This window comes from Carboxylicivirga litoralis, assembly GCF_025499605.1.
Lineage (GTDB): Bacteria > Bacteroidota > Bacteroidia > Bacteroidales > Marinilabiliaceae > Carboxylicivirga > Carboxylicivirga litoralis.
This window is the reverse complement of record NZ_JAFMVC010000004.1, coordinates 57,672-173,014: the sequence shown is the minus strand read 5'-3', so window position 1 is coordinate 173,014 and position 115,343 is coordinate 57,672. Positions and strand designations below refer to the sequence as shown.

The window sequence follows — 115,343 nt, the reverse complement described above, 5'->3', positions numbered from 1 at the left end:
GAGATGATAGAGATAATCAAAAAACGCCACCGGGTTAGCGGCTATAACATTCAATATCTGCCAGATAAAACGTCGGTGACTAAAAATAAAAACACCAAACAAAAGCCCGAAGAAATACAAGCCAGTCGAGAAAAACAATATTTTCAGGTGTTAACAGCATTATCAAAAGGCAACCTCAGTGTCGCCTTCATTTTTTGGCTGCGCTCCATCAAACGCATTGCCAACAATACCCTTTACATTAGTTCCATGAATGACTTTAACAGCTCCTTCATAAAAGGTCTCAGCCAGGAAAAACTGTTTTGCCTCTATGCCATTTTATTGCACGATGGCCTGGATATTGAAGGCTTTTGCAAAGTGATGCGTTACACCCCTGAACAGGGCCGAATGAAGTTATTTCAAATGGTGGACGATGGGCTGTTACTTGAAATAAAAGGCCGTTTTGTCATTAATTTATTGCTGTACCGCTCAACCATTGATTCATTAAAAGCACGTAATTTTCTTCATTAATCAAGTGTTATCCTCTATGAAAAAATTAGTTCCCTTTCTATTACCTATCCTGTTTACATTCAGTGTAACACTCCCTGCCAATACCAAGCCAGACAGTATATTTAACACACTTTTAAAAGATAGTGTTGTTACCAATATTACAACTGAACTGACCAATGACTCTGTTCAATCCAACAATTTAAAAGACAGAATCCACCAGTTAGGTGCACCTGCAGTGGATAAAATCATCACACCGGGTAAAATTGCCTGGTCAGCCATATTGATTTTATTTGGATTTATCATCCTTAAAATCATCGAGTTAATCCTGAACCGAATGGGCAAAAGAAGCTCGCAAGCCACTATTACGGTCAAACGCATCAATCCGATTATTAAAATATTGGGCTGGATATTTGTCACTTACATCATTATTCAAGGCATTATAAAACCGCCTTTGGCCACTGTTATCGCCTTTTTTACATCTGTTGGTGTTGCGGTTGGTTTTGCAGCCCAGGACTTATTGAAAAATATTTTTGGAGGCTTAATGATTTTGTTTGACAGGCCATTTCAGATTGGAGATAAGATAGAGGCGGGCAACTCCTATGGCGAAGTGATTAAAATTGGTTTGCGCTCAACGCGTATTGTGACAGCTGACGATTCTGTTGTGACCATACCCAATGGCGAAATGATGAATCAGTCTATTTCTAATTCGAATAGTGGTGCCACCAACTGCCAGGTGGTGGCCGAGCTATACCTGCCACTGGATATTGATACGCAGAAAGTGCGTCGCATTGCCACCGAAGCGGCATTGGTGTCAAAATACATCTATTTGAATAAACCCGTTACCGTCTTGTTTTTTAATGAGATGAAAGACCGCCGCAGCATCATTAAAATGCGCCTGAAAGCCTATGTGTCAGACATCAAAAATGAATTTATTTTTAAGAGTGACATGACTGAAATAACATTGAGAGAGTTAATTAAAGAAAAACTGATTTCGCCCGATTACTATCAGTAAAAAGGATGCCACCGGGCTCAAGGGCGCTTATTTGGCCCTGCCCCATAAAACATTTTGCGGTTCATTTTTCTTATTATTAATGATATCGTTTTAAACACTGCGCTTATGATGGATTTTTTTGACCAACACTTAATAACCGAGCAATTGCTTCATTTACAGAATTGGTTCATCTCTGAATTACCAATCATCATCTTGTTATTAATCATCGTTGTATTGGCTTTAAAAGTTTTGAAACTAACGATTAACCGTTTAAAAAAGACCCTGGTTAAACGAGCGGAAAAAAGCAAACATACCGATTCACAAGAAGCCGAGAAACGCATCAACACCCTGACAGGCATCCTGTACGGGATTGTTAAAATTATACTGATCACCATCGTAGTCATGCTGATACTACAAAAGATAGGCGTTAACATAGCCCCTATCCTGGCCAGCGCTGGTATCATTGGCCTGGCGGTTGGTTTTGGAGCGCAGGAACTGGTCCGCGACGTCATTTCGGGCTTCTTTATTTTGCTCGAAAACCAAATCAGAACAGGTGATGTAGGTGTTATCAACGGAACTGGTGGGCTGGTTGAGAAAATTGAATTACGGACCATTACCTTGCGTGATTTCTCAGGTGTGGTTCATGTTTTTCAAAATGGTAAAATTAACACCTTGGCCAACATGACTAAAGAATGGTCGGCCATGGTTTTTGATATTGGTGTGGCCTACAAAGAAGATGTGAACCAGGTGATGGATATTATGCGTGCCACGGGCCAGGAATTGCAGGACGATGAAGAGTTTAAAAATCACATTATTGAACCCATTGAAATTTTGGGTTTGGATCAGTTTGCCGACAGCGCTTTGGTGATTAAAGCACGTTTAAAAACCAAACCCATTATGCAATGGCATATCGGCCGCGAGTACCGAAAGCGCCTAAAAGTAGCCTTTGATAAAAACAATATTGAAATTCCGTTCCCACATACCACGGTTTACTGGGGCGAAAAAATCAATCCGTTGGAACTTAATGTTATCAAAAGCTAAAAATTACAAGATTAATACTATCAGCATAGTCGTCGACTCTTGACTATGAAGACTGGTATTTTTTGTACCAAAGCTGCACAAAAAATACCAGTTTATGAGACTATAACTTTTCGTTCAGTAATAAGGCCAGTAGCAAGGCCCGGTCGGTTACACTGCTACGATAAATATACTCGGCCCACTTATTGTCGTAACCGCCCATAGGTCCTAAACCATCCACCTTGGCACAGTTTTTTACAATGTTGCATATGTTGGATGAACTCCATCGGTGTTCCTTTGTCAGGCTGGTATCGGTTAGTTTCGATAGCTTTTTAATGATATCATAGACATGTTGGCTTTCCTCCGTTTCTGGCATTGGCAATCGCGAGATACCACCTTGCAGCTGACAACTAATGAGCTTTGACTGTTGCTTGGTTAATGTCACAAATTTATTCACCTTCTTATCAATCACATCGTACTCTTCCCTATTATTAAAACGGACACTTATTTTAGACGAACCACTAGCAAAACCTTTGAAAATATTCGTTTTAAAACTCGTGTTATACGGTGCTAAAACCACATCCGGATTGTTTTTTGAAATATCAACAATAGAAGCCAAAGTCTTATAAAACAAAGAAGATACCATTGGTACATTGTCCGAGGTATTTTTTACCAATTTGATGTCGTAAGTATAATTGGCTGACCCCGACCGACTGGTGATCACACTGCCTTCTTCATTACCACCATGAAGGGCTAGTATATGGCGTGCCGATTCGGCTTTGGTATTTAATATTTCTTTGGAATATTTACCACCAATAGTTGTATCAGGCACTACAATAATTCCAATCTTCAGCTTTTTAATTAAACGGCTAAAACGCAAAGCCTGAAGCGCTAAAATAGTGGAAACAATGCCTCCTTTATTTTCCCATATACCGGTACCATACAGCTTATGCTCAGTTGCATAAAATGATTCCTGATCCTCCAATTTATGTTGATCATCAACTGAAAGAATCAGCAACCAATCCAGCTTTTCATTAAATGAATTAGAAAAATAAGTAACATTACCAACTTCCAGGTTAGGCAATACCTCTTGCGTAAATCCCAGAGGCGCCAACTCGGTTTTAATCAGGTTTGTAGCCTGGTTAATACCACTTACATTTCGCACATGCGTGTTAATGTTAACCAACTTCTCTAATAAGGACTCCGCCTGGTCGTTACGGCTTCGGATAAATGTACGTAACCGGCTATGTAAAGGCAGCTTTTTTGAACCTGTTTGTCCTTCTATGGGCTGCAAAGCACCAAAATAACGGATGGCAGCCACATCAAGCATGCGATTAACCAACTTTTGATAATCATAACCAGCCACCTTGGCTGCATGTGGATACGAACCGGAAACGCCCAAGCTAGCCATCGAATTAATCTCCAACAAATAAATATTATCGTTCTCATCCAGGCGAATATCCACCCTGGCAAAATCACGCAGTCCCAGTGCTTTAAAGGCATCAATACTGAACTTCTGCATCTTATCGGCTAACTCAGGCGTAATATTGGCCGGGCACACTTTCTGTCGCGGCTTTTCTTTTTTATCACTTACTGTTTGAATGGCATCCGGGTCGCCTTCCAGGTCAATTTCCAAAACCGGAAACGCTTCTACAGGATTATTGCCCACAAGGCCCACACAAAATTCACGTCCCCTGATAAACTGCTCAACCAAGGCCTGTTGCTGAAACTCTGAAACAATAAAATTAACCGCTTCTTTGAGGTCTTCTTCGTTATAAACCACCTTTAAACCGAAAGACACACTTTCCATTTTAGGTTTCACTATAACCGGGTAATGCACCTTTGAAAAATCATCATCGGCACTGTTAAACACCCAAAAGTCAGGTGTTGGCAACTGGTGATTCTGCCACACAATCTTGGTCATCACCTTGTCTAAAGCCAAAGCATGGCCGGCAGGCGTAGAACCAACATATGGAATACCTAACATCTCAAGCATCGACGGTATGTGGGTATAACGACTTTCGCCCTGGATGCCGTATGCCATATTGAAGACCATGCCCATTTGTTCGCCATCAATCACCCGTGGCATAAAATGCTGCAATCGCTCAATGATATACATGTTTCCATCGAGTATATGCACATTGTGGCCGGCCTTCTCCAGGCTCTCGGCTACTCGTTTAACGTTAGCTTCCGAATAAAACTCTTTATTCTGCATGCCCAGCGTATTAATAACGCCGGTCAGGTCTTTGTTGTAAATAATTGCAATTTTCATCTGTCTAATTTTTCTACCAGTTGTCTGATGCCTGCCTGATGGCAGACAGGAAACTCGCCATTCCGAAACATCTTTTTACATCAAAAGCTATTCTCATGGCTTGTTTCATTTTAGTTGATCTGTAGAACCATTTTGTTGATTTGATTTAACATGAAGATCGAGTTGCGGGAAAGGTATGATAATATGATTTTCGGCTAAGCGTCGGTAAATAATCTTACGAATATCACTTTTAACTTTTTCTATTTCGAAAATATTCTCTGAGTAAAACAAAACCTGAAAATCTAAGGACGAAGAGCCAAAATCGAGTAAACGCGCTTCCACCAGATGTTTGTGATGAATGCCCGGATGCTCAAAGACACTCTTTTCCAGTGTATCGCATACTAACTGTATATCGCTTCCATAGCTAACTCCTATATTAATTTTGAAACGTGTATTTTTAGACTGGTGGCTCCAGTTAATCACCTTATTGGTTGTTATCAGAGAATTAGGGATGATAACAGCAATATCATCCCTGTTGAGTCCCTTCGATGTACGAAGCCCTATTTCCTGCACCTTCACCACATCGCCATCAATTTGAAGGATGTCGCCCAATTTTATGGAGCGCTCCGACAATAAAATTATGCCCGAGATAATATCGTTGAAGGTTTGTTGCAAACCCAAACCAACACCTACCAAAAGCGCTGCAGAACCAGCAATCAGAATGGTGACTTTAACGCCTAATGTTTCCAGAAAGAAAGCAATGGCGAATGTCCATATAATATATTTGATGATCTGCAGTAATGCATAGGCCGTCCCATCATCGAGTTTATTAAATAAGCGCTTCTGGATGAGTGCTTTTTTGAGTAACCACAATAAAATTTTAGTTGCAATGGCTACCACAATAATTATTATAACACTATAAACCTTAATGTGATAGGAGCCAAAACTAATTAAATCAAAATCAAGCGCATTTTTTATTTCTTCCATTTTTATACCGATGGTCGATTATTTATTCATTACAACATTTCTGTATGGATAAGGAATAACAATCCCTTCTTGTTTAAATCTAGACATGATAACCTGGATTAGGTCACACGAAATGACAAAAGCATCGTCATTATTTTGAGCCCAAACATAAGCTCTTAGTTTTACCGAAAACTCAAGAATAGCAATAGCTCGAACCAATACCTTGGGAGATCCTTTTTCTTTTTGTTCATCAGAGCGGTTGTCTAAAGTTAATGAATGCTTCTCGGCCTCTTCTCTGATAATACTCATGGCCTTTTCAATATCGGAATTAAAGTCGATGTTAAACTCGATGTGCTTTTTAATTTTGGCATCAGATATTGAACTATTGACAATGGTTTCATCGCTTATTATACCATTGGGTATTATTATCCGACGATTCTCATAATCACGTATCATAATATGCCGAAGGGTAATTTCTTCAACAATACCCCGGTACTGAACACCTATATAAATTACATCGCCAACGCGAAAAGGGCGAAACACTAATATAAAGATCCCTCCTATGATATTGGCAAACGCCTTTTGGGCCGCAAAACCAATAATGGCCGCAAAAATACCGGCACTAGCAAATAAAGCGGTTTTTATGTTGTTTAAACCAGGTATTTGCTGAATAACATATATGGCAACGGCCGTGAAAATGATAAAGCCTGCTGAGTTTTTTAGGAAAGAAAAGGATGTTGCATCAGCGGATACCTTTTTTGCAAATCGAGTCATGAAAAATTTAATAAGCTTTCTAACTATTAAATTGATGATAAAAGCGCTAATAACAGCAATAATAATTTTCATTAATGGGTAATTCATTTCCATTGGATTCTCAAATTAAGTTTGGCATAAGTTACAAATATTGATGATAAGATTGTATAGCTTGAGACGCCATAACTATGAATTGGTAACGCTAATTTCGATTATATTATTCTAAGGCGTTTCCTCCTCATCCTGCAAAGTGCCGCAAACATCAGACTAACAAACTGGTTTAGTGAGATGAACAGGTACTATTGAATACATTCTCCACAGGTAGAATAACCATTGAAACATTACGATACTATCATTAATAATTTTAATGATAGAAGTACCAATGCAACTGAGAATTATTCAATGTCTAAATTAAGCGTTCAGAAGGGAGTTTTAAAAGGGGGGACTAATCGAAAAATGTTCTCTACAGGTTGTGTAAAGTTTATGCCTAGACCCTGAATTTGTAGGTGGTTCTGAAAGTGATCCGTTTTAACAAGATAATCGATATCAAAAACAAAAAACCTGTAAGTTAGAAACTTACAGGCCTTTTATGTGATCTTGAAGGGACTCGAACCCCTAACCTCCTGGGCCGTAACCAGGTGCTCTATCCAATTAAGCTACAAGACCAATATTTTGTTGTTTTGTGAACCATTGTTCTCAAATGCGGTGCAAATATAGAGATAATGCGCTTAAAACACCAAATTATTTAATAAAAAATCACAATTAATTTCGCTTCTTTTCAGCAACAACAAGGATTACAGACCCTTGCAACAAAAGAAAAGCCACAAGATGATTGCAGCTTTTCCTTTAATATATCAATAAGTCTATTATTCTATCATATCGCTCATTGATTCATCGGTAAACGTTTTACTGACTGGCTCCACCTCAGCATCGTATTCATAAGTCAATACCGTGTTATAATGGTATTCTCCATCCTTGTTCAGACTTCTGACAAAAATGTCAATCGAGGTCTGCCCCGGCACTTGTAACTCAGAAATATCAAAGGAAGCAACTCCCCATTGTTTATAATTATAGGGATCACCATTTTTATTGTGTTTTAACTCTAATATTATCTCACCATTCTCTGTTTCCAAGTCTTCGGTATCCTTCACCAGGTTGATAAAATGAATCCCATAACCACCACCATATTCAAACTGTACGTTTAAATAGTCATTCGTAAACCATGTATCTACAACGGTAACCGGGTCATTACCAATAGAATCTTTAACTTCCACACTGGTGGTTTCGTCAAAATTGAAAATAGGTTTTGTCAATAATTCCGATATACCATTCACCTTCACGTAATAATCGTACAGCTCGCTGTCGTCAGCATCACCTAATATGGTATAATTAACCAATACACGCATGCCATCTTCTAAACTTGAAGGTGGTACATTAGTGGCCGAAGGCCATAGTGCATCTCCTCCATCGGTAACGACATAATAATAATCGCTTGTTTCAACTACTGTTCCCGTCGTCACCCAGTAATCGCCTAATGAATAACCATCATCGTCGTCACAACTGAATAATAAAACACTTGTCAGGGCTAGTAAAATTCCAAATCTTAACTTTTTCATGGGATTATAATTTAAGAATTAAACATTGTTTCACTTCATTCGTAATAAATATCGTGCCAGTATTAATGCATTTACATTGATTAACTATTTAGATAAAAAATTAAGAAAGGGGTTGCGTCAATAGCGGAACGCACCAAACAATTCAATTGTAATTGTGGGAAGAGAAAGTTATTTTTGGATGGATTTTATTTAAAGGGAGGAGAGAAAAATATGAAGCAAATTGCTTTAATTGTTTTGTGTGTCATTTTAGCCAATCAGATTACCAATGCACAAGTTAAAGACAGTGAACGCTTTGTTAAACCAATGAAGCTAAAACCTTCTGTCAGCGGCAGTTTTGGTGAATTGCGCTCCAACCACTTTCATTCTGGCTTAGATTTAACAACCAACCGAAAAACCGGGTATCGTGTATATGCTTCCGACAAAGGATATGTTTCACGAATAAAAGTATCACCCTATGGCTACGGTAAAGCTATTTACATCGACCACGATGGTGGTTACACCACTGTATATGCTCACCTGGAGCGTTACTCCAACCGCATCGATTCGCTGGTTCGCGCCAAGCAATATGAGAAAAAATCGTTTGCCATAGAATTATTTTTCAAAGCGGGCGAGGTACCTGTTGGGCGTGCCGAAGTTATTGGTTACAGTGGCAACTCGGGTAGTTCGGGTGGCCCTCACCTCCACTACGAAGTGCGCGACAAGGCCAGTCAGAAACCAATGAACCCTCTTCTGTTCAGAGACGACATAAAAGACGACGTGCGTCCACAGGTGCAAGGCATGAAATTGTATTGCCTTTCGGATGACGCTTCCATTGGTGGAAAAAGAAAAGACCAATTTGTTTCAACCGTTTTCTACGACCGCGCTTTTCACCCAAAGGGTTCAACCATTTTCACTGCACACGGTAAAATTGGTGTGGGTGTACAAGTATTAGACTATTTCACCGATAGCTGGCGTAAATGTGGCATTTCAACCATCGACCTGTTTGTGAACAACACCTTGGTATATGATTTCAAAATTGAAAAATTCAGCTTTGCCGAAACGCGCTACATCAATTCGCACATTGATTACGGAGAGAAAAAACGAACTGGTAAAGTCATTCAAAAAAGCTGGGTAGAACCCAATAACAGATTGAGTTTATATAGCAAACGCAATGCCTACACTGCGGAGCTAAAACCCGGTGATACGAAAATTTTTAAATATGTAATTGAAGATTTTAATGGCAACCGCTCTGTATTGGCATTTACTATTAAGGGCGAAAACCCACCCCCTCCCCTTAAGAAAAAAGACAGCCCTTTGTTACCTGTGAACTTTGACAAAGTCTTTACTTTAGACACATTAGGATTGGAATTATCCATACCAGCTAAAACATTCTATACCGACATTGAAATGCTTATCCATAAGGATGAAAAAGAAAGTATGATTGCCCCTGTATATGTTATTGGGGATAAAAACATTCCTCTGCACCGCTCCATGACAGTCACTATTCCTGTCCCCGATTCATTGCAAAAGTATGGTGATAAACTATTAATGGCAGGTGTGGCTACCAATGGTAAAACCTATTCCTTAGGAGGCCAGTATAAGGATGGACGAATGAGCACCAGCACGCGTAGCTTTGGACGTTTTTCTTTGGCACTTGACACCATTGCTCCCACCATTAAACTTCGTAAAGCTCCTGAAAACAATAACTATTCGGCGCGTCAATCGATTGAGCTATTGATCAATGATGAGTACAGCGGCATTAAAAATTATGAATGTCTGATAGACGACCAATGGGCTTTATTTGAATATGATGCTAAAAACTACCGCTTAACAGGGACTTTTAAGCACATGCCATTTTTGAAGAAAGGCAAACATGTGCTACATGTGAAAGTGACGGACAACAGGGGCAACCAAACAGTAAAGGAGTTTAATTTCAGCAACTAAATCTGGCTTAATTTTTGCTTATTAGCACCCTTGATTTAAGGCGGATATCAAGTGATATTATTCATACTTGATGACTTTAAACAAACTAACTATTGTATATTTGTTCGCATTGTTGTATTCAGATTGACCTATGTTGAGAAAAATTGCACTTATTATATTATTGCTTAATTGCGTAATAAGCCACGATATTAAAGCACAGATTAATACCGACAGAATGCTCACCATCGGTAAAAATGCTTTATATTTTGAGGATTATGTATTAGCCATTCAATACTTTAACAAAGTAATCAAAGTAAAACCATACTTATCAGATCCATACTTTTATCGCGGTTTGGCCAAGTATTACCTGGAAGACTATAACGGAGCCGAAATTGATTTAAATACCTGCCTGAGCAAGAATCCATTTTTAGTGGATGCCTACAATGTGCGAGGTATTATTATGAGTCGAAAAGACAATCATGAAAATGCCATTGAAGATTACTCCAAAGGCCTTGAAATTGACCCTGCCAACACCAACCTGTTAATTAACAGGGGAAATAGCCATTCGGTATTGGAAGAATACAACAAAGCAATTGAGGACTTTGATCAAATCATAAAGCATAACCCAACCATGCTGAGTGCCTATCTGAGTCGAGGCGCTGCTAAAACACATGCGGGTGATTCAATAGGCGCTTTGGCTGATTTCTCAACTGTTATTACGCGTAATCCCTATCTGTCGGATGGTTTTGCGTCTCGCGGTATATTGTATTATCAAATGAATCGATACGAAGAGGCGCTGGCCGACTACAACAAGGTGATAGAGTTAAAAGATGATTTTGCCGGTTATTATACAATGCGAGGTGCTATCCGCTATCAATTGGATGATTGGCAAGGCACCATGGATGATTTCAACAAGGTCATTCAGCTAGATCCTAAAAATAGTATGGCCTACAACAACCGTGGTATATTACGAGCTCAGGTTGGAGATAAAAACCGTGCTATAGAAGATTTTTCACGGGTATTGGCACTGGAACCTAATAATCTTCTAACGTTGTACAATCGTGCTTTGCTTTACCTCGACCTGGGACAAAACAAACAGGCTTTGAGTGATTTAAACATCATCGTCTCCAACTATCCCCAATTTGGGCCGGCTTATTACAACCGAAGTATAGCCAAGCAAAACCTGGGTGATATGAACGGAGCTGAGGTAGATTACATGACAGCTGCTAAGTTAAATGCTGATAAGCGCAGTCAAAATGAATTAGCTGCCCATTCTTCGGATAATAAAAATGATACAGAGGACGATAACGCTTCTGGTAAAAAGCAACGTAAAGCCACTCGTAAAAAGTCTGACAAAGACATCCGCAATTACGATAAACTGGCCGTATTGGATGATTTCGATGAGGATGAATCAACAGAAGAGCGTTTTGACAATATACGCGGTAAAGTTCAGAACCGAAATATCTTTATCGACCTGGAACCAGTCTTTGGTTTAACCTATTACTCAGGTGATACCATTTTAAGCCGTCCGGCCTATTATGAAAAAGAAGTGGTGAGCTTCAACAAGAAAGAGCTGTATAAAAAACCGTTAATGATTACCAATCGTGAGATTGAGGCGGAAGGCATTAAATACATCCGCCTGATTAACGACATCACCACCATTTCGGAAGAATTGCAGGATGCAGCCACCGACCGTGAGATATTGATTACCCGCGGTGCCTTGTACAGCATGGTGATGAATTACAGCAATGCCATGGCCGATTACAACGAGATACTAAAGTCGGATCCGGATAATGTGGTGGCCTTGTTTAACCGTGCTTATACGCGCCATAAAATGGTGGAAGTTATTAAAGCCCTGGAAGAAGAAACGCAGACGCCAAATAACGTGATGCTGCAGGGGCCGATTAAAGCAAAAAACCAGCAACATCAAACGAATATTGAGAAAGATGCCTCGCACATACTCGACTACGAGCTAATTATCAAAGACCTGAACCGGGTGATTGAGCTATCGCCGGAGTTTGAATTTGCGTATTACAACCGCGCCATTGTGCAATGCCTGAAAAAGAATTTCTTACAGGGAGTGGAAGATTTCACACAGGCCATTCGCCTCAATCCAGACTTTGCCGAGGCTTATTTTAATCGCGGTTTAACCCTGATTTATCTGGAAAAAGAAGCGGATGGAACAGCCGACTTAAGCAAGGCCGGAGAACTGGGTATTTACAAAGCCTATAATGTGATTAAGCGTTACGGCTCAGAAGAATTATCGGGTAAAGAAAGCATAGCAGAGGTAGAATAAATGAGTGTATTGCCGGAAAATTTTGATACAGATAATGCCGAATTTCAGGATGCCCTGAAACTGATTCAGCATACCAATTCATCGGTATTTTTAACCGGACGAGCCGGCACCGGTAAATCCACCTTTCTGCGCTACATATGCCAGCATACGCATAAGAAATTTGTGGTGGTTGCCCCAACGGGCATTGCCGCCATCAATGCGGGTGGTGTTACTATTCACTCCTTTTTTAAGGTGCCCTTCCGCCCTATCCTGCCCGACGACCCCGATTTATCGACGGAAAAAGGGCGCATCTTTGATTTTCTGAAATACCGGAAAGCGCACACACAAATCATCAAGGAACTGGACCTGCTCATCATTGACGAGGTATCGATGGTACGTGGCGATGTGCTCGATTTTATCGATCGTGTTTTGCGGGTATTCACCAAAAATATGAACCAGCCGTTTGGTGGCAAGCAGCTGCTGATGGTGGGCGATGTTTTTCAGCTCGAACCGGTTGTTAAGCGCGATGACTGGCAAATACTGAAACGCTTCTACCCCTCTCCTTATTTCTTCTCGGCACGGGTGTTTAAGCAGATACCTTTGGTACAGATAGAGCTGAAGAAGGTGTATCGTCAGAATGATTCAACCTTTGTGAATCTGCTCGACCGCATCCGCTTAAAACAGGCGGGCAACAACGACATGGCGGCTATTAACGCCCGCTTTAACCCGCAGTTTCAAAGCCCCATTGATGAGTTCTTTATCACCCTGGCAACACGCCGTAACACAGTGGACTACATTAACGACAGTAAGCTGGAGCAGCTCGAAGGCGATGAGCATGAGTTTACAGGTCGCATATCGGGTGACTTTCCTGAGTCGGGATTACCAACACTGAAAGACCTGGTGCTGAAAGAAAATGCCCAGGTGATGTTTGTGAAAAACGACATGGAGAAACGCTGGTACAACGGCAGCCTGGGACGTGTGGAAGACATTGATGAGAACGGTATTTATGTGCGTTTGCAAAACGAAGAAATTCATCTGGTTGAGAAAGAGGTGTGGCGTAACATCCGCTATAAATACGACGAAAAAAACAACCGCATCACCGAAGAAGAGCTGGGCTCGTTTACCCAATACCCGCTAAAACTGGCCTGGGCCATTACGGTGCACAAGAGCCAGGGCCTCACGTTTGATAAGGTGATGCTCGATTTCTCGGGCGGCGCTTTTGCCGGTGGCCAGCTGTATGTGGCCCTTTCGCGTTGCATATCGCTCGAAGGCATTGTACTTAAAACACAGATTTCGCCACGCGATGTTATTGTGAACAACGAAGTGGTTAAATTCTCGAAGGCGGCCAACAACAAGGTGCTGATTGAGAAAGAGCTGAACAAAGCCGAAGCGCAGGATTTATACCGCAATGCCATGCTGGCGTTTGATGCCAGTAACTTTAACGAGGCCGTTCAATCATTTGCTATTGCCAATGAAAAGCAGGAAGCCCTGTCGGTTGAATCGGTGCAGCGCCTGATTGCCATTAAGCTGTCAAAGATTAATCACCTCGAAAGAGAAGTAAAAGAACTGAATGCCGCCATTAAACGGCAGCAAAAAAGTGTGGAAGACTTTGCCCGCGAGTACTACCTGATGGCCAACGAGTGCATGGTGAAATTTAACGACAAACCATCTGCTTTGGCCAACCTCAACAAAGCCCTGAAGCTGAAACCACAGTTTTTTGATGCCCTGGTTCGACGGGCCGCCATCCATGTGGAAACAGGCGACTTAAAAAAGGCTGATAAAGATTATACGGCAGCTGATACAATCAAAAAGAAATCGTACAAAGTGAAATACAACCGGGGCCGCACACGACTGGAACTGAAAATGTACGAAAAAGCCTACAACGATTTACTGCAAGCCACCCGCATTAAAAAAGACAAAGCCGAAGCTTACTACTATCTGGGCGAAGCCTGCGAAAAACTAGGCGACATGGATAAAGCGCTGGAGTATAAAAGCATTGCCGGGCATTTGGGTTATGAAGAGTAGAAGAGTCCGAAGTCCGGAGAGAGAAAAGTGGGTGGTGTATTCCGGATTTTCGATGCTACCTTTCGCTTGGCAGTTTATCCATTAAACGATTCAACAATCCTTCAGTTTAGAACATTACAATCCTCCAATTCCCCGACAACAACAACCTACAAACCATCCGAAAGAGCTAAACAACCATCCCGTAAAGCTTCCTCACCTCACAGAAGAGCATCTTCACCACACGGAAGACAATCACTCCAGGTAGATTAATAATACTTAGTGGTACATTCGTAAAAAAGACTGGTACAATTATAGAATCTGGCGGGAATATGCAAAAACTAACGGTTCAGATACAAAACCTGATGGTCGGGGCGCAGAATTTAATGGGCGCGAAGCTGAATTTGATGGGTGCATTATAAAACCAGCCGGTCACCCTGCAAAATAATGGTAAGCGCTCAATACAAGCAGACGAATTCCTCCTAAAACCAATAACCCAAAACAGGAAATCGGAAACCCAAAACTCAAAACACGAAACCCAAAACTGGAAACCCTATCCTACTTCTCACTCAACGAAACATGGGGCATGGTAATATTATAGCGCACGGCCCACAAGCGAATTCCAATAATAGTCAACACGGTAACAGTCTCGCATATCACCTCAGGCACTCCAAAATAATTAAGAGCTAAAAAGACAATGGCCCCTGTAATACAAGCCGTAGCGTAAATCTCCTTGTGAAAAATCAACGGCACCTCGTTGGTTAAAGTGTCACGTATTATACCGCCCACGACCGCTGAAGATAATCCCATGATTACCGCAATAGGCGCCGAAATACCTAAAGCTAATGCCTTTTCCAGCCCAATCACAGTAAACACCCCAATCCCGATAGTGTCAAACAGAAATAGTGTATTCCGTAACTTCACAACCAGCTTTTTAAAAATGATGGTAATCAGCACACCAGCCAAAATAAGAAAGAAATAGTCATAGGTCTGAATCCATGACACGGGCAGATTACCTAACATAATATCTCGGACTGTTCCGCCTCCAATAGCGGTCACAAACCCAATAAAAATAGCCCCAAAAATATCAAGGCGTTTTTGGGCAGCCGTTAATGTACCACTAATGGCAAACACAATTGTACCAATGTAGTCAAATAACAATATCAGGTCTATCTCAAATGATGGCATCGCTTGGTTTACTCATAAAAAGGTTTCACATCAATAACATGCATGCCCGCTTCCTTGGCAGCTTCAATACCCAGCTGTCCATCTTCCAGCACAAGGCAGTTGGCTGGTTCAACACCCATGCTCTTAGCCGCTTTTAAAAAGGTTTCGGGGTGTGGCTTGTAATTATCCACATCATCAGAGGTAACAATTATATCAAACTCATCAATAATGCCCACAGTTGATAATAAGAACTGTGCCCTTTCACGACTGGCTCCTGTACCCACAGCCATGGGCAATTGCCCTTTATATTGCTTTATCACCTCATAAACCGGTTGAATCAATTCAACATTATGCAGGTTATTCTCCACCAATTGCTCTTTATTTTTTACAAGCTCAATAGGAGCAATGTCCAAGCCAAAGCGCTTAATTAAGTCTTTACTCAACTCAATTACCGGACGTCCAGTCAGCGTAATAAAAAATGCATAATCGAATTCGACACCGAACGGTTTAACAGCTTCTGACCAAGCTTTATAATGAACAGGTGTACTGTTAACCAGCGTTCCATCCATATCAAATATTAAACCTTCAATCACTTGTGGTACCTTTATTTTCAAATCGTTACAATTATCTTGATTAAACATCATTTTTAATTAAATCGCGAAAATAATCATTAAGAATGTAAAAAGGTATTTTAATACTATAACAATTCATAACTTAGTCAGAACATTAAATGTACTAATGTGTTTAACCACTAATTTAATTTAAACTTAACTGACAAACTATGAAAGAATTAGGATTAGAAGGGTTTGACTTACAACCCATTTACGACTGGATTATTGCCAACGGCGTTAAAGTACTGATAGCAATACTGATTGCCATTGTTGGTTTATGGATTATCAACAAAATTGTTAAAGGCTTCAAGCGTCTTTTAACCGCCCGTAAAATTGACGATACATTGGTGCCTTTCATCATAAGCCTTACTTCTGTTACCTTAAAAGTAATGCTATTTATTAGTGTTATTACCTATATGGGCATCGAAATGACTTCCTTTATTGCCATTCTTGGTGCTGCTGGTTTGGCGGTTGGTATGGCTCTATCAGGTACACTGCAAAACTTTGCCGGTGGCGTCATCCTACTAATCCTAAAACCCTTTAAAGTGGGCGACTATATTGAAGCACAAGGTCATGCTGGTATCGTAAAAGAAATTCAGATTTTTAATACCATCCTTAATTCGCTGGATAACAAAATTATTATCATCCCCAATGGTGGGCTTTCGACAGGTGCCATGATAAATTATACCAAAGAAGATACCCGCCGTGTTGACTTTGTTTTTGGTATTGGCTACGATGATGATATTGATAAAGCAAGAGATATCATTAAAGCGGTGGCCGAGAAAAACGAACTTATCTTTAAAGATCCTGCCATTTTCGTTGCCGTTAAGGAACATGGCGATAGTTCAATTAACCTTGTTACTCGCGTTTGGTCAAAAACAGCTGATTACTGGACGGTATATTTCTACATGATGGAATTTGTAAAGAAAGAATTTGACAAACAAGGCGTTACAATTCCATTCCCACAGCGAGACGTACATATGTACAACGAAAAATAATTATTAACGCAATACATGGCTCCGCTTTCCGGCGGAGCATTTCTTTTTTTGAAACCTTATTATGAAGAAAATTTTAAGTGTCTGTCTTATTTTAATGGCGATAGCGGCCAATGCACAAACAGCAGACAACGATACCATTAAACATTGGAAAATTGGCGGAACTCCGTCATTCACTTTTAACCAGGTATCTTTAACTAACTGGGCTGCCGGTGGTAAAAACTCTGTAGCTGGTACATTTTTACTAAATATGTATTTTAACTATAGTAAAGACCGAATCAACTGGGACAATACCCTGGATACGGGTTATGGTTTAACCAAGCAGGGAAGCGATAACATGGTGAAGACTGAGGATAAGCTGTATTTCACTTCGAAACTGGGTTACCAGGTCGATGGCAGTAAATGGTTTTTTACCGGATTGCTTGACTTTAAAACCCAGTATGATGTAGGTTATAACGATCCTCCGGAAAATACTGTAAAATTATCAGAGTTTATGTCGCCGGGTTACCTCAACCTGTCATTGGGTTTTGATTATAAACCCAACGATAATTTCTCTTTGTATCTATCTCCTTTAACCAACAAAAACACTATTGTACTAGATGATTCTTTATCAACAGCGGGTGCTTTTGGTGTGGATGAAGGCGATAAAATCCGTCAGGAATTTGGTGCCTCGGTTAAGCTGACAGCCAAGAAAGCCAATATCATTAAAAATGTAGATGTTAATACCCGTTTAGATTTATTCTCCAACCTTGGAAATAAACCTCAAAATGTAGATGTAGACTGGGAACTGGCTTTTAACATGAAAGTAAATGATTATCTAAGTGCCGTGGCTTCATTTAACCTCATTTACGATGATGACATTAAATATGTTGATGAAGATCAGGTCGAACACGGCCCACGCACGCAGTTTAAACAACTCTTCGGCTTTGGAATAAGTTATAAGTTCGGACAATAGAACTTTTTACTAATCGGATATTATGCCCTGATCTCATTTTGTTCAGGGCTTTTATTTGCGCAAAGGTTTTAGCAAATACTCCAGTCCATTTAATTTTATCTCATACAAGGTGTGCAACAGCATGCCTAGTTTCCCATCCGGGAAGCCTTTGCTATGATACCAAACCAGATAAGGCTCAGGCAAATCACAAAGAATTCGACCCTTATACTTACCATAGGGCATGCGCATTGTTGTGAGTAATTGTAGTAATTCAGGATTCATCACTTATTTTATTTGAAGCCGAAAATACAAATATATTTTAAGCCTCTGCTCACCTGTCCAAATAGTTTTCCATTAATCGAAAGCAGCAATGAAAATAGCATTACATCCAGTGAAAAATTTAGCGAACTATAATTCAATGCAAATGAATAATCAATCCCTTTAACCAACCCGGAAAGGTAACTTGCCAACCCAGAACACCTCTTACACTTCGTCACATTCAGATTGTTTTAACAAATTCCCTCATTATAATACATCCGTCACCCAATTAAAAACACACTTTAGCATACTTTTACTTCATTAAAAAACTAATGAGATGAACTTTAAAGTATTACAATTTTTAATTCTTACTGTGTTGTTAACCAGTTGCCAAAATAAAGAACCGGAACAACTCCCAAATATCGTTTATATCCTGGCTGATGACATGGGCTATGGCGACATTAAAGGCTTAAATCCCGACAGTAAAATACCAACCCCCCACCTCGACCGCCTGATAAATGAAGGAATGAGGTTTAGTGATGCCCATAGTAACTCAGCTTTGTGCACGCCTACGCGCTATGGCACATTAACAGGACGCTATTGCTTTCGCAGCCGGCTGAAAAGTGGTGTTCTGGTTGGGCATGAGCCTGGCTTGATAGAAGATAGCATATCAACTGTGGCGCACCTATTAAAACAAGCCAACTACCAAACGGCCTGCGTAGGCAAATGGCATCTTGGTCTTAACTGGTCAAAAAAAGACGTGACGCAACCGTTGTTTCATGGCGGTAATCTATGGGATATTCAGCACACAGATAATGTTGATTACATGGCTCCTGTCAGTGGAGGCCCTTGTGATGTAGGTTTCGATTATTCCTTTATTATTCCTGCCTCATTGGATATTGCACCTTACGTGTACCTCGAAAACGATATAGCAACAGCTCCAGTGACGCAAGAAACGCCATTCTTCAAAGACAACAAAGCACGCGGCATATGGTACCGTCGTGGTGATGTTGCCGACGATTTTGACCATACCACCGTATTACAAACCATCACTCGTAAAGCCATCAATTTTATTGAATCGGCAGATAAAGAACAACCATTCTTCCTTTATTTTCCCCTCACCTCACCACATACACCATGGTTTCCTTCTAAAGAGTTCCAGGGGAAGTCTGAGGCCGGTGTTTATGGCGATTTTGTGGCTATGACAGATGATGTGGTGGGACAAATAATGCATAGCTTGAAAGACCAAGGCCTAATGGATAATACCATTGTTATTTTCACATCCGATAACGGCTCTCAATGGATTCCATCAGATATTGAAACATTCAATCACCTGGCCAACGGCCCATTTAGAGGAATGAAATCAGATATATGGGAAGGCGGCCACCATATTCCTTTCATTATTAGATGGCCTGAACACATTGCTCCCAATTGTCAAAGTAATGAGTTAATCTGCTCAACTGATTTGCTGGCCACTTGTGCTGAATTAACTGGCCAATCTGTTCCCGCATCTGCACAAGACAGCTATTCTTTTTTATCCATTCTAACAGGAGATAAAACAAAGCTGGACAAAGACCGGATAATGATTCATCATTCGGCAAACGGCACTTTTGCAATCCGAAAGAGCAAATGGAAGCTAATTGATGCCAAGGGTTCTGGCGGCTGGTCATTGCCAGAAAACAAATGCGATAAAGATGCACTGCCGCAGCAACTCTATAATATGGAAGAAGATATTGAGGAACAAAACAACCTTTACACTCAATACCCGGAAATAGTGAAGGAGTTAAATGCTTTACTTTGGGAGTATAAGGAGGGAAATGAGGTAAGGTAAATTTCATACTCCATCACCACTATCACTGTAAAAGCAAAACCATAGGTAATAATGATATTAAAAGCGGCTGTTTCCATTGGAAACAGCCGCTTTTTTTGTATATCTAATCGCTATTAAGCGTCTGCTAAATCAGGCTTATAGAATCCTAAATCATCGATAGACGAGTTAAAGATAAAACCAGCTTTGGCATGGTTATCTGCTTTACCACGTGCGATGAAAATCTCTGCCGATGTTTTGAACTTGTCGTTACGTTGTGTATCGTGTAACAATAAGTAACCCATTACAATGTTACCAGCCATTTCCACCATACGGCGTGCCTGGTAGTCAACATACTCAAGGTCTTTAACACCAACAACAGCTTTAACAACACGCTCGTACTCATCCGTCATGCCAATTAATGTACGACGTAAGGCGTGTAACTCAGGTTTTAATTCCATCATTTCGAACTCACGAATGCGATCAAGGTATCCTCCTGTTGTTACACCGCGAATAGCCGCCACTACCTGTAACTGGGTTGTTCCTTCGTAGATAGAGGTAATACGAGCATCACGATAAATACGTTCAACTGGATAATCCTTCATAAATCCTGAACCACCGTGAATCTGTACTGCATCGTAAGCCAACTGGTTACTGTACTCCGAAGTCATACCCTTCAACAGTGGCGTGAAGAAATCAGCCAATTTCTGGTAACGCTTCATCTCTTTGCGCTCTTCCGGCTCTAACTTACGCTCTTCCGAAATGTGCATGTATGTTTTGTAGATATCAACGTAGCGCGATGTTTCGTATAATAAAGTACGACCAGCGTCTAACTTCGCCTTCATAGTGGCCAACATTTCGTATACTGCTGGGAACTGAATAATAGGCTTACCAAACTGCTCACGCTCCTTAGCATATTCTAATGCCTCGCGATAAGCAGCCTCGCAGACTCCAACCGACTGTGCACCAATACCTAAACGGGCACCGTTCATCAAGGCCATCACATACTTGATTAATCCCATTTTGCGGTTACCAACCAACTCGGCAGGTGCATCTTTGAACACCAACTCACATGTAGGCGAACCCTTGATACCCATTTTGTTCTCTAAACGACGAACGATAACTGATTTGTGGTTGCGGTCGTAAATAAACATTGATAAACCGCGACCATCGTTAGTACCTTCTTCAGAACGAGCCAATACTAAAGCAATGTGTCCGTCACCGTTGGTAATAAAACGCTTCACACCGTTTAATACCCATTTACCATCTTTCAGTTCAGCTTTTAACTGAACGGCCTGAAGGTCAGAACCGGCATCCGGCTCAGTTAAATCCATAGCCATTGTTTCGCCGTGCGACACACGCGTTAAGAAACGCTCTTTCTGGTCGTCATCTGCGAATTCGTTGATTGTTTCAGCACAATCCTGCAATCCCCATATGTTCACAAATCCAGCATCGGCACGCGATACAATATCAGCAGCCATAATGTAAGGTACGATTGGGAAGTTCAAACCATCGTATTGACGAGGCAATGTGATTCCCATCAAACCAGCTTTTACCAAAGCATCAAGGTTTTCCTGAGTTCCTTTGGCATAAACCACTTCGTTATTTACAATCTTCGGACCTTCCTGGTCTACACTTTCAGCATTAGGCGCAACAACATCACCACAAATCTCCCCTACAATCTCCAATACTTTATCATAGCTGTCCATGGCATCTTCAAAGTCCATGGGCGCATAATCGAATTTATCTTTATCAGCAAAATTGCGCTCTTTTAAAGCTACAATCTTCTTCATCAACGGATGTTCCAGGTGGAATTTCAAATCCGGGTTGTCTGTGAAAAAATTTGCCATTTTGTTTTTTATTTTGAGTTCCGAAACATCGGAATTCTGATCCAACAATAATTTAATTTTTAATGATTAATTGTTAATGGTTAAATATTAATGATTAATTGTCAATGATTAGAGATTAATTAATCATTATACATTCATCATTAATAATTTAATTATACATTAATCATTACTTCGTGTTCTGCTTATAGAACTTAATTAATTTAGGCACCACTTCGCCAATGTCTCCAGTGATAACATAATCAGCAATTTTATTGATGGGTGCATTCGGATCATTGTTAATGGCAATGATCATAGACGACTCTTCCATACCAGCGGTGTGCTGAATCTGACCAGAGATACCACATGCGATGTACAACTTAGGACGAACAGTCACACCTGTCTGACCAATCTGACGCTCATGCGCAGCATAACCGGCATCAACAGCAGCACGCGAAGCACCTACTTCACCACCCAGCACATGTGCCAACTCCTCTAACTGAGCGAAGTTCTCTTTTGAACCTACACCATAACCACCGGCAACGATGATAGACGAGTTTTTAATGTTCACCTTCGATTTTTCCATGTGGCGCTCAATTACCTTCACCACTAAATCTTCAGGTTTTAGAATCTTCTCTACCTCAATATTGTTAACTTTTCCTTTGTAGTTAGCATCGTAGATTTCTTTTTTCATCACACCCTCACGCACTGTTGCCATCTGTGGACGACAATCAGGGTTGATGATGGTTGCTACAATGTTACCACCAAAAGCAGGACGAATCTGGTACAATAAATTTTCGTATGTCTTACCAGCTTTCTTGTCTTCGTGTGGACCAATCTCCAATGATGTACAATCAGCTGTTAAACCACTCACTAAAGCTGATGATACACGCGGGCCAAGGTCACGACCAAAAGTCGAAGCACCTAACAAAGCAACCTGTGGCTTCTCCTTTTCAAATAAGTCAACAATAACACTTGTATGTGGCAATGTTGTATAAGGATCCAAACGCTCGTCGTCGCCAATGTGAACCACATCAGCACCGTATGGATACAATTCTTTTTCAACTCCTTTTAAGTTGTGGCCTAACACTAAAGCCTCCAACTTACAATTTAATTGATTGGCAAGAGAACGACCTTTCGTCATTAATTCTAACGACACATCGGCTACTTTTCCCTCATCTATTTCGCAAATAACAAATACGTTGTTCATTTTTTCGATTTTTTACCGGCAAACCGGTTGGTGAAACAAAAGCTATTAGCTAATAGCTATTAGCCATCAGCTTTATTAACCAATAGTGTGATTAGCAATTAATTCTTTCATTAACTCGTCAATCTCTTCGTCGGCTGGCGTTAGGCGCTTAGCCTCTTTAGCCTGAAACACAACGTTTTCGATTTTCTTAACCTTAGTTGGCGAACCCGATAAACCTAACCAATTGGTATCTGTCTCAATATCATTAACACTCCACTCTTCAATGTTAAGATAAGGACGATCGGCTGTTAGGTCGATATAGTCTTCTGTTTCTGCCTGACGCTCTGTAATAGTCTGAGCATGCTTGTATTTCATCAGTAACTTAGCGTTACGTGGACGACAATCAGGTGCACTGGCGTTAACCGTTATCACGCCAGGTAAAGGCATTTCAACCGTTTCAACACCGCGCTCTAAACGACGCTTTATAACAATTTTCTTTTTATCAGCTGAAAGCACTTCTTCAGCATAAGTTACCTGTGGCAACCCTAACTTCTCGGCCACCTGAGGTCCCACCTGTGCGGTATCACCATCGATAGCCTGACGACCAGCGATGATTAAATCACATTTTTCCATCTTCTTAATGGCACATGAGATAGCATAAGAAGTGGCTAGTGTATCAGAACCGGCAAAAGCACGATCTGTTAATAAATAACCATTATCAGCTCCTCTATATAAACCTTCGCGAATGATATCGGCTGCACGCCCCGGTCCCATCGTTAAAATAGTTACTTCTGTACCCGGGTACTTATCTTTCAATCTCAAAGCTTGCTCCAAGGCATTTAAATCCTCTGGATTGAAGATAGCCGGCAATGCCGCACGATTCACTGTCCCATCAGCTTTCATGGCATCTTTGCCTACATTTCGGGTATCAGGTACTTGCTTCGCAAGAACTACAATTTTTAATCCCATTGCTTCAATTTTTGGTAAAGAATTATTATCGGATGACAAATATATAAAATCGGTTCAATTAACAAAGTCATTTACACTGTACTGAATTACTGCCAATTACAAACATTTGTTCAACACACAAATAGTAAGTCCTTTAATTAATTAACGGCCACAAAAAACACTTATTTTTCACATTTACTGTGCATTATAAGCTCTATCACATCGAATTCGACCGAAAACCAAGCTACTAATCAAGTATGAACAAATATCACTCAGAATTGCTCTATTTAAAATGAGTTTAAGTAAGCAAGGTTAAGTAAATTTGACAATTGCTCAACTTAATGCCATTTTATCAAATAAGTCAATGTAAAATATGCGAAGTTATGAGAAAACTTATAACATTATTCATCGTAATTATTAGCAATAACATCATGGCTCAAGACACAAGCAAAATCATACTCAACCCTTTAACAGAGGAAGAAAAACGTGTGATTATAAATAAGGGCACCGAATACCCTTTTACGGGCGAGTATAATAAACATAAAGAAAAAGGCACATATGTATGTAAGCAATGCGATGCCCCGCTTTACAAGTCGGATGATAAGTTTGCTTCCAACTGTGGCTGGCCCAGTTTTGATGATGAAATTGAGGGTGCTGTTAAACGTGTCCCTGACATTGATGGTCGCAGGACAGAGATAGTTTGTGCCCGTTGCAATGGGCATCTTGGGCATGTGTTCATTGGTGAAGGTTTTACCAATAAAAACACTCGCCACTGTGTTAATTCTATTTCACTAAAATTTGTGCCTGAAAAAAAGTAAGCTTGATATTTAAATACAAAAGCCACGATACTAACAACGAATTTCCTCCTTGATAGCATCGTGGCTTGCTGTTTCTTTAATTTATTACACCTGCTCAGAACTCCATTAAATATCCGCTCATCATATTGATGTATTCAGTAAGCTTCTTATAATTAATTTTATCAGGCGTATCATTATGTGTATGATAATCTTTATGCAAACCAGTGTAGAAAACTGAAGTATCCGTGTCTGGTCTGAAACTCGCCTGGTCGGAGGGATAGCCCATTAACAAAAGCATTAGCTCCATATCGTAGCGACGTATCTTTAGCGACTTTGAATTCTCGCGGCAATATTTATCAAACCCCTTTGTAAACGCCTTACCAAAATCTCCTTGTGCTTTAGCAAAAACGATATTATCACAGCGTTTACGGTCTCGTTTATTGCGACCAATCATATCCATATTAATTACCAACTCTACATCCTGCTCAAGGGTTTTAGCAAAATATCGTGATCCATACAGTCCTTTTTCCTCAGCATCAAACAGGCAGAAGTAAATGGTTTGTTCCGGCTGAAAATTGGCTTTTTTCAAACTCTTTGCCACTTCAACAACCGCCGCTGTTCCTGAAGCATTATCATCAGCTCCCGGAAAATAATCTGTTGCAGCCACTCCCTTTGTTCGCCTCGAATAGAGAGAATCTACGTGGTCGTAGTGAGCGCAAAATACGATGGCTGGTTTATCGGCTTTCGTCCCCTCTATCTTAGCAATTACATTGCGATAGTTCTTTACTACAAATGAATCTGGTTTTTCAGAAAAATCGAATCTTTTGTCTTGGGCAGCACTGCTTTGTTTTAAATCGGCAAACCTTTTCTCATTAGCCACTAATATATTCAGGTGCTCAACCTCTTTCAGATAATCATCGCAAGCCTCCTTATTAAGGGCAAAATGCAGATAATTGGTCAAAACAAATACTTCATAGGCATCATCTGCTTTTTTAAGACTCTCCAGGCTGATACGAAAACCTTTTTGTCGTTTCTTATCAGGCATTAACAGCATGTATCCATTATCGCCCCCATTTAAATTATAATGCGTTTTTATCTTCTGAATACCTTTATCAAACGATTCGGTATAAAACACGATAAATGAAGTTGAGTCTGCTCCTATAGCATCACTTTGTTCTTCCGGTCTAATAAACCTTATCGAGGCCTTCTCGGTGTAATGACACATTTTATTCAGGTGTGTTACGCCAATAGTATCGTTTCCCAGCACTAAAGTTGATGCACTACCAATTTTTCGACTCCGTGTAAAATCCTGATAATAGGCACATGAATCTGAAAAAAAGGATAATCCAACAGAACTAAATTCATTAGCTATATATTCAGCAGCCAAACGCCCTTCTTCGGTTCCGGCTATGCGCCCATTTAACGCTTCGGACGACAGGTAATAAACATGGTCTTTTGTGGTTTGTTCTGTTACTTGCGAGTAGGCTAATGTTGAATTCAGAAGAAATGTTGAAATAATCGCAAATGCGATCTGAATGATTCTCATAAAATATCGAGTTAAATTAGGTTATGTACTAATATGCGAAAATAACAAGTTCGCAAAATATTAAACAATAAAAACCCTTATTTATTATTCAATAAAACAAAAAATCCCTCCCGACATTGCCGAGAGGGATCAATAATAACCTAAAACAAATTTATCTTCTTAAGCTCTCCTTCTTAATTCGCAACACACGTTTTGTGCATTGTAGTTGCTACACAGCTCGTGCATGGGGCAGTATTGTGGCAGGTAATCACACATTTCAATATCCACCATTTGATTCTCAACCGGAAAAACCTGGTGATTTAAAGCATGTCGTAAATGTCCATACTTAATTCTGGCCGTTACACAGTCTTCAAAAATAGGGTTTAAACCATAAGCATTGAATACATTCTCAAATTCCACAACAATCACTTCGGCTTCTGCATCAGTTAAATAATCTACATTTGGAAAGAAAAACTTCTCCATTCCAATCAAATCGGTCACTTTAATTCCCTCATGCTCTTCATCATTGTACAAATCATAGTCTTGCATCTCAGGAACTTTAAAAAATAACGATAGATTTTGAGTTGATTTTGACCTGATTTCTTGCAAGTCTTCTATCAATTGTTCAATGTATCTTTTCATCATTCCTATTTTTTCACCCTACGCTGTACAACGAAAAATTTCGTATACAGTTACAAAAGGTGCGGTTTAATATTTGATTAATTTCCAGATGCTTAAATCATTTATTATGCCAAAGTGTCGTTTTTACATTTAATTGCCATTTGTTAACATCCATTAAGTGAGTATTTTTACCTTTAAATTCTAATAAAATAACTTTGAATGATTGTTGATTTATTTGTGCCATGTTTCATCGATCAGTTATATCCTGATACTGCCTGGAATTCGATTAAATTATTGGAAAAAGCAGGATGTAAGGTCAACTATAACCCTAAACAAACTTGTTGTGGGCAACCTCTTTTTAATAGCGGAGATATATCTCATTCTAAAAAATTAGCACAGAAGTTTATCAACGACTTTCCTCACGACCGGCCAATCGTAACACCATCCGCATCATGTGCTGGCTACATCAGAAAACACTATAGCCAACTGGTTGATAGTAAAAAGGCGGAACGGCTTAAACAAAACACATTTGAATTAACCGATTTCCTGGTTAATCAAATTGGCATTACCGACTTTGGGGCTGCCTTTCCGCATAAAATAACTTACCACGATGCCTGCTCAGCGCTGCGTGAATATGGACTAAAAGAGGAACCGCGTCAGTTGTTAAGAAATGTTAGTGGTTTAGAGCTTGTTGAAATGCCTAAAAGAGATGACTGTTGTGGTTTTGGTGGAACTTTTATGCTAAAATACGCACCCATTTCAACAGCTATGACTGAGCAGAAAGTTGAAAATGCGTTATCCACAGGAGCCGAATTTATCGTATCTACCGAAGCATCGTGCCTAATGAATATTCAAAGCTATATCAACGAACAAAAGCTGCCTATAAAAACGATACACATTGCAGATATATTGGCAAACAATCTGTAAACATTTTACTTAACTCGTCCAATAATATTATTGGTCAACATATTGTAGACGTCATGTAACTCTGCATCGGCCTTAAGTGTTTCTAAATGTTTTTCAATTACCTGGTAGTCCTTTCGCGCTGCAGGCCCTGTTTGGGCTTTAACTGGTGAAGCCTTTTGAACTTTCGTGGCCGTTTCTAAAATCAATGGATGTAACAATTCAAATGACAAATTACTTTTCTTAAGCACGTCATCTGCCAAATGATACATGTAATTAACAAAGTTGCAGGCATAAACAGCTGCAATATGCAAGTCCCGCCTCTGTTCCGAACCGGCCTTCATCACTTTATTACTTAACTGCTTCCCAGTGTTTAAAAGGGTCGTCGTATTACTTTCTGAATTACTTTCAACTAATACAGGAATAGCAGAAAAATCGACCTCTGTTTCCTTTGTAAATGTTTGAAAAGGATAAAAAACCCCATGGTTTTTAAAACGGGATAATACAGTCATCGAAACACTGCCTGCCGTATGCACTACAATACCATTAACATCTGGCATATGACTAACTAGTTCTGATATTACATCATCTTTAACAGATATGAAATATAGATCGGCTCCGGTGTCTATTTGTTGAACAGCACACACAGGTTCTGCCTCTACCACATCAGCAAGTACTTTTGCATTATCAACATTTCTGCTATAAATCTGTCTTATTGAATGCTTCGCTGCATACAATGCCTTTGCCAAATGTGTAGCTACGTTTCCCGAACCAATTATCACTATATCCATAACGAATGCTTTTATGCGAAGATAAAATCTTAGTGGCAAAATAACCTGATGGGGCGTTATTAATTATTCAAACTTATTTTTCAGGTATGAGAAGTGAATTTTCTTATTTTTTCAACCTAACTGGAAATAGAATAATAAAAACAGAACCTTGAGGTTGGTTTTCCTCGACCCAAATTTTTCCGTTAATAACATCCATTATTCGCTTAGCAATGGCTAAACCCAGTCCGGCACCACTTTCAATAACCGATCGGTGCTTCACTTGTTGGAAAGGTTCAAAGATTCCTTCATTAAACTCCTTAGGCACTCCAATTCCTGTATCTGCTACTTCAATACGCACCTTCTTACCAACTAATTTAGCACTTATCGAGACCTCTCCTTCATGTGTATATTTGATAGCATTGGTCAATATATTATTAATAACCTGCTGCAGTAAAATAGGATCTGTTTTTACCCTTTCTAAGCCCTCACTATCGTAGATCGAATAATGCAAATCCAAGCCTGCTTTTTTTGCAATGGGCTGCATTAATTCGCAAGTTTCTTTAACCAACTGACCTACATTTACTTTTTGAACCCATGCTTTAGTGAGTCCCGAATCCATTTTCGATAAATCAATAATATTATCAAGAATTGTTAATAATTGCTGCCCTCCTTTTACCATTAAGTTAGCATAATGCCTGCGCTCAACCTCTGTAGCCTGATCGATTTCAATCAGTTGCGCAAAACCCATGATACTGTTCATGGGCGTTCTGATTTCATGACTGATATTTGCTAAAAACGATTTAGTCAGCCGGTCACTTTCTGATGCTTTCTCTACAGCCTGCAATAGTTTATCATTCGTTATGCGCAGCTGCTCTTTTTCTTTTTTAAGTGCTGCAGTTTTCTCATTAACAATACGTTTCAAACGTCTATTAAATGTCCACATGGTTAAGGCAATTAATAGCAAACCTGATGTGACATAAAGAGCCAACAACCAGAACTGCCTACTTTCCAGAAGTTTTACCTCACGATGAAAAAGCCATTTATTTTTTATTGCCAGCTCTTCATTTCGGCTAATTGCATCTAAACCTTTATTAAGAATACTCAACAGTTCTGGCCAATCTCTCCTGACGGCTATAGCCATTTCGACATAATACTCTGCTTCCCCCGCTATCCAAAGGTTAGAATACACTTCTTTGTCAATATAGTAGGATGCCAGTGACATACTCACCACCATTGCATCGGCTACTCCCAATGACACCTTACGAAGTCCGACAACTGAATTTGACACAAAATCAAAATGAATATCTGGATAATCATTTTCCAACATCTCCTGCCACACATAACCTTCAACCACACACACATTCATACCTTTTAGATCATCCAGAGTTAATTCGCCTGAAACGCCAGATTGGGTTACTATTACCGCTTTCATTGTTAAGTGTGGTTTAGTAAACAGCATATATTCTTCCCGTTCAACGGATGGCGTAGCCACACCAAAGACATCCACATTGCCCTTTTTAGCTTCTTCCACAATGGTATTCCAGTCTTTGTATTGCACAATAGAAAACTCAAGGCCTGTTTTATCTTGCAGCAACGCAATGTAATCAGCACCAATACCTGAATAGTTACCTTCTTCATCAAAAAACTCAAAGGGTGCAAATGCTGGATCTGGAGCTAAGCGAATTGCTCCATTATGTATTTCTACCCACTCACGTTCTTGATTGGTTAGTATTACGCGCTTACCCTGTAGCATTTCATTTTGTTCTTTATTGACATTAAACAAATCTCCAATGCGTCTTTTCTGGGCTGCGCTACTGAAACAAACGGCAAAAGTAAAAACGAAGAATAGTATATATTTAAATGATGCAGGTAGGTTCATTTAATTCCTTTCTGACTAAATCAATTAACTGCCAGCAACATAAAACAAATATGCAAATTGCTGTGCTCAAACTAAAGTTTTATTGCTATTCAGGTGTCAACATATAAAGCTAAGAAAAAACATTCATTTGAATGTTTTCAATCTCCTAATTTCCATCAATTAAAATTCAATCATTAAACCAATGGTTGGTAAAATAGTGCCCGAAGTGGTGGTCAACTCTTTTAATGCGTAGCGCTGCTGTTCTGTTGGAGCATCCGGGTTTATAATAATTGGTTGGTTATTGTCGTCCAATACCTGTATTAGCTCGGGGGCATCTTCTGACTTTTGATTATACAGGTTCTGAATATCAATGTAAAAACCCAGTGTCATTTCTTTCAGGTACCAGGTTTTATCAATTCGTAAATCCAACTGATGAAAACTGGCTAGTCGTTGGGTATTAAACTTTGAATAATCGAGGTATTGACGGTTTTGTGCATCCCAGGCCTGCACCAATGATGACTTATCGTAATCGTAAGGTGTATAAGGCAAACCGCCAACGTAGCGCCATTTAACACCAATATCCCAGTTTTTTCCCAAAGCTTTGTTACCTGTAAACGTAAACAAGTGCTTACTATCCCACGACGATGGCACATATTTATTTTGCCAATCGGTAAACTCACTTCGTACATAAGTATAGGCTGTAATCATGCTAAAACCATTATTAGTACGGGTTCGTATCATCAATTCTACACCATAGGCTTTTCCTTTTGATGAAGATGTTACTTCCTCATCACCAAAAATACCAAAATCCCCCCCCTTACTAGCCATTGATATTGAATCTTTAACGGAGAACGGATAAGCATCATACCTTTTATAAAATCCTTCTAAAGTTAAACGTGTAAGTTTATTAGGACGATATTCAATCCCGCCCACCCAATGGTCTGATTTAAGATAAGAAAGTCCATTACTTTTATTCAACAATTCGCCATCACTATTTCGATAGCCCATTGTTGTATAGGCCGGATGCTGATAGTAACGCCCAACATTCATATTCAAATACACATCGGGCAATAACATATACGAAGCTGCAATACGCGGGCTAAACTGCTCCCACAAACGATTCATCTCCGCAGAGTAGCTATTCGCATCCAATCGAATGCCAGCCGAAAACGTCAAACGATTATTAATAAAAGGATGAGAAACCGAACCAAAAACTGACCATTTTACAAAAGTCAATTCTGACGAATAGTCAATCACAGATGGCTGATCATCCTCAAAAACCTTGTAATAAGTATCGTTAAAATACTGAACATACTGCGTTCCAAATCCAACATTAATGGTGAAATCATTAGGTCGTGCAGTGTATTCAACCCTGAATTTATTTTCTATTTCATCTGAAGAATAATCGGTTAGAAGGTTTTCTGGCATCTCAATATTTTCCTGGTACTTGTATGCCTTGTTGTTTAAATGATTACGACTTATATAAAACGACAAATAACTTCGCTCCAGGTAATGCTTATAAACAGCTCCAACGGTATAATTCCATTGATTATTAACAGGTAGGTAATTTAAAATATAGTTGTTCTCTTCTGTTGGTTCGGCATTTCTATTTAATTTAAACTTATCAATAGCGCCTACACCCAAAAATATGATTTCATTTTTATCATCAATTCGCGTTCGTGTCTTAAATTGAAAATCGGTAAAAGTTGGCAAAAAAGGTAAGCCTAACGCATCGAATAGAAACTGTAAATAAGAACGTCGAACAGAAGCAATCATCCCTGTTTTTTCGCTTATCGGAGCTGTTGTAGTTAAAGATAACTCTGACGCACCAACTGAACCTTTAAAATGCGGTTTATCCTCGCGCACATCAATCTGCTTAAATTCAAAAACCGAACTAAGAGCATTACCCTTAGAAACCGGGAAAGCACTGGAATAAAAATCAACTTCCCGAATGAAATCAACATTTAAAATACCGACCGGACCGCCAGACGCTCCTTGAGTAGTAAAATGATTTAAATTCGGTATTTCAATGCCATCGATAAAAAAACGATTTTCTGATGGACCACCACCACGCACAAATAAATCGTTGCGAAAACTACTGGCACTACCAACACCGGGAAACGACTGCAGTACTTTAGAAATATCGCGATTAGCACCTGCACTTTTCTCAATTTGGTCAATCCCAATTCGCCGTAAAGACACCGGAGCTTCTGCTTTAACAACATATGGTGAAGCGGTTATCTGTACCTCATCCAGATTTTCAGATACAGCCTCAAGGGTTATTTCAATGTAGTTGGATCGTACATGCGATACATTCAATTCTTCGCTCACCTTTGATTGGTAACCTATAGATGATAATTGCAAACGCACAAAACCAGCTTTCACATCCTTCAGTTCAAAACGACCAAGAGTATCGGTGATGGTCCCAATTGTCGACTCATAAACAATGACATTAACAAATGGAATGGGGCGATTAGTATAAGCATCTTTAACCAAACCTTTTAAACTACCTGTTTGAGCATAAATATTCGTACTACTTAAAAGGATGAATAAAAGAAAGAATAATTGCCTCATTTGTTTAACGCTACAGGTTTTAGTTTTAAACACTATATTAGCAAAAAGGTTTATCACCATGGATTAAAATGCATTACGTATAAGAAATCAATTGTATATTGAAAAAACTTAGCACCTACATTATCCGGCTTAAAAGAGAAGATATCTTCAATCTATTTAAACAACATCTTTTATACAACAAAGTCAAAATCTACACTTTTTTGTTACCTTGCTATTACAATCAAAATCCATGAATCGAAAATCCCTTTTCAGACAGTTTTTAGTATGGCGTTTAAGGCATGTCAGCAACCGCCAGTTCATGATGATTTTGAGCATATTGGTGGGTGTTGGAGCGGGCTTAGCTGCTGTAATCATTAAAAACTCAGTACATTTTATCAGTGAGTTAGTTCATCATTATACACAGAGCAGTAAAGGGTACTTATACCTAATCACCCCATCTATTGGGATATTACTATCTGTGCTATTTATTAAATATATAATTAAACGCCCGGTGCGTCATGGTATTCCTAATGTGCTCTATGCTATTTCTAAGAATCAGGGGCAGATGAACCGACATAACATGTTTTCATCTATCATAACAAGTGCATTAACTGTTGGATTTGGTGGTAGCGTGGGGTTGGAGGGCCCCACTGTATCAACAGGAGCGGCAATAGGCAGTAACATCGGTCAGCTCTTTCGTTTAAATTACCGCCAGATCAAACTACTGTTAGGTTGTGCCTGTGCCGGAGCTATGGCGGCTATTTTTAAGGCGCCTATTGCTGCCATTGTGTTTGCACTGGAAGTGATTATGCTTGATTTAACTCTGGCGTCGTTAGTTCCTATTTTAATGGCGTCAATATCGGCTGTTGTTACTTCGTATTTATTTATGGGGCAAGAGGTTGTCTATCCATTTGAGGTAACCACCACCTATGAAATGATTGACTTAGCCTATTACGTGGTTTTAGGAATAATAGCTGGGTTTGTGGCCACCTATTTCACGCATGTATATATATTAATTGAACTGTGGTTTGAAAGATTTAAAAAGAACCGTATTCGCTTTCTGGTAGGCACACTAATACTGGGAACGCTGCTATTCTTTTTCCCATCGCTATATGGTGAAGGCTATGAATTCATTAACCAGGCGCTTGCTGGTAATGCCAGTCATATTTTTGACGGTTCTATTTTTGCTTCCTTAACAGATAATTTTGCCGCTATGGCTTCTATCCTTAGTATCATTATTTTACTAAAAGTAGTAGCAGCTTCATTAACCTTTGGCAGTGGTGGCGTTGGAGGCATCTTTGCACCAACCTTGTTTATGGGTGCCAATACAGGGTTATTATTCGCCTCAATTGTTAATAAATTAGGAATCCATCAATTACATGTGCCTAATTTTGCTTTGATTGGCATGGCTGGGCTGATTGCTGGTGTCTTACAGGCGCCTTTAACTGGCATCTTTTTAATTGCAGACTTATCAGGCGGTTATGAGATGTTTTTACCGCTTATGATAACTGCTACCGCTTCATTTGCTACGACTAAAACATTTGAAAAACATTCGGTTTATACCCATCAATTGGCTAAGCGTCGCGAATTGATTACACACGATAAAGACCACGCCATACTAACCATGATGGAGGTTAAGAACCTGATTGAAACTGATTTTGCCAAGATAAAACCAGATGCTACATTGGGTGACTTAGTGGCGGTTATCTCTGAGGCACACCGCAACTTATTTCCTGTTGTAGATGAAGAAGGGCAGCTACATGGCATGATCAAAATGGATGATATCCGAAAAATCATATTCAAACCAGAACTGTACAAAACCACCTTGGTAAAAGACCTTATGTATATGCCAGCCTATTATATTAGTCCTGACGACACAATGGAAGACCTGGTGGAAATGTTCAGAAAATCGAGCCGCTTCAACATTGCTGTTATCGATAAAGGTAAATACCTGGGCTTCATCTCACGAGCCAACGCATTTACCGCCTATCGAAATCAGTTAAAGATGTTTTCATAGGAGATAACTCCTAGGCTTCTTTTGCCAGACGTCGTTCCTCTTGCTCTTTTAAAAAGTCATTAAGGATGATCTCCACCTCCTCAAGACCATTGGTTTCCATCAGCTGAGCACGCAATTGCACGGCTCCCGGGAAACTATTGGTGTAAATTTTAAAGAATCGTTTTAAAATCGCCCAGGGCTTAATCCCGTTCCATGTTTTAGCGTACAACTCAGAGTGCATTCTTAAGGCTTCTACCCTTTCTTCCATTGAAGGTGAATAAGCAGTATTATAAAACCACGGATTATGAAAAATGCCGCGCCCAACCATGACACCATCCACACCGTACTCCAACACTTTATCCAGAGACTCTTCTATTGACATCACATCACCATTGCCCAGTAACTTCATACCTGGATTAATCTGATTTCTTAACTCAACCGACTTACCAATCTCATTCCAGTCAGCCTCTCCTTCCGACATCATTTTCTGTATACGCCCATGTACTATTAGAGCGTCTGCTTCTGATTGCAACAAGTTAGATATCCACGATTCCGTTACAACTGATTTAAACCCAACTCGTGTTTTAACGCTCAAAGGCAAGTCACTTGCTTCGTGCACAGCAGTTATTATTTCCCGAGCCAGCTCTGGTGTATTTATCAAGGCTGAACAAGCACCTTTTTTGATAATATTTTTCATTGGGCAGCCCATGTTGATATCAATGCCATCAAAAATCGTTTCGTTGGCAATATATTGAGCTGTCTTGTAAAACTTCTCCGGATCTGTTCCCCAAATTTGAGCCACCAGCTTCACATTGTCGCGCTTAACCAACTCCATCTCACTTTCATTAATATGAAAACGGTGCACCACCTTATCTTTCCCCACCGGATGACAAAAACCATCGGTTGATAAAAATTCGCTAAAAAGTAAATGCAGGTTCCCCGGACTAGACAAACGCATCACCACTTCACGAAATACGGTATCAGTCACATCCTCCATTGGTGCCAAAGCCCAGGTTGGCCCTTCACTCTCTTTCCAGTAATTGGCTTTATTAGTAATTATTCTATCTCCCATTTAAGCAATATCTTATTCAAACAAGCCTTCGTCTCTAATCACCATTAAAACAGCTGACTGAGAGACAATCACATATTTCTCTTTTTTGTATTCTATTTCGTAACCTCCACTCTGCAAATAAATTGCCAAATCTCCTTCCTTGGGTTGTAATGGCACATATTTAATGGCATCCTCCTTCTTTTTCCAAACTTCATCATCGTCAGGCGAAGTTGGTATAGGATAACCTGGCCCAACCTTTACAATGTATCCACTGTGTACTTTTTCTTTTTCCTGAACACTTGGAGGCAGGTATAATCCAGATTTCGTTTTACTTTGCGGCACTTTTGGCTTTAACAATATACGATCGCCTACCAAAATAAACTTCTCAAGTTCCTTATCATCTATACCTAACGTCATTGTAATAATATTTTGCCTGCAAAGATATGAAAATGCACTTAAGTAGTACTATTTACTCACGTCTACTATTCTTCGCTAAAGGTTAGTTTCACAGGGCTTAACTTTTTTTAACAGCACTAAAAGTCAATAAGATATTGAATAGCCAAATCCTTTTTCATACTTTTGCTGTTACCTTTTAACTGTTAGTAGAATTTCTCTACATCATACATCTCATAAAAAAGTGAGGACATAACTTAAATATATCAGGTAACATTAATCTAATTTTCAACCTTTAACCTAAAAGAGCAATGAAACCGAACATGAATGAACGTAAGCTTAGAAAAATTGATGATGAGCACTGGAAAGAGCTTACGTTTACAGATAAAAAATACGAAATAAGTAATTATGGTCGTATTAAAAGCTATTGCTACGATAAAGTAAATGGCCGTATTGTTAAGCTGGGCAATATAAAAGGCTTTTTTAATGTGAGCTTACGAGTAGAAGGACAGAAGAAATCATTCTTAGTGCATAAGCTTACCGCTGAATATTTCGTTGACAAAACAGCAGAGGATCAGGATGTTGTTATTCACCTGGACTGGAACAAACAGAACAATTACTACACTAACCTACAATGGGTGACAAAAGCCGAGAGTTATAAGCGCATGCATAAAGTATTGCAGGAAGCTCGCAAGAAAGCAGGAAAAGTAGTAACCAGTTCCAAGCTATCGAAAGATGACGTAGCCGTTATTAAAGGCATGCTTGAAAAAGGCGTCAAACAAAACCTGATAGCCAAAATGTTTTGCGTGAGTGAAATGCAGGTCAGCCGAATTGCCCGAAAAGAGAATTGGGCAGAGATTGAGCCTAAAATGTAAAAACATATCCAAGATGATATTTAAAAGAGGAGGCAATAACTTCCTCTTTTTTATTACTCTCGCTTTAACCCGGATTCATAAAGACTTATTCTATTAACATTCGTTAAAAATCGATTTAAGCGAAAGCCTACTCACTTAATTTGTATTACTTTTGCGCCATTATGAGCAAGCTTAATAGAATCATCGGGAAAATTCTTATTTGGAGGGTTAAAAACATTAGCCAGAAGCATTTTATATTAATATTAAGCCTACTGGTTGGTGTGTTTAGCGGACTAGCAGCTGTTACGCTTAAAAATGCCGTGCACTTTACTCACCATTTGCTGACCGAAAATTTTAATTTAGAAAACAGAAACTACCTCTATCTGGCCTACCCGATGATTGGTATTTTAATAACCATTCTCATTATTAAGTTTTTTGTAAAAGACAGTCTTGGTCATGGTGTTAGTAAAATATTATACGCCATTTCTAAACGAGGTGGTCATATCAAAAGTCATAACAATTATTCATCCATCATCACCAGTACTTTTACCATCGGATTTGGCGGTTCGGTTGGAGCCGAGGCCCCCATTGTATTAACCGGTGCATCCATTGGGTCAACATTAGGCCGTCTGTTCCGGATGAATTATAAAACCATCATCCTTCTGATGGGATGTGGTGCAGCAGGCGCCATTGCCGGCATCTTTAAAGCACCGATCGCCGGGCTTGTTTTTACGTTAGAAGTGCTGATGCTCGACCTGACCATGGCATCTATTGTTCCCTTATTAATCTCAGCGATTACAGCTTCAACCATAGCCTATTTCTTTTTGGGAAAAGGGGCCGAATTTGCCTTTACGCTTGAAGCACCTTTTCATCTTAATAACATTCCGTATTATGTATTGCTTGGTATTATTGCCGGTTTTATCTCATTATACTTTACCCGAGGTATTATGAATACCGAAAAGCAATTCGGTAAGATGAAAAGCCCTTACACTAAATGGATTGTTGGTGGTTTATCCTTGAGCTTGCTAATCTTTTTATTCCCTCCACTCTACGGTGAAGGTTACCAAACCATTATTGCATTACTCAATGGTAATAGCCAGTCTGTCATGGGTGAAAGTTTCTTTTACGGATGGCACGATAACGCATGGGCACTGATTGCGTTTTTAATTCTGCTCATCATCTTTAAAGTATTCGCCACAGCTGCAACAACGGCTAGTGGTGGTATTGGTGGTATTTTTGCACCAACACTATTTATGGGAGGTGTTACGGGTTACCTGTTTGCCAGATTGATAAATACATTAGGTTTTTCCGAAGTGCCATCCTCTCACTTTACCCTGGTTGGAATGGCTGGTATGATGGCAGGCGTGATGCATGCCCCTTTAACCGCTATTTTCCTGATAGCTGAAATTACCAATGGATATGGTCTTTTCATCCCACTGATGATTACCTCAACCATTGCTTACCTCACAATTATGTATTTTGAGCCTCACTCGCTTTATACCAAACGTCTGGCTCAAAAAGGCGAACTTATAACGCACCACAAAGATAAAGCGGTATTAACATTGATGCGGCTTGATAAGGTTTTGGAAACAGACTTTAAAACAGTATACCCTGAGATGACTTTAGGCGAATTGGTAAAAGTCATTTCTACCTCTAAGCGTAATATATTTCCTGTGGTGAACCACAGAGATGAATTACGAGGCATACTGCTGCTGGATGATATCCGTGAGATCATGTTTAACCACGAACTATATCATGAGACAACTGTTCAGGAACTGATGTCACTCCCTCCGGCCATGATTGAGTGCGATGAAAACATGGATAAGGTCATGCGCAAGTTTGAGGATACAAGCGCCTGGAACCTGCCAGTCGTTAAAGATGGCAAGTACCTTGGCTTTGTCTCTAAATCAAAGATTTTCTCTGTCTATCGAAGAGTATTGATTCATTATTCGGATGATTAAATAAAGAAAACTTTTAAAGTCACCTATCCCCAAGGCAAGCCCACGTGGTATTTCGGCGACTTTATTTCTGCTTTCGCAGAAAACCGAGTTTTCCTTATCAACCCCTCTGACCGATATAAATCGGCCATCTCCCCTGAATTCAGGGGAGAAAAAAGCTGACCCGAGGCAAGCCTCAGTGAATCATATTAATTGAATGTGTGATAAACTGTGGAATTGAGGAATTGGTTGAAAAGTTTAAATGTTGAAGAAAACCTCTCAACTCAAAACAGAAAACTGGAAACTGGAAACCCTACTTTGCCAGATAAATACCTAAACGAAACCCGCCAACAAAGTTGACGCCCCAGAAATTACCTTCGTAACGCTGACTATCAGACCAAAACCACTCATCCCAGTCCGAGCCATTATGAGCGTCTACAACAGCCCCCTGCACATCAACATATTCACGCTCGACCAAACGGATACCAACACCTACATAGGGATCAAATACCATTCGTGAGCCCATTCGTAAACTCACCCCAAATTTATAGTGTGCACCAAACTTAGCCTTCGTATATGTGGCAGCATCAAAATCAATTCTCACTTCTCCCTTATCCTGATAGTAATGATCGTCTTCTAAATCCTCTTCTAAGTAGATATAGTAAAATTCAACCGCGTTATATAAACGGGCTCTGTACTTATCATTAAAGAAAAACTTGAATTCCGGACGAATTTCAAATACACTGTAATCTCTGTCGTTCCATCCGCCATGATATCCACCCCTTTCGTAATTGGACAGGTTAAAACCAACATCAACACCAACACTGGTTCGTTGCGAAACACCAATTTCGGCACCTACACGAAAGCGCGAATAGGTATCAAGAGCTGATAACGGCGCCCAGTTGAGAATGACACTTCCCCGATAGTCGTGTTCAACTGTTTGTTCCTGGGCATTAGCAAAAATGAAAGTGAATAATAATGGCAAGGTTAGTAATAAATTTTTCATCGTATTTTAAGTTAGTGTAATCATATGACAATTACCTTAGTCAATGGACGCATCCCAATGTGCAACTTTGTTGATTTAGAAACCTTATGCCCTGAACACAGAACTGCAAACAAGAAACTAAGAACCAACTCCTTCGCCCCATTTCAAAACATGAATAATATCAACTCTGTATTATATCATTTTTGCATCTCAGGAAAAGTTATAAACTGCAATGTTTTTTTTATCGGATGGTTGATGTAAATTTGTGTTCCTCCGCTTAAAAACAAATAAATAGAAGATTAAGTACATACCCAATCTTCACGTTAAAGGCCACAACGGTGGCTCTCGTTCAACGAATACTATTAATAAATAATCATAATCAGTTTGTATTAAAGACACAATCGACCTAACTGGATGGTGTGTTTTGATACTCACATCTTAAAAACTATATCATAAGATGAAACGCGATACTGTAATTTTCGACCTAATTGAGAAGGAATACGCTCGCCAGAAAGAAGGTATTGAGCTAATCGCTTCAGAGAACTTTGTGAGTGAGCAGGTAATGGAAGCTCAGGGTTCATGTTTAACTAACAAGTATGCTGAGGGTTACCCAGGCAAGCGCTACTATGGCGGATGCCAGGTAGTTGACCAAACTGAGCAATTGGCCATTGACCGTGCTTGTGAGTTATTTGGTGCTGAGTATGCTAACGTACAGCCTCACTCAGGCGCTCAGGCTAACGCAGCCGTTTTCTTTGCTGTATTAAAGCCAGGTGATACCTTTATGGGCTTGGATTTAGCGCATGGCGGTCACTTAACACACGGGTCTCCGGTTAACTTCTCAGGTGTAACTTACAACCCGGTTTGTTATCACGTTAAAGAAGATACCGGATTGGTGGATTACGATGAGATGGAAGCAATTGCTCGTGAGCACAAGCCTAAAATGATTATTGCAGGTGCTTCGGCTTACTCGCGCGAATGGGATTATGCCCGCATGCGTCGCCTGGCTGACGAGATTGGTGCTTTATTGCTTTGCGATATGGCTCACCCAGCCGGTTTAATCGCCAAAGGTCGTTTGAACAACCCTGTTGAGCATTGCCATATTGTAACAACTACTACGCACAAAACATTACGCGGCCCTCGCGGTGGTATGATTTTGATGGGTAAAGACTACGAAAACCCATTTGGTTACAAAACACCAAAAGGAGAAACCAAGATGATGAGCGCCGTATTGGATTTCGCTGTATTCCCAGGACAGCAAGGTGGACCATTAGAGCACGTTATTGCAGCTAAAGCAGTTGCTTTTGGCGAGGCTTTATCGGATGACTTTGCTACTTACGTTGACCAGGTGCGTTCAAACGCTCAGGCCATGGCTGATGAATTCCTTAAACTGGGCTACAAAATCATCTCTGGTGGAACCGATAACCACTTAATGCTGATTGACCTTCGCACGAAGTTCCCTGACATCTCGGGTAAAAAAGTGGAAAACACCTTAGTAAAAGCGGATATCACCATTAACAAAAACATGGTGCCTTTCGATACACGTTCGCCATTTGCTACATCTGGTTTCCGTGTGGGTACATCGGCTATCACTTCGCGTGGTTTGAAAGAAGACGATATGCGTACCATCGTTGGTTTGATTGACGAAGTAATTTCTAACATCGACAATGAAGAAGCGATTGCTGAAACACGCAAAAAAGTAAATGCATTGATGGCTGATAAGCCTATGTTTGCATGGTAGAGTATAGCTACTAGCTATTGGCTGTTAGCTGATAGCAATTCACATATAGCAAAAACACAAAGCCGCTTTCGAATGAGAGCGGCTTTTGTTTTGTATGAAATCCATACATTTGCCATATGGACATTTCAATACTCAATGTAGCCCTCCTTATATTGGCCGGCCTCTTTGCCGGGTTTATCAATACCCTTGCTGGTAGTGGCTCTTTAATTACTTTGCCATTGCTCATGTTTTTAGGCCTGTCGCCTCACCAGGCCAATGCCACTAACCGCATTGCTATTTTCTTTCAGAATGTGGTGGCGGTGCGTAATTTCAAACAGCAGGGACTAATCCATTACAAGAGCAGTTTGTTTTTGGTTGTGCCAGCTTTGATAGGCTCTATCATTGGGGCTTCTATTGCTATTTCTATTAATGAAGACATTCTGAACCTGTTTATTGGCTCCTTATTGTTTGTGATGTTCTTCATCATCTTGCTTAAACCCGATAAATGGGTGAAAGCACAGGCTGGACAGGCCAACGAAAAACCGGCCGTTTGGCAAATCGTTATTTTCTTTTTTATTGGCGTGTATGGTGGGTTTATACAGGCTGGCGTGGGGTTCTTTTTATTAGCAGGCCTAGTGCTTGGTGTGGGATATGACCTGATTGAAGCCAACGCCATTAAGGTGTTTATTGTGCTGACCTATACCGCAGTGGCTTTAGTTATTTTTATCTGGTCGGGACAAGTAAATTTTATATACGGTATTATTCTGGCCATTGGTAATGCAAGCGGTGCTTTTATTGCCTCAAAATACGCTCAACAAATCGGCGTTAAGTATATCCGCTATATTTTATTAACAACGGTTTTTGTGGCGGCTGTTAAGGTGCTGCTTTTGTAATTGAGCTATTTTAGAAATTACAGTTCCCGCTATCGGCAGGACGGTTTCCGCAAGCGCGGAAGTATTCCAGCTAACAGCAGGACGGCTTCCGCAAGTGCGGAAGTGTTCTCGCTCTCGGCAGCATCATTTCCGCAAGCGCGGAAGTGTTCCCGCTGACGGCAGGACGTTTTCCGCGAGTGCGGAAGTATTGCTGCCGGGGGCAGGACATTTTTAGTCTAAAACAAAATGATATGTAATGGTTCCTTGTGCGTAGGCATTGGCCGTTTTGTCTGCATTAAACTTGGCGCGTTTAGCAGCGGCCTTAGCATTGGCTACCAATTCTCTATCCTGTGTATTTGAGCCCTTCATCTGAAACTCTGCAGAGGTAACATAACCATTGCGGTCAACTACAATCTTGATCACCACAATTCCCTCTTTATTAGAGTTATGCTGCGGCTTAGGCAAGCTCCCAACCAAAGAACGACCTTGCAGGTCAAAGCCACTACCCGAGTCGCCTTTACCATCGCCACTGCGATTCTTTGAATTTGGATCGCCGGTAATATGGCCTTGATTACCACTACCGCCAGTATCGCCTTCCGATGAGCTATCTCCTGTTCCTTTGCCACTGAAAGCTCCTGTTACGCGATTACGTGCCTCTGCCGCCTGACGGTCCTGTTCTTCTTGTTTCTTACGCGCTGCTTCTTCGCGGGCACGCTGCTCTGCTAACTCTTTTTGACGTTGCGCTTCCTTTTCTGCTTCAATCTGGCGCTGACGCTCCAGTTCTTTCTGGCGTTCTATTTCTTTTTCGCGTTCAATGCGCTCTTGCTCTTCACGCTGTTTGCGTTCCCGTTCTATACGGTCTTTTTCTTCCTGCTCTTTTTTCTTTTGCTCCGCTGTTTTTACTACAGGAGCCTCATCGTAGTCTTGCGTTTCTACTTTCTCTTCTGGTTCGGGCTCTGATGTTTTGGGCTCGGGGATGTTCTCCACTTTAGGTGGCGGCGGTGTATTTTGTTGTTCCACAGGTTTAGCTACCGATTCTTTCGGCTCTACTTCACCTTGTCCGAGCACGGTATCACCAAAATTAACCAAAATCCCCTCCTCCTCTTGTGGCATGGTTGTTAAACCAAAAAACATCAACAATAACAAGATGACCCCATGAAAAATGGCGGACCCTATAATGCCGTATCTTCTATCCCTGTCTTCCATCTTTTATTTTCCCTGAGTTGCCAATATCAACTTGTATTTATTTCGTATCGCGATATCGCGGATGCGCCCCACCACCGAAAATGGCACTGATTCATCCACGTGCAAAGCAATATAAGTATCCGGACTTACTTCGATAATGCTTTTTAAGCGACGTTCTATTTTCCAGAAAGGCACCTGTTCGCCTTCCACAAAATAGCGCAAATCAGCCGTTACCGAAATGGTTGTGTTGGGCTTAGCCGACACCTGGTGATCACTTTTGGGCAGCACCATATCCTTAATGGCCTGCGGTGTAACCAAAGTAGAGGTAATCATAAAGAAAATCAGCAATAGGAACACAATGTCGGTCATGGACGACATGCTGAATCCTGCTTCTATTTTACTTCGCTTTTTAAGTGCCATTACCGGATGTCTAATATTACTTTAATGCCATTCGTTTCCGCTATATCCAAAATACGCGCCACATTACCTGTTGAAGCATTTTTATCCGTTCGCAGCTTCACAATGGTTTTATCATTGCGGTTAAAAGCAGCCACCAGGCCCGATTCAATGGCCTCATCCCCCACTCGTTTACCTTCAACATAAAATCGCCCCGATGATGTTACACGCACATTCAAATATTTCTCAACCACCACCTTTTTCGTTGCCTTTTTAGGTGTCAATAACTTAATGGCATTGGGATGTACCATTGTTGACGTAATCATAAAGAAGATCAACAACAGGAACACAATGTCGGTCATCGACGACATGCTAAAGGCGGCGCTTATTTTCGTTCTTCGCTTTAAAGCCATGCTTAGTGCGCTGGTTCATTCAATAAATCCATAAACTCCATGGTGCGAGCTTCCATCTTGAACACCACTTTTTCAACTTTTGCTACCAAAATATTGTAGGCAAAATAGGCGACGATACCAACCACCAAACCCGTTACGGTGGTTACCATGGCCGTGTAAATACCCGATGACAACAACTGCACATCAATATTATTACCGGCATTCGCCATATCGAAAAATGCCTTTACCATACCAATTACAGTACCTAAGAAACCAATCATGGGTGCCCCTCCGGCCACTGTTGCCAGTGTTGGCAAACTTTTCTCCAAGCGCGAAATTTCGAGGTTACCCACATTCTCAATGGCCGTATTGACATCGCTCAATGGGCGACCAATGCGTGTTACTCCCTTTTCGATCATACGCGAAATAGGAAAATCGTGCGATTGACACAAGGCCAAAGCCGATTCGATTTTACCTTCGTGAATGTAGTCTTTAATTTTATTCATGAAACCGGCATCCTCTTTGGTTGCACGGCGGATAGCCAGGTAGCGCTCAATAAAAATATACACCGCTACAAAGGACAACAGCACCAATGGAATCATAATAATACCGCCATCTTTAGCCATTTTAAAAAGATTCATTTTCTCAGCCCCTTCAGCTACTCCTTCTGTAATCAGCTCTTCGGCATTAGCCTGAATGAATAAAAACAAATTCATATTATAATTTTTTAGTCAATCGAATTAAGCAATAATTGTGCAAGAAATTATTCTTGTCGTTAAAATCTGCACTAAAATAAATAAATCACTTTTTATTACAGAACGAAAAATATTATTCTTTAGTCTCTTCTGCGTTCTTCTTCTTTTTTTCAGCCTTGCTCTTACCTGATATTTTCATCCAATATTTCTGCATTAACTCTTCTAAAGAATCAAATTCCTGATTAAACGAAACACCAACCCCTTGTGTTGTGGGCGAGGTATTGGTTGAATAAACCAGGTCATTATTGGTACGTGTATAAGCTTTGGCTCTTATATTACCAGCATTATTCAGTTTTACCTCAACGTCGAAATCACCAATAAGGTTACTTGGTCGGGTTTGGTCTTTACCGTAACCCACATTGCCGTTTACCACCACCCGGTTGTTAAACATTTGTGTTGACAAAGCCACTTCCACTTCATCGTCACTTAGCTCGCTGGCCGGACGATAGGCTACGCCAATATCCACATCACGACTTATTTGTGACAACCAATGACTTAACTGATTGGATAACATTTCGGTGGTAGTTACCAATGCAGCATTGTTGCCTGACGAAAAACCACTTTGATTATTTGTGCTATTCGTTTCCTGCGAATAAAACTTGTTCAATACCAGCAAAGAGAGTACTTGGCGATTGGTCTCCTCCTCGGTGTTAATATATTGGTCTATAATTGTTTGATTATTATCCTGGTTAGATGGCGTTTTAATCTCAAATCGAATATTTGGTTTGGTCAGACGATCGGTTAATATCATATTACAATCCACCGGTATTCTTCGTCCATATTCACTTTGCACTTCTTCAGGGTTACCCATTAAATCAAGTAAGCTTGCTTTTAATTTATAGCTTGCATTCAAATCAATAACGGCATCATAGGGATTACCATCCCAATGAATAGATGAGCCCTCATTAATGACAAACTTCTTGTTCAACACATTCTGAAGCGTAAACATATAGTCGCCGTCTTCAATATTAAAATTACCAAAAAACACGATACCACCTTCTTTATCCATTTGAATCTGAAGGTTTCCATTTCCTCTACCCTTTAAAATATCGCCCACCTTTGAGTCAAAAATAACCTGACAACGAGCATCTGGTGTAATATCCAAATCCATACTTACCGTCATCCCGGTTAAATCTATTTCGTATTCATCAGCTACCTTTACTGATTTTTGTTCATCATCTTCTTCCTGCTGCGCATTAACAAAACGAATAAAACTACTTTCTTCAGCACTTTCCTCATCTGTCAGTGGAATAAAAAACTCAGTATTTTCCCTTGTGCGGCCACCAATATCAATCACCAAATCCTTAGTTGTTCCGGTCACCGACATATTTCCATCGGCATACACTTCTCCATAATAAAGAGGATTATCAGTGTATTTGGTGTCCATCACCAGCATATTATTGGTTATCAAACGTAAATCATAATGCATATTGCGAAATGCATGATGCCTGATAGTTCCATTAAATGAACCTTGCTTGCCATTGCGGTCAGATAATTGTATACCTTTAAATTCAATCAAATCAGGCTTAAACAATACCGAATCGGTCATTGAATAAGTGGTTTGCAATAAATCAACATCGAAAAAGGCTTTGTTGATATACAACCCACCAATCAATTCAGGAGCTGTTATAGGTCCTACCACCGACAGTTGACCACTGGCATTACCCGACAATTTTTGCATCACTCGGCTGAGGTACAGATTTAAAAAGCCAATCTCCAGCATATTAATATCGTAATGCAAATTAAGACTCTGTTGTGCCAAATCGATAACTCCACCTCCTTTAAGCGGCTGGATAGCTCCCTTCGTTACATTAGACTTAATTTGTATTTGCTCTTTCTTGGGCAGGTATTCGGCCACAACTTCAAAATCGCCTAGCTCATCGTTGTTAAAATTGAAGTCGTTAATACTTAAGTCGCCACTTATAACAGGCGATGTATAGAGCTTTTGCACATCAAGGGTGCCGTTTAAAAAGCCCGAAATTTCCACTTGCTTCAAATCCTGGTATCCCACCATATCTGAGAGGCTAATATTTTGAAAGTGCACACGCAAACCATCTTTTACATGCCGATGCACAAAACCATTGATACCAATCTCCTGGTTACCATGATGAACTCTGAAGTTTTTAACCGAAAAGCCATCAGGATGATAATGCAGGGTTGTTGACTGTACTTCCCAAAGACTATCATGCACCATCACATACGACGGTTGCAACTCAGTGCTGGCATAAACTCCATTATCGCGTGCACGCAACGATGTGCTTGTCATTATAGAACCACTATTGGTAAATTCATCCCAGTTATTCCAAAACACATTAAACTGCAAGGTGTCGTTAAATGCGGTTTGATGAAAACTCAAATTCTGAAAAGACCCCAGGTTATTGACATTTAAATCCTTCAGACGCGAAACAACCATTAATTTGTTATTACTATCGGTTGAAATATGCACTTCGGGATGAGTTGCCTTGATACCCTTATAATTCAGATATTGAATTTCGGCTTCAACATCCATTTCACCGGTGAGCGTACTATAATTGCCAAGTAAGAGTCCATTATTGGAAATCTCTATATCCGGACTAAACAAAGCAGCAATATCAGACATTTTCTTAAAGGTACACGAGAATGTAAAATCATTTTCTTTAACATCCTTCTCCTTCACATTGACTTTTGACTTTAACGAGGGTAGAAAATTAGTCAGGTTTTGCTTGAGCATATTGCCAAGGTTGGTAAAGTTATAGACCCCTACCAAGTCGCCTTCGGCAATATCAGATTGTAAAACAATACGTTTGCGTTCACCCTCTCGAACCGAAATCAGCAATAACGAATCAATTGAAACCTTGTGCTTATCATAGCGATAACTAACATCGTTAATATTGAGATAGCCTACAATATCGTTAATATCTCGTCCTGAAATCTCAGTCTCTATATCTCCTGTTAAGACTGCATTTTTATGTTTTTTCAACAAGTTTAGCTCATTCAGTCTCAACTCTGTCAGGTGAGCAATAAAACTAAAATTAGGTACCTCGCCCGATAGATCAATTTTACCATTAAAGCCCACCTGTCCGTTAGGATCATCAATTAAAAAATCGCCATCAAACTTATTATTGGCAAACAAACCGTTCAGTTTGATATTTTTATAAGCATAGTTGTTAACCGTAATGGTATCAACTACTCCACTTAAAAAAGCATTGTAGTTGTTGGCTGACTGCCGGCGTCCGTTGATAGCCACCGACATAGATACATCGCCCACATACTGCTCAGCGCCGGCCAGCTTACCAACATCAAATTGCTGGGTAGATAAATTACCAGAGAAGATTAGATTATTAGCGGCATCAATCTTCAAACCAATATCTGTATTAATCTTACCCAACGCGGTATTAAACTCGCCATAGGCCACCAAATCCGTCAGAAAACCGGTAAAGTTACCGGAATATGTAATCATATTGAGGTTTTTGATGGCCTCAGGTAACTTAAGTGCCTGCCCCTGAACCTGAGATAACACACTTTCTAAATCGGCCGGAGTGGTTTTGAGTCGATTGACATTAAAGTATATAAATGTTTCATCCAGATTAGGCAATCCATTAATATCAAAACTGGAGCTTATCTGGGAATGTGGTCCAAACTGCAAGCGCACGTTTCGCCCTTTTATATTATCAACCGTCCCATTAACCAGACCTGATAAGCGTATTTCTGGTAGCCGTACATTTTTTTTGAGCAGAAAAGACAAGTCATCATCATTCACTTTTGAACTCTGCACATCCAGGTAAAAATGAGCAATTTTGTTAATGCCTTCATTTTCCGGAATCATTTTCAGATTCAGCGAATCAATATTAAGGGTTGATTTTTGCGTTTCAAATAGTCCATTACTAAAGGTTAGGTACGACTTGTTAAAACTCAGTTTACCTTCAGCCTTTTCGACATTAAACCCGCTTGTACTATTAAATGACAATTCTGCCAACGACAAATGCCATAAGCTATCCAATCGAATATCGTTCACTTGCAGCGTTAGCTCCGAAGTCTGAAAATTACTTCCTGCCGAATCGTTATGATAGCGCAATTGTCCATCTTCGACACCGAAATTATTTAAGTTCACATTCCAGGCACCTTCTTCACTGGACCCTTTTTGCTTTGTTTTTAATGCGCTTAAAAGAAATGAATAATTGTATAACGAATCTTGCTTTGATACATTAATTAAAGGCTGTTCAACCTTTAACCTGTTTAAATACAACTTCTTTCTTCGGAAATAAACCGAGTCAATATGAGCCGACAACCGACTTATCGACAGCAATGTATCAGCTTGCTGATCAAACACTACCACATCATCCAGAACCAGGGTTTTAAAAGGTCGTAAATGAACCCGCTTAATAGAAATTTCAGTATTTAAGTCTTCACTTAACTCACGGGTAATATAATTGACCACAGAAGTTTGAACAGAAGGCAGCAACAATATAGAATACAGCATTAGTGGCACTATAATTAGTGCCGCCAAAACATACAATCCTATTTTGATATTTTTTTTTATATTTTTACCCCGTTTTTAACTCACCAAAATTAAGAAAAAGGTGGGAATTTTGATTTGAATATGAATAATTCTATCTGACAAAATTATGAGTGTGATTATTTTGGGTATTGAGTCATCTTGTGATGACACTTCTGCGGCGGTTTTTAAAGATGACGTAATTTTATCAAATATAGTTGCTAATCAAGACGTTCATAAGGCATATGGCGGTGTTGTACCTGAATTAGCATCGCGTGCTCACCAGCAAAATATTATCCCGGTTGTTGAAAAAGCCATAAAAGATGCGGGCATTGAACGCGACGAAGTTGATGCTGTAGCTTTCACTCGGGGGCCTGGTTTGATGGGTTCATTGCTGGTTGGGACTTCTTTTGCAAAAGGTTTTGCACTCGCAAACGACTTGCCATTGATAGAAGTTAACCACTTACATGCACATGTGCTGGCTCACTTCATTAAAGAAGATGAGCATGATACTGACCAGCCAGAATTTCCTTTTTTATGTCTATTGGTGTCAGGTGGAAACAGCCAGATTATCGTTGTACGCGATCATCTGGACATGGAAATCATTGGCCAAACCATTGATGATGCGGCAGGTGAAGCGTTTGATAAATGTGCTAAAATAATGGGACTTCCCTATCCGGGCGGTCCGTTAATTGATAAATTGGCTAAAGAAGGAAATGCTGAAGCATTTCAATTTAGCAAACCTAAAATTAAAGATTACGACTACAGCTTTAGTGGATTAAAAACATCTGTTTTGTATTTCTTAAGAGATGAGCTGAAGAATAATCCTGATTTTATTGAGGAGAACAAAGCCGACATATGCGCATCACTGCAAAAAACAATTATTGACATATTGATGGACAAGGTGGTCAAAGCAGCTAAAGAAACTGGCATCACTCAGGTTGCGCTGGCCGGTGGTGTTTCTGCAAATTCGGGCTTGCGAAATCGCCTGACTGAATTAGCTAAAGAGAAAAATTGGAGAACCTTTATCCCAAAATTCTCGTACACAACAGATAACGCTGCTATGATAGCCATTAACGGTTATCACAAATACCTGAAAAAGGAGTTTATTGGTCAGGATGCAGCGCCATTTGCAAGAACAGAATTCTAAAAATGGAATAAGTAAAGAAATCGAATATTTAAACAATGAATTCAGTCATTGGTCAAATTAATCATTTCTTTTAACCTAATTAAGTGCTTGAAATCTGTTTTTTTATATTTTTGCCAATGTTTTAAATGAATTCTGTGAGAAACAAACTCTATAAGAAGCAAACAGGCTTTGTTGAAAAAACTGTAGGAAATGAAACGGTTATTATACCAATTGTTGGAACTGTTGCTCAAATGGAAAAAGTTTTCTCATTGAATGAAATTGGTTCTTTTATATATAACAATTTGACTTCTGAAAAATCAGCGGGGGAAATTATTAGGCTGATCATAAATGAGTTTGAAATTGATGAACAAACAGCAGAAAAAGATTTGGAACAATTCCTAAACAAAGCTGTTGCTAATGGTATAATAGGAGAACTGTAAAATGATGAGTTTTTGGGAATGATTATTAAAAGAAAATATATTAAACCAGATATTGAGGAGCACTTTGTTGATGGCATGATCAGTTTATGGGCCGGAAGTGCAATTACACCGCCTGCACAAGCGAGCGAAGCTGCACCATCAGCAGCCTCCGCACCTTCTCCAGAATTTGAAAATCCTTCGGCTGCTGAGTATCCATTTGGTGGTGACAGTCCTGATTTTTCGAATATGTAAAAATGACAGAATCAAATAAAACAAGATATTACTCGATTGGGGGCATAAGATTTCAAGCAAACATCTTATCCCCCTTTTTTGATTTTGATGATAAAGGAGGCAGTCATCTATTTCAGAACTCTCCTTCTTCAAATACGCCACTATGGATTCTCAATATTAATTCTTGTAATGAAAATACACTAAATAGCTGGACAGAAGTATTTAAAGGCTCAGAAAAGTTTGAGAAAGACTTACCTTACAAGTGGAGTGTTATTAAACAGGACAATTTAGAAGGTATCTATGCCGAATTTGAGGATAAAACCTTTATAGATAAAGCTGTTTGCTATATCAACACCAAAGAGCAAACTGTTGATATTCAAGTAAAGCATAGCACCATTAAAAACCATTTGCTTGATCCTTTCTTTCATCCTTTAGGCATATTGCTTTTACAATATATAGTGCATTTCTATGGTGGTTTTGTTATTCATGCCTCTACTGTTGACTTCAAAGGCAGAGGCTATCTTTTCTCAGCTGTATCAGGAACAGGTAAATCAACCATGGCTGGCTTATGGCAAAAGTGCGGTGCCACCATTATCAATGACGATCGATTGATAATTATGCCCGGAAGCAATGGTTTTCAAGCCTTTAATACACCAATGCCGTTCTATCAGGACAAGAATAAAAATGTATTATTACATAAGCTCTTCTTAATCAAACAATCACCGGATAACTACCTAAAAAAACTACCAACGCTAAAAGGCGCTTTAGGCTTGATGGGGAATTGCATGCAGTTTCAGTATAATGAAGCACAGGTCCAAAACAGGTTAAATGCACTTCTTTCATTATCTGAGTCATGTGGCGTTTATGAGTGTGGCTTTAAACCCGACACTGAAATAGTAGAGTTGATATTAAATGAATTTGGCGAATAAAAACATACAAGAAGCGCTTATTCAATTGCTGCAAGAAGGCAAACAAGTGGAGGTGCCAGCGCATGGTATGAGCATGTATCCTTTGCTCAAACCGGGAGACATCTTATTTGTGTCACCACAAAAACCAGAGAAAGGTGACATTGGTGTTTTTATCAGTCAGAATGTTTTAATAGCCCACCGCGTTTACAAGCAAGAAAACGCAACCTATTACTTTAAAGGCGATGGGTTGGTATTTGCCGACCGTCCGGTAAACACAACAGAAGTAATTGGTACTGTTGTTAGCCGTAAACGACACAATAAAGACAAAAGCTGCCACAAAGGTTTATTTTGGATATTCAAAAAAACAATGCCACAACTAACCTTTATAACAGGTCGCTTATTTTACTACATGGGGAGAATACAACTAAAGCTATTTAAAGACGTATAGTTTCAATACATCACTACTGCGCTTCAGAAAAATAACGTTAGCACCACTAATATTACTAACAATTCATCGGCTCACTTTTATATTTGTGTTATTTTAGTGTTTTAATCAACACATCATTCCTGAATGAAACCTGGCAATAAGCTCACTCTTAATCACCTGCTAGAATCCATCCGAATTGTCTATAACAGTTCACCAAGATGGACATATATAAACGCCTTGGTCACAGTTATTCGGGGCTGCATGCCACTTCTCTTGCTTTATGTTGTCAAACAGCTAATTGATATTGTTGGACAACAAATCAACACCCCTACAGTGGATTCTCAACTATTATATACAACAATTGGTTTAACTGCTGCTTTTTTCCTACTCAATGCTATAAGTGGCTCCATCAGCAGCCTGGTTAGAGAGCGACAAAGTCACTTTGTAAATGATTACGTTCAAAACATTATCCACAAAAAAACCATTCATATTGATTACCGCTACTTTGAAGATTCCAATTACCAAAATGTATTTTACCGGGCTTTAAACGATTCCAATTTTCGCCCTGCCCGAATTTTTTACAGCTTATTGCAAGTGGCGCAAAACAGCCTGACCCTGACACTTATCCTGGTTGTTTTGAGCAATATCCATTGGAGCCTTGTTCCTATTTTAGTTATATCCAGTGCACCTATCTTTTACTTAAGAATTTTATATACAAGAAGACTTTATCAATATAGAAAGAAACATACAGAAGACGAACGACGTGTCCATTATTACAACCGCCTGCTCACTGCAAAAGATTTTGCCAAAGAACTGCGCGTTTTCAACCTGGGAACAACCTTTAAAACAGAATACGAACGCTTTAAACATGATCTAAGAGCCAAGCAATGGTCTTTATCAAAATCAAAAACCATCAACGAAGCCTCCGTTCAATTATTTTCAACCATTATTTTACTACTCATTATTGGCTTCGTCATCAAGCAAACCATCGAAGGAGATATCAGTAGCGGTACAATGGCCATGTATTTCCTGGCACTTCAAAGGGCTTATGCCATATTACAAGGTCTGCTTGGAAATTTGAGCTCATTATATGAAGACAACCTTTTCCTGAAAAACTTTTTTGAATTCAGAAACATTAAAATTAAAGAAGATACAGCCACAAAAGATTTTCCAAGCCCCATACACAAAGGCATTCAACTAAATGATGTAAGTTTCAGATACCCTAATTCCAACAAACAGGTATTAAACAACATCAGCCTATGCATCCCTAAAGGCAAAACAATAGCCTTGGTTGGCGAAAACGGCAGTGGTAAAACAACATTGGTTAAACTTCTTTGTGGTTTACACAAGCCTGACAAGGGACAAATTTTCATTGACAATCGTAACTGGAGTGATATAAGCAGTGAACAACTTGCTCAAAATATTTCTGTCATTTTCCAGGATTTTATGCTTTACAACGTCAGTGCGCGAGAAAACATTCTCTTTGGCAACATGCAACGAACCGGTGATGATGCAGCTATTGAACAAGCTGCTCATAGAGCAGGGCTGCATGATATATTCTCAAAACTTCCGAATGGGTATAAAACAACTTTAGGAACACTTTTCAGGGACAGTCAGATGTTGAGCCGAGGCGAATGGCAACGCACAGCATTAGCTCGCTCTTTTTATAACACAGACGCTCAAGTTATAATCCTTGATGAACCAACCAGCTCACTGGATGCTTTTACCGAAGCCAGCCTTATCAAGCATTTTAAAGATATTTCAGAAGACAAAACGGCCATCATTGTCAGTCATCGACTGTCAACTATTAAACTGGCCGATATGATTGTGGTAATGGAAAACGGTACAATTGCTGAAGTTGGAAAACCCAAGGATTTACTTGCCAACAAGGGTGTTTTCTTCCAGATGATAGAATCACTTAAATAACTTACTTAATAATAAAAGTCAGTCCTCCATAAACCCCAAATGAATAAGGCTGAAAGTTATAATCATCGTTTGAACTCACCGAGTTTAGGAAGTACTTCAATCGTGGCTCCACATTTAAATGAATTGATTTAAAGAGAGGCACATCGATTCCAATTCCTACCGAGCTACTTAAAACAAATGGTTTGATATGATCCGTCTCTCCTATCTTTTGCTCTGTACCACCCTCGAGCGAATAAGCTGTATTATCGACCAAAAAATTTGAACTAAAACCACCGGCTACCGACAAATATGGAAAGCTCTCAAACAAAGAATAACGCGCCATGATTGGCACCTCAATATAATCAAGCGTCTGTTTAATTTCGTTCACCGAATTCACTGCACTATACGATGCTTCAACCATATTATCAGTAAGTGGCGCGTCATAAAGCTTTTGACTCTTGCTTGCCACAATCGGCCCCATAGAATTAGCAAGGCGAGTAGTATTTGATGCCTGAGAATTAAACGAGACCTGTTTATATGGCTGGTAGTTATAGTTATTACTCACCTCCTGACCTACCTGTGCATACAAAACACCTGTTTCAAAACTCCAACGCGAACCAGTATTTACACGAACCTGCAAACCACCTCCAAGTGAGTTTATGCCACTTTCGTTTACATCCACACCCGATGCTGCCCGCATCGTATTGGTTCCTCCACTACTGGTTTTTGAATTATACGAAGGCGAAAGAACGCCTCCAATACTAATAGTTGTTTTCTTCTTACTGTTTTCTGATTCAGGAAGCGGATTGTAAATTGGATAATAAACCTTTTCCTGTTTTGAACGAAGCTCAGTACTCAACCTATTTTCAGAACTAAGATTCACTTCTGTAATTGAGGCCAGACATTGTTCTTTATATACGTTATCACCACCGTATGCATAGAGCATCTCATACTCATCAGACTTCTGAGTTAAAGGCACCACTTCTTTTGAGACAGGCACATCCAAATCATTTCCAATAGCTGGCTCTTCGGAAAGATGAGCATCCTCAACTTTTGACGCAAGCTCACCTGAAACTTCCGGTGTATTTTCAACCTTATCTTGCGTAGCTTCTGCCGTTTGATTGATTAAGGGTTCACTCACTCTATTGAGTAAACTTATTGATACCGCAATTAATGCAATTATACAAGCTGCCGCTATGCTTCGCCACATAATTATTATGGCCGACTGGCGCTTTTGCTTTTGCATCGTTTTATTAAGCGATTCCCAAACATAAGCATCCGGAGCAACTTCATGGTTACTTAGCTCATCTCTAAAAACAGTATCTATATTTCTTCCACCTTCTAACATACAGCCTGCTTTTTCTCTATAATTCTATCTTCAATATTTTTCTTAAGCCATTGCCGGGCCCGCGCTAAATTTGATTTGGAAGTTCCCAGTGAAATCCCTGTTGTTTCAGCAATTTCGGCATGTGAATAACCTTCAATTACATACATATTAAACACCAGTTTATACTTTGGTGGTAACTCCTTAATCATTGCCATCAACTCATCCTGAGTAAAGGCCACATCATATTCTTCATTGGCATCATCATCGGCTAGTAAAGGAAAATCGTCTACCAACAACTCGGGTTGCTTTTTTCGATACACCTCAATAACAGTATTAACCATAATACGCCTTACCCAACCTTCAAATGAACCTTTGAAACCAAACTTATCTATGCTATTGAAAACCTTTATGAATCCTTCCTGTAAACAATCCTCAGCTTCTGTTTTGTCTTTACTATACCGCAAGCAAACAGCAAACATCTTTGGCGCAAACAACTGATACAATTGCTTTTGCGCAGAAGCTTTACCTTTCTGACATCCTTTTATTATGTCGTTAAGATTATTCACAGCAATGAATATGCATTAATTATGAGGTATTACTTTTAAACGCTTATAATCAATGAAATATTGCCAGATTCCTGATTTTAATTCCATCTCATAGATTAAGTATTCGCTAGTGTAGATGGAATTTTGTAGAAGTGGTTGCGTCCGGTTCCGGTTTTATTAAAACTTTTTACGTGCTCTATCCATTTCCCTTCCGGCGTCTTTCATTTTCAGCGTTTCACGTTTATCGTGTTGTTTCTTTCCTTTGGCTAGTGCTATTTCGATTTTAACAAACCCCCGCTCGTTAAAAAACAATCGAATTGGAACAATGGTTAATCCTGATTCCTTGGTTTTACGTTCCAATTTCTGAAGTTCCTTTTTCTTTAATAAGAGTTTTCTTTCACGTTCTGGCTGATGATTATTAAACGTGCCATAGAAATACTCTGATACACGCATACCTTTCAACCACAATTCGCCTTTTACAAAATAGCAGTATGAATCAACCAAACTGGCTTTTCCGAGTCGTATGGATTTTATTTCGGTTCCGGCTAACTGAATACCAGCATTAAACCGCTCAATTAACTCATAATCAAACGTGGCTCTTTTATTTCTTATATTTATTCGAGACGAAGGTAAACTCATAAGGTCAGGTTACTGATATAAACAAATAAGCGATGAATTAACATTGGCGTCACCAAAATAACAACCGAGCAAACCGTTGTCATCCAAATACGCTGTTCTTTTGCAAAATCTTTAATAAGTGCGATTCCCATCCAAACCAGATAAACAACATAAAGATTGATAATACTGGCTATAATAATGGTTTCAGGTATCAATGCCGCTACTGTACCAGACAAGTACAGGATACTTGAAGAGTAAGCTACCAATTGAAAAACTGTTGTTTTATCAACATCAAACTTAAAAACACCTAATAATCCATTAAGCAAATAGTAGCTCAGATACAATCCAAAAAAGTAGGATGAAAATGTAAAAACAGCTTCTTTCAGGGCCGACTGAAAATCCAACTCCTGGTAACTCAGTAAATAACCAATAAAAACAGCACTGGTATACAGACCAATTAGCGGAAGATTGAACTGTGCCAACACTTCATTTATTGGCTTGCGTTCACCAATGATTAACGCCCACTCTTTTCGAGGACTAATAATCAGCTCTTTCAAACGCCCAATCAAATTCTTGTACAACACTCCTAAACTAATTGCTTCTTTACTCATTCGCTTTTCTTTAGTTCAAAAAAAATCAATTGAAGTCGAAACCCTCCTGATTTTTCATTGCAAAAATAACATTTTTATCCGACTGCCATGATTTTGCTTCTCAGCGAGTCGTACAATCAATTTTCATATCACAATCGTAAATCGTTAAACACCGTCTGTTTCAGCCTCTCAGCAGATTATCTCCTTCCCAAAGTAATACTCACTATTTTTTGTTACTTTTGCCCTTTAAATATCCAATCTGCATTGTCTCAGAAAAGGGTGATTAGATTAATTGTATGGAAGAATCGTTTGAGCACATTGTTTATTCTAAAAATGTTATTGAGTTTGTTACGGTAGCTAAGGAATATTGCACATTCCTGGAAACGGCTGATGAAATAAATCGCAAACAATTTGTTACGGTTGCAACTCGAATTATCCCGTTGCTATATCTAAAGGCGTCGGTTTTACCAAAGGTAGAGCCTGAGCTGGAAGAGACCATTGAAAAAACGGTTGATGAAATGACTTATGCTCAAATTCAGGAAGGCGTAACAGCCAAACTTGGCCGCTTCAACGATTACCTCGAGGTTTTTAATACCGACATGCAACGCAGCGACACGCCTGTTATCGCTTTTATTGGCGAAGACATGGCAGATATCTATCAGGATTTAAAAGATTTTATTTCTGCATACAGGTTGGGTGTTACTGAAATAATGAACGATGCACTTGCCGAAGTTGTTACTAATTTTGAACTCTACTGGGGCCAAAGAATGGTAAACACACTAAGGGCCTTACACGCAGTATTGCATGGTGAAGATGATTTAACAGAAGAAGAAGGCGAAGAAGAGTTTCAACAAAACCAGCAACAAGAAAACTGGTATATGCGCATGCAGCAAGACTGGCAAGATGATAACGATGAAGATACCCCATTACTCTAAATATTAAATCCCCAATAGTATAGATGGAGAAAACCATTAGCAAAGAAGAATTAAGCCAACTACCTCTGAAGCATTTTGAAGGAGCGGTTGATGTTGTTGAAGATGAAAATGCGATTAATAGCCTGGTTAATGAGATCAAACAGCACAAGGTTATTGGCTTTGACACCGAAACAAAGCCTTCGTTTCAAAAAGGTAAAATCAACCAGGTATCCTTATTACAACTAGCCACACGCGAAAAAGCATATTTATTTCGATTAAATAAAACAGGTTTTCATCCTGCATTAGTCAGCCTTTTAGCCAATCCTGAAATAATGAAAATCGGTGTCGGCATTAGAGATGACATCAGGGGCTTAAACCGATTAGCAGAATTTGATTCGGCAGGATTTGTTGAAATACAGGAGCATGTTAAGCGCGTAGGTATTGAAGACACAAGTCTTAAAAAGCTAGCAGGTTTAGTATTAAATTTTAGAGTCAGTAAACGCCAACGCCTTTCAAACTGGGAAGCACCACACTTAACAGAAGGGCAAGTGCTGTATGCTGCAACCGATGCCTGGGTGGCACTCGAATTATATTATAATTTATTAAAAGAGTTTCCAGCTGTAAAAGCTCAAACGATATAAGAAGCAATCATCGATGTCAGAAAGACCACAATTAGTTTTAAAACAAGGAAAAGAACAAAGTTTAAATCGTTTTCATCCGTGGGTATTTTCAGGAGCAGTTAAAGGCGTTAAAGGCCCTGAATTAATCGAAGGTGATATTGTAGAAGTACTTGATAGCCAAGAAAATTTTCTGGCTCTTGGCCATTACATCATTGGCTCCATTGCAGTTCGTGTCCTGAGTTTTGAACAGGAAGAAATTGATTATAACTTCTGGAAAAACAGAATACAGAAAGCCTACGAACTAAGACAAGCCAATGGTTTGATTGACGATGAGAACACCAATGCGTTTCGCCTGGTTCATGGAGAAGGTGACTATTTACCTGGTTTAATCATTGATTTTTATAATGGTACAGCAGTAGTGCAAATGCATACTGTTGGCATGTATCTTGAAAAAGACACGATTTCAAAAGCCCTGCAAGAGGTGCTAGGCGATCAGTTGAAATCAATATTTAACAAATCAGAAGGTACCATGCCTTACAAAGCGGATGTGGAACCTGTTAATGGTTATATTTTTGGTAAAAGTTCTGAAAAAGTAGCTCTCGAAAATGGCCTTAAGTTTAAAGTAGATTGGGAAAAAGGTCAAAAGACCGGCTTCTTTGTCGACCAGCGTGAGAACCGCTCATTGATTGAGCATTACAGTAAGAATCGCGAGGTTCTTAATATGTTTTGTTATACGGGAGGCTTCTCGTTTTATGCCATGCGAGGAGGTGCTAAACTGGTGCATTCTGTTGATAGCTCAGAAAGAGCGATTCAAATTACCAACGATAATGTAGAGCTCAACTTTCCGGGTGACGAACGCCACGCAGCCTTTGCTGTTGATGCTTTTAAATATCTGAATAAGATAAAAAACAAATACGACCTGATTATTTTGGACCCACCGGCTTTTGCCAAGCATGTTAATGTGGTAAAAAATGCTTTGCAAGGATACCGACGTCTGAATGCTAAAGCACTGGAACAAATTCGTTCGGGTGGAATACTATTCACCTTTTCCTGCTCACAGGTAATCACAAAGGAGCAATTCAGAACGATGGTCTTTTCGGCTGCTGCCAGGGCTGGTCGCAAAGTAAGAATATTACAACAGTTGACCCAACCAGCCGATCACCCGGTGGATATTTATCATCCTGAAGGAGAATATTTGAAAGGACTGGTCGTTTATGTAGAATAATGAAACTGTAAAAAGAGAATATTGGAATTTAAAGAATTTGGATTTTCAGATGAGTTGCTGAGTGGCCTTGATGCCATGCGTTTTGAAAAGGCAACTCCCGTTCAGGAAAAAACCATTCCTGTTATTAAGGATGGAAAAGATTTGATTGCTTGTGCACAAACGGGAACAGGTAAAACTGCTGCCTACCTCCTGCCAGTGCTCGATAAGTTGATCAGACATGGACATAATAAGATAAATGCCTTAATTCTGGTTCCAACACGTGAACTAGCCATCCAGATTGACCAGCAAATGGAAGGTTTTGGCTATTTTCTCGATATCTCCTCAACAGCTATTTACGGTGGTAATGATTCCAGCGAGTGGAACCGCCAAAAGAACGCGTTGACTACCGGTGCTGATATTGTTATAGCAACACCAGGCCGATTGATTCAACACCTGACCATGGGCTATGTCAACATGGATACGCTTCAGCACCTTATACTAGACGAGGCTGATCGCATGCTTGATATGGGGTTCTTCGATGACATTATGCAAGTGGTTAAATACCTGCCTAAAGAACGCCAAACCCTGATGTTTTCAGCCACCATGCCTCCTAAAATCAGAGAGCTGGCAAAAAATATTTTAGTGGATCAGGAAGAAGTTAATATCTCTATTAGTAAACCAGCGGAAGGAATTTTGCAAGCTGCTTACATGGTATACGACACACAAAAAATACCACTCCTTAATACGCTTCTCAAAGATAAAGATTTACCGAGCATTATCATCTTCTCGTCTACCAAACAAAAGGTTAAAGAAATCGCTCGTTCACTTCATAGCAATGGCTTTAATTCAAAGGCCATCAGCTCTGACTTAGAACAGTCTGAACGCGAAAATGTATTACGCGATTTTAAAAACCGTAATGTTCAAATACTGGTAGCAACCGATATCATTGCCCGTGGTATTGACATTGAGAAAATTGACCTGGTCATCAACTTCGATGTACCACGCGATGCCGAGGATTATGTACACCGTGTTGGCCGTACAGCCAGAGCGCAGACGCAAGGTGTTGCCATAACGCTAATCAACGACAAGGAAATACTGGAGTTTCATAAAATTGAACAACTGATTGAAACGGACATCTTTAAAATTCCGCTTAATCCTGAATTGGGTGAAGCCCCGGTATATAACCCGGAGGAGTTGTTGAAGAAAAGAAGAAAAGGTAGTGGTCAAAAACGAAAACCATCAGGCAACAAACGTAAACCGTTTAAAAAGAAACCAACTCAAAAACAACAGAAATCTGACAACTAAAAAGCTCTGAGCTTCTTTTGTTAAATCACACCTAACTAACAGCAGTCTAATTACAAGCTCTTATAATGTCATTACTATGCAGTTAAGCCAAATCATTGCATCTGAACTAAATATCTCTCTAAAAAGCGTTCAAAACACCATTAGCCTTCTTGATGAAGGTGCTACCATTCCGTTTATCAGCCGATACCGGAAAGAAATGACCGGAAGCCTGGATGAATTGCAGGTTGGAAGCATTAAAGAGCGTTACGAAAAACTTCAGGAAATTGAAAAACGCAAAGAAACCATTCTGAAATCGATGGATGAGCAGAATGTTCTGACGCTTGAATTAAAAAAGAAAATTGAGGAAACGTTTAGCTTAACAGAGCTGGAAGATATTTATCTGCCATACAAACCCAAACGAAAAACACGTGCCGTTAAAGCGCGCGAGAAGGGTTTGGAACCATTGGCAAAAATCATGATGAAGCAATACGAACGGGACATTGAAGGCCGGGCTGCTTCTTTTGTTAATGATGAAGTGGCAGATACTGACGAGGCACTGCAGGGGGCTAGAGATATTATTGCCGAATGGGTCAACGAACATAAGGTTGGACGCGAGATTGTGCGCTCTGTTTTTGACAAAGAAGCGGTCATTACCTCAAAAGTGGTCAAAGGCAAGGAAGAAGAAGGCATCAAATACAAGGATTATTTCGAGTGGAGCGAATCACTCAAGCGTTGTCCTTCGCACCGTTTTATGGCGATGAGACGAGGCGAAAAAGAAGGTTTCTTAAAGCTATCGGTTTCTCCAGACGCAGATAACTGCATTCATCGTTTAGAGCGCTTTTTTGTCAAAGGCAATACCAGTGCATCTGATCAGGTTTCTGAAGCGGTGGCTGATGCCTACAAACGTCTTTTGTCCTCATCAATCGAGACAGAGTTTACCAACCTATTTACCGAAAAATCAGATACCGAAGCCATTAAAGTATTTGCTGAAAACCTGCGCCAGTTGCTTCTCGCCTCTCCTCTCGGACAAAAACGTGTTTTAGCACTTGACCCGGGCTACAGAACGGGCTGCAAAGTAGTTTGCCTTGATGCACAAGGTAATTTAAAAGAAAACAGCACTATTTATCCACACGCTCCGCAAAACGACTATCAGAAATCGGCAAATACTATCACCTTACTGATAGAAAAGCATCAGATAGAAGCCATCGCCATTGGAAACGGAACGGCATCGCGAGAGACAGAAGCTTTCGCCAAAGGCCTTCGCTTTAAAAACAAAGTGGATATTTATGTGGTGAGTGAAGATGGTGCCTCCGTTTATTCGGCCGGCAAAGCTGCTCGCGAAGAGTTTCCTGATTATGATGTGACAGTGCGTGGTGCCGTCTCCATTGGCAGACGGCTAATGGATCCACTGGCCGAACTGGTGAAGATTGACCCCAAATCAATTGGCGTTGGACAATACCAGCACGATGTTGACCAAACACAACTAAAGAAATCGCTTGATACGGTTGTTGAATCATGCGTTAACTCCGTAGGTATTAATCTCAATACGGCCAGCAAGCATTTATTGACCTACGTTTCGGGATTAGGCCCTCAATTAGCACAAAACATTGTTGATTTCAGGGCAGAAAACGGTGCTTTTGAGTCGCGCGATAAACTTAAAAAAGTACCACGCCTTGGTGCCAAAGCTTTTGAACAGGCCGCTGGTTTCTTGCGCATCAACGATGCTAAAAACCCTTTAGATAATACTGCGGTTCACCCTGAAGCCTATAAAATTGTAAAGCAAATGGCTACAGACATAGGCTGTAGCATCAAGGATTTAATTGAAAACAAATTACTTCGTGATAAAATTAAGCTGCAAAGCTATGTGTCGGATAAGTTTGGATTGCCAACACTTAACGATATTATGAAAGAACTGGATAAGCCCGGGCGTGATCCGCGCAGTGAAATCAAAACCTTTGAATTTGCAGAAGGGATCTATTCCATTGATGATTTATACGAAGGCATGGTTTTACCTGGTTTAGTCACTAACATAACTAATTTTGGTGCTTTTGTTGATATTGGCGTCAAACAAGATGGTTTAGTTCATATTTCGCAATTGGCCAATAAGTACATTAGCGATCCTAACGAAGTAGTGAAGCTACAGCAACAAGTAAAAGTTAAAGTGATGGAAGTGGACAGAGTCAGAAAACGCATTCAGTTAAGTATGAAAGACTTATAGGATACCTCTTAAAGATATAAAGAAAGGAAATCGTTAATGATTTCCTTTCTTTATATCAAAAAATCATAGCTGGTGTCACCCATTTCATCCATTAAAGTGTCTATATCAATACAAAAGGTTTAAGTTAAGAGGTGCTCATCTGGCGATAAACGGTACCTCTTTCTTTTAAGCTTTTACCCTTAGAAAATAAATCTGAAAATGGAGTAAAATGGAAAGTGTGATGAATAACAGCAGTCAGGCATTAACTTCGTTTGACAAATGCTCAATGTTCCAAACTGGTGAAGTTGTTTACAATGCCAACAGTAAAGCCAAAACAGCCTACCTTGTAAAAAAAGGCATGGTAAAGCTATACAGTGTTGGTGCCAAAGGAAACAAGCAAATAGTGCGCATGGTACGTGAGGGAGAAATTGTTGGTTATTATTCTCAGTTTACCAATGAACCAGAAATTACAGGTTGTGAATGTATGGTTAATTCTGTGCTTTGCGAATTATCGGACAACAGCTTACAGAATGCTTTTAAAACAGATAGCAACCTGGCTTTTACAATGTTAAAAAAAGCCTGTTCTGAAATGAAAGAAGCCTGTACGTCAATTATTGATATGAGCCAGAAATCTGTTCGCGGGCGTGCGGCTAATATCCTGGTAAAGCAGATGGAGCTTTTTGATGTAGAAGAAGGCTATGATTTCCCGATGCGTATTTCTCGCACCGACATGGCCAACTGGATTGGCACTTCAAAAGAATCGGTTAGTCGTTCGCTCAATGATTTTATGCGTGAAAAGCTCATTGACATGAATAAAGAGTCCATTAAGATACTCAATCTAAAAGGCTTAAAGCGCGTTAGCATAATCAGTTAAACATTAGCCCAAAACACATAATGAACACCTATTATCTGGAATATAAACGATCGGATAAAGGCATACGCACCATTCATAAAGTTGGCTGCCATATCATGCCCAAAATTGACTCGTGCCTTTTGTTAGGCGAATTTTACTCTTCTGATAGCCTTTATAATTATACCTCAGAACATTTTCCACAATGGCGCATTGAAAAGTGTCAGTGTTGTAAATAATTGATACCACAACAAAATCCGCTTTATCGAGCGGATTTTTTTATATACCACCAATCAACAAAGCCTCTAATGTATCTGTTAGTAATTGTAAAAAGAACAGATGTGTTATACTGCCAAATACCTGATTGAGAAAGCCCTTAAAAGAGCCAGGCATTATGGCGTTAAAGAAGATATCATCCGCTATGAAGAAGAATTAAAGGGTTTTAAAGATTTTGAAAAGGTATCCGGATTTACTCATCCAGAGATAATAATATACACAAATGAAGAACCTTTTCATCCAATTCTATCTTATTGGGGATTAATTCCTCATTGGACCAATTCGATTGACCAGGCTAACACCATCTGGAATAAAACACTAAATGCCCGGGCCGAAATTATCTTTGAAAAACCCGCATTTAAGGATGCAGCCCAACACAAACATTGCCTGATACCAGTTGCTGGCTTCTACGAAAATCATCATCTTAAAAATACGACTGTCCCTTACTATATTTCATCTAATGATGACCAACCATTAATGCTGGCAGGCCTTTGGAGCGAATGGCGAAATCCTGAAACAAGAAAGCTGGTTAACACCTGTAGTATTCTAACAACACCTGCCAATCAACTAATGACAAAAATCCATAATAACCCAAGGCTAAACGAAGCTCGCATGCCACTTATTTTAGATAATACGATGCATGATGAATGGTTGAATTCATATTCCCAAGAAAGCACTAAAACCTTCGTAAAACCCTTCCCTCAGAATAAGATTAAAGCCACTAGATATGATACAAAAAAAGCCCCACAAAATGGAGCTTTACCTTTTATCTTTGATGATTATTAACTAATCAACAGCTTAATTTCGCGTGCTACCTGTTGGTTATGCTCAAAAGCCAGGTTTTTATGGTTCACCAAATCAACAATAGTACCAATGAAACACAAACCAGCTGTAAAGAAATACAGAATTCCCATTCCAATATGGTTAATGAAAAATCGGTGAATACCCGCAAATCCAAAGAAACCCAACAGAGCTGTTAATAAAATTGTCTGCGGATCTTTACGACGACCTCGATAAATGAGAATAAAGTTCTGTGCTTGTTCTTCATTCATATCTTTTAGAAGAGAATCCAGGAATATCGCCTCTTCTCCTTCGACTTCTGGTAATAAGGTGTAAATTTTGTTCATAGCTTCTATTTTATGTTGTAAAGTTTATGTCATTCTTTAATAACTTAAAACATCTGTAAAGCAAAATAACCACAGCCAGCAAAGCCAGTGGGTGAGATTGCCATGATTCAACAAATTGTCCGTGAAACAAAAAAGTAATACTACGACCCAAGCCGCAGCCAGGACAAAAATCAAATCCCAGATTTTTAAAAATACAAAGAGTGTAATGCGTCGCTTTATCAGGTGAAGAAAGCGCTAGCGAAACAAGGGCGATTAACCAGAAATAAGCTTCTAAATGGGAGTTTCTATACTTATAGGTGACTCGTTTCACACTTCACTTGATTGCAATAATTCAAATGTAGTGATTTTTATGAGTCGATAACAATATAACGACCAGTTTTTAATGATTCTAAGTGAAGAGGCTTGCATGTATTCTGATTTATAGATAAAAAAACCTCGAAATGAATAATTCCGAGGTCTTCGTATAATTTGTTTTGAGTTATTCTTTTACCCAATTATCATATTCAAAGTCGCAATTAACCCAATTCTTATCGATGGTTATATACGTCTCAGCTTGCTTCTCTTTAATCCACTTATCAAGTGTCTCTTGTCTCATATTGTTTTCAAGCATCGACTGCAATAACTGGTAATCCTCTTTAAGATTAGCTTTATGAGGTTCTGATTTTCGTTTCAATTTTATCAAACGATAGGTTTCTTTTCCTTTTCGCTCATCAATCATAAAGAACGTTGGCGAAATATCGCCCTCTTTCATGCTTTGAAGTTCTTTATTAATAGCAACCGGAATATCGCTCATCTCAAAATTAGAAGCTCCCGTCTGAGGGTTAACCATTTGACCTCCACTGATACGCGAATCTTTATCCGTTGAAAAACGTAATGCGGCCTCTTCAAATGACATGGTTCCGTCTGTAATTAAACCTCTGATGGTATCCAGGCTGGCTTTTGCTTCTTTTTTGGCTTCTTCGCTAACTTTGGGCTTAATCAAAATATGGCGACAGTTAATACGCTCACCCTTACGGTCGATTAGCTGAATAATGTGAAAACCAAATTCCGTCTCTACAATTTTCGAGACTTTCTTTTTATCCTGAAGATTAAATGCGACACTAGCAAACTCAGGTACCAAACCCGAACGTGGCATCCAGCCAAGCTCACCACCTCGTGTTGCCGACCCTTTATCCTCAGAATATAACACTGCTAAGGTAGCAAAGTCACGTCCTTCATTCACTTGTTTCTGGAAATCACGCAACTGTGACTTGACGCGATCAATCTCTTTTTGTTCTACTTTAGGATGCAATACAATTTGTTGTAATTCATATTGAGATGGCACCATTGGCAAACTATCTTTTGGCAGGTTACGGTAATATCCTCGAATATCGGCCGTTGTAACATTAATATCTTTCGTAATTTCCTGCTGCATGCGTTGCGTTAGCATTTGTGTTCGCACCATCTCCATCTGGTCGCGTTTAATTTGCAACAGCGATTTATTAAAGTACTCTTCCAGTTTTTCTTTGTCACCAATCTGCTGAATAAAATAGTTAATACGCTGATCAACCTGGTTCACCACTTCGTTTTCACCAACCTCAACACTATCTAACTCAGCTTGATTTAACAATAACTTACTAATCAAAGCCTGCTCAAACAGATGGCATTTCAAATCACCCTGGTAGTTTGCTCCTTCCACTAAAGCCTGCTCATATTGGTGCTCAATATCCGACTTAAGAATGGCATTATCACCAACCACAGCAATCACCTCATCAATCACATTGTTTTGAGCCTGTAGTGTATTTAAAAAGAAAAATATTGAAAGTAGTAATGTGCTTATCTTAATGAATTGCTTCATATTCAAAAGTTTCTAAATCTTTATCATCTAATCATTCAGATGCATTGCCTGTTTATTATCTCTCCAATAATAATGCATCATTTAAGGCAAATGCAAACCTACATAATTTTTTGCTCCTATTGTAAATAGTTGTTCAATTTTTAGCTTTTAAAACAATTCTGTCTAAATTATATTGGCGCTTCGCCCAAACCCGACTTACTTTTTTAGCTTGACCTAAAAAACTAAGGAAAAAAGTTCAAGGCTTCACCCGCTTCATTCAAAAAACTACATTTGATTGACTGAAATTGATTAAACTCGTCTTTTTCCGTTCCTCCAAAAGACTCAAACAAAAATCAATTTTTAACCGTCAAGTCAAACTTGTTTTATGACTCACCGGCTGAGGCCGCTCAATATCACCAACACAAACTATTTGAACTGAATCACTTAGGACGCTATTATTATAAAAAGCTAATAATTAAAAATGATTTGCTACTAATTGCTGGCGACTAACCTGAGTTCGATTAAAAGAAAGTAATATTCTTGTTTTTTAAGGCTTCTTCGTACAAATCACTTTCCAACTGCTTAATAAACTCTAAACGTTTTTTATTTAGCAAAATGGCTTTAATTTTTGACTCAACAAACTCAAGGGGTGCCACTTCATTACCTAGCTTATATTCCTTTATCGACAGAAAATATTGATTCAACGAATCAGTGGTGTGATGATAGGTATTGTTTTTAATGAATCGCTCAGTTCTGTTGATACTTTCGGGCAAGTGCTTATTTATTTCATCAAAAGTCAACCAATGATCAAGGAATACCTCATATTTTTTGGCATTCTGAAAGCAATAAGCCTCCAGTTTCACCAGGTCTTCCGAATCATCGGAGCGGTATAATTTTTTTAACATGTCAATATTTGGTGCCGACTGAGGCACAATAACAAATACACCTTTAATAATGGGTTCTGATAACCGGAAGTTATCTTCCATGTCGGTGTAATATTTTCTTATCTCCGAGCCTGTAATTAACGGGCTGTATTTTTGCTCCAGCATCTTTTGCTGATACTGATGAATCAGCAACGAGCGACGGTACTCTTCCATCAATGCTGCTACATCTTTTTCTTCCGGAGTCAGGTTCAATTCGGCCTTTCCCAATAAAAGCTCTGAGCGAATCCATCGGTTAATATAATCTTGTGCAAATATGACACTGTCATCTTTTGATAAGCTATTGGGAACAGCATTCGACAACATGCCTTTGGTGAGAATCGTTTCGTTAATTTTAACCAATGGCTCTTCTTCTACAGAAGCACCATTTTTATTACAACTAACAATACTTAGCAGAGCCAAAATAGCTAGCACTGACATTCCGGTAGAGAATCTTTTCATTCTTTTAAAATTGTACTGACTTATTTCGGCTAAAGTAAATTATTGTTCATTAAAAACAAAAGTGTTAAGCTTAGGATTGTATTTTTGCTTAAGGTCTTTTATCCAGTTTTTCTCCAATTCTTCCTGATAATCTGAGATAACGCGACCGCGCACCTCATTTAAAGGCTGAATACTTTTTTCTTGCTTTTTTCCTACGGTAAGCAAATATGGATAAGTATTCTCTGCTGTTACCTTCTTAACCTTCCAAACCTGTTCATCTAACAGAGCTTCATCCCCTTTAAAAAAACGCCCTTCTTTTTCCATGACATTAGCTGCTAAGTCAGATGTTAACGAGTCAACCGGTAGTTTAGCATCCTTCTTAATCAGCTTCTTCAGCTGTTTGTATGTCGCTTTATTTTTACAATACAACAAACGTCCGTTAAAATGCTCATCTAACACATAATCATCTTTATGCGCTTCATAATACCTGGTTAAACCAAGGCTATCATTTGAGGCTTTATTCCATATTTCTTTTTGGCTTATCTCAAAAATCAACAAGCCATCGTGGTATTCATTCATTAAATATCTGAACTCAGGATATTTACTTTCAAGGTTAGCTTTTTCATATTCAATCAACTGATTACCTTCATAATCAGTCCATATTTGCGTAAAATTGGCTTCCGTTAACCCAGCCGGCGGCAAATTGAAAGGAAAAGCGTTATTGGCAAAGTCTGTTGAATTTATTTGCTGACCATCGAAAGAAGCCACTTGCAAACCAGCCTGACTCACCTGTTCAATAAAGGTGGCTTTTTCACCTTTACTGACTTTAACCACCAATGTTTTCAACTGCTTATAAGCTGCTTCATTCAGTGTGTAGTGATAGTCTTCTTTCAAACGTTCTATAGTCGCTTTCCTACCTGCAAAAGCGCGTTCGTCACGTTTAATCTTTTGCATAATTTCATCACGACATTTCTCTAGAGGCTTAACCGGACGAATATCAATTCGTTTAATGATGTGCCAGCCAAACTGTGTTTTAACAGGCTTTGAAAAATCACCGTTCTTCTCCAATGCAAAAGCGGCATCGCTAAATTCAGGCACCATACGACCGGTTCCAAACCAGGGCAGCTTACCATTGTTAGCAACCGTTTGCTTATCATCAGAGAACTGCGCTACCATGGCATTAAACGACTCCCCATTTATTAGCTTTTGATAAATAGAATCAATGGCAATTTTCGATTGGTTTTGAATAAGTTCACTGGCTTGATAGGGAAAAGCTTTCATGATGTGTGCCACCAATATCTCCCCTTTATTTTTACGCTTATCATGAACTTTAATCAGGTGGTAACCAAAAGCTGTACGAATAATGTCAGACACCTCTCCTACCGGTGTATTATAGGCAGCTTTTTCAAACGGATAAACCATCATAAATGCTCCAAAATACCCCAAACGCCCTTTATTGGGAGCCGACGGTCCTTCTGAAAGCTTTACAGCTAAGTCTTCAAAACCAGCCCCATTATCAAGCTGAGCTTTTATAGCAGCTATTTTTTTATAAGCTTTCAAAGTATCTTCGGGTGATGGTGACTTATCCAGCTTTATTAATATATGAGACGCATCTACCTCATAGAGCATGTGTTCATAAGCCTCCTTAACTACTTCATCGCTTGCTTTTTTATCTGTCAAATACGGTTTAGCCAGCTCGTTTCGATAATAGTTCAACTCTTGTTGAAACGAAGGTAGTGTATCATAGCCCTGAGCGATGGCCTCTTCTACTTTTAGTTTATAATTAACAAACAAATCAACATATTCGGTTTTGCTAACCGGTTCTTGTGTTAAGGCATTGTTTTTATCGTAGATATAATTGAATTCCTCCAACGAAAAGGTTTTCTCTCCTATCGTTAAAACGGTATTTTCCTGAGCCATTGCGCCAAAACTCACAAGCGCGATAATTATTAAGCTTAATAAACGATTCATTATTATGATGCTCTTTAGTGTTTATATCGTAGTTTCAAACGGATGTAAAAATAGTTTATTATTAGCATTGTCAAATAGTTTCGCGTTAGTTGCTTGTTGGCATGAGGCATTGACTTGCAAAATAATCAGTTACATCTAGCTAAATCATCTGAAATTGCTTAGGAATACTATTTGCCAAATCACAAAAATCCCCGGCGTCGCAGGGGAAGCAAGCACCGGGGATTAAGGTGAAAATTAAAAGAAAAATAGTCTTTAAGGCAATTTATTAAGGTCTATAACCGGTTGTTTTCCCAACGCAGTTCGTTTATGATAGCTATCTATCGGTGTTGTTTCGTTAAAGAAACCGCAATTTTGCATGAAGAAGGTATCATTTTCTACACCTCCTGCATAATCCATTCGCGATTCTTTTCGAGCTGTGGCATCAGCTGTAAACTTTGCTTCAGTCATCTCAAACCATTGACCATTGGTATCGCGCACCCATTGATTGCTATAGTAAGCCTTTCGACTAATGGCACCTGTTTCGGTGTGAAAATTCTCAAGGAATGAATACTGGCTGGTTAACCAGGTCTGAATTTTTGGTCGTTTAAAGCTGGCGATAAGTTTCCAGTCACTCAACTCGGGTCCTTTAAACCAAGCCGTATATTGCGTGTAACCGTCGTCCAACGGCTTTCCTTTTAATAAAAACTGGTAGGTATTATCTGCTATCCAATTGTATCTCCAATAGCTTTGTCCACCTGAGCCTTCGTTACCAAATTCACCGGTAGAAACATCATCTCCTTTTCGCACCAATTTTATTTTGTCTTCATCCGGTATTGAACTTGGATCGTCTGTATGATAAGGGCTCCAAACCGAAAATAAGACTCGACGTTCGTTTTCGGAATTTACCTGCATACCAAAATACCCTTCACCAAAACCATTGGTCATAAAGTAAGAACCAATCACATCCTCACCCTCCGGAACTGTTATTTCATTATAGAAATACTCAATATCAGAAGCTGCCTCAGGTACTTTATAGCTGAGGTGAACAGAAGGACCTCGACGCCCCCAGTAAAAATCTTCATTCACAAAGTACATTTTGCCCGAAGTTGCTTCTCCACCTAAAGTCAACCCACTAATATCGGCAAAAGTGTTACCCTCTTTGGAAACACCTTCAATCTCTACAAAATGATAGCCTGGTTCTGACACCTCAAAAGTGCCAACAAAATGATTGGCTGACTGATTTCCAGTTACGCTTACCTTTTTTGAAACACCTGCAACGGTGCATTTCAATTCCGAAACACCACTTACAACCTTGGCCTTAAGACCAACATGCAGCTGACCACCCTGAGGCAGTTTAAAGTAGATTCGATACTTATCAGCGTTATTATTCCAACTCTTTATTCCATCTTCTGAAATAGTTTGTTCGCCCTTAAAAGGGTCATTCACCACCCAGGTATTACCCCCGGCCGGTACTCGAATCGCCATCTCAGGGATGATCTTCTTATCTTCTCGATTATCATCTTTACTGCAACTTGAACACCCAATAACAAGCATACAAATAGCCATAAAGAATATATATGATACTATTTTCATCAATTGCGTTGTTTTATGTATAACCAACTTAATGAAACAATGGCTCTATTTTCCATTTGATAGAGCCACTGTTTAGAAGGTATATTGTCGTATTTAAATTGAATTTAACCGACTGACAGTTGATTCTCAGAATCGGCTTTCTTAAGGTTACGAACACCTGTTGTACCGCCGCCTTTAAGCGTTAATTCAACGGGCTTGTTCGTCTTCCACTTGCCACGGGTAAAATCAGGAATAGCAATTGGCTTAGAGCCATTTAAAATAGACCATTCGCTCAACGGCGTGATACAACTCCAGGCAGCCGCATCGTACACATCCATATCCATTGGAAGACCATTACGAAGACAATCAATCAGGCGCCAGTCCATCATAAAGTCCATACCACCATGACCACCAACTTGTTTGGCCATCTCTCCAATACGATTGACAATCTCAGGTGTGTATTTCTCCCATAGCTCTTTCATCTTCGCCTCATCGGCCACATCATGTCCAAAAGCAATATGCTGCAATGGCCATTTTTGAGCAAAACACTTGGTACCACTCAACATATGGATACGTGAATAAGGACGAGGCGAACTGATATCATGCTGTATCATCATGGTTCGTCCTTTAACTGTACGAATCATTTGCATATCCATGTTACCACGCATTTCTTTACCTATGAACTGTTGCAAGTCAGGTCGATCAGGTGCCAACTCTTTAATTCGTGCTGCTAACGTAAAATCGTCCGACATCATGGCTGTCAGGTAATCCATGCGATCACCACGGTTGATATCCATCGCCTGACAGATTGGTCCTAAACCATGAGTTGGATACACATTGGCTTTGCGCGTGTTTTCGTGCAAACGCCATAACTTATCATAGGCACCGTCGCCTCGTGGCTTATCGTCTTGTGGCTTATTAAAATGCCAATAATCTAAATCGTGAATGTAGGCACCCTCACCATGAACTAAATCACCAAATGCACCCTGACGAGCCATATTTAAAGTCAGTAGTTCGAAGAAATCGTAACAGCAGTTCTCAAGAATAACACAGTGTTTTTTGGTTTGCTCCGATACTTCCACCATTTCCCAACATTCATCCATGGTTTTAGCAGTCGACACCTCAACAGCCGCATGACTACCGCCACGCATAGCAGCCAAAGCTACCGGCACGTGCCATTCCCATGGTGTAGCAATGTACACCAAATCAACCAGGCCACTATCGCATAAAGCTTTAAAAGCAGTATCACTACCTGTAAACTCCTTGGCCTTTGGCAATCCGGCTTTCGCCAACGAAGCCTGAGCTCCATCTATAGCGGCCTGACGTGTATCGCACAAAGCAGTTACTTCAACACCTTCGATAAAGCCCATACGATCAACAGCTCCAATACCTCTATCACCAATACCAACAAAACCTACACGAACAGTGTCTAATTTAGGCGCAGCATAGCCACACATATTAAATTCCATCTTAGGTACACGCTCAGCATTTTCGCGTATATATGCAACTGCTTCTTTCTCTTTCGAACGTGTATTACATCCTGCCAGTGGAGCGGCAGCAGCTACTCCTGCTCCCAGCGCCATATTTTTTAAAAATGATCGTCTGTTTGTTGACATCCTAATAATATTTTTATTTTCTATAATTCTTTATGTTCTTTAATGGCTTTTTCAGCGTCTTGGCAAAGTCCCAATATTTTCTTCACGACTTTTGGATGCTGCGACGCTACATCTTTTTGTTCACCTAAATCATCATTTAGGTTGTATAAATACAATTCATTTTCGCCCTCCGGCTTGTATTTATTTTTAAAAACCAACTTCCAGTTTTGATACCGAACGCTCATTAAACCACCCCTGGCCCGATAGCCATATATAGCTTTATGGGGCGAAACAGCTCCTTCTTCCTGACGCATGAGCTTTTGAATATCTTTCCCGTCAATCGGGCGATCTGATGGTATTTTAGCGCCAGCAATATTCGCAAAAGTGGTGAATAAGTCCATGGCTGCTACGGGTTCATCGCAAGTGGTACCTGCCGGAATATTGTTAGGCCAAGTCATAATGCACGACACCCGTATACCGCCATCGTAGCGTTCCTGGTATTTCCCTTCGCGCAGGATGTGTTTTCGTTCTGGATCGGTAAAACCAAATTTTCCATAACAGTTTTCTAATTCCATGTCGCGATATATCAGTGGCCCGTTGTCCGACGAAAACACAATGATAGTGTTATCTTCAATGTTCAATCGCTCAAGGGTATTCAGTATGATTCCTACGGAGCGATCGAGGTATTCCACTGCATCGCCATAAGCGGCGGCTTCACTCTGTCCTTCAAATCCCTTTGGCACAAACCAGGGCGTATGTGTTTCAATATTGGCATATTGAAGGTAGAAAGGTTTCTCTTCTTTAACTGAGCGATAGATAAACTTACAAGCTTCACGCGTAAACAAAGCTGGCAACTCGGCTAAATCGTTGTTATCACAACGTTTAATAATTTGAGCCTGCTCAATTAATGGAATGGCAGGGTCACTGATTCCGCTAGGCCGCCATCCGCTGTTTCCAATACGCTCAGGGCCATGGTCGTTGGGATAAGGTATTCCTAAAAACTCATCAAAACCATGTACACAAGGCAAGTACTGCGGTAAGTGTCCCAAGTGCCATTTGCCATACAATCCTGTTTTATAGCCCTGCTCCTTTAGCAACTCGGTAATGGTTACTTCCATCTCATCTTCCAGTCCTGTTGTTGAATGAGGAAAAAGAACATATAATCCTTCTCCTTCATTTACCCGTGGTGCATATCGACCCGTTAACAAAGCAGCACGCGATGGAGTGCAAGTACCGTGCGGCGCATAGAAACTGGTAAATTTCATGCCCTTTGCAGCTAAAGCATCCAAGTTGGGCGTTGAAATATCTTTTGAGCCAAAACAACTTAGGTCATCAAAACCTACATCATCGGCAAGAATATGAATAATATTTGGTTGTTTATCAGTCTGTGCAAAACAATAGGAAGTATTAATACATAACATCATTATTAACACCAACCCAACTTTAGTTATATTATTCATGTTTAAACGTTTATAATAAATAAAGACTGCAACTATTCGTTCAGAGAGCGGAGTCGAATAATTCATCACGGCTCCGCTCTATAAACGATTTTGAATTCTTATGGATTTTGAATTAAGTCAGGTTGTGCCTGAATTTCCTTCTCAGGAAGGTACTCCACAATGTCGTACGATGTTGGTGCAATGGTATAATAAGGATCATTACCTCGAAGGTGAGTTCCCGGGTATTGACGATCCATTGTTAAACCATTTCGGAACACATCAAACTTACGGTGTCCTTCATAGGCCAACTCTAATCGACGCTCTTTTAATACTAAGTCTAATATTGACATATCAGCAGTGACATCAGAGGCTGTGTATTCTGCTTCAGCTCCAATAGCACGACGACGTATCTCATTCACATTGGTTAAAGCGCTTCCTAGATCTCCTTTTTTAGCAAAAGCCTCTGCTTTATTCAAGTACATCTCAGCATATCGCACCACAACTGGCGACCAAAGGTGCCCTTTGTTTTCCTGACCTGAACATTTTGTAATAAAATACTTTGGATACGTTTGACGTGTTGCCAACATTTTATTAATTCTCAGCTTAACAGGAGCATCCAATTGAGTGGTTGCACCAGTAGAGGTATTCACCATATACGGCGTTACACTATAATTAGTAACACCTGTCTTTGGATCCACTTCTGCAGTAATAGGCGATATTTCTGTAATGGTTTCATCCGTTCCATCACCATTGGTATCAATAGTCCATGTCTGAGTTAATGTGGTCATATCAGCACTCACCTGATCCTGGTGGAACAAAAAGCTATTGTATTTCTTAATATCCTCTGAAGCACCATCAGCATAAGCATTTAAACCATACCAAACACCGTATAGTTCTTCACTGCTTTCATCCTGCACCATAGCTGTTACAAAAGCAGCACGTGCATCGTCCGGCCATTCTTCAACAATATCACGATAGGTCACTGAGGCATATAGCTCACCCCATCCGGCACCTGTTAATGAAGCATTACCTTGTGCATCAACAGCTGCATACATTCCCGGGAACGTATACCAATCGTCCCACTGCCCGGTATTATCAGCTCCATCAACATAGCGCAATGCAAAGATTGTTTCGCCGTTTTCATCCGGTGTGAATTTTGGATACTTTTTAAAGTTCTCTTTCGACAATAAATGATAGCGACCTGAATTAATTACTTTATCAGCATACTCAATAGCCAAATCATTTTCTTCCATGTATAAATACACCCTTGACAATAAAGCCTGTGCAGACTCTTTAGTTGCATAACTAGCTGTCTTCTCAATGGACATTAACTCTTCGGCCTTTTTTAAATCGCTTACAACCTGAGCATAGCAATCTTTCACGGAAGAACGAATAGGCTGGTCGTTAACATCAGTTGTTAGTTTTAAAGGCACACCCAAATTAGAAACCGGATCCTGGTTATAAGGACGTCCAAACACATTGGTTAAGTAGAAATACACCATACCTCTTAAGAAATAATTAGAACCAATCATATGGTCAATTTCCTCAGATACACCTTCTTCCGCTCTTTCAATAACTGTATTACAACCTACAATTGTTTTATACGATGATGTCCAAACAGCTTGCTTACGATAACCTGTTGTCTGACGCTTGTAGTTATAGATAAACATTAACGGGTCAGTAGTACTTCCACTCAAGGCCACGTTATCGCCAGGATATTCGGCGAAACGGTAAAAGTTATTCACCCACGAATAGCCATCGGCAATTCCTTTACCTTTTAATATGGCATAGTTTCCTAATGTTAATGCTTCCAATGCATTACCCGACGAATAAACATCGTCCTTTTCGATTGACTCAAATGGTGTTCTATCTAATTCACAGCTAAAAAGCCCCATAATAATGGCAGGAATCAGCAACCATGTATATATTTTCTTATTCATTTGTTTAATCTTTTTTGTTACCAACTTGATTAATGCTAATTCTACGTATTAGAATGTTACACTTACGCCAAACATAAAGCGTTGTGGAATGGCATAATCATCATAAGCATCGCCAGTTCCTTCTTCACCTACTTCAGGATCAATACCCGAGTAGTCGGTGAATGTCAATAAGTTTTCAGCTGAAACATAAACACTCATGTTCTTGATAAACTCAACATTTTTAATATTACCCAATCGATAATTAAGCGTTACGTTTCTTAAGCGCAGGTAGCTACCATCTTCGATGTAACGCGATGATGTTTTGTTCGATAAGCTGTTACCTCCGTTATAAGGTTGTGGGTGTGTTGCAATATCACCTGGTTTTTCCCAACGGCTCCATCCATCAGCCAAAGACATGGCATTAAAGGTTGAATAGGCTCCATCGTTATCGTACAATTCACGAGCATAGTGGTAAATATCAATTCCCGATACATAATCCAGGTTCATCAGTAATGACAAGTTTTTATAACTCATGGTTGAGTTAATACCGCCAAAGAAATCAGGTGTTGAAGTACCTACTTTTTGTAAAGCGGCCTTGTTATAGTCTGACGTCAGGCTCACATTACCATCCTCGTCAATGGTTTCCCACTGTGGCGTACCATCATCCGCGTTAACACCCATCCACTTACGCATATACCAGGTATCTACATCTTCGCCAACACTTCTGATTTTATTACCCGAAATAATGTCGTTACCTTCATACAACTCGGTAATCTCGTTGCGGTTAACACCAATATTAGCATCAATTCTCCACTCAAATCCATCAGAAGAAGAACGGATAATATCTGCTCCAAATACCATTTCAAAACCTGTATTCTTAACTGCTCCAACATTCTCCCAGTAACCTGAGAATCCAGATGTAGCAGGTAATGTTACATAATAAAGAAGGTCTTTAGTATCCTTAATGTAATACTCCAAGCTGATATCAAATCGGTTATACACTCTGGCATCCAACGCAAAGTTAGTACTTTGGGTCTTTTCCCAAGTTAAATCGTCGTTACCCAACTGGTCTGCTGAAATAACAGGAACCTTATTGTACTGATTGGTAATAGAGTATAATTCTTTGCTAGGATAGTAAGTTCCATTCAAGCTATTTGGATCAGATGGTGTATTTCCTAACACTCCATAACTAGCCCTAAATTTCAACACATTTACATTCTCAACATTGAAGAAATCCTCGTTGTGAATGTTCCAACCGGCACTAAATGAATAGAAGTTACCAAACTGCGTATCCTTACCAAACTTAGACGAACCATCGCGACGGAACGAGAATTGAGCCATGTAACGTGATCCATAGGTATAGTTGGCATTAAACAGGTATGATTTAAAAGCATAACCGGCTTTTGTACCTTCAATGTTCTTCATTTCAGAACCACCGTTTAAGATTTCAGTACCCGAAACAATACCCTTTTGTTGAGCATAAGTTGTAGAATACTCAAAGTCGTTAAATTCGTAAGCTACTAATCCTGTCAGGTAATGCTCACCAAAACCTTTTTGGTAACGTAACAACTGGTTGGTAAAACGATTCAAGCTTTTGTAATGATAATTGGCAACGTTACCAACATCATTGCGACCAATTGTTGATTGAGGATCAGTATAATCTGTTCTATTATGGTGTTGATAATCGAAACTGTTGGAAGAAACGAATGTTAATCCTTCAGCCAGCTTTATATCAAATCCCATGTATGGAGATAAACGTAATTCAGATGTTTCTGAATAATTCCATTGTAAATTGTAGATAGAGTTACTCTTATCACGGCCAATCCATCCTGAATCTGGGTCAGTAGGGTCAATAATATTACCCTCATCATCGCGCGGACGATCATATGGCATATTAAGGAACATCTCGCCAACACTTTGTTGCTCATCCATAATATCGCGATAAGTAAAACCTAGTTTTGGATGTAATGTCAACCAAGGTTTGATGTCGTAGTCAATATTCATGCGACCCGAATAGCGTGTGTAGTCGTAACCTTTCACAGCACCACTCTCGTCATAAATATTACCTGAGATATAAGTTCTTAACTTTTCGTTACCACCTGAAAATGAAATACCATAATCCTGCACAACCCCTAATTTAGTTCCTTCTTTAAACCAATCGGTATTACGTGCTTGTGCTTCCTCGGTAAACCAATCTAGGTCGGCATATCCATTGGCAAATGATTTAATGTAGTTAGTCATCTCGGTGTTGTTCATCATCTTAAAATTACCCAACGATAATTTAGTAACACCTGTTTTTACAGCCACATTTATCTGGTCGCTACCTTGTTTAGCCGATCGCGTTGTCACTAAAATAACACCGTTGGCAGCACGCGAACCATACAAAGCAGTAGCCGATGCATCTTTTAAGATAGATGTTGACTCAATATCTTCAGGGTTTAGCTGCGGAGCTTCGGCCTGAATAACACCATCAACCACCCACAAAGGATCAACACTACCACTTAAAGTTGATTTACCACGAATACGGATTTTTGGAGCAGAACCAGGGCGACCTGACCCTTGCGAAACAAATACACCAGCAGCTTTACCTTGAAGCAAATTACCAACGTTTGGTGAAGTGATGCCTTTCATATCTTCGGTATCAAGGTTAGTGACCGAACCTGTCAAGTTCGACTTTTTCTGGATTCCATAACCTACCACCACAACTTCATCAACCTCTTCGTAAGCCGACATTAAGGTGATATCGATATTGGTTTGGCCTGCAAAAGCAACTTCCTGACTTTCCATTCCAATAAATGAGAAAACAATTGTTTGGGCGTCATTAGGCACTTTTAGTTCGTAACGGCCCTCAATATCAGTAATGGTTCCTACAGTGTTATCAGCTTTTAAATAAACTGCAGCACCGGGAAGCGGATCGCCTGAAGCATCAACCACTTTACCTTTAATGACTTTTTCATCTTGCTGAATGTCAGTAGCTGATTTTGGTGCCGATGGTGTTATAATCACCAAGTCACCTTCTTTTACTGTGAAATAAATATCTGTTCCAGCAAACGCTTCTTTTAATATGGATTCCAACTCGGCGTTTCGTTTGCTGATGTTGATTTTCTTGTTAACATCCACCAAATCCGTTTTATATAAAAAACGGTAAGAACTTTGTTTTTCAATAACATTAAAAACCTCTTCTAACGATGCATTTTTCAGCACCACATTGAGTCTTTCTTGCTGTCGGGCAAAAACATTTGTGCCAGATAACAGCATGCTTGCAATCAGCAAAGCTGTGACTTTCCATCTGTTAACAGACGTTAAAGCGCTTTTTAATCTGTTTTTTTTCATAAATTTGTTATTAATATTAAGAACTAGAACGAGCATCTTTTTCTCCGGCCAGGGATTTGGGTGCTCATTTTTTTAATAGTTTTTCTTTGCTGTAATTTTAATCTTACGGCCTGATGACTCCACATTGAAAGGTGTAGCAATCGCAAAATTATTCATCACTGCCCACACGGTTTCTTCGTTAATTTCACCGGTATACTTTTCAAACTTCAAGCTTTCATCAATTTCTATTTCCACATCATACTGACGCTCAATCTTTTTAGCCAGCAAGTAAAAAGGCATGTCTTTAAAGGAAATAACACCTTGTTTCCACGATGAAGCTTTATCTGTTTTTACAGTTTCCTGCACTTTAAAAACTCCACTCGATTTATGGTAATATGCGGTTTCTCCAGGCTTCAGGTAAGTCCCATTTACCTTATTATTGTTGGCACCTGCAAAGCGAATTTTTCCTTCATCCAAAATAGTTGTCACCATTTCTTCGTCCGGATAACACGATAAATCGAAACTCGTACCCAACACCTCTATGTTAATGCTTTCGGTTTTGACAATGAATGGATGTTCAGAATCATGTTTTACATTAAAATAGGCCTCACCAGCCAAATCCAACTGTCGATTGGAAGCAGAAAAATTAGATGGAATTCTTAATTTGGTATCAGCATTAATTGTTATATGTGTTCCATCGGGCAAGGTTAATTCCGACTTTTCTCCTTTTGGCACGTATGTTTCTGTATAAAACACTTCAGTCTCCTGATTCAAAGTTGATTGATTCAACATCACGGCAACACTTCCCAATAACAAAGCAAACATAACCACTGCTGCAATTTTATAGGCATTCAATCGAAATGTCAACCGATGCGTATGCTGCTCGTCTTCTTTTCGCCTGTTAAGGCGATATAAAAAAAGATTCGAATCATTTTCAGCGCTTTTATCTTTCTGACTTAAAGAGGTCGATACTGCCCAAAGATTTTTTTGTTTGATAAACTCCCTTTTAAGCTCCTTATCTTCTTCCAAAGCGTTGTAAAAGCGTTGCTTATCGCTTTCACTCATTCGATTCGACAGGTATTGTATGATGTGTTCTTGCTTCACGTTTTTATTTTTCTTCGCTTATTCATAGGTATAACACGCAACTATTGGATACCCCCCATGGAAAAATTGATTTTTTTTAAAGTTTTTTAAGATAGCTACACATCGCCCTCATTTAATGATATTTATATCATTTATTTTTTTTTAGCAATAAACTTAATTAAACAGCTCTTCTACCCCAATTATTGAACACACACCCTAATCTGAGTAAATAACAACTATAATTTCCATACAACTTCCTTAACGACCTTCAAATTGAATATCAGTCATTCAAATATCCAAAATCGTTATGCCAATCACTTTTTTTAACATTACGAAAACAGCTATTCCAACAATTCTTTCTACTTTTGCGCCCTGAAAAATCGAGTTGCAACATGATTACAGTTTCTGATTTAGCCATTCAATTCGGCAAAAAACCTTTATTCTCAGACGTTAACCTAAAGTTTACGCCTGGCAATTGTTATGGACTAATTGGTGCCAACGGTGCTGGTAAATCTACTTTTCTTCGCATTTTATCGGGCGAGTTAGATTCGACACGAGGTAATGTTAAGATGGAGCCGGGCGAACGCCTCTCTGTTTTAAAGCAGGACCACTATGCTTATGATGAATTTACAGTTCTAAATACTGTGATGATGGGGCATAAAGAGTTGTGGGAACTGATGCAGGAAAAAAATGCCTTGTACATGAAGGAAGACTTCAGCGAAGAAGATGGTATGAAAGCCGCTAAGCTGGAAGACGAATTTGCTGCCATGGACGGATGGAACGCAGAAAGTGATGCAGCAGAGCTATTAAGTGGTCTTGGCATTAAAGAAAGCTTGCACCACCAGGAGATGAAAAATCTGACGGGTAAGGAAAAAGTTCGTGTTCTTTTGGCACAGGCACTTTTTGGCAACCCTGATAACTTGCTACTCGATGAGCCTACCAACGACCTGGATCTTGAAACGGTTCTTTGGTTAGAAAACTATTTGGCCAACTTTGAAAATACGGTGATTGTTGTTTCTCACGACCGTCACTTCCTTGATAATGTTTGTACCGATATTGTTGATATTGACTTCAATAAAATTCGCATGTTCTCTGGTAACTATTCGTTCTGGTACGAATCGAGCCAGTTAGCAGCCCGTCAGCAAGCGGCTCAAAACAAAAAAGCCGAAGAGAAGAAAAAAGAACTTCAGGAGTTTATTTCACGCTTTAGTGCCAACGTGGCAAAAAGTAAGCAAACCACCAGCCGCAAGAAGATGTTGGATAAACTGAATGTTACTGAGATTCAACCTTCGACCCGACGTTATCCTGGTATTATTTTTCAACCTTCGCGTCCTGCGGGCGACCAGATATTACGCGTTGAAGATTTAAGTTACTCCATTGATGGAGAAGTGATGTTTAAAGACGTGACTTTTAACATCGAAAGAGATGAAAAAGTCGTGTTTATTTCGCGTGATAACCGCGCTGTAACGGCTTTCTTCCAGATTATCAATGGTGAGAAAGAAGCAGAAACAGGTAACTTTGAATGGGGACAAACCATTACAAGTGCCTACCTGCCGATGGACAATACAGAGTATTTCCAGAAAGAGATTAAACTTTATGACTGGTTAGGTCAGTTTGCCAAAGACACCTCAGAAGATTACATGCGTAGCTTCCTTGGTAAAATGTTATTCTCTAACGATGACATTGAAAAGAAAGCAACCGTACTTTCCGGAGGTGAAAAAATGCGATGCATGATTGCCCGCATGATGATGGAAGAGCCCAATGTGTTGATATTGGATCACCCAACCAACCATTTGGATTTGGAATCCATCCAGGCCTTTAACAACAACATGAAATCATTCCCGGGGCAAATTTTAATGGCCTCGCATGACCATGAATTTATTCGCACAACTTGTGGACGTGTTATTGAATTAACACCAAACGGTATTGTTGATAAATTAATGGATTTTGAAGAGTACCTGTCTGACGATAGTATTAAAGCAGTTCGCGAAAGCAAATACAACTAAGCACACAACAAACCGATATAATTTACAATTAAGGGAAAGGGGTAAAAGTAGCTATTTACCCCTTTTGTTTTATCTGTTACTCACCCTAACACAAGCAACAACTTCCTCTTTTTCTCCAAATAACTATTGCGTTCTTACAGTATTAGTTATTACAGTAGAATCATTTGGAATTACAGTAACGTCACTGTTTATGGTCGTAAAGTAAACATATCGGCCATCATCGTAAAAGCGATAAACTTTGCAACCATCGTGCTCAAACAAATAGGAAATCTGGTAATCAGCATTATTTTCAGCTGGCGCATAACTGATTGGCTGTTGAACAGTGCACGCATGCACAAAACAAGCTATAATAATCAGGCAAATGGTGTATATAAGCTTTTTCATAATTAATAGATAAAGGGTTAATAGTCGAAAAAATAATTACTCACTCAATTTCAAATCAACTAATCTGAGAATAACAGATGAATTAAACCCGGTTAGATATAATCGAATAAACTTCATCTCATTTTTAGAAACACTTCCTCCAACATTGCTGCTAGGTTGATCTATTGGAATTCGAAAGTGATAGAACTTAACCTTACGACCATAAAAATCATCAACATCAGAATAAACTATGTCATCAATATAGTTTTTGTCTATTTCAAACTGCTGAGCATTAATATTTATTTCAAACTCATTGTAACGCTCCTCTGTTGACAATTGTCCGTCATCATTCAAATCTTCCTTATCAGGGAAATTACTTTTAGGTGTAGTATATAAAAATGAATTCCCATCTGGACCGCAATAATCTTTGTACCTATCTACAATTGATAATTCTTTTTGGTCATAATCGTTACCTAAAAAGTAATGGTAATTATCTGAAGATGGGTCACTCTTTAGCTTATCAAATGCATCATTACTAATTTTATTCTCAATCGCATTCGTAAAATCACTAAAAAAACTTGCTTCTTCCTCAGCGTTACCTAGTCCATCGAAACCTACATCCTGCTTCATTCTTTTATTACTATCGTCAAATTGAGATACATTGAAGTTTTGAACAATATAGCCCCAGGTTGATAAGACTTTACTAAGATTAGGCTCTACATATAAAGCTAATTCAGACGATGCCAAATTATCCTTTAAAATATCTTCTGAAACAAGCCCAAGGTTAATGCACATTTTGCCACTCATTGATGCGTTTTCATTACTAGTAAAAGGTTCCATCATCCAAAACTCAATAAACCGCTCATTTTCTTTTATTTTAATGGATTGCATCATACCACCCCAACGCTGTTCTGGTTGTTTTAAAGTACCATTAAAATTAACATTATGACTATCATAATTATATGGCCCTCGCTCACTTGGATAAAAAGCAATATTTAAACATGCTATTGTTGAAGGTTGACCATAAGCCACTTCTCTTTCTGGATATAACTCTTGTTCATAAATCTCTCTTGATAAATGGTGCATACGTTGCTCTTCATCTACTGCAATATGTGCAGGCATAGTTGCGTTTTCCTGATGAAAAACATGATGCTCAACATTATAAAATGAAATTTTTGAGCGATTAAAACCATATGTAAGATCATTTAAAAGATTTGATTCTTCAAAGCGCGCTGGCGTGCTTGATAAGCTCCAATAAACATCCGCAACTAATTGCGTTGTAACATCTATCGGATCATTGGGTTTTATTCCTTTATTTCCATTATCACAGGCAAATAGGAATATTACAAGCAGCAGTTCAATAATATATTTCATCTCTTATTACCTAGTCATTTTTAAGTTTGCTAAATATCTCCAAATCATAATAGGTATGTTCATCAACACGCTCGCCTGCGCGCTCTATTCCCTCAAATGCAAATCCTAAGCGTTTTGGTACTTTCCTACTGGCATCGTTACCTACTGCACATTTTATCTGCACACGATTAATAACTAGCTTTTTAAAGGCGTAACTACACAAATAACCTACGCACAGTGTTACAATTCCCTTCTTTTGAAACGGCTCAGATAACCAATAGCCTAATTCCGTTTTGGAGTTTATCCGGTCAGTGGCTTTAAATCCAACTAAACCAGCAAAATCACCATTATACCATATTGTAAATATCAGTTCTCTTTGACTAACAGAAAGGTTGGCAACAGAAGTTATAAAAGCTTCGGTATCACTTTGTGATTGCGTGTGTCTCACAAAGGGCAACCATTGTCCAAGATAATCACGCTGTGCATCAATCGTATTATAAACAACAGATGCATCTTTGAAATCAATCTCGCGAAGCTGAATTTTGGGCGTAATGTCTAATATCATAATGTTAAGTTAGGAAAAGGCAAGGTACATATTCTTTCACAAATTAAATCTACTCCTCCAAGGCATCATTACCATGAATCGTTTAGAATTAACTACACAACTTTAATATTAGCTGTTTTTTTCGTTTTTTTGCCACTCATAAAATTATAAACACGCAGAAATGAAAAAGATACTTGGCTACATATTTACGCCCATTTTTCACCTATACTTTGGCTTGGTACTGGTTATATTTCACCTTCCTCAAGTCATTGCCCACAAGTTATTCGGCGATAATGCCAGGCGAAAGGTAGTTGACACGCTTAATTACTTTTTAGTAAAAGGATTATACCTGATGGGTTGCCGAATTAAGTTTTCTGGCTTTGACAACCTGCCTGAAGACCGCCCCATTGTTATCGTTTCTAACCACCAAAGCCTATATGACATACCAGCCGTGGTTCACGGATTCAGAAAACACTATCCTAAATTTATATCAAAGATTGAATTAGGCAAAAACCTGCCAAGTATTTCATATAACCTGGTGCACGGTAAATCGGCCTTAATTGATCGTGCCAACGGCTCTCAATCCATCAAGGAAATTTTTAAACTTGGGCGTTTAATTCAAGCTAATAATTATGCAGCTTGCATTTTCCCCGAAGGCACCAGAAGTAAAAACGGCCGGGTAAAACAGTTTAAAACACCAGGCATCAACACCCTTTTGAGGGCAGCACCTGATGCGGTTATAGTTCCATTTGTTATCGACGGACATAGTCGAATGATGTATAAAGGAATGTTTCCTCTAAAATTTGGAGAAAAAATTTCGTATAAAGCTCTTGCGCCTATTGAGCCCAAAGGGAAAGATATAGAACAGTTGGTAGCTGATATTCAGCTTTTAATTAAAAAAGAATTAAACCAATAGTATCGAATAAACGAAGTTTTCGTTCTAAAATACTGAAAAACATTAAGAAACGACCTCTGAGTCGTTTTTTTTGTACCATTTATTGCCGTATCTTCGGTACTTTAATTAACCATAATTATCAATGGACATATTGAACAAACACACATTTCACATCCCCGTACTCGGATTGGGCTATACTCTTGATACGCCTATTAATGTGGCTCCTTATGGCATTTCATCAGTTATTTCACTGGTTGATGATAAGTTAATGGAACAAATGCGCGAGTTTTACTGCGAAAAATTTGACCTGCCATTCAAAGCCATTTCAGAGAAGGTGGAAGATTTCAGAGCTAAACGTATCACATCGTATCTGAATATGGTGGATGATATTGTTAGCAAAAAAGTGACAGATTTAAAAAAGGTGGCACACGATAAAAGTGAAGAGCTGGAAAAGTATTTCGACATGTTACCCGATTTGGCATCTATCAAAGAGAAGTTTAATCTAGCGGAGAAAAGCCGTCAGCTTAAAGAAGAGGTAGGCAATTGGATACAGGAACATTTACCAATTGGAGATATCGATGTCAACATCATGACTAAGTTGGACAAAGTTAACTCCAAAGATGGTGAGGAGTTGCCAATTGAATACAATGATGCACATGCTGCAGTAAGAGGCTTTGCTAACAGCCAATTGAATTCTTCGTTAGTTCTGTCGGCAGGTATGAGTCCCCGACTATACAGCTACCTGGAGAGGTTTAAAGATTTCTTCCCCGACATGAACGGCGATCTCAAAAAGAAAATCATACTTAAAGTAAGTGATTTCCGCTCTGCCCTAGTGCAAGGAAAAATGCTGGCTGCTAAAGGCCTTTGGGTTTCTGAATATCGCATTGAAAGCGGCGTTAACTGTGGAGGCCACGCCTTCCCAACTAACGGTGTTTTATTCGGTCCTATTTTAGATGAATTCCGAAAAAACCGCGATAAATTGCTTGAAACCTGTAAAGGTGTTTACGAATCGGCATTGGCTAAGAAAGAGATACAAGCACCAACTGAAGTACCAAACATTAAAGTGACGGCACAAGGTGGTGTGGGCACCAACGAAGAGCATAACTTTTTGATGGAACATTACCAGATGGATGGTGTCGGCTGGGGAACACCATTTATGCTAGTTCCTGAAGCTATTAGCATCGACACTAAAACATTGGATTTGCTTAAAAATGCTAAAGAGAAGGATTTATACTTCAGCGGACTTTCGCCATTAGGAGTACCTTTCAACAGTGTTAAATGGGCCAGCATGAGCGAGCAACGTTTGGCAAATGCTGAAAATGGCATCCACGGCATGCCATGTACCAAGCAGTTTTTGAAATACAACACTGAATTTACCGAAAAACCTATTTGCACAGCTTCGAAGCAATATAAGAATAAGAAACTTACTGAATTAAGTGAGCAAAACCTTTCTGCTGAAGCCTATCAGGAAGCCTACGACGATATTACTGAAAAAGAGTGCTTGTGTGTTGGTTTGGGTATTTCTTTGCTTGAATCAAAAGGCATTGAGGTTGGCCCAACCGATAAAGTAACGGTGTGCCCCGGCCCCAACCTGGCTTACTTTTCAAAAGAAGCAAGTTTGAAAGAGATGGTTGACCACATTTATGGCCGCACCAACTTGTTGGATAAACGTCATCGTCCGCATATGTTCACCAAAGAGTTGGGCATGTACCTCGACATCTTCAAAAAACGCGTTGAGAGTTTTCTATCAACACCCGACGATGCGAAGGAAAAGAAACAATTAACCGCTTTCCAAAAGAATATTACCGAGGGGGTTAATTACTACTTCGATTTATTTAAAGAAAAAAAGAAAGAGGTCATAACGGAGATTGAGCAGTTAATCAGTCAATATCCAATGCTGAAAAAGGAATTATAAACTTCATACAGGCCTTAAGGTTTCAAAACCTTAAGGTCTTTTTTTGAAATAATAGTATTATTTCAATTCTATTTCCAATATACGCTTGGTTCTGTTTGTTACCTTAAAACGGTCGTCGATGCGGCTGTTAAGCACCCAAACGATAGCTTCGCCACTCACCATCAACCAGGCATCTTCTTTATCTTTCAGGCTATATTTTTCATCGATAAAAAAATCGCTGACTTTTTTAAATCCTTTCATCCCCAAGGGCATAAAAGCATCACCGGTTTTCCATTTGCGCACCAGCAAAGGCAAATCTACCATATCGGCATCCAAATGTATCAGCTGTGAATGACGCGAAAATTGAAAGTCGTTCGGTTTAGTATAAATCCTGACATCGATGGCTAATTCCGACTTGTTTTCACCCTCTTCAATCCAAAAATACTGAACACCAACTTCTTCAACAGGAAGAACCAGCAGATTATGGCGGTCTTTAATCAAGCGATGAGTCTCGCTGAAGAACTGCTTACCCGACAAGCCATGCAAGTGACTAATCACTTCCCGAACCACCGACGGATTAAAACCATAAGGGCGCAACACTTCAAACAACAAGGAAGCAAAATGAGGATAATTTTCCAGCTTTGAAATGGGGATAATCAATTTATTATCTTCATCCACCACATCGGTTGAGACAAAACGCTCCACTTCACTTTCCAACATCAGCTCGGCATCTTTCAGGTGAGCCAGGTTGGATTGCATGGTTTCAAAAAAGGCCGGGTTAATCGACTCTAGAATCGGCACTATTTCATGACGAATTTTATTGCGGATAAACTTTGTATCGTCATTCGACGCATCATGACAGTAATTGATTTGATGCTGATCGCAGTAAGCTTCAATCTCGGATCTGGTATAATCGAGTAAGGGCCTGACGATATTCCCAAAGCGAAAATTAATACCACTCAAACCTCGCAAACCACTTCCGCGTACCAGGTTTAAAAAGAATGTTTCAATGGAGTCATTGCCATGGTGGCCTGTAACCACTGCTTGAAAGCTGTACTGGTCAATCAATGATTGAAACCAATCGTAGCGCAACTCACGGGCGGCCATTTCAATTGAAATCTTCTGCTCTTGTGCAAATGCGGTTGTATCAAGTGAGGTTTGATAAAGCTGAATGTTATTGAGTGCACAATAATCCGAAACCAGTTGCTCATCCGCATCAGACTCAGCGCCACGCAACTGAAAGTTACAATGTGCGGCAGCCAGCTCAAAACCATTCTGATGCAATAAATGCAATAATGCCATCGAATCAGCTCCTCCGCTCACTGCCACCAACAAGGTATCAGAAGATGAAATCTGACATTTATCTTCTAACACTTTCAACACAGAACGCGAATTTAGCTTCTCCATATGTCAGCTTATTCTTTAATATTAAACACTTTCATAATAGCCGAGGCTTTCAGCAGGCACTCGTCATATTCTTTCTGCGGGTCGGACTGATTGGTAATAGCACCACCTACCATAAACGAAGCACACTGCTTTTTGCGATTATACAAGATACTTCTAATCACCACATTAAAGTCAAAATCATCTTCGGGAGTAACATAACCAACAGCACCACTGTAAACGCCTCGCTTACTGCTTTCGTATTCTTCAATCAATTGCATGGCACTAATTTTCGGCGCCCCCGTCATCGACCCCATTGGGAAGGATGCTTTAATCGCATCTATCCAGGTTTTATCATCTGCTAACTCCGCTGATATAGATGAAATCATCTGGTGCACCTGCTTGAACGAATAAATACCACACAACTCATCCACCTGAACACTTCCGCGTTTAGCCACTCTTGATAAATCATTCCGCACCAAATCGGTTATCATGATGTTTTCAGCCTGTTCCTTCTCCGACTTCCTGAGGTATTGCTTATTCGAATTATCGATAAACCAATTAGAATCGCGGGGCGATGTTCCTTTAATTGGTTGCGAAATCAGGCGATTACCCTCTTTCTTCATATAACGCTCCGGCGAAGCACCCATCAGAAATTTATCGTGGTATTTTATAAACGAGGCAAACGGCGTTGGCGATACTTCTTTTAAGCGCTGAAAAACACATTGGGGCGTTAAGTCAATATCCTGAATAAAGAACTCCATACAGTAGTTTAACTCATAGATATCGCCTCGCTGAATATGCCATAATACCTTATCTATCGCTTCGAGGTATTCTTTATGTGACACCTGGTGATTCAGCTTAATGTTCTCCAAAGTATCTTCGGTAAAACAAACACCGTTTAAATCATTAATCAACTCACGGGCCGACTCCTCGGTATCGTAATCATCCAGGTAACCCAACTGCCAGCTATGTCCATCGCTAAGAAACAAATAGCGGGGACGAAAAAAATACAACTCCGGCATTTCAATCCTGTCGGGATTTTCAGACGACAGTTGTTCCAGCTGATTTTTAACATCATACGATAGAAACCCCAGCATCCAGTCTTTATGCTGATCGTGAAACAGCTTTAACTGATGAACATCGTTGGTACATTCTCCCACACTCTGAAGGCCGGCGATAAAATCATAATTTCGTTGGCTTTGAATACATGCTTGTGCTTCAAAACCGTTGGCATCCAATATAACAGCTGTCCCTTCATTTCGTGAAGCCTGACATATTTGCTGTTTAAAGAGATTTTCATCACCCGGATGTATTTCGAGGTATTTGCGCATTCTGCAAAAATAAGAAAAAAACAGCTGCCACAGGTTTAGCCACATTATATGCCACCTAACAAGCCGAATTTTACACCATGAACTTATATAAACAAAAAAAGCACCTCCAAAACGGAAGTGCCTTTCAACTCAGTATAATTGCATCAATTAATTACTTCCAAGATATTCAGCAATTCCGGCTTGAGTTGCTACCAGACCTTTTTCGCCTTTGTGCCAGCCTGCCGGACAAACCTCACCATTTTCTTCGAAAAACTGCAACGCATCAACAATACGAATGGCTTCATCAACGCTACGACCAAGCGGCATATCATTTACCACCTGATGACGTACCACACCTTCTTTGTCGATTAAGAACAATCCCCGATAAGCCATTGGTGTTCCGTTAAATACAATCTGACCTTCGTCATTGTAATCGTACTCTCCAGCCAACACATCATAGTTTTCAGAAATGGTTTTGCTGTTATCAGCTACCAATGGGTATTTCACACCTTTGATACCACCATCTTTAGGCTCTGTTTGTAACCATTTCCAGTGAGAGAATTCTGAATCAACAGAAACACCAACCACCTCAACATTGCGCTCCTCAAACTCTTTCATTTTATCCTGAAAAGCAATAATCTCGGTTGGACAAACGAAAGTAAAATCAGCTGGATAAAAATATAAAATCACATACTTCTTTCCTTTGTATTGTTCCAATGAGAAATTCTCAACAATTTCTCCACCATTAACAACAGCGCTAGCGCTAAATGCAGGGGCTTGTTTTCCTACTAATACAGCCATAATTGTTTTATTTTAATCGTTAAACTTATTTCCTTTATAAGATAAACCACCAATCAAACAAAGATGCTGTGAGGATGTTCAAGGGTTCACTACTTTTTTACGACTAATTCGGAAATTTTAAGAATGACCTCAACTGCCTTTTGCATGCTTTGAACCGGTACAAACTCAAAACGCCCGTGAAAATTATGGCCTCCGGCAAAAATATTCGGACAAGGTAAACCCATATACGACAAGCGAGAACCATCTGTTCCACCACGAATTGGCTTCACAAGAGGCTTAACACCCACTTCTTCCATAGCTTGCTCGGCATAATCCACCACATACATAACCGGCTCCACTTTTTCGCGCATATTGTAATACTGATCTTTGACTTCAACGGTCGCCGTTCCTTCGCCATACTCTGCATTAATTTTATTAATCAGATGCTGCATTTCCTTTTTACGGTCTTCAAAGCGGTCGCGCTTGAAATCGCGTATGATATATACCATTTCGGTCTTTTCCACATCACCATTGAACGACATAAGGTGATAAAACCCTTCATACCCTTCGGTGTGCTCCGGCGTTTCGTGACGTGGCAACATGGTCATTATCTGGTTGGCAATACGAATTGAATTACGCATTTTGTGCTTGGCATATCCCGGGTGGACCATTCGACCATTAACAGTTATTTTGGCGCCAGCTGCATTAAAGTTTTCATACTCCAATTCTCCTATTTGCGAGCCATCGAGAGTATAAGCAAACTCAGCACCAAACTGCTCCACTTTAAAATGATCGGCACCAGCACCAATTTCCTCATCTGGTGTAAAGCCCAAACGAATTTTACCATGCTTAATCTCGGGGTGTTGGATCAAATATTCGGCCGCCGTTACGATTTCGGCGATGCCGGCTTTATCATCAGCACCCAACAAAGTAGTACCGTCGGTCACTACCAAATCCTGTCCTTTGTACTGTTCCACCTCAGGAAAATCGGCTACTTTCAAAATAATATCCCTGGCGTCATTCAGCTTAATATCGCCACCCTGGTAATTATTTATTACACGGGGCTTCACATGCTTACCCGAAAAATCGGGACTGGTATCCATGTGGGCAATAAAACCAATAACAGGCACTTCATTATCAATAGTTGACGGTACAGTTGCCATTACATAACCGTTTTCGTCCAAAGTTACGTCTTCAAGTCCAATGGCTTTTAATTCCTCAGCCAAGGATTCGGCAAAAGCCATCTGACCAGGTGTCGATGGAGTTAAACCGGTATCAGTATCTGATTGTGTATCAACAACCACATATTTTAAAAATCGTTCTAATACTTGTTCCATATTTAAAAAAGCTGATAGCTAATAGCTGCTAGCTGCTAGCTTAAAATTATTACTGATTATCTATTTATATCATAAAGCGAAACGTTCTTGCTTCATTCATTTGACTTCAAATCACTGCTTCACATCATCGGCATTATACACAAAGCCCAGGCGTTTGCCCGTTTGCATTTTCGAACTCAATATTTCTCCATTCATCTGCATCATCGAGATGATTTTTACATCATCGTAAGGTGGCACCAGCAAATCAAACTCTAATGAATACAGGATCGCTGTTTCAACTATTTTTTGCCAGTTTTCCTCATTAATAATAGATGTTCCAAAATGATTGATACCTGTTCCTTTCTGGCGTTTCCCTTCAACAAAATAATGCCCTTCCTTATTAATAAAAATACGGGCAATTAAATAGCCGGCATCATTCTCGCGATTATATCGAAATGAATCGTGCAAAAAGTTATAGATGTTAACAACACCACAGTACGAGTTGTTTTCGTTGGCTTTCACATAATCACTTTTCCAAACTTCATGATCACGGTCGAACTCGAAAGTATTGGTGTGCATGTGAAACACCAAGACATCACCAGCTACTTTTAATTGCGAAACAAACTCTCCTTTATCTTCGAACAAGAGGTGAATACGTTTATCTTGTTCTCCCAATTGATTGTTATATTCATCTTGCACTTTCCGAAGCACCCCTTTTAATAAATCAAAATTCTTTTTAGTCGATTCAAAAACATCCTGCTTTACAACGGCCTTAGATTGCAAAATACCTACAATTCCTTTTTTGATTTCCTCATTAACCATATAGAGTGCTTTTAATTAAACAAAGTTAGTTGGGCTAATTTAAGTTTTTTCGCACAAAAAAAGGGAAACCTTTATCATGGTCTCCCTTTATTGGCACATATATCATGTATTTTTTAATACGCTCGTGCAAACACAACACGCTTCTTCGATGGCTGTCCTGAATAAATACATACACCATCTTCGTCAGGCTGGTCCATAGGGATACAGCGAATAGTTGCTTTTGTTTCGTCTTTTATTTTCTGCTCCGTTTCTGGCGTTCCATCCCAGTGAGCCATTATAAAACCACCTTTATCCAATTGCGTTTTAAACTCTTCATAAGTATCAACCGACACCGTGCTTTCTGCTCTAAAATCTAATGCTTTCTGGTAAATATTGGTCTGAATTTCATCCAATAGCTTCACAATGTGTTCATCAACACCTTCCAAAGCAACCACTTCTTTGCTTAAGGTATCACGACGAGCCACTTCTACTGTGCCATTTTCCAAATCGCGTGGTCCCATTGCCAAACGAACTGGCACACCTTTTAGTTCGTATTCAGCAAATTTCCAACCCGGCTTCTTATTGTCGTTATCATCAAACTTCACATCAATGCCTTTGTCACGAAGTTTAGCGATTAATCCGCTGGCTGCTTCTTTAATCTTAGCTAATTCTTCTGGCTTACGGAAGATAGGCACAATAACTACCTGTATTGGTGCCAACTTTGGAGGTAAAACCAAGCCGTTATCATCGGAGTGTGCCATAATTAAGGCTCCCATTAAGCGTGTAGAAACACCCCATGAGGTAGCCCAAACAAAATCTTCTTTACCTTCTTTATTGGCAAACTTCACATCAAATGCTTTGGCAAAATTCTGTCCTAAAAAGTGTGAAGTACCAGCCTGAAGCGCCTTACCGTCCTGCATTAATGCTTCGATACATAATGTTTCTAAAGCACCAGCAAATCGTTCATTGGCCGATTTAAAACCTTTTAAAACGGGTACGCCCATGTACTTTTCTGCAAAATCAGCATACACATTAATCATTGTTTCAGTCTCTTCCAGAGCCTCTTCTTTGGTTGAGTGTGCCGTGTGACCTTCTTGCCACAAAAATTCAGCTGTACGCAGAAACAAGCGGGTACGCATTTCCCAACGCACTACATTGGCCCACTGGTTACATTTGATTGGCAAATCACGATAGGACTGAATCCAGTTTTTATAAGTATTCCAAATGATTGTTTCCGAAGTAGGACGAACAATAAGCTCTTCTTCCAACTTAGCTTCCGGATCAACAACAACACCATTTCCATCCGGATCGTTCATTAAGCGATAGTGCGTAACTACTGCACACTCTTTGGCAAAACCCTCAACGTGGTCAGCTTCTTTACTAAAAAACGACTTGGGAATAAAAATCGGGAAATAAGCATTCTCATGACCAGTATCCTTAAACATACGATCTAAAATACTTTGCATTTTTTCCCATATGGCATAACCATAAGGCTTTATAACCATACATCCACGTACCGCTGAATTTTCAGCTAAATCTGCTTTTAGTACAAGGTCGTTGTACCATTGTGAATAACTTTCACTCCTAGGCGTTAAAACTTTTGCCATTTTCTTATTCTTAATTTGTATCCGTTTCTTTACAAGAGGCACAAAAATAAGAAAATTTAAGCCAATTCATTAGGTCGAAACAAGCGATTTTTTAATATTGCACACTTCAATTACCTGCTTATTTGTCTTTTTGAAAAGCATTAACATTTTTTTGAAACTTTTTTACACTTTTTAATATTACGGCACGTTTTTTGCTTCTTTTCAAGCAGATATTAAACCATGTAAATCCGGAGGATTAGTGATGAAAACCTATACAATTTTCGGCTTATTTATAATCTTACTTTTAAGTGGATGTAGTTCTTCTCAATGGGTTGATAGTAGTTATTACGATGATGACTTGTATTACAAACCCAAGAGCGAACCTGTGGCAGTTGATGATTCGTATGCCCCAATTGCACAAAATAAAGAATTACGAAAAGAAGATCGCAAAGAATTAAACCAACTCAAAAATGAGTACAATCAATCGGATTTAGCCGTTGAAGACAATCGCAACTTCTCACAAATCCAATCTGATTACATGGGTTTATTAGCCAATGATTCCATTGCCCAAATGGATACTTTGGTTTATTACAACGAAGAAACCGGCTATTGGGTCGATGGTTTTGAAGGTTCAACGATGGATCAGGATTATGCTGAACGCCTAATTAAGTTTCATGGTCCATTCAATGGCATTCCCTATTGGTCGCCACTATACAACGACATGGTTTACTTCAACAATTGGGACTGGAATGTATATGTGGATGGCAATTATGCTTATGCCTTCCCCACCTGGAGCAACCCCTGGTACAACGACTATCGATACAACTACGGCTATAACAACCCTTGGTATGGCAACTTCTCGATGAGCTGGGGATGGGGTTATCCTTATTATGGTTATGGATATGGTTATTACGATCCTTGGTACTCTCCATGGTACAGCCCTTGGTGCGGACCATATTATGGTCATCATCACTGTTATCCATATTATGGTGGCGGCGGATATTATCCGGGCGGTGGTTATTATCCCGGAGGTGGTGGAACTGCAACCATCAGGGAGCATAAACCAAGAGGTGGTCAGGCTACCTCAGTAAGACCATCAGGTAGTTCTAATATTTCATCCAGCAGAATAGGTAATAGTAGAAGTACAAACAAAAGCAATGCTTATACAACTCAGTCTCCTACTCGAGAATCATACAACAGAGGAAATACACAAGTAACTTACAATAAGAATAATCAAAGAACCATTACCAATACAGCTACTGGTAATACATACACGAGAGTGGGAAGACAAAGTGGCACTACCAAAAGTAGCACTTCGAGTACTTCGCGAACTAGTGGCAACACGCGCAGAAGCTACACACCAAGTTATTCAAATTCTCGAAGCAATTCATCACGTTCAAGCTACAACCGAAACGGAAGTTATACACGCCCATCTTCGACAAGAAGCTCAGGATCGACCAGTAGAACAAGCACCTCAAGAAGTAGCTCGAACAGAAGCAACTCTGGCACATCGACAAAAAGCAGTAATTCTGGCTCCTCTTATTCATCAGGAAATAGTAGCAGAAGCTCTTATAGTCCAAGCCGCTCTTCCGGAAGCTCTAGCAGAGGCAGTTATTCTCCAAGTCGTTCTTCTAGCAGTTCGAGTAGTTACTCAGGAAGCCGTTCATCAGGAAGCTCTGGAAGCTCAAGAAGCTCCGGAAGTTCATCGAGAAGTTCAGGTGGCTCCAGCGGAGGCTCTAGCAGAAGTGGTGGAGGAAGAAGATAAATACCATTAACCCTATAATATTTTACTATCATGAAAAAGACACTATACACTTTATTCATTAGCTGTTTTTTTGCATTAACCTTAACAGCACAAAACCTTGACGATGCATTGAGGTTTAACAAAAGAGAAATGACAGGTACTTCTCGTTCATTGGGAATGGCTAATGCTTTTGGAGCACTTGGTGGCGATTTAAGCGCCATCAGCATCAATCCGGCAGGTATTGCTGTCTATCGCACATCAGAATTTGCTTTTACTCCGTCTTTGTCATTAAATCAATCAAAAGCCTCTTATGGCGGACTCACCGATAAAGACGACAAATATTCCTTTCCTTTTAACCAAATCGGAGGCGTTTCAACATACAAGCCCTTAAGGGAAAAAGACAAAGGCCTCATCAGTACTCATTTTGGCTTTACATATACCAGAACAGCCGATTTCAATGAAAATACAAGTATGTTTATGGGGCGCGGAGTTCAGGATTCATATGACAATACTGGTTATCCAACAGCACTTAATACACTTTTAAACAACATCGTATGGGAAGCCAACGGCAAAAACCCCGATGAGATGAGCGATAGAGCGTATTACACATACGAAGCCTATTTATTCGATCCTGTCGAAGATGGTTCTATTGAATACTTTAGCCAATATGAAGACATCGATGCTGACGGTTTCATTTTTGATCGTAATGTAAATGGTATTGACCAATACAATATTATCGAACGTGAAGGATACTCTGGCGAATATGGCTTTACATTTGGAGCCAACATCAGTCATTTCCTGATGCTCGGAACATCAATCAACGTCCAATCATTCAGATATGAGCAAACTGAAAGTTTTAGAGAAGTAAACAATAATAGCTTCGACCCTAAGGGACCAAAAGATGTTGATTACTTTGACGCCTATAGCAAGCTTTCTCAGAAAGGTATTGGAGTTAACGGTAAATTTGGTATAATATTAAACTTACACCCAATTAGACTGGGAGCTTCATTTCACACACCTACATTTATGGAAATTGACGAGGAATACAACAGAGGTATAAGTTCCTATTTTATCGACTATAGATCATTTAAAAAACCATTTGATGCCAGTGAATTTTCATATAACTATCGTACACCTTATCGTGCACAAGGAAGCCTTGCATTCGTACTTGGCAAGTTTGGATTGATATCTGTTGACTACGAGATGACAGACCATACGTCATCCAAATTTAATTCGAGCAGCTATGAAACCATGTTCAAAAAAATTAACAATGATATCAATGAGCAAATGAAGATTACGCATGATTTTAGAGCTGGTATAGAAATTAAGCCAGTTCCTTATTTTGCCCTTCGCGCCGGAGCTGCCTATTTTGACTCTCCAATTAAAAAGGAGTATACCGATGTTGAACTAACTAAATGGATGGCAACAGGAGGTATTGGTATCCGCAACAAAAACTTCTTCTTTGATGTAGCTTATGCTTATAAATTCAATGAAGACAACTACTACATTAACACAAGTGACAACTCATTATTATACGGTCTATCTTTTAGCGAACCAGTTAATTTAGAGTATCGTAACCACCAGGCCAGCTTTACCTTTGGTTGGAAGTTTTAACCTTCTCCAACCTATTCTTAACCATAACAAAAGCCGCTTCTCAAAATGAAAAGCGGCTTTTTAATTCTTTAGTCATCGGATGACTATTTTTATAACTAAAAAGTCATCTGATGAATACATATCTTTAAATAATCATACCGGCAGCAACTGTTTCATTGGTTGCTTCGTCAACCAAAATTAAGCTACCTGTAATTCGGTTGCGGCTATATGAATCAAAGAATAAGGGCTTGGTTGAACGAATTTTAATTCGAGCAATATCATTCATGCCCACTTCTTTATCTTCTTCATTCTTCTCCAGCGTGTTGATATTCATTTTATATTTGATCTCAGTCACCATACAACGTGCATCGGCCGAAGTGTGTTTCACCACATACTTACCACGTGGCATTAGCTTACGCTCGTTAAACCAACACACCATTGCCTCAATATCCTGGCTATTTTTAGGCTCAGAACCATTATTTCTCTTAACCAACATATCGCCTCGACTAATATCAATTTCATCTTCCAAAGTGATTGAAACCGACTGAGGGGCAAAACCTACTTCCATAGATTCTTCCATCATATCGATGGTTTTCACCTTAGACGTAAATCCACTTGGCAAGACGCCCACTTCATCACCAACCTTGATGGCTCCACTGGCAATACGACCTGCATATCCGCGATAGTCGGGCCACTCAGCCGACTGCGGACGAATGACATACTGAACCGGGAAACGAAAGTCATCATGGTTAATATCGCTACTGATATGAATATTCTCCAATAAGTACATCAAAGTAGGACCATCGTACCAATCCATTACCTCAGAGCGCTCTACCACGTTATCACCTTTTAAAGCACTAATTGGCACAAAGCGAATATCTTTTACAGATAATTTTGACGATACCGCATCAATATCTGCCTTAATCTTTTCAAAAGTTTCCTGGCTGTAATCAACCAAATCCATTTTGTTGATACAGAAAATTACGTGAGGAATCTGCAACAAAGAAGCAATGTAGGCATGACGTAAAGTCTGCTCCAATACGCCATGACGGGCATCCACCAAAATCAAAGCCACGTTTGCCGTACTGGCACCTGTTACCATGTTACGCGTGTACTGGATGTGCCCAGGTGTGTCAGCGATAATAAACTTACGTTTAGGAGTCGCAAAATAACGGTAGGCTACATCAATGGTAATTCCTTGTTCACGCTCCGAACGCAAACCATCGGTCAATAAAGCTAAGTTTACTTCTTCGTGACCTGAGCGCTCGCTAACACGCTCAATGGCTTCCATCTGATCTTCAAAGATGGCTTTACTATCGTATAATAAACGACCAATTAAGGTACTTTTACCATCATCAACACTACCTGCTGTGGTGAAGCGCAAAAGCTCCATATCTAAATATCCTGATTCTTTTCCGGACATATTATTGAGTTTTCAGATTTAACAAAGATTAAAAATAGCCTTCACGTTTACGATCTTCCATCGCCGATTCTGAACGCTTATCATCAGCCCGACCGCCACGCTCTGTTGTGCGTGTTGAAGCTACTTCGTGGATAATATCCTCCAAGGTATCAGCCGTAGAAAGTGTTAAACCGGTACAGGTGACATCACCAATCGTGCGACAACGCACATCCTTAGTTTCAACTACTTCGTTTTCTTTCAACTGCATAAAGGGCAATTTAGCTAACCAAACGCCATCGCGGTTAAACACTTCGCGCTTGTGCGTAAAATAAAGACTTGGCAGGTCAATCTGCTCCATATAGATGTATTGCCATACATCCATCTCAGTCCAGTTACTAATTGGGAACACACGGAAGTGCTCTCCCATATTTTTACGACCATTGAAGATATTCCAAAGCTCCGGACGCTGATTTTTAGGATCCCACTGTCCAAATTCATCGCGGTGCGAGAAAAAACGCTCTTTAGCACGTGCCTTTTCTTCATCACGACGACCACCACCCATGGCAGCATCGAACTTATGGCTTTCGATAGCGTCTAAAAGTGTGGTTGTTTGCAACTTATTACGACTTGCATTTACACCTTTTTCTTCAACAACACGTCCCTGATCAATTGAATCCTGCACCAAAGCAACAATGCACTTTGTTCCGGTTTCTTCCATTACACGGTCTCTGTACTCCAAGGCTTCAGGAAAGTTATGACCAGTATCGATATGCATTAACGGGAACGGCACCTTTGCAGGCCAGAAAGCTTTACGTGCCAGGTGAAACATTACAATTGAGTCTTTTCCTCCGGAGAATAACATCACAGGATTTTCAAACTGGGCGGCTACTTCACGAATGACGTAGATTGACTCCGCTTCCAATTCCTTAAGGTGATTTATTCGGTATTGATCCATAATAAGTTGATTTGTCCTAATATATTTTTTTTGGCCGACGAAAGGTCGGTGCCATTTTTTTTAACAAAAACGTCGCCAAATTTAATGATTAATAAAAGACTATGAAAATTTTGAGCGCAGTGCTTTGAGGGGAATTTGGTTATACAAAAAAGGGTGCTTAACGCACCCTCTGTTTAATATTAGTATTTATCGTTAATATCGTCCGTATCAAAACTTTTATTATACTGATTCATAGCCCTCAAGCTCATGCCCACATTTGAAAATCCTCCATCATGGAACAAGTTCTGCATGGTTACTTTTTTGGTTAAATCAGAGAACATAGTAATACAGTAATCAGCACAATCGGCCGCATCGGCATTTCCGAGTGGCGACATACGGTCAGAGAAGTCAATCAACCCATCAATACCTTTCACTCCGCTACCTGCCGTCGTGACGGTTGGCGACTGCGAAATAGTGTTAACGCGCACCTTGCGTTCTCGGCCATAGATGTATCCGAAACTACGCGCGATTGACTCTAATAACGCTTTCGCATCAGCCATATCATTGTAACCATAAAATACGCGTTGCGCAGCTACATAGCTTAATCCCAACATAGAGCCCCACTCATTAACAGCATCCATCTTGAAAGCAACTTGTAACATTTTATGAAATGAAATAGCCGAAATATCTAAAGTCTTGTTTAGATAATTGTAGTCTAAATCGTGATAAACCCTCTTTTTACGAACGTTTAATGACATTCCAATCGAGTGAAGTACGAAGTCCACTTTACCTCCAAGAACTTCCATCGATTTTTCAAAAACATTCTCAAGGTCGGCTACATTTGTAGCATCAGCAGGAATAATTTCCGCCTCACATTTTTTACCTAACTCAACTACTTCACCCATTCGGCAAGCAACCGGTGTGTTAGATAATGTAAAACGTGCCCCTTCTTCGTAAGCCCTTTCGGCTACTTTCCATGCGATAGACATGTCATTAAGGGCACCAAAAATAATCCCTCTTTTTCCTTTTAAAAGATCAAATCCCATATCAATTTATTTTTGAGCGCACAAATATACAGCATATGTTGCACAACACAAGTTTCAATTTTAATAATTCTTTACCTAAGCTATTACAACAAGTAATAACTCAAAAGGTTTTGTAAGTTATAAATACCTGATTAGTTATTCAATAGGGCGCGTGCATTCTCTATAGCAGCGTCGGATAAAGTTGAGCCACTTAACATCTTTGCAACTTCCACTACCCTATCTTCATGTGATAGTTTTCGAATATTTGATATTGTTTTATCAGCCTGGTCGGTTTTAAATACTTTAAAATGATGATCGCCTTTAACCGTAATTTGTGGCAAATGCGTAATACTAATCACTTGCATTGAGCTTCCCATGTGTGCCATTATACCACCCATTTGATCGGCCACTTCGCCAGACACACCTGTATCAATTTCATCAAAAATAATCGTTGGCAGACCTTTTGATGATGACAACAGCGACTTAATCGACAGCATAACTCTTGAAATTTCACCACCTGATGCCACCTTGTTGATTGGTGCAGGAACTCCCCCTTTATTTCCGGCAAATAAGAATTGGATTTCATCTTTACCGTTAACTGTAAATTCGTCAGATAAAGCATGTTCAATAACAAAATTAGCATGAGGAATACCTAAAACCTGCAATTGCTTTTCAATGCTTGATTTCACTAACGTAAAAACACCTTTTCGGGATTTAGTGATAGATGCACTTACTTTGTTTAAATCCTTTTTTAGCGTATCTAGTGCTTTTTGTTTCGATTTTAAATCATCATCGAAGAAATTCACCTTATCGATATTTTGTTGCAAGTCATCTTTTAATGCTATCAATTCTTCAATTGAGTCGACGCGATGCTTTTGCTGCAAACCATATATTAAGTCTAAGCGCTCCTGCACCTGCTGAATCGTTTCAGGATCAAAATCCAAATCTTCAGAACGCGTTTCTAAATCATCAGCTAAATCTTTCAAATCGATTTTGGCCGATTCTAAACGCTGCCTCAACTCGTCTCCATCGGGCAGATAAGAACTGATTTTTTCCAATTTAGAAACAGAATCAGCTAATAAATCAATAACAGGCGATGGCTCCTGACTCAGATTATTAACCACCTCAACCAGGTTAGTTTTAATTTCTTCGGCATGCGATAACTGCTCCAAAGACTGCTCCAGTTCTTTTTGCTCATCTACTTTAAGGTTTGCTGAATCCAGTTGCTCAAACTGAAATTGCATATAGTCCAAATCAGCTTTTTGCTTATCATTTTCAGCTATCATCGCATCAATCTCCTTAATAAGCGACTTATAGTTTTTGAACAACTGAGAATAGTCAGTTAACAACTTCGCATTATCCGCCAAGGTATCCACCACCATCATATGAAAGCCACTATCGTCAAGCAACAGGTTTTGATGCTGCGAGTGCACATCAATCAACTGAGCACTAATACCTTTCAGAAAACCCAAATTAACAGGTGTATCATTGACAAAAGCCCTTGATTTACCGGATGGCAATAACTCACGTCTTATAATAGTTACCTCTTCATAGTCAACATCGTTATCTTCAAATAAATCGACTAAACCATAATTACCAATAAAAAACTCTCCCTCTACCACACATTTTTGCTCCTTATTAAGCAAAGCATTTGTATCGCTTCGCTGACCTAAAATCAATGAGAGCGCACCTAACAGCACCGATTTACCCGCACCAGTTTCACCTGTGATAACAGTTAATCCACCATCGAAAACAACTTCAACTTTATCGATTAGTGCGTAATTAGAAATTGATAATGACTTCAGCATAAATTAGTCTATTAGTTATTAGTCAGTAGGCAATAGTTAAAAGCGAACAATACTATTAAACACCATGCAAAAGTAACGATTCAAATATTCACTGCCGAATCATCAGCTTAAATCAAGCGTTAATAAATGAGAAATGTGATTTAGTTGGAGGATAATATTTTTTCGTATTTTTTATTATTGGCAGGATCTACCTCCATGAGCAGCTCCACCACACGTCCTTTTTCCATCGAGAAAGATTCGGAGAAAATATTCACCAGCTCATCAGACTTAGCAGTAAAGAATACTTGGGTAAAAAATGAACTCGGACGCTGACGGTGAACTTTACGCGTCAGCTCCAGGGCTTTAGCTATTTCGGCACGTCCCTCTTCCACTTTCTCACTCATCCGATCTAATCCTTTTCGGTGATACTGGTACATGCACTGACGCAATGGACGGTGATATTCATTCAGTATATTTTCGGTTAACCAGTAGCGGTTTCTCTGACCTTCAAATGATTTCCAGCCCGCCTCACGAGCTCCCTGGGCACGATTAACGATCCGTTCGGCCTCCTGAAAATAGGGTGTCCCTGCATTGTTTTTAAACGAATCGTAATCCAAACCCAAAACAATATTGGCATAATACGCTAACACGGCCACCAAGTTTGAGTCAAAATTATTAGGGTTATACACCAACGGTTCAAACTCTACATATTTAAAATGAAAATCCTGATCCTGGTGATTAAACAACACCGTGTAATAATTGGAATTATAAACCGGACGTCGCGCCTGAATTTGGAAGGTTCCTTTGAATTCATCGATTGATATCACCTCAGCAATATTAATCATGATATTACAATCAATCCGCTCTTCCGGAGCAAATTTATCATTGGTCCACTTCTGACTGTTCATAAACTCCATAATCGCTGTTTGCAAAGTCTCAAACACTTTTTTATTCGAACTCTGCACCTGTGGCGATACCACTTGAACTGCACATTGAAATTCTTGCGCACTAAGCGTTGAAGCCACAATCAGGAATAGAACAAGTATATAATTTCTCATAATTAATAAAAGTTAACCAGACGCTTTACAAACATCCAACTAATTCATCAACAATATCGGAAGCCACATCTGCTTTAGACTTTAACGAAAATTCCTTAATCTTATTATGTTTATCGATAATGGTAATTTTATTGGTGTAAGAGTTAAAACCTGCACCTTTATCTTTTAAGCTATTTAAAACAATAAAATCAAGGTTTTTCTTTATTAACTTCTTCTGCGCATTTGACATTGCATCCTGAGTTTCTAAAGCAAAACCAACCAACACTTGCTTATCAGACTTCTTCTCTCCTAATGCTGCAGCAATATCAGTTGTAGCTTTCAATTCCACCGAGAGCTCATTATCGTTGCGTTTCATCTTCTCATCAGCTTTATGAACTGGTGTATAATCTGCAACTGCGGCACACATGATTGCTGCATCCATTTGCTCAAACCGACTTGAACTTGCCTCATACATTTCTTCTGCACTAACCACATTAATCCGTTCTATATTCGGATTCAACGTGCTAATTTGAGTCGGTCCACTAACCAAAGTCACTTTTGCTCCACGATCAGCCAATTCTTCGGCTAAAGCATACCCCATTTTACCTGATGAGTAATTACCGATAAAACGGACCGGATCAATTTTTTCATGCGTCGGACCGGCCGTCACCAAAACTTTTTTGCCAGATAAATCCTGCTTCTCTTTTTTAGCGAAAAAGTCTTTTAACTCCGCTACTATTTCTTCAGGCTCGGCCATTCGGCCTTTACCAACCAAACCACTAGCCAGTTCTCCTGCATTAGGTTCAATTAAATGATTGCCATACGAGCGAAGTGTGCTCATATTTCGCTGAGTCGATGGATGCTGATACATGTCCAAATCCATAGTTGGCGCCACAAACACCGGGCATCGAGCCGACAAATACGTTGTTATCAACAAATTATCAGCTACTCCATTGGCCATCTTACCCATTGTATTGGCTGTTGCCGGGGCAACAATCATCGCATCGGCCCACAAGCCACTATCCACATGGCTGTTCCAGGCTCCATTTTCAGGATCGAAAAACTCCACTAAAATAGGTCGCTTCGATAATGTTGCCATTGTCAGCGGCGTGATAAACTGCTTTGCCAATTTAGTCATGATGACTTGTACTTCAGCACCTTCTTTAACGAGTAAACGTGTTAACTGCGCACATTTATAAGCAGCAATCCCACCCGAAATTCCCAGAATAAACTTTTTTCCTTGTAGCATACACCAAAAATAAAAAAAGATAAAAGAGAATATACCATTCTCCTTTACCTTTTATATTTTTTAAAAATCAAATACCGATTTTTCGTCCATACAGGACTAAATGAGATTTACTCAGCCGCTTCTTCCCTATCTGGGTTACGGTGATAAACGTTACCCTCTACAAACTCCTGCGTAGCAATACAAACAGGCTTAGGTAAACGCTCATAGAAACGTGAAATCTCAATTTGCTCACGGTTCTCAAAAACCTCTTCTAAATTATCAGTGTACGATGCAAACTCCTGAAGCTTCTTGTTCAACTCCTCTTTCATCTCAGAGCTAATCTGGTTAGCACGTTTTCCCAAAACTACGATTGATTCGTAGATGTTACCGGTTGGCTGAGACAATTCGTTCTTATCCCAAGTTACGGTTGATACCGGTGCATTTGTTTTTTTGTAGTCGATTGACATATGATAATTTTTAATTTACTGCAACTTCTGTATTATATCCTTTTAGCATCTTATCCGTATCTGCAAAGATACGATCTGCTTTCTTTCTATACTTACCTTCTGGAAATTCATTGACAAATGAATAGTATTCATCCAATGTATCGCGTACACGATCTTCTTTCTTTTCTTCCACACTATTCACCGCCTGAATGTATTTCGATTCCAAAATCAAGAATGATAATTCTTCTCTATATTTTGTATCCGGAAAATCTTTCAAACTATTCTGCGCTGCAATAACCGCCGATTGGTAGTTATTACCCATATAGTCACCTAAATTGTAATACAGCTTTGCATTCAAATATGATTTAAATACTAACTTATCACGCAACTCATCCATTAAACGCGTCGACTCCTCTACGCGCGCACTGTTAGGATACATATTAATAAATAACTGAAATTCCTGAATAGCATCCTCAGTTGTTGTTTGATCCAAACGTGGCTTTGGTGAACGCATATAATAACAATAGGCACTCATATACTGACACTCCTCAGCATAATCACCAGCTGGGAAATTTTTTACATATTCGCGATAATAATGACCTGCAGTCAGATAATCATTTAAGCCGTACAAACAATTAGCATATGTATAATTGACTTCTTCAGCCTTATCTGTACCCCGGTAAATGTTTACCAACTGGCCCATCAAGGTTGCAGCACGTGTATAATCTTCCTTCTCATAATAGTTCATCGCTTCGGTATACCAAAGTTCATAATCCTGACTTTTCAGCAGCTTTTGGTATTTACTACAACTCGTTCCTACAAGTCCTAACACGGCAACTATAAACACTAAGTATTTCAACTTCATATATTTGAATATTATGAGATTCTCGTATTACAAATAAGAACAGATAATTAAAACTGTTTTTACAACGTGCAAAGATAATCTTTAGTATTAAACCTCACAACCCTCTGTTTGATATATTCAACGAGCACAACAGTTTGCATCAATCATCCATTACATTTCCTCAACAAACGAAAAACATGGCAACAAAAGCACTCTACCAACACACATCACCTACCTAACAACCTCTTAACCTGCACATAACACAAACACAAACCCATCTTTATTCTCCAACAGACTTTCATCCTATCTTTTTTAACAAGGTTTCTTTCAAAAAGATAAGATAAAACATTACATTTGCTGCGAAAATTTTAAAAGCTCAGTATAGTGGATATTTTCAATAAGATAAAAGAACACATGGGGCCTTTAGGCCAATATGGTAAAGAAGCTCATGGTTATTTCATGTTTCCTAAGCTAGAAGGGGAAATTAGTCCAAAAATGAAATTCCGTGGAAAAGAAGTACTTACATGGAGTTTAAACAACTACCTTGGTTTAGCTAACCACCCAGACGTACGTAAAGTAGATGCTGAGGCAGCTGCTGACTACGGTATGGCCTACCCTATGGGAGCTCGTATGATGTCGGGTCAAACAAGTAAGCACGAAGAATTAGAAGCTAAGCTTGCTGAATTCGTTCATAAAGAAGATGCATACCTGCTTAACTTCGGTTACCAGGGAATGGTATCAATTATCGATACCTTAGTAAGCCGTAACGATGTTATTGTGTACGATTCTGAATCGCATGCATGTATTATGGACGGTGTTTTCTTGCACAAAGCTAAAGGCGGTAAGAGCTTCGTTTTTGCACACAACGAAATGGATAAGTGCGAAAAGATGCTTCAATTCGCTACCAAGCGTGTAGAAGAAACAGGTGGTGGTATTCTTTTAATTACTGAAGGTGTATTCGGCATGGCCGGTGACCTTGGTAACCTTAAAGATATTGTTGCGCTTAAAAAGAAATATAACTTCCGCATTTTAGTTGACGATGCGCACGGATTCGGTACTATGGGTAAAACTGGTGCTGGTGTGGCAGAACATTTTGATGTAGAAGATGAAATTGACGTTCACTTCAGTACATTTGCTAAATCAATGGCAGGTATTGGTGGTTTTGTTGCCGGTACAGAAGAAGTGGTTAATTATTTACGTTACAACTTACGTTCTCAGATTTTTGCCAAATCATTGCCAATGCCAATGGTTTACGGTGCCTTGAAACGTTTGGAAATGTTACGTGACGAACCTGAGCACAAAGCAAATCTTTGGAAAGTGGTTGAAAGATTACAGTCAGGTCTTAAAGATGCTGGATTTAACTTAGGCAAAACTGAATCACCAGTTACGCCAGTATTCTTGGAAGGAAATGTAGCTGAAGCCACTCAGTTAACAATGGACTTACGCGAAAACTACAACATTTTCTGTTCAATTGTGGTTTATCCGGTAATTCCTAAAGACCAGATTATGCTTCGTATTATCCCTACAGCTGTTCACACAATGGAAGATGTGGATTATACCATTAAAGCATTCCGCGAAGTTCAGGAAAAATTGAAAGACGGAAAATATAAGAGCGATAAGATTGCCAGCGTCATCTAATTTCTCTTTAACAGGTATAAAAAAGGGTAATCTGAACAGATTACCCTTTTCTTATTTCTATAACTCAAAGTTAATATCTAAGCCGAATCAATAAACTTACAATTAACAGACCTAAGCTTATATACTTTAATTCTATCCAGCGGTCAAAAACCAGGCTTAAATCAACCAAACGATTCATCTCAACCACTTCATCAACCTGCTTCTTTAATCCAATAACCCAACCTTTTAGACGGTAATCGGTCTCATTGTCAATCGCCACATCTTTAAAGTCCTGAACCGTATTAAACAAACGCACCATGGTTTTATCAATACCATCTTCGACAGGTAAAAGTTTAATAGCAAATGGTAAACGATAAAATTTACCATCAGTATCTTCTGCTTCAAACAAAGCTCTTTCTTCTCCTATGCGCATCGACAGCTGATAATAATCGCGCTGCGTCACAACCGTTGAATAACAAAAAAGAAGAAAAGAGAGCATCACAACAATTGGTGCCCAACTCTTTTTAAGACTGCTTAGTTTGGAGGCAATAAAAGCCCCTCCACTCAAAAAAACAAAAACAAATAAAAAGAACCCCGGCGTTGCCAAAAGTATATTGATGAAAAGACTGCCTATACCATTAGGCCATATAAAAACAATCAAGGCCAAGGCTCCAAGTGCCATAAACGACGGTAAAATAAGGCCAATATTAGTGGCTTTTAAACGGACTGATTCGGACAACATTCCGAGCGCCATGCCAACTCCGGCTAACAGTACAACAAAATAAAGGTTTTGCGGCCAAACCAACTGCACAATGCCCAAAACACCAATAACCGGATTTAAGGCATAGCCAACCAAAACAATTCCCAACATAATGAGGACACCCCATAAGTATCCTCGTAGCTTCGATATTTCATCCATCATAATTAATGTGCTTCGTGATACCCGTTAATAATGCTTTTAAAATTAGAAAAGAAACTGGCACCCATTGTTGCAAAATACAAGTGAATAACCAAAAACAGGCTGGCTAAAAACCCAGCTGATGCGTGCAACAGTGCGGTTAATAAGGTTCCCCCGATTCCAAAGAAGTTATCGATAATGACCTCTGGAAACATCAGCGGCAAGCCGGTTATTATCAACAAGGGATAAAGTACAAAAAGAACGACTACATAGGTCACCTGTTGCAGCGGATTAAATTTTGCCTCTTCCTGCGTTGGAAAAGGTGCCTGCTCACCTCTGAATACTCCAAATGCATAATATCTCATTTGCATTATTAAACGCGCCGGCAATCCTTTCAATTCTATTTTATAGTGCTTTCGGTTTGAAGTAAAAACAAACAGCACCAGAAAACACAAATACAATAAAAACAATCCTAAACCTGCTATATTATGACTAGTTACTGCAACATTAAATGGTAACAGTGGCACATTCGGATTGGAGTACTGCATACTTAATCCTGAGACCAGCAGAACAAGAAACAACAAGGCATTTAATACGTGCCAGATTCGAACCCACACGGGGTATAAATATAATTTTTCACTCATCTTACTTTCTCTTTATCATGATTATACGCAGCATAAAATGAATAATTAAACCAACAACCAACAATCCAAATAAACCAATACTGACATAATTTAATGTTTGATTGCGGTTGGCTCCGATAATATACCCTTCGTTTAAAACAACGGCATTCAGAAAACCAGATTCGGCCCTACTTTCTTTAGCCCTGTGAGCATACAACGATTCCATTAATACCGAATTAGTACTATGACATTGAACACAATTTCGTAAGGCCTCTTCTTTAGGAAGAATATTGTGAGAAATCAATATGTCGGATTGCACCTTGGTATGACAATCGATACATCGGACTTTATTAAAGTGCCTGGCCTGATTAGGCAACCATGCATGTATTTCATTGATGCTTTTAGGTTCATCGTCGGACAACAAACCGTACTTGAACTTATTATCATGACAGCTTAAACACATGTTATTGCTCATGTTCACCACCTCCACAATTGGTTTGTCCTGACGCAGCGCGAGCTCATAGCCATGGGCATCGTGGCACATCCAGCAATTAAAACGCTCATCGGATGCTTTGTAGTGGACGCTTTCCATAAAAGCCGCCTCAATGCCTTCAAAATTAAATTTGGCGAATGTTTCGTCACCGCCATGGCAATCCATACATTGATATTTCTCTTCAAGCCGCAATTCACCACTGTGCGGAAATGTTTCATAATCCATCGAGTGACAATCGATACAGGCAAACATTTTATGCACAGACGTGTGTAACTTCACACTATCGATGTGATGAAATGGGTTCAATGGCTTTCGATCGGTTTGCCCAGTCCATTCATTAGGATATTCATAAAAAACCTGCCCATGGCATTTCAAACATTGGCTGTTATCTGCTATATCCTGCCCTTCCACGTAAGCCACAAGACCAAGCATTACAACGAAGCTTATCAGTTTATTTACCTGTGTTTTAACCATTGTAATATTCACTATTAGATAAAACAAAAAACTGCCAGCAAAAACTAGTAAGCTTTTGTGCGGGCAGTTTATATGATTGGCGATTCCTTTATTTTTTAAGCGTACGGATGTACGTTACAATTGCCCAACGATCTTCGTCATCAGGAATTTTCTTTTCAAAATTTGGCATTTCATCGCGCCCAATAAATGACTGATAGTAGATAACACCATCTTTACTAGCCTGAAATTCAGCACTAGTAAAATCACCTAAATCAGCATCAAGACTACGTGCCTTAGGACCATTACCCTGACCAATATTACCATGGCATGATTTACAATGACGCGAATAATTCATTTTACCAATTTTAATCATCTCAGCATCGTCAGCTGCCTGTGGGTTTTTCATACTCTGGTATTTAGCCGGAATATCCCATGGCTTTTTCTCCTGTACAAAAGACATCAACACAAAGCTTAAAAGCACTAATGTACAGCTCACTATAACAGACATTTTCAACTTTCTCATATCATCAGTTTTTATCATTTTTAGAAATTCCACAATCGTGTGATGTTAAATCCAAATCGTATGCTCTTACTATCAAACTCACTCAGGTTATACATATATAATTCTTGCGGTAAAATACCTAAACCGTTAGTAAGGAATATCTGGAAAGCATGCGTACTGGTCGATACTTCGTACCCGATTGAGAAGTGTGGCTTGGGGTGATCGGTAAAGGAAGTATGCTGCGAAATACTTTCAATTTTGAGCGGAATCCCTAACTCAAGTGTTAACGATGATTGCGGGCTAAATTTAATTCGACCACCGAACCCCAGACCTATTTTATCGTTATCCAACAAGCTATCGACCGAATTATAGTGCGTAAAATTAGCACTTGCCTGAACCGATAACCAATCGTTAACTTTTCGACCTACAATCACCTCTGAAAAGTATGATAGTCTGTCTGAGAATTCATAATCGACACCAAACACAGCTTCTTCTCTGGCATCGATGGCTGCGTTGCCATAAAAAGTTAAGCTCACCGGCATGGTATTCTCACGCGTTTGTTCAAATACCGTGTATTTAGCCTGAAAATCCTGGTATTTCTTTTGACTACTGGTTCCGTAACCAACCACCAGGTTATCCAATATTGAATAGTTAAAACCAATTCTGATATTTGCTCCTGGTGCCATCACTCCAAAAACATCACTAATACCGTTATCGATAGTACCAAAACGGTGGCTAATCACCATCTCAAGGGTGTTTTTATACTGAGTAATACTGGTTTGATGATTAACCAAGGTGCCAGACTCCCACGGTGAACGCACCGGCTTATCAACTTTCTTTTCCGTTTGTTCTTCTTCCTGAGCCATTGCAAAGTGACCAGAAAACAAAAACAAAACAATAAGATATATAAGTTTTTTCATTGTAATCGTTTTTAGTTATCCTCTGCGCCTTGCTCAATCCAAGTCGTAATTATTAACTTTTGGTTACTCACATAAGTATAGTCGGTATGCAAGCCACCACTTCCAGGCACAGTTACTATCTTACTGTTATCGGCATTTTCAAAGTCCAGCAAACCATTACCAACAAGCGACTGATAGGCTTCACCCTGCTGCAAACTGAACAATCCACTTCCATTGTGACAATTGGTGCAACTTTGGCTTGTCCAAATGGGTTCAACCTGTTGAGTAAAACTAATTGGTTCCTCCGGGTCAACAGGTTCCCCTGTATCGGGTGTGATATATTTATAGTCGCAACTCGTCGCAGCAATAGCTACAAGCATTACAGAAGCGAAAAATATTTTTAATGCTTTCATATGACCTATTTAGAGTGTTAAACAAAAACCTGAATGGCTATACGCATGATAGCCATTCGAGTGGTTTTATTAATTAGTTCCTAAATATGTCCTGGCAGCAATAATCAAGCTTTGGGTATATTCGTTATTATGAATTCCATAACTATGATCATTTTTAACAAGAGCAAAGTTCCAATAGGCAGCCAGTTGCTGATGCGTCCAGGTTCCTCCGAGTAAATGACCATCTTCATCAATCATCGGAATGGCTAATAAATCAGCCTTCAATGCGTCTAACAACACTTCATTTGCTGCCATAATACCAGGTAAGTCAATGGTTGCGCCTCTCTCAGTATGACATTCATCACAAGCCGTAAAGACTGGCTCACCATCAGTTCCGGCCATATTCATTGAATGCCCTCCAACATAAGAACCATAATTTCCGGTTAAGGCATTGAATGACATATGACAACTCTTACAGCTATGGTGTCCTTTAGTTCCCGAAGGTACTGTTGGATCTGTTGTGCCTATATATCCACCTACACCTCCA

Annotated in this window: 97 protein-coding genes and 1 tRNA gene (2 of these 98 cut by a window edge); 35 read left to right on the top strand and 63 right to left on the bottom strand. The window is 39.5% G+C overall.

Translation table 11 applies throughout. From position 1 onward, the window contains the following. The 3 genes from J1N10_RS05925 to J1N10_RS05915 all read left to right on the top strand — a co-directional run. Positions 1–507 carry the final stretch of a hypothetical protein gene (locus J1N10_RS05925; protein ID WP_262325761.1) on the top strand. The gene continues 2,472 nt to the left of window position 1, outside the view, so only the last 507 of its 2,979 coding nucleotides appear in the window; its start codon lies beyond the left edge, outside the window; its stop codon occupies positions 505–507. 16 nt (positions 508–523) lie between these two features. Then, positions 524–1,498, top strand: coding sequence for a mechanosensitive ion channel family protein (locus J1N10_RS05920; RefSeq protein WP_262325760.1), 975 nt, complete (start codon positions 524–526; stop codon positions 1,496–1,498). A gap of 105 nt (positions 1,499–1,603) precedes the next feature. Then, positions 1,604–2,518, top strand: a complete 915-nt coding sequence (locus tag J1N10_RS05915; RefSeq protein ID WP_262325759.1) for a mechanosensitive ion channel family protein — start codon at positions 1,604–1,606, stop codon at positions 2,516–2,518. A gap of 100 nt (positions 2,519–2,618) precedes the next feature. Here J1N10_RS05915 and J1N10_RS05910 read toward each other — a convergent pair whose 3' ends face one another. From J1N10_RS05910 to J1N10_RS05890, 5 genes are all read right to left on the bottom strand, one after another. After that, the gene (locus tag J1N10_RS05910; protein ID WP_262325758.1) at positions 2,619–4,766 is read right to left on the bottom strand and encodes an ATP-grasp domain-containing protein; all 2,148 of its coding nucleotides are present in this window, start codon (positions 4,764–4,766) and stop codon (positions 2,619–2,621) included. Positions 4,767–4,871: 105 nt separating this feature from the next. Beyond that, the gene (locus J1N10_RS05905) at positions 4,872–5,732 is read right to left on the bottom strand and encodes a mechanosensitive ion channel family protein (RefSeq protein ID WP_262325757.1); all 861 of its coding nucleotides are present in this window, start codon (positions 5,730–5,732) and stop codon (positions 4,872–4,874) included. A gap of 18 nt (positions 5,733–5,750) precedes the next feature. After that, a complete protein-coding gene (locus J1N10_RS05900; protein ID WP_262325756.1) occupies positions 5,751–6,485 on the bottom strand; it encodes a mechanosensitive ion channel family protein in 735 nt (244 codons plus the stop codon). Positions 6,486–7,056: 571 nt separating this feature from the next. After that, positions 7,057–7,130 (bottom strand) — tRNA-Arg (locus J1N10_RS05895). Positions 7,131–7,330: 200 nt separating this feature from the next. After that, complete coding sequence (locus J1N10_RS05890) at positions 7,331–8,080, bottom strand: NigD1/NigD2 family lipoprotein (RefSeq protein ID WP_262325755.1); 750 nt, start codon at positions 8,078–8,080, stop codon at positions 7,331–7,333. Between the two features lie 210 nt (positions 8,081–8,290). Here J1N10_RS05890 and J1N10_RS05885 point away from each other — a divergent pair, with 210 nt between their 5' ends. From J1N10_RS05885 to J1N10_RS05875, 3 genes are all read left to right on the top strand, one after another. Continuing rightward, a complete protein-coding gene (locus J1N10_RS05885) occupies positions 8,291–10,003 on the top strand; it encodes a M23 family metallopeptidase (RefSeq protein ID WP_262325754.1) in 1,713 nt (570 codons plus the stop codon). A gap of 130 nt (positions 10,004–10,133) precedes the next feature. Then, positions 10,134–12,278: a tetratricopeptide repeat protein gene (locus tag J1N10_RS05880; RefSeq protein WP_262325753.1), complete on the top strand. Its 2,145-nt coding sequence runs from the start codon at positions 10,134–10,136 to the stop codon at positions 12,276–12,278. Continuing rightward, the gene (locus J1N10_RS05875; protein WP_262325752.1) at positions 12,279–14,282 is read left to right on the top strand and encodes an AAA family ATPase; all 2,004 of its coding nucleotides are present in this window, start codon (positions 12,279–12,281) and stop codon (positions 14,280–14,282) included. A 534-nt stretch (positions 14,283–14,816) separates the two neighbouring features. Here J1N10_RS05875 and J1N10_RS05870 read toward each other — a convergent pair. Together J1N10_RS05870 and J1N10_RS05865 are read right to left on the bottom strand one after the other, a co-directional pair. Beyond that, positions 14,817–15,446: a trimeric intracellular cation channel family protein gene (locus J1N10_RS05870; protein WP_262325751.1), complete on the bottom strand. Its 630-nt coding sequence runs from the start codon at positions 15,444–15,446 to the stop codon at positions 14,817–14,819. 8 nt (positions 15,447–15,454) lie between these two features. Then, positions 15,455–16,069, bottom strand: a complete 615-nt coding sequence (locus tag J1N10_RS05865) for an HAD family hydrolase (RefSeq protein WP_262325750.1) — start codon at positions 16,067–16,069, stop codon at positions 15,455–15,457. Between the two features lie 137 nt (positions 16,070–16,206). Between J1N10_RS05865 and J1N10_RS05860 the strand changes: the two genes are divergently transcribed. After that, positions 16,207–17,034 carry a mechanosensitive ion channel family protein gene (locus J1N10_RS05860; RefSeq protein ID WP_262325749.1) on the top strand — a complete coding sequence of 276 codons (828 nt, stop codon included), beginning with the start codon at positions 16,207–16,209 and terminating at the stop codon, positions 17,032–17,034. A 61-nt stretch (positions 17,035–17,095) separates the two neighbouring features. Further along, positions 17,096–17,986, top strand: a complete 891-nt coding sequence (locus J1N10_RS05855) for a DUF3078 domain-containing protein (protein ID WP_262325748.1) — start codon at positions 17,096–17,098, stop codon at positions 17,984–17,986. Positions 17,987–18,037: 51 nt separating this feature from the next. On the opposite strand, the gene J1N10_RS05850 is transcribed toward J1N10_RS05855, so the two are convergent. Next, the gene (locus J1N10_RS05850) at positions 18,038–18,247 is read right to left on the bottom strand and encodes a DUF3820 family protein (RefSeq protein WP_262325747.1); all 210 of its coding nucleotides are present in this window, start codon (positions 18,245–18,247) and stop codon (positions 18,038–18,040) included. Positions 18,248–18,560: 313 nt separating this feature from the next. On the opposite strand from J1N10_RS05850, the gene J1N10_RS05845 reads away from it, so the two are divergent. Then, positions 18,561–20,054 (top strand): sulfatase family protein, encoded by a 1,494-nt coding sequence (locus tag J1N10_RS05845; protein ID WP_262325746.1) that lies wholly within the window; start codon positions 18,561–18,563, stop codon positions 20,052–20,054. A 113-nt stretch (positions 20,055–20,167) separates the two neighbouring features. Here J1N10_RS05845 and J1N10_RS05840 read toward each other — a convergent pair whose 3' ends face one another. The 3 genes from J1N10_RS05840 to J1N10_RS05830 form a co-directional block, all read right to left on the bottom strand. Continuing rightward, a complete protein-coding gene (locus J1N10_RS05840; protein WP_262325745.1) occupies positions 20,168–21,880 on the bottom strand; it encodes an acyl-CoA dehydrogenase family protein in 1,713 nt (570 codons plus the stop codon). A gap of 166 nt (positions 21,881–22,046) precedes the next feature. Continuing rightward, positions 22,047–23,066: an electron transfer flavoprotein subunit alpha/FixB family protein gene (locus tag J1N10_RS05835; RefSeq protein WP_262325744.1), complete on the bottom strand. Its 1,020-nt coding sequence runs from the start codon at positions 23,064–23,066 to the stop codon at positions 22,047–22,049. Between the two features lie 75 nt (positions 23,067–23,141). Further along, positions 23,142–24,014, bottom strand: coding sequence for an electron transfer flavoprotein subunit beta/FixA family protein (locus tag J1N10_RS05830; protein ID WP_262325743.1), 873 nt, complete (start codon positions 24,012–24,014; stop codon positions 23,142–23,144). A 362-nt stretch (positions 24,015–24,376) separates the two neighbouring features. Here J1N10_RS05830 and J1N10_RS05825 point away from each other — a divergent pair, with 362 nt between their 5' ends. Then, a complete protein-coding gene (locus tag J1N10_RS05825) occupies positions 24,377–24,811 on the top strand; it encodes a methionine-R-sulfoxide reductase (RefSeq protein ID WP_262325742.1) in 435 nt (144 codons plus the stop codon). 94 nt (positions 24,812–24,905) lie between these two features. On the opposite strand, the gene J1N10_RS05820 is transcribed toward J1N10_RS05825, so the two are convergent. Both J1N10_RS05820 and J1N10_RS05815 read right to left on the bottom strand, forming a co-directional pair. Then, a complete protein-coding gene (locus J1N10_RS05820) occupies positions 24,906–26,336 on the bottom strand; it encodes a M28 family metallopeptidase (protein WP_262325741.1) in 1,431 nt (476 codons plus the stop codon). A gap of 159 nt (positions 26,337–26,495) precedes the next feature. After that, a complete protein-coding gene (locus J1N10_RS05815; protein WP_262325740.1) occupies positions 26,496–26,960 on the bottom strand; it encodes a hypothetical protein in 465 nt (154 codons plus the stop codon). A gap of 195 nt (positions 26,961–27,155) precedes the next feature. Between J1N10_RS05815 and J1N10_RS05810 the strand changes: the two genes are divergently transcribed. Beyond that, positions 27,156–27,863 carry a (Fe-S)-binding protein gene (locus tag J1N10_RS05810; RefSeq protein WP_262325739.1) on the top strand — a complete coding sequence of 236 codons (708 nt, stop codon included), beginning with the start codon at positions 27,156–27,158 and terminating at the stop codon, positions 27,861–27,863. A 5-nt stretch (positions 27,864–27,868) separates the two neighbouring features. On the opposite strand, the gene J1N10_RS05805 is transcribed toward J1N10_RS05810, so the two are convergent. The 3 genes from J1N10_RS05805 to J1N10_RS05795 form a co-directional block, all read right to left on the bottom strand. Further along, positions 27,869–28,630 (bottom strand): Rossmann-like and DUF2520 domain-containing protein, encoded by a 762-nt coding sequence (locus tag J1N10_RS05805; protein WP_262325738.1) that lies wholly within the window; start codon positions 28,628–28,630, stop codon positions 27,869–27,871. A 103-nt stretch (positions 28,631–28,733) separates the two neighbouring features. Next, a complete protein-coding gene (locus tag J1N10_RS05800) occupies positions 28,734–30,488 on the bottom strand; it encodes an ATP-binding protein (RefSeq protein ID WP_262325737.1) in 1,755 nt (584 codons plus the stop codon). A 159-nt stretch (positions 30,489–30,647) separates the two neighbouring features. Further along, complete coding sequence (locus tag J1N10_RS05795) at positions 30,648–33,041, bottom strand: TonB-dependent receptor (protein ID WP_262325736.1); 2,394 nt, start codon at positions 33,039–33,041, stop codon at positions 30,648–30,650. 229 nt (positions 33,042–33,270) lie between these two features. Here J1N10_RS05795 and J1N10_RS05790 point away from each other — a divergent pair, with 229 nt between their 5' ends. Next, positions 33,271–35,037: a chloride channel protein gene (locus J1N10_RS05790; protein WP_262325735.1), complete on the top strand. Its 1,767-nt coding sequence runs from the start codon at positions 33,271–33,273 to the stop codon at positions 35,035–35,037. 10 nt (positions 35,038–35,047) lie between these two features. Here the strand turns inward: J1N10_RS05790 and J1N10_RS05785 are convergent, their stop codons facing one another. Next, complete coding sequence (locus tag J1N10_RS05785) at positions 35,048–36,088, bottom strand: tRNA dihydrouridine synthase (protein ID WP_262325734.1); 1,041 nt, start codon at positions 36,086–36,088, stop codon at positions 35,048–35,050. Positions 36,089–36,100: 12 nt separating this feature from the next. Beyond that, entirely contained in the window at positions 36,101–36,484 is a 384-nt protein-coding gene (locus tag J1N10_RS05780; RefSeq protein ID WP_262325733.1) for a co-chaperone GroES, read from the bottom strand. A 287-nt stretch (positions 36,485–36,771) separates the two neighbouring features. On the opposite strand from J1N10_RS05780, the gene J1N10_RS05775 reads away from it, so the two are divergent. Next, entirely contained in the window at positions 36,772–37,335 is a 564-nt protein-coding gene (locus tag J1N10_RS05775) for an NUMOD4 motif-containing HNH endonuclease (RefSeq protein ID WP_262325732.1), read from the top strand. A 161-nt stretch (positions 37,336–37,496) separates the two neighbouring features. Further along, positions 37,497–39,275 carry a chloride channel protein gene (locus tag J1N10_RS05770; protein ID WP_262325731.1) on the top strand — a complete coding sequence of 593 codons (1,779 nt, stop codon included), beginning with the start codon at positions 37,497–37,499 and terminating at the stop codon, positions 39,273–39,275. A gap of 289 nt (positions 39,276–39,564) precedes the next feature. Here J1N10_RS05770 and J1N10_RS05765 read toward each other — a convergent pair whose 3' ends face one another. After that, a complete protein-coding gene (locus J1N10_RS05765; RefSeq protein WP_262325730.1) occupies positions 39,565–40,257 on the bottom strand; it encodes a DUF3575 domain-containing protein in 693 nt (230 codons plus the stop codon). A gap of 436 nt (positions 40,258–40,693) precedes the next feature. Between J1N10_RS05765 and glyA the strand changes: the two genes are divergently transcribed. Beyond that, the gene (glyA, locus tag J1N10_RS05760) at positions 40,694–41,974 is read left to right on the top strand and encodes a serine hydroxymethyltransferase (protein WP_262325729.1); all 1,281 of its coding nucleotides are present in this window, start codon (positions 40,694–40,696) and stop codon (positions 41,972–41,974) included. Positions 41,975–42,090: 116 nt separating this feature from the next. Next, positions 42,091–42,846 carry a sulfite exporter TauE/SafE family protein gene (locus J1N10_RS05755; protein ID WP_262325728.1) on the top strand — a complete coding sequence of 252 codons (756 nt, stop codon included), beginning with the start codon at positions 42,091–42,093 and terminating at the stop codon, positions 42,844–42,846. Between the two features lie 210 nt (positions 42,847–43,056). Here J1N10_RS05755 and J1N10_RS05750 read toward each other — a convergent pair whose 3' ends face one another. From J1N10_RS05750 to J1N10_RS05730, 5 genes are all read right to left on the bottom strand, one after another. After that, positions 43,057–44,031: a cell envelope integrity protein TolA gene (locus J1N10_RS05750; protein ID WP_262325727.1), complete on the bottom strand. Its 975-nt coding sequence runs from the start codon at positions 44,029–44,031 to the stop codon at positions 43,057–43,059. 3 nt (positions 44,032–44,034) lie between these two features. Next, on the bottom strand, positions 44,035–44,430 hold the full coding sequence (locus J1N10_RS05745; protein ID WP_262325726.1) for an ExbD/TolR family protein: 396 nt from the start codon (positions 44,428–44,430) through the stop codon (positions 44,035–44,037). Next, positions 44,430–44,819, bottom strand: coding sequence for an ExbD/TolR family protein (locus tag J1N10_RS05740; protein ID WP_262325725.1), 390 nt, complete (start codon positions 44,817–44,819; stop codon positions 44,430–44,432). The genes J1N10_RS05745 and J1N10_RS05740 overlap by 1 nt, the downstream gene beginning before the upstream one ends. Before the next feature lie 2 nt (positions 44,820–44,821). Next, entirely contained in the window at positions 44,822–45,514 is a 693-nt protein-coding gene (locus J1N10_RS05735; RefSeq protein ID WP_262325724.1) for a MotA/TolQ/ExbB proton channel family protein, read from the bottom strand. Between the two features lie 112 nt (positions 45,515–45,626). Then, positions 45,627–50,039: a translocation/assembly module TamB domain-containing protein gene (locus J1N10_RS05730; protein WP_458339605.1), complete on the bottom strand. Its 4,413-nt coding sequence runs from the start codon at positions 50,037–50,039 to the stop codon at positions 45,627–45,629. A gap of 118 nt (positions 50,040–50,157) precedes the next feature. Here J1N10_RS05730 and tsaD point away from each other — a divergent pair, with 118 nt between their 5' ends. The 6 genes from tsaD (at position 50,158) to J1N10_RS05700 (ending at position 55,067) form a co-directional block, all read left to right on the top strand. Further along, the gene (gene tsaD / locus J1N10_RS05725) at positions 50,158–51,177 is read left to right on the top strand and encodes a tRNA (adenosine(37)-N6)-threonylcarbamoyltransferase complex transferase subunit TsaD (RefSeq protein WP_262325722.1); all 1,020 of its coding nucleotides are present in this window, start codon (positions 50,158–50,160) and stop codon (positions 51,175–51,177) included. A gap of 134 nt (positions 51,178–51,311) precedes the next feature. After that, positions 51,312–51,596, top strand: a complete 285-nt coding sequence (locus J1N10_RS05720) for a PqqD family protein (protein WP_262325721.1) — start codon at positions 51,312–51,314, stop codon at positions 51,594–51,596. 12 nt (positions 51,597–51,608) lie between these two features. Next, positions 51,609–51,827: a hypothetical protein gene (locus J1N10_RS05715; RefSeq protein WP_262325720.1), complete on the top strand. Its 219-nt coding sequence runs from the start codon at positions 51,609–51,611 to the stop codon at positions 51,825–51,827. Between the two features lie 2 nt (positions 51,828–51,829). After that, positions 51,830–52,735 carry a hypothetical protein gene (locus J1N10_RS05710; RefSeq protein ID WP_262325719.1) on the top strand — a complete coding sequence of 302 codons (906 nt, stop codon included), beginning with the start codon at positions 51,830–51,832 and terminating at the stop codon, positions 52,733–52,735. Continuing rightward, positions 52,719–53,162 carry a S24/S26 family peptidase gene (locus tag J1N10_RS05705; RefSeq protein WP_262325718.1) on the top strand — a complete coding sequence of 148 codons (444 nt, stop codon included), beginning with the start codon at positions 52,719–52,721 and terminating at the stop codon, positions 53,160–53,162. Before J1N10_RS05710 ends, J1N10_RS05705 begins: the two co-directional genes overlap by 17 nt. Before the next feature lie 123 nt (positions 53,163–53,285). After that, on the top strand, positions 53,286–55,067 hold the full coding sequence (locus tag J1N10_RS05700) for an ABC transporter ATP-binding protein (RefSeq protein WP_262325717.1): 1,782 nt from the start codon (positions 53,286–53,288) through the stop codon (positions 55,065–55,067). Position 55,068: 1 nt separating this feature from the next. On the opposite strand, the gene J1N10_RS05695 is transcribed toward J1N10_RS05700, so the two are convergent. The 4 genes from J1N10_RS05695 to J1N10_RS05680 all read right to left on the bottom strand — a co-directional run bounded on the left by J1N10_RS05695 (position 55,069) and on the right by J1N10_RS05680 (position 58,147). Beyond that, positions 55,069–56,394 carry a PorT family protein gene (locus tag J1N10_RS05695; RefSeq protein ID WP_262325716.1) on the bottom strand — a complete coding sequence of 442 codons (1,326 nt, stop codon included), beginning with the start codon at positions 56,392–56,394 and terminating at the stop codon, positions 55,069–55,071. After that, positions 56,388–56,939: an RNA polymerase sigma factor gene (locus tag J1N10_RS05690; protein ID WP_262325715.1), complete on the bottom strand. Its 552-nt coding sequence runs from the start codon at positions 56,937–56,939 to the stop codon at positions 56,388–56,390. The genes J1N10_RS05695 and J1N10_RS05690 overlap by 7 nt, the downstream gene beginning before the upstream one ends. Before the next feature lie 156 nt (positions 56,940–57,095). Beyond that, positions 57,096–57,557 carry an SsrA-binding protein SmpB gene (smpB, locus tag J1N10_RS05685; RefSeq protein WP_262325714.1) on the bottom strand — a complete coding sequence of 154 codons (462 nt, stop codon included), beginning with the start codon at positions 57,555–57,557 and terminating at the stop codon, positions 57,096–57,098. Next, positions 57,554–58,147 (bottom strand): Yip1 family protein, encoded by a 594-nt coding sequence (locus J1N10_RS05680; protein WP_262325713.1) that lies wholly within the window; start codon positions 58,145–58,147, stop codon positions 57,554–57,556. Before J1N10_RS05680 ends, smpB begins: the two co-directional genes overlap by 4 nt. Before the next feature lie 275 nt (positions 58,148–58,422). On the opposite strand from J1N10_RS05680, the gene J1N10_RS05675 reads away from it, so the two are divergent. The 7 genes from J1N10_RS05675 to J1N10_RS05645 all read left to right on the top strand — a co-directional run bounded on the left by J1N10_RS05675 (position 58,423) and on the right by J1N10_RS05645 (position 66,257). Further along, the gene (locus J1N10_RS05675; RefSeq protein WP_262325712.1) at positions 58,423–59,061 is read left to right on the top strand and encodes a DUF5063 domain-containing protein; all 639 of its coding nucleotides are present in this window, start codon (positions 58,423–58,425) and stop codon (positions 59,059–59,061) included. Between the two features lie 23 nt (positions 59,062–59,084). Then, positions 59,085–59,681 (top strand): 3'-5' exonuclease, encoded by a 597-nt coding sequence (locus J1N10_RS05670; RefSeq protein WP_262325711.1) that lies wholly within the window; start codon positions 59,085–59,087, stop codon positions 59,679–59,681. Between the two features lie 13 nt (positions 59,682–59,694). Beyond that, the gene (locus J1N10_RS05665) at positions 59,695–60,885 is read left to right on the top strand and encodes a class I SAM-dependent rRNA methyltransferase (RefSeq protein WP_262325710.1); all 1,191 of its coding nucleotides are present in this window, start codon (positions 59,695–59,697) and stop codon (positions 60,883–60,885) included. A gap of 21 nt (positions 60,886–60,906) precedes the next feature. After that, on the top strand, positions 60,907–62,169 hold the full coding sequence (locus tag J1N10_RS05660) for a DEAD/DEAH box helicase (RefSeq protein ID WP_262325709.1): 1,263 nt from the start codon (positions 60,907–60,909) through the stop codon (positions 62,167–62,169). Positions 62,170–62,245: 76 nt separating this feature from the next. Then, on the top strand, positions 62,246–64,366 hold the full coding sequence (locus J1N10_RS05655) for a Tex family protein (protein ID WP_262325708.1): 2,121 nt from the start codon (positions 62,246–62,248) through the stop codon (positions 64,364–64,366). A 220-nt stretch (positions 64,367–64,586) separates the two neighbouring features. Continuing rightward, a complete protein-coding gene (locus tag J1N10_RS05650) occupies positions 64,587–65,219 on the top strand; it encodes a Crp/Fnr family transcriptional regulator (RefSeq protein WP_262325707.1) in 633 nt (210 codons plus the stop codon). Positions 65,220–65,534: 315 nt separating this feature from the next. Beyond that, positions 65,535–66,257 carry an SOS response-associated peptidase gene (locus J1N10_RS05645; protein ID WP_262325706.1) on the top strand — a complete coding sequence of 241 codons (723 nt, stop codon included), beginning with the start codon at positions 65,535–65,537 and terminating at the stop codon, positions 66,255–66,257. On the opposite strand, the gene J1N10_RS05640 is transcribed toward J1N10_RS05645, so the two are convergent. The 11 genes from J1N10_RS05640 to J1N10_RS05585 form a co-directional block, all read right to left on the bottom strand. Further along, positions 66,254–66,598, bottom strand: coding sequence for a TM2 domain-containing protein (locus J1N10_RS05640; protein ID WP_262325705.1), 345 nt, complete (start codon positions 66,596–66,598; stop codon positions 66,254–66,256). The genes J1N10_RS05645 and J1N10_RS05640 overlap by 4 nt on opposite strands. Positions 66,599–66,608: 10 nt before the next feature. Then, on the bottom strand, positions 66,609–66,908 hold the full coding sequence (locus J1N10_RS05635) for a DUF2752 domain-containing protein (protein WP_262325704.1): 300 nt from the start codon (positions 66,906–66,908) through the stop codon (positions 66,609–66,611). Between the two features lie 168 nt (positions 66,909–67,076). Beyond that, on the bottom strand, positions 67,077–68,435 hold the full coding sequence (locus J1N10_RS05630; protein ID WP_262325703.1) for a peptidylprolyl isomerase: 1,359 nt from the start codon (positions 68,433–68,435) through the stop codon (positions 67,077–67,079). A gap of 500 nt (positions 68,436–68,935) precedes the next feature. Beyond that, positions 68,936–69,796, bottom strand: a complete 861-nt coding sequence (locus J1N10_RS05625; RefSeq protein WP_262325702.1) for a hypothetical protein — start codon at positions 69,794–69,796, stop codon at positions 68,936–68,938. Between the two features lie 39 nt (positions 69,797–69,835). After that, positions 69,836–71,746 carry a peptidylprolyl isomerase gene (locus tag J1N10_RS05620; protein ID WP_316044918.1) on the bottom strand — a complete coding sequence of 637 codons (1,911 nt, stop codon included), beginning with the start codon at positions 71,744–71,746 and terminating at the stop codon, positions 69,836–69,838. Between the two features lie 252 nt (positions 71,747–71,998). Continuing rightward, positions 71,999–73,318: a DUF3472 domain-containing protein gene (locus J1N10_RS05610; protein ID WP_262325701.1), complete on the bottom strand. Its 1,320-nt coding sequence runs from the start codon at positions 73,316–73,318 to the stop codon at positions 71,999–72,001. Positions 73,319–73,422: 104 nt separating this feature from the next. Next, positions 73,423–74,913 carry a Gfo/Idh/MocA family protein gene (locus J1N10_RS05605; protein WP_262325700.1) on the bottom strand — a complete coding sequence of 497 codons (1,491 nt, stop codon included), beginning with the start codon at positions 74,911–74,913 and terminating at the stop codon, positions 73,423–73,425. A gap of 20 nt (positions 74,914–74,933) precedes the next feature. After that, entirely contained in the window at positions 74,934–76,352 is a 1,419-nt protein-coding gene (locus J1N10_RS05600; RefSeq protein ID WP_262325699.1) for a sulfatase family protein, read from the bottom strand. 98 nt (positions 76,353–76,450) lie between these two features. Then, positions 76,451–78,271: a RagB/SusD family nutrient uptake outer membrane protein gene (locus tag J1N10_RS05595; RefSeq protein ID WP_262325698.1), complete on the bottom strand. Its 1,821-nt coding sequence runs from the start codon at positions 78,269–78,271 to the stop codon at positions 76,451–76,453. Positions 78,272–78,319: 48 nt separating this feature from the next. Further along, a complete protein-coding gene (locus J1N10_RS05590; RefSeq protein WP_262325697.1) occupies positions 78,320–81,583 on the bottom strand; it encodes a SusC/RagA family TonB-linked outer membrane protein in 3,264 nt (1,087 codons plus the stop codon). 72 nt (positions 81,584–81,655) lie between these two features. Then, positions 81,656–82,666: a FecR family protein gene (locus J1N10_RS05585; protein WP_262325696.1), complete on the bottom strand. Its 1,011-nt coding sequence runs from the start codon at positions 82,664–82,666 to the stop codon at positions 81,656–81,658. Positions 82,667–83,037: 371 nt separating this feature from the next. On the opposite strand from J1N10_RS05585, the gene J1N10_RS05580 reads away from it, so the two are divergent. Continuing rightward, positions 83,038–84,651 carry an ABC-F family ATP-binding cassette domain-containing protein gene (locus J1N10_RS05580; protein WP_262325695.1) on the top strand — a complete coding sequence of 538 codons (1,614 nt, stop codon included), beginning with the start codon at positions 83,038–83,040 and terminating at the stop codon, positions 84,649–84,651. Positions 84,652–84,774: 123 nt separating this feature from the next. Here the strand turns inward: J1N10_RS05580 and J1N10_RS05575 are convergent, their stop codons facing one another. Genes J1N10_RS05575 through J1N10_RS05565 form a run of 3 tightly spaced genes read right to left on the bottom strand, consistent with a single transcriptional unit; the run spans position 84,775 to position 86,932 of the window. Then, positions 84,775–85,035 (bottom strand): DUF4884 domain-containing protein, encoded by a 261-nt coding sequence (locus tag J1N10_RS05575; RefSeq protein WP_262325694.1) that lies wholly within the window; start codon positions 85,033–85,035, stop codon positions 84,775–84,777. A gap of 36 nt (positions 85,036–85,071) precedes the next feature. Continuing rightward, on the bottom strand, positions 85,072–86,388 hold the full coding sequence (gene sov / locus J1N10_RS05570) for a T9SS outer membrane translocon Sov/SprA (RefSeq protein WP_262325693.1): 1,317 nt from the start codon (positions 86,386–86,388) through the stop codon (positions 85,072–85,074). Between the two features lie 10 nt (positions 86,389–86,398). After that, positions 86,399–86,932, bottom strand: coding sequence for a GNAT family N-acetyltransferase (locus J1N10_RS05565; RefSeq protein WP_262325692.1), 534 nt, complete (start codon positions 86,930–86,932; stop codon positions 86,399–86,401). Between the two features lie 160 nt (positions 86,933–87,092). On the opposite strand from J1N10_RS05565, the gene J1N10_RS05560 reads away from it, so the two are divergent. Both J1N10_RS05560 and J1N10_RS05555 read left to right on the top strand, forming a co-directional pair. Further along, positions 87,093–87,827 (top strand): lysophospholipid acyltransferase family protein, encoded by a 735-nt coding sequence (locus J1N10_RS05560; protein WP_262325691.1) that lies wholly within the window; start codon positions 87,093–87,095, stop codon positions 87,825–87,827. 121 nt (positions 87,828–87,948) lie between these two features. Beyond that, positions 87,949–89,721 (top strand): hypothetical protein, encoded by a 1,773-nt coding sequence (locus J1N10_RS05555; RefSeq protein WP_262325690.1) that lies wholly within the window; start codon positions 87,949–87,951, stop codon positions 89,719–89,721. Positions 89,722–89,778: 57 nt separating this feature from the next. Here J1N10_RS05555 and tilS read toward each other — a convergent pair whose 3' ends face one another. From tilS to proS, 6 genes are all read right to left on the bottom strand, one after another. Continuing rightward, on the bottom strand, positions 89,779–91,107 hold the full coding sequence (tilS, locus tag J1N10_RS05550) for a tRNA lysidine(34) synthetase TilS (RefSeq protein WP_262325689.1): 1,329 nt from the start codon (positions 91,105–91,107) through the stop codon (positions 89,779–89,781). Positions 91,108–91,115: 8 nt separating this feature from the next. Then, entirely contained in the window at positions 91,116–92,417 is a 1,302-nt protein-coding gene (locus J1N10_RS05545; RefSeq protein WP_262325688.1) for an anthranilate synthase component I family protein, read from the bottom strand. Positions 92,418–92,564: 147 nt separating this feature from the next. Continuing rightward, the gene (locus J1N10_RS05540) at positions 92,565–93,197 is read right to left on the bottom strand and encodes a peroxiredoxin (protein WP_262325687.1); all 633 of its coding nucleotides are present in this window, start codon (positions 93,195–93,197) and stop codon (positions 92,565–92,567) included. 89 nt (positions 93,198–93,286) lie between these two features. Further along, complete coding sequence (gene pepT, locus J1N10_RS05535) at positions 93,287–94,513, bottom strand: peptidase T (RefSeq protein WP_262325686.1); 1,227 nt, start codon at positions 94,511–94,513, stop codon at positions 93,287–93,289. A 111-nt stretch (positions 94,514–94,624) separates the two neighbouring features. Then, the gene (locus tag J1N10_RS05530) at positions 94,625–95,314 is read right to left on the bottom strand and encodes a hypothetical protein (RefSeq protein WP_262325685.1); all 690 of its coding nucleotides are present in this window, start codon (positions 95,312–95,314) and stop codon (positions 94,625–94,627) included. Between the two features lie 113 nt (positions 95,315–95,427). Further along, positions 95,428–96,900, bottom strand: coding sequence for a proline--tRNA ligase (proS, locus tag J1N10_RS05525; protein ID WP_262325684.1), 1,473 nt, complete (start codon positions 96,898–96,900; stop codon positions 95,428–95,430). Between the two features lie 241 nt (positions 96,901–97,141). Here proS and J1N10_RS05520 point away from each other — a divergent pair, with 241 nt between their 5' ends. Then, positions 97,142–98,644: a hypothetical protein gene (locus J1N10_RS05520; RefSeq protein ID WP_262325683.1), complete on the top strand. Its 1,503-nt coding sequence runs from the start codon at positions 97,142–97,144 to the stop codon at positions 98,642–98,644. Between the two features lie 30 nt (positions 98,645–98,674). After that, positions 98,675–100,237: an OmpP1/FadL family transporter gene (locus J1N10_RS05515; RefSeq protein WP_262325682.1), complete on the top strand. Its 1,563-nt coding sequence runs from the start codon at positions 98,675–98,677 to the stop codon at positions 100,235–100,237. Between the two features lie 124 nt (positions 100,238–100,361). On the opposite strand, the gene J1N10_RS05510 is transcribed toward J1N10_RS05515, so the two are convergent. The 8 genes from J1N10_RS05510 to J1N10_RS05475 form a co-directional block, all read right to left on the bottom strand. Then, entirely contained in the window at positions 100,362–101,639 is a 1,278-nt protein-coding gene (locus J1N10_RS05510) for a sulfate adenylyltransferase subunit 1 (protein ID WP_262325681.1), read from the bottom strand. Between the two features lie 28 nt (positions 101,640–101,667). Continuing rightward, positions 101,668–102,573 carry a sulfate adenylyltransferase subunit CysD gene (gene cysD, locus J1N10_RS05505; protein WP_262325680.1) on the bottom strand — a complete coding sequence of 302 codons (906 nt, stop codon included), beginning with the start codon at positions 102,571–102,573 and terminating at the stop codon, positions 101,668–101,670. A gap of 179 nt (positions 102,574–102,752) precedes the next feature. Then, a complete protein-coding gene (locus tag J1N10_RS05500) occupies positions 102,753–103,598 on the bottom strand; it encodes an enoyl-ACP reductase FabI (RefSeq protein WP_262325679.1) in 846 nt (281 codons plus the stop codon). A gap of 131 nt (positions 103,599–103,729) precedes the next feature. Then, complete coding sequence (gene recN, locus J1N10_RS05495) at positions 103,730–105,385, bottom strand: DNA repair protein RecN (RefSeq protein ID WP_262325678.1); 1,656 nt, start codon at positions 105,383–105,385, stop codon at positions 103,730–103,732. A 140-nt stretch (positions 105,386–105,525) separates the two neighbouring features. Next, positions 105,526–106,422 (bottom strand): type IX secretion system protein PorD, encoded by an 897-nt coding sequence (porD, locus tag J1N10_RS05490; RefSeq protein WP_262325677.1) that lies wholly within the window; start codon positions 106,420–106,422, stop codon positions 105,526–105,528. A gap of 25 nt (positions 106,423–106,447) precedes the next feature. Then, on the bottom strand, positions 106,448–107,650 hold the full coding sequence (gene coaBC, locus J1N10_RS05485) for a bifunctional phosphopantothenoylcysteine decarboxylase/phosphopantothenate--cysteine ligase CoaBC (RefSeq protein WP_262325676.1): 1,203 nt from the start codon (positions 107,648–107,650) through the stop codon (positions 106,448–106,450). Positions 107,651–107,757: 107 nt separating this feature from the next. Beyond that, positions 107,758–108,096 (bottom strand): DNA-directed RNA polymerase subunit omega, encoded by a 339-nt coding sequence (locus J1N10_RS05480; RefSeq protein ID WP_262325675.1) that lies wholly within the window; start codon positions 108,094–108,096, stop codon positions 107,758–107,760. A gap of 10 nt (positions 108,097–108,106) precedes the next feature. Further along, on the bottom strand, positions 108,107–108,940 hold the full coding sequence (locus J1N10_RS05475) for an outer membrane protein assembly factor BamD (RefSeq protein ID WP_262325674.1): 834 nt from the start codon (positions 108,938–108,940) through the stop codon (positions 108,107–108,109). 363 nt (positions 108,941–109,303) lie between these two features. On the opposite strand from J1N10_RS05475, the gene J1N10_RS05470 reads away from it, so the two are divergent. Continuing rightward, positions 109,304–110,557, top strand: a complete 1,254-nt coding sequence (locus tag J1N10_RS05470; protein ID WP_262325673.1) for an aminotransferase class I/II-fold pyridoxal phosphate-dependent enzyme — start codon at positions 109,304–109,306, stop codon at positions 110,555–110,557. A 70-nt stretch (positions 110,558–110,627) separates the two neighbouring features. On the opposite strand, the gene J1N10_RS05465 is transcribed toward J1N10_RS05470, so the two are convergent. From J1N10_RS05465 to J1N10_RS05435, 7 genes are all read right to left on the bottom strand, one after another. Next, positions 110,628–111,458, bottom strand: a complete 831-nt coding sequence (locus J1N10_RS05465; protein WP_262325672.1) for a hypothetical protein — start codon at positions 111,456–111,458, stop codon at positions 110,628–110,630. A 2-nt stretch (positions 111,459–111,460) separates the two neighbouring features. Continuing rightward, positions 111,461–112,078, bottom strand: a complete 618-nt coding sequence (locus J1N10_RS05460; protein WP_262325671.1) for a cytochrome b/b6 domain-containing protein — start codon at positions 112,076–112,078, stop codon at positions 111,461–111,463. A gap of 1 nt (position 112,079) precedes the next feature. Further along, positions 112,080–113,024, bottom strand: coding sequence for a cytochrome c3 family protein (locus J1N10_RS05455; RefSeq protein ID WP_262325670.1), 945 nt, complete (start codon positions 113,022–113,024; stop codon positions 112,080–112,082). A gap of 88 nt (positions 113,025–113,112) precedes the next feature. After that, a complete protein-coding gene (locus J1N10_RS05450; protein ID WP_262325669.1) occupies positions 113,113–113,526 on the bottom strand; it encodes a c-type cytochrome in 414 nt (137 codons plus the stop codon). A gap of 20 nt (positions 113,527–113,546) precedes the next feature. Next, positions 113,547–114,425 (bottom strand): DUF5777 family beta-barrel protein, encoded by an 879-nt coding sequence (locus J1N10_RS05445; protein ID WP_262325668.1) that lies wholly within the window; start codon positions 114,423–114,425, stop codon positions 113,547–113,549. Between the two features lie 11 nt (positions 114,426–114,436). Then, positions 114,437–114,817 carry a hypothetical protein gene (locus tag J1N10_RS05440; RefSeq protein WP_262325667.1) on the bottom strand — a complete coding sequence of 127 codons (381 nt, stop codon included), beginning with the start codon at positions 114,815–114,817 and terminating at the stop codon, positions 114,437–114,439. Positions 114,818–114,886: 69 nt separating this feature from the next. Beyond that, a protein-coding gene (locus J1N10_RS05435; protein ID WP_262325666.1) for a hypothetical protein crosses the window boundary here: on the bottom strand, positions 114,887–115,343 show its final stretch. It continues 662 nt past the right edge of the window; the window shows 457 of its 1,119 coding nt (coding positions 663–1,119); its start codon lies off the right edge, out of view — the gene reads right to left on this strand; it ends in the stop codon at positions 114,887–114,889.

Excerpts from the sequence above, each read along its gene's own strand:
- J1N10_RS05920 (WP_262325760.1), top strand. The coding sequence starts at position 524 with ATGAAAAAATTAGTTCCCTTTCTATTACCTATCCTGTTTACATTCAGT.
- J1N10_RS05915 (WP_262325759.1), top strand. The coding sequence starts at position 1,604 with ATGATGGATTTTTTTGACCAACACTTAATAACCGAGCAATTGCTTCAT.
- J1N10_RS05910 (WP_262325758.1), bottom strand. The coding sequence starts at position 4,766 with ATGAAAATTGCAATTATTTACAACAAAGACCTGACCGGCGTTATTAAT.
- J1N10_RS05905 (WP_262325757.1), bottom strand. The coding sequence starts at position 5,732 with ATGGAAGAAATAAAAAATGCGCTTGATTTTGATTTAATTAGTTTTGGC.
- J1N10_RS05900 (WP_262325756.1), bottom strand. The coding sequence starts at position 6,485 with ATGACTCGATTTGCAAAAAAGGTATCCGCTGATGCAACATCCTTTTCT.
- J1N10_RS05890 (WP_262325755.1), bottom strand. The coding sequence starts at position 8,080 with ATGAAAAAGTTAAGATTTGGAATTTTACTAGCCCTGACAAGTGTTTTA.
- J1N10_RS05885 (WP_262325754.1), top strand. The coding sequence starts at position 8,291 with ATGAAGCAAATTGCTTTAATTGTTTTGTGTGTCATTTTAGCCAATCAG.
- J1N10_RS05880 (WP_262325753.1), top strand. The coding sequence starts at position 10,134 with ATGTTGAGAAAAATTGCACTTATTATATTATTGCTTAATTGCGTAATA.
- J1N10_RS05875 (WP_262325752.1), top strand. The coding sequence starts at position 12,279 with ATGAGTGTATTGCCGGAAAATTTTGATACAGATAATGCCGAATTTCAG.
- J1N10_RS05870 (WP_262325751.1), bottom strand. The coding sequence starts at position 15,446 with ATGCCATCATTTGAGATAGACCTGATATTGTTATTTGACTACATTGGT.
- J1N10_RS05865 (WP_262325750.1), bottom strand. The coding sequence starts at position 16,069 with ATGATGTTTAATCAAGATAATTGTAACGATTTGAAAATAAAGGTACCA.
- J1N10_RS05860 (WP_262325749.1), top strand. The coding sequence starts at position 16,207 with ATGAAAGAATTAGGATTAGAAGGGTTTGACTTACAACCCATTTACGAC.
- J1N10_RS05855 (WP_262325748.1), top strand. The coding sequence starts at position 17,096 with ATGAAGAAAATTTTAAGTGTCTGTCTTATTTTAATGGCGATAGCGGCC.
- J1N10_RS05850 (WP_262325747.1), bottom strand. The coding sequence starts at position 18,247 with ATGAATCCTGAATTACTACAATTACTCACAACAATGCGCATGCCCTAT.
- J1N10_RS05845 (WP_262325746.1), top strand. The coding sequence starts at position 18,561 with ATGAACTTTAAAGTATTACAATTTTTAATTCTTACTGTGTTGTTAACC.
- J1N10_RS05840 (WP_262325745.1), bottom strand. The coding sequence starts at position 21,880 with ATGGCAAATTTTTTCACAGACAACCCGGATTTGAAATTCCACCTGGAA.
- J1N10_RS05835 (WP_262325744.1), bottom strand. The coding sequence starts at position 23,066 with ATGAACAACGTATTTGTTATTTGCGAAATAGATGAGGGAAAAGTAGCC.
- J1N10_RS05830 (WP_262325743.1), bottom strand. The coding sequence starts at position 24,014 with ATGGGATTAAAAATTGTAGTTCTTGCGAAGCAAGTACCTGATACCCGA.
- J1N10_RS05825 (WP_262325742.1), top strand. The coding sequence starts at position 24,377 with ATGAGAAAACTTATAACATTATTCATCGTAATTATTAGCAATAACATC.
- J1N10_RS05820 (WP_262325741.1), bottom strand. The coding sequence starts at position 26,336 with ATGAGAATCATTCAGATCGCATTTGCGATTATTTCAACATTTCTTCTG.
- J1N10_RS05815 (WP_262325740.1), bottom strand. The coding sequence starts at position 26,960 with ATGATGAAAAGATACATTGAACAATTGATAGAAGACTTGCAAGAAATC.
- J1N10_RS05810 (WP_262325739.1), top strand. The coding sequence starts at position 27,156 with ATGATTGTTGATTTATTTGTGCCATGTTTCATCGATCAGTTATATCCT.
- J1N10_RS05805 (WP_262325738.1), bottom strand. The coding sequence starts at position 28,630 with ATGGATATAGTGATAATTGGTTCGGGAAACGTAGCTACACATTTGGCA.
- J1N10_RS05800 (WP_262325737.1), bottom strand. The coding sequence starts at position 30,488 with ATGAACCTACCTGCATCATTTAAATATATACTATTCTTCGTTTTTACT.
- J1N10_RS05795 (WP_262325736.1), bottom strand. The coding sequence starts at position 33,041 with ATGAGGCAATTATTCTTTCTTTTATTCATCCTTTTAAGTAGTACGAAT.
- J1N10_RS05790 (WP_262325735.1), top strand. The coding sequence starts at position 33,271 with ATGAATCGAAAATCCCTTTTCAGACAGTTTTTAGTATGGCGTTTAAGG.
- J1N10_RS05785 (WP_262325734.1), bottom strand. The coding sequence starts at position 36,088 with ATGGGAGATAGAATAATTACTAATAAAGCCAATTACTGGAAAGAGAGT.
- J1N10_RS05780 (WP_262325733.1), bottom strand. The coding sequence starts at position 36,484 with ATGACGTTAGGTATAGATGATAAGGAACTTGAGAAGTTTATTTTGGTA.
- J1N10_RS05775 (WP_262325732.1), top strand. The coding sequence starts at position 36,772 with ATGAAACCGAACATGAATGAACGTAAGCTTAGAAAAATTGATGATGAG.
- J1N10_RS05770 (WP_262325731.1), top strand. The coding sequence starts at position 37,497 with ATGAGCAAGCTTAATAGAATCATCGGGAAAATTCTTATTTGGAGGGTT.
- J1N10_RS05765 (WP_262325730.1), bottom strand. The coding sequence starts at position 40,257 with ATGAAAAATTTATTACTAACCTTGCCATTATTATTCACTTTCATTTTT.
- glyA (WP_262325729.1), top strand. The coding sequence starts at position 40,694 with ATGAAACGCGATACTGTAATTTTCGACCTAATTGAGAAGGAATACGCT.
- J1N10_RS05755 (WP_262325728.1), top strand. The coding sequence starts at position 42,091 with ATGGACATTTCAATACTCAATGTAGCCCTCCTTATATTGGCCGGCCTC.
- J1N10_RS05750 (WP_262325727.1), bottom strand. The coding sequence starts at position 44,031 with ATGGAAGACAGGGATAGAAGATACGGCATTATAGGGTCCGCCATTTTT.
- J1N10_RS05745 (WP_262325726.1), bottom strand. The coding sequence starts at position 44,430 with ATGGCACTTAAAAAGCGAAGTAAAATAGAAGCAGGATTCAGCATGTCG.
- J1N10_RS05740 (WP_262325725.1), bottom strand. The coding sequence starts at position 44,819 with ATGGCTTTAAAGCGAAGAACGAAAATAAGCGCCGCCTTTAGCATGTCG.
- J1N10_RS05735 (WP_262325724.1), bottom strand. The coding sequence starts at position 45,514 with ATGAATTTGTTTTTATTCATTCAGGCTAATGCCGAAGAGCTGATTACA.
- tsaD (WP_262325722.1), top strand. The coding sequence starts at position 50,158 with ATGAGTGTGATTATTTTGGGTATTGAGTCATCTTGTGATGACACTTCT.
- J1N10_RS05710 (WP_262325719.1), top strand. The coding sequence starts at position 51,830 with ATGACAGAATCAAATAAAACAAGATATTACTCGATTGGGGGCATAAGA.
- J1N10_RS05705 (WP_262325718.1), top strand. The coding sequence starts at position 52,719 with ATGAATTTGGCGAATAAAAACATACAAGAAGCGCTTATTCAATTGCTG.
- J1N10_RS05700 (WP_262325717.1), top strand. The coding sequence starts at position 53,286 with ATGAAACCTGGCAATAAGCTCACTCTTAATCACCTGCTAGAATCCATC.
- J1N10_RS05695 (WP_262325716.1), bottom strand. The coding sequence starts at position 56,394 with ATGTTAGAAGGTGGAAGAAATATAGATACTGTTTTTAGAGATGAGCTA.
- smpB (WP_262325714.1), bottom strand. The coding sequence starts at position 57,557 with ATGAGTTTACCTTCGTCTCGAATAAATATAAGAAATAAAAGAGCCACG.
- J1N10_RS05680 (WP_262325713.1), bottom strand. The coding sequence starts at position 58,147 with ATGAGTAAAGAAGCAATTAGTTTAGGAGTGTTGTACAAGAATTTGATT.
- J1N10_RS05675 (WP_262325712.1), top strand. The coding sequence starts at position 58,423 with ATGGAAGAATCGTTTGAGCACATTGTTTATTCTAAAAATGTTATTGAG.
- J1N10_RS05670 (WP_262325711.1), top strand. The coding sequence starts at position 59,085 with ATGGAGAAAACCATTAGCAAAGAAGAATTAAGCCAACTACCTCTGAAG.
- J1N10_RS05665 (WP_262325710.1), top strand. The coding sequence starts at position 59,695 with ATGTCAGAAAGACCACAATTAGTTTTAAAACAAGGAAAAGAACAAAGT.
- J1N10_RS05655 (WP_262325708.1), top strand. The coding sequence starts at position 62,246 with ATGCAGTTAAGCCAAATCATTGCATCTGAACTAAATATCTCTCTAAAA.
- J1N10_RS05650 (WP_262325707.1), top strand. The coding sequence starts at position 64,587 with ATGAATAACAGCAGTCAGGCATTAACTTCGTTTGACAAATGCTCAATG.
- J1N10_RS05645 (WP_262325706.1), top strand. The coding sequence starts at position 65,535 with ATGTGTTATACTGCCAAATACCTGATTGAGAAAGCCCTTAAAAGAGCC.
- J1N10_RS05640 (WP_262325705.1), bottom strand. The coding sequence starts at position 66,598 with ATGAACAAAATTTACACCTTATTACCAGAAGTCGAAGGAGAAGAGGCG.
- J1N10_RS05630 (WP_262325703.1), bottom strand. The coding sequence starts at position 68,435 with ATGAAGCAATTCATTAAGATAAGCACATTACTACTTTCAATATTTTTC.
- J1N10_RS05625 (WP_262325702.1), bottom strand. The coding sequence starts at position 69,796 with ATGAAAAGATTCTCTACCGGAATGTCAGTGCTAGCTATTTTGGCTCTG.
- J1N10_RS05620 (WP_316044918.1), bottom strand. The coding sequence starts at position 71,746 with ATGAATCGTTTATTAAGCTTAATAATTATCGCGCTTGTGAGTTTTGGC.
- J1N10_RS05610 (WP_262325701.1), bottom strand. The coding sequence starts at position 73,318 with ATGAAAATAGTATCATATATATTCTTTATGGCTATTTGTATGCTTGTT.
- J1N10_RS05605 (WP_262325700.1), bottom strand. The coding sequence starts at position 74,913 with ATGTCAACAAACAGACGATCATTTTTAAAAAATATGGCGCTGGGAGCA.
- J1N10_RS05600 (WP_262325699.1), bottom strand. The coding sequence starts at position 76,352 with ATGAATAATATAACTAAAGTTGGGTTGGTGTTAATAATGATGTTATGT.
- J1N10_RS05595 (WP_262325698.1), bottom strand. The coding sequence starts at position 78,271 with ATGAATAAGAAAATATATACATGGTTGCTGATTCCTGCCATTATTATG.
- J1N10_RS05590 (WP_262325697.1), bottom strand. The coding sequence starts at position 81,583 with ATGAAAAAAAACAGATTAAAAAGCGCTTTAACGTCTGTTAACAGATGG.
- J1N10_RS05580 (WP_262325695.1), top strand. The coding sequence starts at position 83,038 with ATGATTACAGTTTCTGATTTAGCCATTCAATTCGGCAAAAAACCTTTA.
- J1N10_RS05575 (WP_262325694.1), bottom strand. The coding sequence starts at position 85,035 with ATGAAAAAGCTTATATACACCATTTGCCTGATTATTATAGCTTGTTTT.
- sov (WP_262325693.1), bottom strand. The coding sequence starts at position 86,388 with ATGAAATATATTATTGAACTGCTGCTTGTAATATTCCTATTTGCCTGT.
- J1N10_RS05565 (WP_262325692.1), bottom strand. The coding sequence starts at position 86,932 with ATGATATTAGACATTACGCCCAAAATTCAGCTTCGCGAGATTGATTTC.
- J1N10_RS05560 (WP_262325691.1), top strand. The coding sequence starts at position 87,093 with ATGAAAAAGATACTTGGCTACATATTTACGCCCATTTTTCACCTATAC.
- J1N10_RS05555 (WP_262325690.1), top strand. The coding sequence starts at position 87,949 with ATGGACATATTGAACAAACACACATTTCACATCCCCGTACTCGGATTG.
- tilS (WP_262325689.1), bottom strand. The coding sequence starts at position 91,107 with ATGGAGAAGCTAAATTCGCGTTCTGTGTTGAAAGTGTTAGAAGATAAA.
- J1N10_RS05545 (WP_262325688.1), bottom strand. The coding sequence starts at position 92,417 with ATGCGCAAATACCTCGAAATACATCCGGGTGATGAAAATCTCTTTAAA.
- J1N10_RS05540 (WP_262325687.1), bottom strand. The coding sequence starts at position 93,197 with ATGGCTGTATTAGTAGGAAAACAAGCCCCTGCATTTAGCGCTAGCGCT.
- pepT (WP_262325686.1), bottom strand. The coding sequence starts at position 94,513 with ATGGAACAAGTATTAGAACGATTTTTAAAATATGTGGTTGTTGATACA.
- J1N10_RS05530 (WP_262325685.1), bottom strand. The coding sequence starts at position 95,314 with ATGGTTAATGAGGAAATCAAAAAAGGAATTGTAGGTATTTTGCAATCT.
- proS (WP_262325684.1), bottom strand. The coding sequence starts at position 96,900 with ATGGCAAAAGTTTTAACGCCTAGGAGTGAAAGTTATTCACAATGGTAC.
- J1N10_RS05520 (WP_262325683.1), top strand. The coding sequence starts at position 97,142 with ATGAAAACCTATACAATTTTCGGCTTATTTATAATCTTACTTTTAAGT.
- J1N10_RS05515 (WP_262325682.1), top strand. The coding sequence starts at position 98,675 with ATGAAAAAGACACTATACACTTTATTCATTAGCTGTTTTTTTGCATTA.
- J1N10_RS05510 (WP_262325681.1), bottom strand. The coding sequence starts at position 101,639 with ATGTCCGGAAAAGAATCAGGATATTTAGATATGGAGCTTTTGCGCTTC.
- cysD (WP_262325680.1), bottom strand. The coding sequence starts at position 102,573 with ATGGATCAATACCGAATAAATCACCTTAAGGAATTGGAAGCGGAGTCA.
- J1N10_RS05500 (WP_262325679.1), bottom strand. The coding sequence starts at position 103,598 with ATGGGATTTGATCTTTTAAAAGGAAAAAGAGGGATTATTTTTGGTGCC.
- recN (WP_262325678.1), bottom strand. The coding sequence starts at position 105,385 with ATGCTGAAGTCATTATCAATTTCTAATTACGCACTAATCGATAAAGTT.
- porD (WP_262325677.1), bottom strand. The coding sequence starts at position 106,422 with ATGAGAAATTATATACTTGTTCTATTCCTGATTGTGGCTTCAACGCTT.
- coaBC (WP_262325676.1), bottom strand. The coding sequence starts at position 107,650 with ATGCTACAAGGAAAAAAGTTTATTCTGGGAATTTCGGGTGGGATTGCT.
- J1N10_RS05480 (WP_262325675.1), bottom strand. The coding sequence starts at position 108,096 with ATGTCAATCGACTACAAAAAAACAAATGCACCGGTATCAACCGTAACT.
- J1N10_RS05475 (WP_262325674.1), bottom strand. The coding sequence starts at position 108,940 with ATGAAGTTGAAATACTTAGTGTTTATAGTTGCCGTGTTAGGACTTGTA.
- J1N10_RS05465 (WP_262325672.1), bottom strand. The coding sequence starts at position 111,458 with ATGATGGATGAAATATCGAAGCTACGAGGATACTTATGGGGTGTCCTC.
- J1N10_RS05460 (WP_262325671.1), bottom strand. The coding sequence starts at position 112,078 with ATGAGTGAAAAATTATATTTATACCCCGTGTGGGTTCGAATCTGGCAC.
- J1N10_RS05455 (WP_262325670.1), bottom strand. The coding sequence starts at position 113,024 with ATGGTTAAAACACAGGTAAATAAACTGATAAGCTTCGTTGTAATGCTT.
- J1N10_RS05450 (WP_262325669.1), bottom strand. The coding sequence starts at position 113,526 with ATGAGAAAGTTGAAAATGTCTGTTATAGTGAGCTGTACATTAGTGCTT.
- J1N10_RS05445 (WP_262325668.1), bottom strand. The coding sequence starts at position 114,425 with ATGAAAAAACTTATATATCTTATTGTTTTGTTTTTGTTTTCTGGTCAC.
- J1N10_RS05440 (WP_262325667.1), bottom strand. The coding sequence starts at position 114,817 with ATGAAAGCATTAAAAATATTTTTCGCTTCTGTAATGCTTGTAGCTATT.